Origin of the sequence: Psychrobacillus sp. FSL H8-0487, assembly GCF_038008385.1 — a bacterium.
In the GTDB taxonomy this organism is placed as follows: domain Bacteria; phylum Bacillota; class Bacilli; order Bacillales_A; family Planococcaceae; genus Psychrobacillus; species Psychrobacillus psychrotolerans.
The window spans coordinates 1,903,161-2,018,007 of record NZ_JBBOZA010000001.1; the positions used below are offsets into that span (position 1 = coordinate 1,903,161).

139 protein-coding genes, 1 pseudogene, 1 riboswitch and 2 other annotated features (2 of these 143 only partly in view) are annotated in these 114,847 nt (G+C 34.9%); of the genes and pseudogenes, 29 read left to right on the forward strand and 111 right to left on the reverse strand.

The window, feature by feature from the left end; translation table 11 throughout:
• Positions 1-121, reverse strand: partial view of an ABC transporter ATP-binding protein gene (locus MHI47_RS09460; RefSeq protein WP_340830597.1) — the 5' portion only. 1,634 nt of this gene lie to the left of the window's left edge; only the first 121 of its 1,755 coding nucleotides appear in the window; its start codon is at positions 119-121; the stop codon falls past the left edge of the window.
• Between the two features lie 236 nt (positions 122-357).
• On the opposite strand from MHI47_RS09460, the gene serC reads away from it, so the two are divergent.
• Positions 358-1,455 (forward strand): 3-phosphoserine/phosphohydroxythreonine transaminase, encoded by a 1,098-nt coding sequence (serC, locus tag MHI47_RS09465; protein ID WP_340830598.1) that lies wholly within the window; start codon positions 358-360, stop codon positions 1,453-1,455.
• A gap of 545 nt (positions 1,456-2,000) precedes the next feature.
• On the opposite strand, the gene MHI47_RS09470 is transcribed toward serC, so the two are convergent.
• Positions 2,001-2,333, reverse strand: coding sequence for a hypothetical protein (locus MHI47_RS09470; RefSeq protein WP_340769265.1), 333 nt, complete (start codon positions 2,331-2,333; stop codon positions 2,001-2,003).
• A 356-nt stretch (positions 2,334-2,689) separates the two neighbouring features.
• The gene (locus tag MHI47_RS09475; RefSeq protein WP_340830599.1) at positions 2,690-3,412 is read right to left on the reverse strand and encodes a ZinT family metal-binding protein; all 723 of its coding nucleotides are present in this window, start codon (positions 3,410-3,412) and stop codon (positions 2,690-2,692) included.
• A 280-nt stretch (positions 3,413-3,692) separates the two neighbouring features.
• Here MHI47_RS09475 and MHI47_RS09480 point away from each other — a divergent pair, with 280 nt between their 5' ends.
• The gene (locus MHI47_RS09480) at positions 3,693-4,586 is read left to right on the forward strand and encodes a DMT family transporter (RefSeq protein ID WP_340830600.1); all 894 of its coding nucleotides are present in this window, start codon (positions 3,693-3,695) and stop codon (positions 4,584-4,586) included.
• Positions 4,587-4,719: 133 nt separating this feature from the next.
• Positions 4,720-5,340 (forward strand): phosphatase PAP2 family protein, encoded by a 621-nt coding sequence (locus tag MHI47_RS09485; RefSeq protein WP_340830601.1) that lies wholly within the window; start codon positions 4,720-4,722, stop codon positions 5,338-5,340.
• A 45-nt stretch (positions 5,341-5,385) separates the two neighbouring features.
• Here MHI47_RS09485 and MHI47_RS09490 read toward each other — a convergent pair whose 3' ends face one another.
• Positions 5,386-6,771, reverse strand: coding sequence for a DHA2 family efflux MFS transporter permease subunit (locus MHI47_RS09490; RefSeq protein WP_340830603.1), 1,386 nt, complete (start codon positions 6,769-6,771; stop codon positions 5,386-5,388).
• Positions 6,772-6,910: 139 nt separating this feature from the next.
• Here MHI47_RS09490 and MHI47_RS09495 point away from each other — a divergent pair, with 139 nt between their 5' ends.
• Positions 6,911-7,450, forward strand: coding sequence for a TetR/AcrR family transcriptional regulator (locus MHI47_RS09495; RefSeq protein ID WP_093534119.1), 540 nt, complete (start codon positions 6,911-6,913; stop codon positions 7,448-7,450).
• A gap of 62 nt (positions 7,451-7,512) precedes the next feature.
• On the opposite strand, the gene MHI47_RS09500 is transcribed toward MHI47_RS09495, so the two are convergent.
• The 3 genes from MHI47_RS09500 to MHI47_RS09510 all read right to left on the reverse strand — a co-directional run bounded on the left by MHI47_RS09500 (position 7,513) and on the right by MHI47_RS09510 (position 8,969).
• Entirely contained in the window at positions 7,513-7,887 is a 375-nt protein-coding gene (locus tag MHI47_RS09500) for a hypothetical protein (protein ID WP_093534117.1), read from the reverse strand.
• A gap of 164 nt (positions 7,888-8,051) precedes the next feature.
• The gene (locus MHI47_RS09505) at positions 8,052-8,480 is read right to left on the reverse strand and encodes a VOC family protein (protein WP_340830604.1); all 429 of its coding nucleotides are present in this window, start codon (positions 8,478-8,480) and stop codon (positions 8,052-8,054) included.
• Between the two features lie 18 nt (positions 8,481-8,498).
• Positions 8,499-8,969, reverse strand: coding sequence for a DinB family protein (locus tag MHI47_RS09510; RefSeq protein WP_340830605.1), 471 nt, complete (start codon positions 8,967-8,969; stop codon positions 8,499-8,501).
• 214 nt (positions 8,970-9,183) lie between these two features.
• On the opposite strand from MHI47_RS09510, the gene MHI47_RS09515 reads away from it, so the two are divergent.
• On the forward strand, positions 9,184-9,966 hold the full coding sequence (locus MHI47_RS09515) for a helix-turn-helix domain-containing protein (protein WP_340830606.1): 783 nt from the start codon (positions 9,184-9,186) through the stop codon (positions 9,964-9,966).
• Between the two features lie 222 nt (positions 9,967-10,188).
• Here the strand turns inward: MHI47_RS09515 and MHI47_RS09520 are convergent, their stop codons facing one another.
• The 5 genes from MHI47_RS09520 to argS form a co-directional block, all read right to left on the reverse strand.
• Positions 10,189-11,616: an aldehyde dehydrogenase family protein gene (locus MHI47_RS09520; RefSeq protein ID WP_340830607.1), complete on the reverse strand. Its 1,428-nt coding sequence runs from the start codon at positions 11,614-11,616 to the stop codon at positions 10,189-10,191.
• Between the two features lie 163 nt (positions 11,617-11,779).
• Positions 11,780-12,514 carry an SDR family NAD(P)-dependent oxidoreductase gene (locus tag MHI47_RS09525; protein WP_340830608.1) on the reverse strand — a complete coding sequence of 245 codons (735 nt, stop codon included), beginning with the start codon at positions 12,512-12,514 and terminating at the stop codon, positions 11,780-11,782.
• Positions 12,515-12,639: 125 nt separating this feature from the next.
• Complete coding sequence (locus MHI47_RS09530) at positions 12,640-13,893, reverse strand: Y-family DNA polymerase (RefSeq protein ID WP_340762328.1); 1,254 nt, start codon at positions 13,891-13,893, stop codon at positions 12,640-12,642.
• 123 nt (positions 13,894-14,016) lie between these two features.
• A complete protein-coding gene (locus tag MHI47_RS09535) occupies positions 14,017-14,736 on the reverse strand; it encodes a S16 family serine protease (RefSeq protein ID WP_340830609.1) in 720 nt (239 codons plus the stop codon).
• A 531-nt stretch (positions 14,737-15,267) separates the two neighbouring features.
• Positions 15,268-16,947 (reverse strand): arginine--tRNA ligase, encoded by a 1,680-nt coding sequence (argS, locus tag MHI47_RS09540; RefSeq protein WP_340830610.1) that lies wholly within the window; start codon positions 16,945-16,947, stop codon positions 15,268-15,270.
• Between the two features lie 36 nt (positions 16,948-16,983).
• Positions 16,984-17,199 (reverse strand) — a binding site (T-box leader).
• A 230-nt stretch (positions 17,200-17,429) separates the two neighbouring features.
• Between argS and MHI47_RS09545 the strand changes: the two genes are divergently transcribed.
• A complete protein-coding gene (locus MHI47_RS09545) occupies positions 17,430-17,708 on the forward strand; it encodes a hypothetical protein (RefSeq protein ID WP_340830611.1) in 279 nt (92 codons plus the stop codon).
• A 90-nt stretch (positions 17,709-17,798) separates the two neighbouring features.
• On the opposite strand, the gene MHI47_RS09550 is transcribed toward MHI47_RS09545, so the two are convergent.
• Together MHI47_RS09550 and MHI47_RS09555 are read right to left on the reverse strand one after the other, a co-directional pair.
• Entirely contained in the window at positions 17,799-18,182 is a 384-nt protein-coding gene (locus MHI47_RS09550; protein ID WP_093534097.1) for a hypothetical protein, read from the reverse strand.
• A 417-nt stretch (positions 18,183-18,599) separates the two neighbouring features.
• Positions 18,600-19,091, reverse strand: a complete 492-nt coding sequence (locus MHI47_RS09555; protein ID WP_093534093.1) for an NUDIX hydrolase — start codon at positions 19,089-19,091, stop codon at positions 18,600-18,602.
• 433 nt (positions 19,092-19,524) lie between these two features.
• Here MHI47_RS09555 and MHI47_RS09560 point away from each other — a divergent pair, with 433 nt between their 5' ends.
• Entirely contained in the window at positions 19,525-20,103 is a 579-nt protein-coding gene (locus MHI47_RS09560) for a YitT family protein (protein WP_340832023.1), read from the forward strand.
• Positions 20,104-20,143: 40 nt separating this feature from the next.
• Here MHI47_RS09560 and MHI47_RS09565 read toward each other — a convergent pair whose 3' ends face one another.
• The 5 genes from MHI47_RS09565 to MHI47_RS09585 form a co-directional block, all read right to left on the reverse strand.
• Positions 20,144-21,241 carry an ABC transporter ATP-binding protein gene (locus MHI47_RS09565; RefSeq protein WP_340830612.1) on the reverse strand — a complete coding sequence of 366 codons (1,098 nt, stop codon included), beginning with the start codon at positions 21,239-21,241 and terminating at the stop codon, positions 20,144-20,146.
• A gap of 121 nt (positions 21,242-21,362) precedes the next feature.
• Positions 21,363-22,256 carry a PucR family transcriptional regulator gene (locus tag MHI47_RS09570; protein ID WP_340762335.1) on the reverse strand — a complete coding sequence of 298 codons (894 nt, stop codon included), beginning with the start codon at positions 22,254-22,256 and terminating at the stop codon, positions 21,363-21,365.
• A 170-nt stretch (positions 22,257-22,426) separates the two neighbouring features.
• On the reverse strand, positions 22,427-23,800 hold the full coding sequence (gene argH, locus MHI47_RS09575) for an argininosuccinate lyase (RefSeq protein WP_340830613.1): 1,374 nt from the start codon (positions 23,798-23,800) through the stop codon (positions 22,427-22,429).
• Positions 23,797-25,005 (reverse strand): argininosuccinate synthase, encoded by a 1,209-nt coding sequence (locus MHI47_RS09580; RefSeq protein ID WP_093534083.1) that lies wholly within the window; start codon positions 25,003-25,005, stop codon positions 23,797-23,799. The genes argH and MHI47_RS09580 overlap by 4 nt, the downstream gene beginning before the upstream one ends.
• A 111-nt stretch (positions 25,006-25,116) precedes the next feature.
• Positions 25,117-25,911: a polyphosphate kinase 2 family protein gene (locus MHI47_RS09585; RefSeq protein WP_340830614.1), complete on the reverse strand. Its 795-nt coding sequence runs from the start codon at positions 25,909-25,911 to the stop codon at positions 25,117-25,119.
• Between the two features lie 631 nt (positions 25,912-26,542).
• Between MHI47_RS09585 and MHI47_RS09590 the strand changes: the two genes are divergently transcribed.
• Positions 26,543-27,876, forward strand: a protein-coding gene (locus MHI47_RS09590) for an IS3 family transposase (RefSeq protein ID WP_340830615.1) whose coding sequence is annotated in 2 segments (ribosomal slippage) — positions 26,543-26,930 and positions 26,930-27,876 — 1,335 coding nt in all. Because the reading frame shifts where the segments join, the coding sequence is not laid out codon by codon here.
• A gap of 254 nt (positions 27,877-28,130) precedes the next feature.
• Here MHI47_RS09590 and MHI47_RS09595 read toward each other — a convergent pair.
• The 7 genes from MHI47_RS09595 to MHI47_RS09625 all read right to left on the reverse strand — a co-directional run bounded on the left by MHI47_RS09595 (position 28,131) and on the right by MHI47_RS09625 (position 33,189).
• Positions 28,131-28,436 (reverse strand): hypothetical protein, encoded by a 306-nt coding sequence (locus tag MHI47_RS09595; RefSeq protein WP_340830616.1) that lies wholly within the window; start codon positions 28,434-28,436, stop codon positions 28,131-28,133.
• A 405-nt stretch (positions 28,437-28,841) separates the two neighbouring features.
• Positions 28,842-29,183, reverse strand: coding sequence for a DNA-binding protein (locus MHI47_RS09600; RefSeq protein ID WP_340769289.1), 342 nt, complete (start codon positions 29,181-29,183; stop codon positions 28,842-28,844).
• A gap of 335 nt (positions 29,184-29,518) precedes the next feature.
• A complete protein-coding gene (locus MHI47_RS09605; RefSeq protein ID WP_340830617.1) occupies positions 29,519-30,370 on the reverse strand; it encodes a hypothetical protein in 852 nt (283 codons plus the stop codon).
• Entirely contained in the window at positions 30,345-30,860 is a 516-nt protein-coding gene (locus MHI47_RS09610) for a sigma-70 family RNA polymerase sigma factor (protein ID WP_093534073.1), read from the reverse strand. The genes MHI47_RS09605 and MHI47_RS09610 overlap by 26 nt, the downstream gene beginning before the upstream one ends.
• 534 nt (positions 30,861-31,394) lie before the next feature.
• Positions 31,395-31,691 (reverse strand): antibiotic biosynthesis monooxygenase family protein, encoded by a 297-nt coding sequence (locus tag MHI47_RS09615; RefSeq protein WP_340769295.1) that lies wholly within the window; start codon positions 31,689-31,691, stop codon positions 31,395-31,397.
• A 21-nt stretch (positions 31,692-31,712) separates the two neighbouring features.
• Positions 31,713-32,375, reverse strand: coding sequence for an HAD family hydrolase (locus MHI47_RS09620; protein WP_340830620.1), 663 nt, complete (start codon positions 32,373-32,375; stop codon positions 31,713-31,715).
• Between the two features lie 31 nt (positions 32,376-32,406).
• Positions 32,407-33,189, reverse strand: a complete 783-nt coding sequence (locus MHI47_RS09625) for an aminoglycoside phosphotransferase family protein (protein WP_340830621.1) — start codon at positions 33,187-33,189, stop codon at positions 32,407-32,409.
• 311 nt (positions 33,190-33,500) lie between these two features.
• On the opposite strand from MHI47_RS09625, the gene MHI47_RS09630 reads away from it, so the two are divergent.
• Positions 33,501-33,668: a Spo0E family sporulation regulatory protein-aspartic acid phosphatase gene (locus tag MHI47_RS09630; RefSeq protein ID WP_093535637.1), complete on the forward strand. Its 168-nt coding sequence runs from the start codon at positions 33,501-33,503 to the stop codon at positions 33,666-33,668.
• A 111-nt stretch (positions 33,669-33,779) separates the two neighbouring features.
• Here the strand turns inward: MHI47_RS09630 and MHI47_RS09635 are convergent, their stop codons facing one another.
• Entirely contained in the window at positions 33,780-34,532 is a 753-nt protein-coding gene (locus MHI47_RS09635) for an SDR family NAD(P)-dependent oxidoreductase (RefSeq protein ID WP_093534065.1), read from the reverse strand.
• Positions 34,519-35,463, reverse strand: a complete 945-nt coding sequence (locus tag MHI47_RS09640; protein ID WP_175496145.1) for an MBL fold metallo-hydrolase — start codon at positions 35,461-35,463, stop codon at positions 34,519-34,521. Before MHI47_RS09640 ends, MHI47_RS09635 begins: the two co-directional genes overlap by 14 nt.
• A gap of 117 nt (positions 35,464-35,580) precedes the next feature.
• Positions 35,581-35,793 (forward strand) — a binding site (T-box leader).
• A gap of 84 nt (positions 35,794-35,877) precedes the next feature.
• Here MHI47_RS09640 and proC point away from each other — a divergent pair.
• Together proC and MHI47_RS09650 are read left to right on the forward strand one after the other, a co-directional pair.
• On the forward strand, positions 35,878-36,693 hold the full coding sequence (gene proC, locus MHI47_RS09645) for a pyrroline-5-carboxylate reductase (RefSeq protein WP_340830623.1): 816 nt from the start codon (positions 35,878-35,880) through the stop codon (positions 36,691-36,693).
• A gap of 27 nt (positions 36,694-36,720) precedes the next feature.
• On the forward strand, positions 36,721-36,891 hold the full coding sequence (locus tag MHI47_RS09650; protein ID WP_175496144.1) for a hypothetical protein: 171 nt from the start codon (positions 36,721-36,723) through the stop codon (positions 36,889-36,891).
• 22 nt (positions 36,892-36,913) lie between these two features.
• On the opposite strand, the gene rnz is transcribed toward MHI47_RS09650, so the two are convergent.
• Positions 36,914-37,855 (reverse strand): ribonuclease Z, encoded by a 942-nt coding sequence (rnz, locus tag MHI47_RS09655; protein ID WP_340830625.1) that lies wholly within the window; start codon positions 37,853-37,855, stop codon positions 36,914-36,916.
• A gap of 257 nt (positions 37,856-38,112) precedes the next feature.
• Here rnz and MHI47_RS09660 point away from each other — a divergent pair, with 257 nt between their 5' ends.
• A complete protein-coding gene (locus MHI47_RS09660) occupies positions 38,113-39,564 on the forward strand; it encodes a UDP-N-acetylmuramoyl-L-alanyl-D-glutamate--2,6-diaminopimelate ligase (RefSeq protein WP_340830626.1) in 1,452 nt (483 codons plus the stop codon).
• Here MHI47_RS09660 and MHI47_RS09665 read toward each other — a convergent pair.
• The 5 genes from MHI47_RS09665 to mce form a co-directional block, all read right to left on the reverse strand.
• On the reverse strand, positions 39,552-40,793 hold the full coding sequence (locus MHI47_RS09665; RefSeq protein ID WP_340762351.1) for a DNA polymerase IV: 1,242 nt from the start codon (positions 40,791-40,793) through the stop codon (positions 39,552-39,554). The two genes, MHI47_RS09660 and MHI47_RS09665, sit on opposite strands and share 13 nt — an antisense overlap.
• A gap of 292 nt (positions 40,794-41,085) precedes the next feature.
• Entirely contained in the window at positions 41,086-41,571 is a 486-nt protein-coding gene (locus MHI47_RS09670; protein ID WP_340830627.1) for a chemotaxis protein CheW, read from the reverse strand.
• Between the two features lie 17 nt (positions 41,572-41,588).
• A complete protein-coding gene (locus MHI47_RS09675; RefSeq protein ID WP_340830628.1) occupies positions 41,589-42,701 on the reverse strand; it encodes a M20/M25/M40 family metallo-hydrolase in 1,113 nt (370 codons plus the stop codon).
• Positions 42,702-42,716: 15 nt separating this feature from the next.
• On the reverse strand, positions 42,717-44,264 hold the full coding sequence (locus MHI47_RS09680) for an acyl-CoA carboxylase subunit beta (protein ID WP_340830630.1): 1,548 nt from the start codon (positions 44,262-44,264) through the stop codon (positions 42,717-42,719).
• Position 44,265: 1 nt separating this feature from the next.
• Complete coding sequence (gene mce, locus MHI47_RS09685) at positions 44,266-44,676, reverse strand: methylmalonyl-CoA epimerase (RefSeq protein WP_093534049.1); 411 nt, start codon at positions 44,674-44,676, stop codon at positions 44,266-44,268.
• Positions 44,677-45,177: 501 nt separating this feature from the next.
• On the opposite strand from mce, the gene prli42 reads away from it, so the two are divergent.
• The gene (prli42, locus tag MHI47_RS09690) at positions 45,178-45,273 is read left to right on the forward strand and encodes a stressosome-associated protein Prli42 (protein ID WP_175496143.1); all 96 of its coding nucleotides are present in this window, start codon (positions 45,178-45,180) and stop codon (positions 45,271-45,273) included.
• A 250-nt stretch (positions 45,274-45,523) separates the two neighbouring features.
• Here prli42 and MHI47_RS09695 read toward each other — a convergent pair whose 3' ends face one another.
• The 4 genes from MHI47_RS09695 to MHI47_RS09710 are packed head-to-tail and all read right to left on the reverse strand — an operon-like array spanning position 45,524 to position 50,895.
• Positions 45,524-45,964 carry a BrxA/BrxB family bacilliredoxin gene (locus tag MHI47_RS09695; RefSeq protein ID WP_093534047.1) on the reverse strand — a complete coding sequence of 147 codons (441 nt, stop codon included), beginning with the start codon at positions 45,962-45,964 and terminating at the stop codon, positions 45,524-45,526.
• 41 nt (positions 45,965-46,005) lie between these two features.
• Positions 46,006-47,100 (reverse strand): methylmalonyl Co-A mutase-associated GTPase MeaB, encoded by a 1,095-nt coding sequence (gene meaB / locus MHI47_RS09700; protein WP_340830631.1) that lies wholly within the window; start codon positions 47,098-47,100, stop codon positions 46,006-46,008.
• Positions 47,100-49,253, reverse strand: coding sequence for a methylmalonyl-CoA mutase (scpA, locus tag MHI47_RS09705; RefSeq protein ID WP_445678310.1), 2,154 nt, complete (start codon positions 49,251-49,253; stop codon positions 47,100-47,102). Before scpA ends, meaB begins: the two co-directional genes overlap by 1 nt.
• Positions 49,246-50,895 (reverse strand): methylmalonyl-CoA mutase family protein, encoded by a 1,650-nt coding sequence (locus tag MHI47_RS09710; protein WP_340830633.1) that lies wholly within the window; start codon positions 50,893-50,895, stop codon positions 49,246-49,248. Before MHI47_RS09710 ends, scpA begins: the two co-directional genes overlap by 8 nt.
• 224 nt (positions 50,896-51,119) lie before the next feature.
• On the opposite strand from MHI47_RS09710, the gene MHI47_RS09715 reads away from it, so the two are divergent.
• Complete coding sequence (locus tag MHI47_RS09715) at positions 51,120-52,907, forward strand: S9 family peptidase (RefSeq protein ID WP_340830634.1); 1,788 nt, start codon at positions 51,120-51,122, stop codon at positions 52,905-52,907.
• Between the two features lie 79 nt (positions 52,908-52,986).
• On the opposite strand, the gene MHI47_RS09720 is transcribed toward MHI47_RS09715, so the two are convergent.
• The gene (locus MHI47_RS09720; RefSeq protein WP_093534037.1) at positions 52,987-53,466 is read right to left on the reverse strand and encodes a DinB family protein; all 480 of its coding nucleotides are present in this window, start codon (positions 53,464-53,466) and stop codon (positions 52,987-52,989) included.
• Between the two features lie 161 nt (positions 53,467-53,627).
• On the opposite strand from MHI47_RS09720, the gene MHI47_RS09725 reads away from it, so the two are divergent.
• Positions 53,628-54,224 carry a hypothetical protein gene (locus MHI47_RS09725; RefSeq protein WP_340830635.1) on the forward strand — a complete coding sequence of 199 codons (597 nt, stop codon included), beginning with the start codon at positions 53,628-53,630 and terminating at the stop codon, positions 54,222-54,224.
• Between the two features lie 69 nt (positions 54,225-54,293).
• Here MHI47_RS09725 and MHI47_RS09730 read toward each other — a convergent pair whose 3' ends face one another.
• Positions 54,294-56,294, reverse strand: a complete 2,001-nt coding sequence (locus MHI47_RS09730; protein ID WP_340830636.1) for an ABC1 kinase family protein — start codon at positions 56,292-56,294, stop codon at positions 54,294-54,296.
• 157 nt (positions 56,295-56,451) lie between these two features.
• Here MHI47_RS09730 and MHI47_RS09735 point away from each other — a divergent pair.
• A pseudogene (locus tag MHI47_RS09735) lies at positions 56,452-57,308 on the forward strand (manganese catalase family protein).
• 59 nt (positions 57,309-57,367) lie between these two features.
• On the opposite strand, the gene MHI47_RS09740 reads toward MHI47_RS09735, so the two are convergent.
• The 3 genes from MHI47_RS09740 to MHI47_RS09750 form a co-directional block, all read right to left on the reverse strand.
• Positions 57,368-57,613 (reverse strand): hypothetical protein, encoded by a 246-nt coding sequence (locus MHI47_RS09740; RefSeq protein ID WP_340830637.1) that lies wholly within the window; start codon positions 57,611-57,613, stop codon positions 57,368-57,370.
• A 106-nt stretch (positions 57,614-57,719) separates the two neighbouring features.
• Positions 57,720-58,019 (reverse strand): hypothetical protein, encoded by a 300-nt coding sequence (locus MHI47_RS09745; protein WP_340830638.1) that lies wholly within the window; start codon positions 58,017-58,019, stop codon positions 57,720-57,722.
• 38 nt (positions 58,020-58,057) lie between these two features.
• Entirely contained in the window at positions 58,058-58,567 is a 510-nt protein-coding gene (locus tag MHI47_RS09750) for a TetR family transcriptional regulator (RefSeq protein ID WP_340830639.1), read from the reverse strand.
• A gap of 99 nt (positions 58,568-58,666) precedes the next feature.
• On the opposite strand from MHI47_RS09750, the gene MHI47_RS09755 reads away from it, so the two are divergent.
• Together MHI47_RS09755 and MHI47_RS09760 are read left to right on the forward strand one after the other, a co-directional pair.
• Positions 58,667-59,494 (forward strand): SDR family oxidoreductase, encoded by an 828-nt coding sequence (locus MHI47_RS09755; protein WP_340830640.1) that lies wholly within the window; start codon positions 58,667-58,669, stop codon positions 59,492-59,494.
• A gap of 147 nt (positions 59,495-59,641) precedes the next feature.
• Entirely contained in the window at positions 59,642-59,902 is a 261-nt protein-coding gene (locus tag MHI47_RS09760) for a hypothetical protein (protein ID WP_340769324.1), read from the forward strand.
• A gap of 245 nt (positions 59,903-60,147) precedes the next feature.
• Here the strand turns inward: MHI47_RS09760 and MHI47_RS09765 are convergent, their stop codons facing one another.
• The 7 genes from MHI47_RS09765 to MHI47_RS09795 form a co-directional block, all read right to left on the reverse strand.
• The gene (locus MHI47_RS09765) at positions 60,148-60,702 is read right to left on the reverse strand and encodes a GNAT family N-acetyltransferase (protein WP_093534022.1); all 555 of its coding nucleotides are present in this window, start codon (positions 60,700-60,702) and stop codon (positions 60,148-60,150) included.
• A gap of 165 nt (positions 60,703-60,867) precedes the next feature.
• Positions 60,868-61,152 carry a 3-isopropylmalate dehydrogenase gene (locus MHI47_RS09770; protein ID WP_093534020.1) on the reverse strand — a complete coding sequence of 95 codons (285 nt, stop codon included), beginning with the start codon at positions 61,150-61,152 and terminating at the stop codon, positions 60,868-60,870.
• A gap of 150 nt (positions 61,153-61,302) precedes the next feature.
• Positions 61,303-62,043 (reverse strand): hypothetical protein, encoded by a 741-nt coding sequence (locus MHI47_RS09775; protein ID WP_093534018.1) that lies wholly within the window; start codon positions 62,041-62,043, stop codon positions 61,303-61,305.
• Entirely contained in the window at positions 62,036-62,629 is a 594-nt protein-coding gene (locus MHI47_RS09780) for a sigma-70 family RNA polymerase sigma factor (protein ID WP_340830641.1), read from the reverse strand. Before MHI47_RS09780 ends, MHI47_RS09775 begins: the two co-directional genes overlap by 8 nt.
• Positions 62,630-62,831: 202 nt before the next feature.
• Positions 62,832-63,086 carry a hypothetical protein gene (locus MHI47_RS09785; protein WP_340762367.1) on the reverse strand — a complete coding sequence of 85 codons (255 nt, stop codon included), beginning with the start codon at positions 63,084-63,086 and terminating at the stop codon, positions 62,832-62,834.
• Between the two features lie 383 nt (positions 63,087-63,469).
• Positions 63,470-63,736 (reverse strand): hypothetical protein, encoded by a 267-nt coding sequence (locus MHI47_RS09790; RefSeq protein ID WP_340830642.1) that lies wholly within the window; start codon positions 63,734-63,736, stop codon positions 63,470-63,472.
• A 106-nt stretch (positions 63,737-63,842) separates the two neighbouring features.
• Positions 63,843-64,148 (reverse strand): hypothetical protein, encoded by a 306-nt coding sequence (locus tag MHI47_RS09795; protein WP_340830644.1) that lies wholly within the window; start codon positions 64,146-64,148, stop codon positions 63,843-63,845.
• A gap of 410 nt (positions 64,149-64,558) precedes the next feature.
• Between MHI47_RS09795 and MHI47_RS09800 the strand changes: the two genes are divergently transcribed.
• On the forward strand, positions 64,559-65,098 hold the full coding sequence (locus MHI47_RS09800) for a GNAT family N-acetyltransferase (RefSeq protein ID WP_340762375.1): 540 nt from the start codon (positions 64,559-64,561) through the stop codon (positions 65,096-65,098).
• 263 nt (positions 65,099-65,361) lie between these two features.
• On the opposite strand, the gene MHI47_RS09805 is transcribed toward MHI47_RS09800, so the two are convergent.
• The 9 genes from MHI47_RS09805 to MHI47_RS09845 all read right to left on the reverse strand — a co-directional run bounded on the left by MHI47_RS09805 (position 65,362) and on the right by MHI47_RS09845 (position 71,994).
• Positions 65,362-65,793 carry a hypothetical protein gene (locus MHI47_RS09805; RefSeq protein WP_340830645.1) on the reverse strand — a complete coding sequence of 144 codons (432 nt, stop codon included), beginning with the start codon at positions 65,791-65,793 and terminating at the stop codon, positions 65,362-65,364.
• Between the two features lie 132 nt (positions 65,794-65,925).
• Entirely contained in the window at positions 65,926-66,156 is a 231-nt protein-coding gene (locus MHI47_RS09810; protein ID WP_093533974.1) for a hypothetical protein, read from the reverse strand.
• 187 nt (positions 66,157-66,343) lie between these two features.
• Positions 66,344-66,709: a hypothetical protein gene (locus tag MHI47_RS09815; RefSeq protein WP_340830646.1), complete on the reverse strand. Its 366-nt coding sequence runs from the start codon at positions 66,707-66,709 to the stop codon at positions 66,344-66,346.
• Positions 66,710-66,897: 188 nt separating this feature from the next.
• On the reverse strand, positions 66,898-68,901 hold the full coding sequence (locus MHI47_RS09820) for an ABC transporter permease subunit (RefSeq protein ID WP_340830647.1): 2,004 nt from the start codon (positions 68,899-68,901) through the stop codon (positions 66,898-66,900).
• Between the two features lie 280 nt (positions 68,902-69,181).
• Positions 69,182-69,631 (reverse strand): hypothetical protein, encoded by a 450-nt coding sequence (locus MHI47_RS09825; RefSeq protein ID WP_340830648.1) that lies wholly within the window; start codon positions 69,629-69,631, stop codon positions 69,182-69,184.
• Between the two features lie 91 nt (positions 69,632-69,722).
• Positions 69,723-70,448 carry an alpha/beta fold hydrolase gene (locus MHI47_RS09830; protein ID WP_340830649.1) on the reverse strand — a complete coding sequence of 242 codons (726 nt, stop codon included), beginning with the start codon at positions 70,446-70,448 and terminating at the stop codon, positions 69,723-69,725.
• A gap of 105 nt (positions 70,449-70,553) precedes the next feature.
• Entirely contained in the window at positions 70,554-71,129 is a 576-nt protein-coding gene (locus tag MHI47_RS09835; RefSeq protein ID WP_340830650.1) for a hypothetical protein, read from the reverse strand.
• A gap of 131 nt (positions 71,130-71,260) precedes the next feature.
• Entirely contained in the window at positions 71,261-71,512 is a 252-nt protein-coding gene (locus tag MHI47_RS09840) for a hypothetical protein (RefSeq protein ID WP_340830651.1), read from the reverse strand.
• A gap of 170 nt (positions 71,513-71,682) precedes the next feature.
• Positions 71,683-71,994 (reverse strand): hypothetical protein, encoded by a 312-nt coding sequence (locus MHI47_RS09845; protein WP_340830652.1) that lies wholly within the window; start codon positions 71,992-71,994, stop codon positions 71,683-71,685.
• Between the two features lie 524 nt (positions 71,995-72,518).
• Here MHI47_RS09845 and MHI47_RS09850 point away from each other — a divergent pair.
• Positions 72,519-72,800, forward strand: coding sequence for a tyrosine-type recombinase/integrase (locus MHI47_RS09850; RefSeq protein WP_340832025.1), 282 nt, complete (start codon positions 72,519-72,521; stop codon positions 72,798-72,800).
• Between the two features lie 732 nt (positions 72,801-73,532).
• On the opposite strand, the gene MHI47_RS09855 is transcribed toward MHI47_RS09850, so the two are convergent.
• The 40 genes from MHI47_RS09855 to MHI47_RS10050 all read right to left on the reverse strand — a co-directional run bounded on the left by MHI47_RS09855 (position 73,533) and on the right by MHI47_RS10050 (position 98,329).
• Positions 73,533-74,048, reverse strand: coding sequence for a hypothetical protein (locus MHI47_RS09855; RefSeq protein ID WP_340830653.1), 516 nt, complete (start codon positions 74,046-74,048; stop codon positions 73,533-73,535).
• 239 nt (positions 74,049-74,287) lie between these two features.
• The gene (locus MHI47_RS09860) at positions 74,288-74,482 is read right to left on the reverse strand and encodes a hypothetical protein (protein ID WP_340830654.1); all 195 of its coding nucleotides are present in this window, start codon (positions 74,480-74,482) and stop codon (positions 74,288-74,290) included.
• Positions 74,483-74,639: 157 nt separating this feature from the next.
• On the reverse strand, positions 74,640-74,996 hold the full coding sequence (locus tag MHI47_RS09865; RefSeq protein WP_340769345.1) for a hypothetical protein: 357 nt from the start codon (positions 74,994-74,996) through the stop codon (positions 74,640-74,642).
• 97 nt (positions 74,997-75,093) lie between these two features.
• Entirely contained in the window at positions 75,094-75,300 is a 207-nt protein-coding gene (locus MHI47_RS09870) for a permease (RefSeq protein WP_340830656.1), read from the reverse strand.
• A gap of 137 nt (positions 75,301-75,437) precedes the next feature.
• Complete coding sequence (locus MHI47_RS09875; RefSeq protein ID WP_340769346.1) at positions 75,438-75,878, reverse strand: terpene synthase; 441 nt, start codon at positions 75,876-75,878, stop codon at positions 75,438-75,440.
• A 177-nt stretch (positions 75,879-76,055) separates the two neighbouring features.
• Positions 76,056-76,343 (reverse strand): hypothetical protein, encoded by a 288-nt coding sequence (locus tag MHI47_RS09880; protein WP_340830657.1) that lies wholly within the window; start codon positions 76,341-76,343, stop codon positions 76,056-76,058.
• Between the two features lie 249 nt (positions 76,344-76,592).
• Positions 76,593-76,823, reverse strand: coding sequence for an ATP-dependent Lon protease (locus MHI47_RS09885; protein WP_340830659.1), 231 nt, complete (start codon positions 76,821-76,823; stop codon positions 76,593-76,595).
• A 98-nt stretch (positions 76,824-76,921) separates the two neighbouring features.
• Entirely contained in the window at positions 76,922-77,053 is a 132-nt protein-coding gene (locus tag MHI47_RS09890; RefSeq protein WP_340830660.1) for a hypothetical protein, read from the reverse strand.
• A gap of 937 nt (positions 77,054-77,990) precedes the next feature.
• Positions 77,991-78,398 carry a DUF4181 domain-containing protein gene (locus MHI47_RS09895; RefSeq protein ID WP_340830661.1) on the reverse strand — a complete coding sequence of 136 codons (408 nt, stop codon included), beginning with the start codon at positions 78,396-78,398 and terminating at the stop codon, positions 77,991-77,993.
• 93 nt (positions 78,399-78,491) lie between these two features.
• Complete coding sequence (locus MHI47_RS09900; protein WP_340830662.1) at positions 78,492-79,088, reverse strand: histidine phosphatase family protein; 597 nt, start codon at positions 79,086-79,088, stop codon at positions 78,492-78,494.
• 120 nt (positions 79,089-79,208) lie between these two features.
• Positions 79,209-79,763 (reverse strand): hypothetical protein, encoded by a 555-nt coding sequence (locus MHI47_RS09905; RefSeq protein ID WP_340830663.1) that lies wholly within the window; start codon positions 79,761-79,763, stop codon positions 79,209-79,211.
• Positions 79,764-79,957: 194 nt separating this feature from the next.
• Positions 79,958-80,152 carry a hypothetical protein gene (locus MHI47_RS09910; RefSeq protein WP_093533960.1) on the reverse strand — a complete coding sequence of 65 codons (195 nt, stop codon included), beginning with the start codon at positions 80,150-80,152 and terminating at the stop codon, positions 79,958-79,960.
• Between the two features lie 64 nt (positions 80,153-80,216).
• Positions 80,217-80,384 carry a hypothetical protein gene (locus tag MHI47_RS09915; protein ID WP_340769355.1) on the reverse strand — a complete coding sequence of 56 codons (168 nt, stop codon included), beginning with the start codon at positions 80,382-80,384 and terminating at the stop codon, positions 80,217-80,219.
• A 205-nt stretch (positions 80,385-80,589) separates the two neighbouring features.
• Positions 80,590-81,039, reverse strand: a complete 450-nt coding sequence (locus tag MHI47_RS09920; RefSeq protein WP_340830664.1) for a site-2 protease family protein — start codon at positions 81,037-81,039, stop codon at positions 80,590-80,592.
• An 85-nt stretch (positions 81,040-81,124) separates the two neighbouring features.
• A complete protein-coding gene (locus tag MHI47_RS09925; protein WP_340830665.1) occupies positions 81,125-81,574 on the reverse strand; it encodes a hypothetical protein in 450 nt (149 codons plus the stop codon).
• 122 nt (positions 81,575-81,696) lie between these two features.
• Positions 81,697-82,563, reverse strand: coding sequence for a GNAT family N-acetyltransferase (locus MHI47_RS09930; RefSeq protein ID WP_340830666.1), 867 nt, complete (start codon positions 82,561-82,563; stop codon positions 81,697-81,699).
• Positions 82,564-82,967: 404 nt separating this feature from the next.
• Positions 82,968-83,747 (reverse strand): sulfite exporter TauE/SafE family protein, encoded by a 780-nt coding sequence (locus MHI47_RS09935; RefSeq protein WP_340830667.1) that lies wholly within the window; start codon positions 83,745-83,747, stop codon positions 82,968-82,970.
• A gap of 61 nt (positions 83,748-83,808) precedes the next feature.
• Complete coding sequence (locus MHI47_RS09940; protein ID WP_340762388.1) at positions 83,809-84,036, reverse strand: sulfurtransferase TusA family protein; 228 nt, start codon at positions 84,034-84,036, stop codon at positions 83,809-83,811.
• 48 nt (positions 84,037-84,084) lie between these two features.
• Complete coding sequence (locus MHI47_RS09945; protein ID WP_340762389.1) at positions 84,085-85,212, reverse strand: MBL fold metallo-hydrolase; 1,128 nt, start codon at positions 85,210-85,212, stop codon at positions 84,085-84,087.
• A gap of 108 nt (positions 85,213-85,320) precedes the next feature.
• A complete protein-coding gene (locus MHI47_RS09950; RefSeq protein ID WP_340830668.1) occupies positions 85,321-85,716 on the reverse strand; it encodes a DsrE/DsrF/DrsH-like family protein in 396 nt (131 codons plus the stop codon).
• 1 nt (position 85,717) lies between these two features.
• On the reverse strand, positions 85,718-86,278 hold the full coding sequence (locus tag MHI47_RS09955) for a sulfurtransferase TusA family protein (RefSeq protein WP_340762391.1): 561 nt from the start codon (positions 86,276-86,278) through the stop codon (positions 85,718-85,720).
• Between the two features lie 55 nt (positions 86,279-86,333).
• Positions 86,334-86,630 (reverse strand): rhodanese-like domain-containing protein, encoded by a 297-nt coding sequence (locus MHI47_RS09960; protein ID WP_093533940.1) that lies wholly within the window; start codon positions 86,628-86,630, stop codon positions 86,334-86,336.
• A gap of 12 nt (positions 86,631-86,642) precedes the next feature.
• Positions 86,643-86,984, reverse strand: a complete 342-nt coding sequence (locus MHI47_RS09965) for a rhodanese-like domain-containing protein (protein ID WP_340830669.1) — start codon at positions 86,982-86,984, stop codon at positions 86,643-86,645.
• A gap of 12 nt (positions 86,985-86,996) precedes the next feature.
• Entirely contained in the window at positions 86,997-87,473 is a 477-nt protein-coding gene (locus MHI47_RS09970) for a DsrE/DsrF/DrsH-like family protein (RefSeq protein ID WP_340830670.1), read from the reverse strand.
• Between the two features lie 49 nt (positions 87,474-87,522).
• Positions 87,523-87,783 (reverse strand): metal-sensitive transcriptional regulator, encoded by a 261-nt coding sequence (locus MHI47_RS09975; RefSeq protein ID WP_093533934.1) that lies wholly within the window; start codon positions 87,781-87,783, stop codon positions 87,523-87,525.
• Positions 87,784-88,181: 398 nt separating this feature from the next.
• A complete protein-coding gene (locus tag MHI47_RS09980) occupies positions 88,182-88,607 on the reverse strand; it encodes a GNAT family N-acetyltransferase (RefSeq protein ID WP_340830671.1) in 426 nt (141 codons plus the stop codon).
• A 706-nt stretch (positions 88,608-89,313) separates the two neighbouring features.
• Positions 89,314-90,087: a hypothetical protein gene (locus MHI47_RS09985; RefSeq protein ID WP_340830672.1), complete on the reverse strand. Its 774-nt coding sequence runs from the start codon at positions 90,085-90,087 to the stop codon at positions 89,314-89,316.
• Positions 90,088-90,271: 184 nt separating this feature from the next.
• Complete coding sequence (locus MHI47_RS09990; RefSeq protein ID WP_340830673.1) at positions 90,272-90,595, reverse strand: ABC transporter permease; 324 nt, start codon at positions 90,593-90,595, stop codon at positions 90,272-90,274.
• 68 nt (positions 90,596-90,663) lie between these two features.
• Positions 90,664-91,305 carry a hypothetical protein gene (locus MHI47_RS09995; protein WP_340830674.1) on the reverse strand — a complete coding sequence of 214 codons (642 nt, stop codon included), beginning with the start codon at positions 91,303-91,305 and terminating at the stop codon, positions 90,664-90,666.
• Between the two features lie 373 nt (positions 91,306-91,678).
• Positions 91,679-92,308, reverse strand: a complete 630-nt coding sequence (locus MHI47_RS10000) for a LysE family transporter (protein ID WP_340769374.1) — start codon at positions 92,306-92,308, stop codon at positions 91,679-91,681.
• 131 nt (positions 92,309-92,439) lie between these two features.
• The gene (locus tag MHI47_RS10005) at positions 92,440-92,997 is read right to left on the reverse strand and encodes a hypothetical protein (protein ID WP_340830676.1); all 558 of its coding nucleotides are present in this window, start codon (positions 92,995-92,997) and stop codon (positions 92,440-92,442) included.
• Positions 92,998-93,198: 201 nt separating this feature from the next.
• Entirely contained in the window at positions 93,199-93,522 is a 324-nt protein-coding gene (locus MHI47_RS10010; RefSeq protein WP_340830677.1) for a hypothetical protein, read from the reverse strand.
• A gap of 136 nt (positions 93,523-93,658) precedes the next feature.
• The gene (locus MHI47_RS10015; RefSeq protein WP_340830679.1) at positions 93,659-94,060 is read right to left on the reverse strand and encodes a hypothetical protein; all 402 of its coding nucleotides are present in this window, start codon (positions 94,058-94,060) and stop codon (positions 93,659-93,661) included.
• 204 nt (positions 94,061-94,264) lie between these two features.
• A complete protein-coding gene (locus tag MHI47_RS10020) occupies positions 94,265-94,468 on the reverse strand; it encodes a DUF3221 domain-containing protein (RefSeq protein WP_340832028.1) in 204 nt (67 codons plus the stop codon).
• Positions 94,469-94,477: 9 nt separating this feature from the next.
• The gene (locus MHI47_RS10025; RefSeq protein ID WP_340830680.1) at positions 94,478-94,600 is read right to left on the reverse strand and encodes a hypothetical protein; all 123 of its coding nucleotides are present in this window, start codon (positions 94,598-94,600) and stop codon (positions 94,478-94,480) included.
• A 126-nt stretch (positions 94,601-94,726) separates the two neighbouring features.
• The gene (locus tag MHI47_RS10030; protein WP_340830681.1) at positions 94,727-95,011 is read right to left on the reverse strand and encodes a hypothetical protein; all 285 of its coding nucleotides are present in this window, start codon (positions 95,009-95,011) and stop codon (positions 94,727-94,729) included.
• A 662-nt stretch (positions 95,012-95,673) separates the two neighbouring features.
• Entirely contained in the window at positions 95,674-97,053 is a 1,380-nt protein-coding gene (locus MHI47_RS10035) for an NAD(P)-binding domain-containing protein (protein ID WP_340830683.1), read from the reverse strand.
• A 91-nt stretch (positions 97,054-97,144) separates the two neighbouring features.
• Positions 97,145-97,591 carry a MarR family winged helix-turn-helix transcriptional regulator gene (locus MHI47_RS10040; RefSeq protein WP_340830684.1) on the reverse strand — a complete coding sequence of 149 codons (447 nt, stop codon included), beginning with the start codon at positions 97,589-97,591 and terminating at the stop codon, positions 97,145-97,147.
• 10 nt (positions 97,592-97,601) lie between these two features.
• On the reverse strand, positions 97,602-97,892 hold the full coding sequence (locus MHI47_RS10045) for a hypothetical protein (RefSeq protein WP_340769385.1): 291 nt from the start codon (positions 97,890-97,892) through the stop codon (positions 97,602-97,604).
• Entirely contained in the window at positions 97,889-98,329 is a 441-nt protein-coding gene (locus tag MHI47_RS10050; RefSeq protein ID WP_340769387.1) for an Lrp/AsnC family transcriptional regulator, read from the reverse strand. Before MHI47_RS10050 ends, MHI47_RS10045 begins: the two co-directional genes overlap by 4 nt.
• 121 nt (positions 98,330-98,450) lie before the next feature.
• On the opposite strand from MHI47_RS10050, the gene MHI47_RS10055 reads away from it, so the two are divergent.
• Positions 98,451-99,002 carry a cysteine hydrolase family protein gene (locus MHI47_RS10055; RefSeq protein ID WP_340769388.1) on the forward strand — a complete coding sequence of 184 codons (552 nt, stop codon included), beginning with the start codon at positions 98,451-98,453 and terminating at the stop codon, positions 99,000-99,002.
• A 647-nt stretch (positions 99,003-99,649) separates the two neighbouring features.
• Positions 99,650-100,093, forward strand: coding sequence for a hypothetical protein (locus MHI47_RS10060; RefSeq protein WP_340769389.1), 444 nt, complete (start codon positions 99,650-99,652; stop codon positions 100,091-100,093).
• A gap of 444 nt (positions 100,094-100,537) precedes the next feature.
• Here MHI47_RS10060 and MHI47_RS10065 read toward each other — a convergent pair whose 3' ends face one another.
• From MHI47_RS10065 to MHI47_RS10075, 3 genes are all read right to left on the reverse strand, one after another.
• A complete protein-coding gene (locus tag MHI47_RS10065; RefSeq protein WP_340832030.1) occupies positions 100,538-101,059 on the reverse strand; it encodes a SecY-interacting protein Syd in 522 nt (173 codons plus the stop codon).
• Positions 101,060-101,288: 229 nt separating this feature from the next.
• Positions 101,289-101,711 (reverse strand): DnaD domain protein, encoded by a 423-nt coding sequence (locus MHI47_RS10070; RefSeq protein WP_340830685.1) that lies wholly within the window; start codon positions 101,709-101,711, stop codon positions 101,289-101,291.
• 251 nt (positions 101,712-101,962) lie between these two features.
• Entirely contained in the window at positions 101,963-102,091 is a 129-nt protein-coding gene (locus tag MHI47_RS10075; protein WP_340830687.1) for a sigma factor-like helix-turn-helix DNA-binding protein, read from the reverse strand.
• Between the two features lie 326 nt (positions 102,092-102,417).
• Between MHI47_RS10075 and MHI47_RS10080 the strand changes: the two genes are divergently transcribed.
• The 3 genes from MHI47_RS10080 (at position 102,418) to MHI47_RS10090 (ending at position 103,852) form a co-directional block, all read left to right on the forward strand.
• The gene (locus tag MHI47_RS10080; RefSeq protein WP_340830688.1) at positions 102,418-102,576 is read left to right on the forward strand and encodes a VOC family protein; all 159 of its coding nucleotides are present in this window, start codon (positions 102,418-102,420) and stop codon (positions 102,574-102,576) included.
• Between the two features lie 170 nt (positions 102,577-102,746).
• Entirely contained in the window at positions 102,747-103,238 is a 492-nt protein-coding gene (locus MHI47_RS10085; protein WP_340830689.1) for a DinB family protein, read from the forward strand.
• A 464-nt stretch (positions 103,239-103,702) separates the two neighbouring features.
• Positions 103,703-103,852: a hypothetical protein gene (locus MHI47_RS10090; protein WP_340769395.1), complete on the forward strand. Its 150-nt coding sequence runs from the start codon at positions 103,703-103,705 to the stop codon at positions 103,850-103,852.
• A 400-nt stretch (positions 103,853-104,252) separates the two neighbouring features.
• On the opposite strand, the gene MHI47_RS10095 is transcribed toward MHI47_RS10090, so the two are convergent.
• A complete protein-coding gene (locus MHI47_RS10095; RefSeq protein ID WP_340771402.1) occupies positions 104,253-104,762 on the reverse strand; it encodes a GNAT family N-acetyltransferase in 510 nt (169 codons plus the stop codon).
• Between the two features lie 25 nt (positions 104,763-104,787).
• The gene (locus tag MHI47_RS10100; RefSeq protein ID WP_340769396.1) at positions 104,788-105,240 is read right to left on the reverse strand and encodes a MarR family winged helix-turn-helix transcriptional regulator; all 453 of its coding nucleotides are present in this window, start codon (positions 105,238-105,240) and stop codon (positions 104,788-104,790) included.
• Between the two features lie 263 nt (positions 105,241-105,503).
• Positions 105,504-105,602, forward strand: a riboswitch (guanidine-I (ykkC/yxkD leader).
• A 69-nt stretch (positions 105,603-105,671) separates the two neighbouring features.
• On the opposite strand from MHI47_RS10100, the gene MHI47_RS10105 reads away from it, so the two are divergent.
• Together MHI47_RS10105 and MHI47_RS10110 are read left to right on the forward strand one after the other, a co-directional pair.
• On the forward strand, positions 105,672-106,013 hold the full coding sequence (locus MHI47_RS10105; RefSeq protein ID WP_340830690.1) for a DMT family transporter: 342 nt from the start codon (positions 105,672-105,674) through the stop codon (positions 106,011-106,013).
• Complete coding sequence (locus MHI47_RS10110) at positions 106,013-106,327, forward strand: DMT family transporter (protein ID WP_340830691.1); 315 nt, start codon at positions 106,013-106,015, stop codon at positions 106,325-106,327. Before MHI47_RS10105 ends, MHI47_RS10110 begins: the two co-directional genes overlap by 1 nt.
• Positions 106,328-106,534: 207 nt before the next feature.
• On the opposite strand, the gene MHI47_RS10115 is transcribed toward MHI47_RS10110, so the two are convergent.
• From MHI47_RS10115 to MHI47_RS10140, 6 genes are all read right to left on the reverse strand, one after another.
• Positions 106,535-106,990, reverse strand: coding sequence for a GNAT family N-acetyltransferase (locus MHI47_RS10115; RefSeq protein ID WP_340830692.1), 456 nt, complete (start codon positions 106,988-106,990; stop codon positions 106,535-106,537).
• Between the two features lie 303 nt (positions 106,991-107,293).
• Positions 107,294-107,965 (reverse strand): hypothetical protein, encoded by a 672-nt coding sequence (locus MHI47_RS10120; protein ID WP_340830693.1) that lies wholly within the window; start codon positions 107,963-107,965, stop codon positions 107,294-107,296.
• Positions 107,966-108,126: 161 nt separating this feature from the next.
• Positions 108,127-108,429: a TIGR04104 family putative zinc finger protein gene (locus tag MHI47_RS10125; RefSeq protein ID WP_340769404.1), complete on the reverse strand. Its 303-nt coding sequence runs from the start codon at positions 108,427-108,429 to the stop codon at positions 108,127-108,129.
• Between the two features lie 416 nt (positions 108,430-108,845).
• On the reverse strand, positions 108,846-109,238 hold the full coding sequence (locus MHI47_RS10130; protein WP_340769405.1) for a hypothetical protein: 393 nt from the start codon (positions 109,236-109,238) through the stop codon (positions 108,846-108,848).
• A 59-nt stretch (positions 109,239-109,297) separates the two neighbouring features.
• On the reverse strand, positions 109,298-109,570 hold the full coding sequence (locus tag MHI47_RS10135; protein ID WP_340830695.1) for a DUF4083 domain-containing protein: 273 nt from the start codon (positions 109,568-109,570) through the stop codon (positions 109,298-109,300).
• A gap of 430 nt (positions 109,571-110,000) precedes the next feature.
• Positions 110,001-110,438, reverse strand: a complete 438-nt coding sequence (locus tag MHI47_RS10140) for a hypothetical protein (protein WP_340830696.1) — start codon at positions 110,436-110,438, stop codon at positions 110,001-110,003.
• Positions 110,439-110,846: 408 nt separating this feature from the next.
• On the opposite strand from MHI47_RS10140, the gene MHI47_RS10145 reads away from it, so the two are divergent.
• Positions 110,847-112,070: an IS110 family transposase gene (locus MHI47_RS10145; RefSeq protein ID WP_340830698.1), complete on the forward strand. Its 1,224-nt coding sequence runs from the start codon at positions 110,847-110,849 to the stop codon at positions 112,068-112,070.
• A gap of 227 nt (positions 112,071-112,297) precedes the next feature.
• On the opposite strand, the gene MHI47_RS10150 is transcribed toward MHI47_RS10145, so the two are convergent.
• On the reverse strand, positions 112,298-113,197 hold the full coding sequence (locus MHI47_RS10150; RefSeq protein ID WP_340769433.1) for a S16 family serine protease: 900 nt from the start codon (positions 113,195-113,197) through the stop codon (positions 112,298-112,300).
• Between the two features lie 493 nt (positions 113,198-113,690).
• On the opposite strand from MHI47_RS10150, the gene MHI47_RS10155 reads away from it, so the two are divergent.
• On the forward strand, positions 113,691-114,847 hold the 5' portion of the coding sequence (locus MHI47_RS10155) for an IS110 family transposase (protein ID WP_340830698.1). It continues 67 nt past the right edge of the window; the window shows 1,157 of its 1,224 coding nt (coding positions 1-1,157); the start codon lies at positions 113,691-113,693; its stop codon lies beyond the right edge, outside the window.

The window sequence follows — 114,847 nt, forward strand, 5'->3', positions numbered from 1 at the left end:
ACCCTATTATTTTCGGTGGCAGCAGCTGTAGAAATGCTACGAATAGTAACATTAGAATCCCAATCAAATACTGCTTTTTTCTCTGTTTAAAAAACCATCCTAAATCTAAGAATACTTTCACTTTTCTTCCCCCACTATATGTATTAAGACTTTACCATTTTAGCAAATATTTGAACATTCCGATAGATGAAATAAAGAAATAATTCGGTTTCTGAAATATTCTTATTAGGTAACAAAAATTGAACGTTAACAATTTATTCACTTTTCGAAATTTATCGCAAAATATTTAATGTTTTCGCTTAAAAACCGTATATAATAGATAAATATATTGAATTCACTAGAATAGGAGAGTTTATATTGAGCCAATCAAACCAACGTGCGTATAATTTCAATGCAGGGCCATCTGCACTTCCAGTAGAAGTGTTAGAAAAGGCACAACAAGAATTAGTCAATTTCCATGGGACAGGTATGTCTATTATGGAAATGAGTCACCGTAGTTCCACGTTTGAAGAAGTACATAATGAATCTATTTCTCGTTTACGTAAACTTTTTGCTATTCCTGACGATTATGAAGTTCTATTCCTACAAGGTGGAGCAAGCCTTCAATTCACTATGGTTCCGATGAACTTCCTACAGCTTGGAAAAAAGGCAAGCTATGTGATGACAGGAGTTTGGTCTGAAAAAGCTTATAAAGAAGCTACACTTTTTGGTGAACCTGTTCAAACTGCTAGTACTAAAGAAAATAAATATCGGAATATCCCTTCTTTAGAAGAAATCGATTTCGGGTCAGATGACGCATATGTTCATCTAACATCCAATAATACAATCTATGGAACACAATGGTCGGAATTCCCTGACACAGGCGAGGTTCCATTAATCGCAGATATGTCTAGTGATATCATGTCAAAACCTATAGACATTAGTAGATTTGATCTGATTTATGCAGGAGCACAAAAGAACTTAGGCCCCTCTGGAGTAACTGTTGTTATTGCGCGGAGGGATTTTCTTGCAAAAGCCAATAAAGAAATACCAACAATTCTAAAGTACAGCACACATGTAGAAAGTAATTCCTTATATAACACACCACCAACTTTCGGCATCTATATGCTTGGCGAAGTGTTAAAATGGATAGAAAAACAAGGCGGATTAGCTGCTATTGCTAAACAAAATGAGGAAAAAGCTAAACTGATTTATGATGTAATTGATAACAGTAATGGCTTCTATACAGGACATGCTTCAAAAGAAAGCCGTTCTCTCATGAACATTACATTCCGCGTAGCAGACGAGGAATTAGAAAAACAATTTTTAACTGAAGCAAAAGATGCAGGATTTGTCGGCTTAAATGGTCATCGTTCTGTAGGTGGTTGCCGTGCTTCCACTTATAACTCGGTTCCACTAGAAACATGTAAAGCTTTACGGGATTTCATGATTGCATTTCAAAATAAACATAAATAACTTTTTAAAACCCAAGGTGAATTTACCTTGGGTTTTATATGAATTACTCTTCTTTTCATTGATGACATTTAGGAGGAATATCTTTAACATAACTACTGAGGTTCTTCGAACGAATTTATAGACTTAAGAACGATAGCTTCATTTATATCCTTTATTTCACTTTGTTTACCGCTTAGGGTGTATTAATAATTTCTATTTATGTAAAAAAGAGCTGTATAAACAGCTCACAGTTTGACGACAAAGGTATTTTTATAATAGGTTATGAATAATAATAAATGGGTTTATTCATCCTATTAAAAGTAAGATATTGAATACTCTATTGGAACTGTTTATAAGGCAAGGTCCACCACGAAGACTCCAGTGGGAAAAGCTTGAGCTGAAGACCCCGCAGGAACGTAGTGACGAGGAGGCTAAAGCCAAGCCCACGGAAAGCGAAGTGGTGGGCCTTGCCGAGTTTAATATTCAACTCTATACACCTAAAATTGAGTTTGTCTACAGTCTGAGAGTTGTATAAACAGCTCATTATGTAAAGCACTATATTATTTTCATTTTTCGATCGCCATCCTCAAGTTCGAGATGACTCCTAGTAACAATATTAATGAACAAATCATTTTCTCAAAAGGTGTTCCTAGCAATTGTTGTACAAAACCAACTGACCAGAGTACTACAAAAAGCCAACATATAACGGTAATTCCTCTTCGGTACTTCTTTAATACATTTTTACTTATAAAAAGCGTAAATCCTATTCCAATAATAGAAATAAAAATATTGATTATAGATACTGGTAACTGAGTAGTGAAGGATTCAGAACGTCCGCCATTAATCCATGTTAACGGAATAATTCCGCTTAGAATAAGAAGATGTAGTAAGATAGTCAAAGAGTAAAAAACAATCCCTAGTATTACAGCAGTTTTCAGATTAATTTCTCTCAGTTTTTCTAACGTATAATCATCTCATTTCTTCCCATTTTATAATAGGTTCTAGTTATGTACTTATTCCTATCCTTTTTGAAGTATGACACTTAACGGCTAAAATATTTTCCTGTTAACTTTCCTGCTAAGTAGTGCATTGCTCTTCAAGTTAAACATCTTCGTACCCTTCTCCCACTTTAATCAGTAACTTTAAAATATATTCTAAACAGCTCTTGTCCCTAAAATAGCATATAAAAAAGGAAAGTATCCTGTAAAAGACAGAATACTTTCCTAAGATAGCTTACTTTATTTAATTATTAAAGTTAGTGCTCTATCATTTCGTGTGCAATATCATGTCCGTCCAATTCCGACGAGTAGTAAGTTGGCCAATTTGTAACTTCTTCTAGTAGAGCCGTACGGTCGTCACCCCAATATAAATGGAAGTGGTCAGATTCATTCGGACTAATGCTATGATCACTAAATTGAATAAATTGAGGCAGTCCATCACTCTCTCCTACTAATTTAAATATGTATCGGACCCCTCTGTTTCCAGCTTCATATGTTAATATTTCATATCCATCATTGATATATTGCCCGGAATATTCTGTTTCTCCTTTGTAGAAAGTAACTTTCTCCCCTTGAATTATAATTCGCTCCACATTCGTCTTATAACCTTTGTCATAATATCCCTTAATCTCTTCGGTTGTCTTAGAATCGTCCAGCTCAGCTTTATATTCGAATACTTCGTCAAGTGTACCGTCTTGAAGATAGGGATAAACGGACTGCCAATCGCCTTCCCAATCCGAAAGGGAACGATTACTTACCTGGCTATCATCGAAAAACCCATCGTAAATTTCTGTCTTTTCATCATGTCCATGACTATGTTCATGATCATGGTCATGCTCTTGCTCACTAAAATCTGTTTGACTTTCTGCACTGTTTACTTCTTTTTCAGTGGAGGCCCCATCTGGTTCTGAATTCTGACAACCTACCAATATTGAACTCATGACTACTACACTTAACCCTGTTGCTAATGAAATCTTCATCTTTAAATCTCCTTTTCTTAAATCGTAATGATTACTATTTAGAAGTATATACATGTCTTTTTTAAACGTCAAGTAAAAATTAACATATGGAGAATAGGACAAAATGGGTTGGGAGACTAATGTTATCTAACTAAAGCTCAAGTGGTTAAACAATATGTCATTATGTATAATTAGTTCATCAAGAAATGTCGAGAATTCATAAGGTATTTTCAACTGCTATTAATAACAGTCGAAGAGTCTGCGAAATACGAACACTTTCACCGATTTGGAGGAGCAAACGATGAAATCTAAAATTCAGTTCTTATTATCAATGATAATCTTTGGCACAATCGGTGTGTTTGTTCGATACATTGATTTGTCTTCTAGTGAAATAGCTTTACTACGCGGTTTAATCGGCAGTATGTTTTTAACAACTGTGATGTTCCTGATGAAAAAGAAAATTTCGTGGGCAATAGTTAGAGTAAATGCGCTTATTTTATTACTATCTAGTATTTCTTTGGGTGGAAATTGGATTTTCCTGTTCCAAGCATTCAAGCATACGACTCTTTCTAATGCGACTTTAAGTTATTATTTTGCACCAGTTATTGTTCTAATTGTTTCGCCATTTGTACTCAAGGAAAAATTATCAGTGAAGAAAATAATTTGTATTGCTGTAGCTATGCTCGGTATGTTATTCATTGTTGGTAATGGTGGTGTAAATACATCTGGATTGAATGACTTAATTGGCATTGGTTATGGTTTAATGGCAGCTGTGTTATATGCTTCTTTAATGTTGCTAAATAAGTTTATTAAAAACATGGATGGGTTAGAAACTACTGTCCTTCAACTGGGAACAGCCACAATACTTCTCATGCCATATGTTTTCTTTACGGAGGGATTTGGAATTTTAGAAGTATCTAGTTCTTCCATTCCTTTTATATTAATCTTAGGGGTTATACACACGGGTATTGGATTCTTGCTATTCTTCTCAGGTATGCAAAAACTAAAAGGACAAAGCATCGCTGCACTAAGCTATGCAGATCCAATCACCTCATTAGTAATATCTGCGCTTATCTTGCAAGAACAAATGACTTTTGTGCAAATACTTGGTGGTGCATTACTTTTAGGTGCAACATTTGTTAGTGAAAATAATTCTATTAATCTCCTAAAGAGATTAAAAACAACAACTAAATGACTTAACAAAACAGTAGGAATATGAGATTCCTACTGTTTTATCATTTAAAACTAAGATACTACGTATATAAATTGTATTTCTATTCGTATCTTAGCCATACTAATGTATCCTTAATAAAATGGAGAATAGATGTATGAATAAGTTACAATATGTTTTAGCCGTTTGTGCTTTCGTTGTATTTTGTGTTTTATGGATAACTTATGAAACACCATTCATCCAAGCTTTTGATGAGGTTGCTTTTAATACGTTATATGGCAACAGTTTTATTGCAATATTTCATTATTTAGGTGAAACCAAGTTTATTTTTGCGATTATGATACTTGTTCTAATCCTCCTTTGGATTCGAAAACAAGACTACAGGTTAATGGTTTTTGTCCTACTATCCATCGGGGTGGGATATGGTTTATATCAATTTTTAAAACGAATTATTGAACGTCCTCGACCTGAAATTGTAGATCAGTTTTCTACTTTTAGTTTTCCATCCGGACATGCTTTTCATGGGTTAGTTTATTTATTAACAATCTCCTATCTAATTACGCTACATATTAATTCGAAGAAAATATCGCTCATCGTTTGGATTTCAGCCATTATATTAGCAGTGCTCATTGGATTTTCTCGAATAACAGAAGGACGTCACTTTGCTTCGGATATTGTAGCCGGGTGGCTGCTTGGCTATAGTTGGTTCATCCTTTGCGTATGGTGGTTAAATAGAGAACATCGGAATTTAAGCGAACAAACAAACAAAAAGACTTAAGTCCACTAGAACTTAAGTCTTTTTGGTATTCCTATAAAATGTTCATTAGCTAGTCTTCTTCGGCGTAAACCAAGTAATGATAAACGCTATGATAGAAATTACAAACATATAGAAATACGTGTTACTTGCCGCATTAATATAAGCAGTATTAGACTCTAACGAGATATTCACTAATTGAATCGTATAGATTGTCATTATAACAGCTGTCCCTATTGCTCCCGCGAGCTGACGAACCGTGTTATTAATAGCTGATCCGTGAGAAGCTAATTCTTTTGGTAAGGCATTTAAAGCAGCGGTATTTAACGGCATTGTGATAAATGCTAAACCAATACGCAATAAAATTGTACGAACTAAAATATATATTGTGGTTGTTTCGGGTGATAAATCAATAACCGCAAGCATCGATATCGCGATTAATCCTGTTCCTAAGATAAACAAAGGTTTTGCCCCAAATTTATCGAATAACTTCCCAGTTACTGGAGAAAGTATGGCATTAATAATTGCCCCAGGTAATAATAACAAGCCTGCACCGAGTGCAGTAAACCCTCGCCCGTCCTGCAAATAAATCGGCAGCAATATTAAATCGGCATACATTAAAATGGTAATAACAATATTCACAACTGTCGTCATCGTAAACACTTTAAATTCAAAAACACTTAGATTCAATAGAGGCTCCGCAGATTTTATCTGTCGGTAACAGAACAAGATTGTTACGAGCAAACCTCCAACAATGGAAGTAAGGACGACTAAATCATCCCATCCTCGGCTACCTGCACTACTAAAGCCAAAAAGAACAAATCCAAACCCTAAAGTGGAATATATCACACTTACTATGTCGAGTTTTGCTTTGGACGTTTCCGCAACATTCACTAAATATTTACTTGCTAGAATGATGATTACTGCTACAAATGGAATCATCATGATAAATAACCATCGCCATGATAAATATTCTAAAATAACCCCTGCTAAAGTTGGTGCAATTGCTGGTGCAAAAATAATGGCAAAACCAATCTTGCCCATAACCGCGCCACGTTTTTCCGCTGGGTATAAGTATACAATTACCGTCATCATTAATGGAATGATAATTCCTGCACCTACTGCTTGAATCATTCTGCCTGTTAATAGTACGCCGAAATTATTGGCACATGCTGCAACAATCGAGCCAATCAGTAAGAATAACAAAGAACTAATAAATAACTGACGAGTTGAAAATCGTTTCATTAAGTATGCTGTAATGGGCACTAACACTCCGTTTACAAGCATAAAGCCAGTTGCTAGCCATTGAATCGTCGAGGTATTTACATTAAAAACAATCATTAAATCACTAAGTGCAACATTTAAGAGTGTTTGATTTAAGGTAGAAAAGAAGGTTCCTGTAATCATAATGATAAGTAGTATTTTTTTGGTAGTACTTGAGATCTCGTTTGGCATATAAAATTCCTTCCCATATAATAAATATTATCGACAAAGTGTCTATGAAATATATTAGCAAAAACAAATTAACATCCGTATACATTCAGATCATTTCTGTCGATTAGTAGATAATTTATACGAAAAAGGACCGATTCATATGACTTATAAAGAAGATCCTCGTGCTATACGTACACAGGAAATGCTCAAAGAAGCCCTCTTAACACTACTACAAGAAGGTCATTCTCTACACCAGATTTCTATTCAAAAATTGACACAGCGGGCAAACTTGAACCGGACCACCTTCTATTTACATTATCAGAATATTAATGAGCTAAAAGAACATTTAACGAACGACATTTTCCAAGTACTAACAGACAAAATTGAAAATTTAACTTCCACCTTTGACCGAAATCGACAACAGCATTTACTACAGTTATTAGATTATCTTCTGGAACAAAGAAATCATATATTGGCTTTAGTACAGTTTGAACAAATTGAGAAACACTTACTTTTACTGATGAAAGATTTAATAGTTGTTAGAAGGAGTAATTCTAAGAGTATAGGTAGAAAAGTCGTTGTAGATCCAGATGTCAAAACTGCTTCTATTGTAGGTATCATTATGTGGTGGTTAAAAGATGGCCTACATTTAGATTCAACCTATATTGCCGAGCAAATTAATCTTATGTATCGCTCCTAGTTCACTACAAAAATATGCCAACACATCAATTATTCAATGTGTTGGCATTAATTATTTTTCAATTATTGAACTGTCATATTATCAAATGGAATTGATTCTCCATTTACTAGAACATCTATCATTTCGTGTTCTGGACCTGTTGTTACATAATACGTATTTTGCTTTATGACTTCATCTTTTAGATTGGTTTCATTAAACATAATATTTAACTTATCTCCTTGTGTTTCTAAATATGCTTCTACCTCTCCAGTTGAATGAAATATAATATAATAACCTTTTTCCCCATCATTAATTGATTGAAGCCTTAAACTGGAATTCACATATTCTTGTAAATCTTTAGGAACATTTTCAATTTCTTTAATACTCATTGTGGAAGAATTACATGCTGATAAAATGAAAAGCATTAAAATTCCTAAAACAACTATTTTCTTTAACATTGCTACCTCTCCTTATTAATTGGTTCCTATTTAATGTAGTCAATTAAAGTCCAGTCATATGTATGGATAAACCCTTTGTCTTTTTATTTTTTACTGACATCTCTAACCGGATCTATATTTTAATACTTGATGCAATATAAAATTTCCTCTTTTTCCTCTTCCCATTAATCATCCGTGTTATTTATATTTGCATAACTACATAGTTCGATCAAAGTCCCATCAGTTGATGCTGGATTTATATATATGAGTCTTCTTCCACGGATGTTCGTACGTAGTGTGTCCTCTAAAAAACGGACTCCCTTTTTTCTAGCGTCGAGTATGGCTTTGTCCAAATCGTTCACTCGATAAGCGATATGATGTACCCCTTTTCCTCGTTGCTTTATAAATCGAGCCATTGGCGAGTTCTTGTTGGTCGGCGCAAGTAATTCAATCATTTTATCACTAGTTCTGACAACTGCGACATGGACTTCTACTCCATGGGCATCACTCGTATATTGGTCCTCTAGTGTTCCATTTAACACATTCAGGTAAAAGGGAAGTGCGTCATCAATACTTCTAACTGCAATTCCGACATGGTCTAAAACATGTTCCAATTTAGTTCCTCCTTGATTTTAGTTTTTAATGGCACGATAAATCCTTTTGATCGTTTCCATATGCATGGCCTCATGATAGAAACTGAATAGAAAAGTTTCTCCTAGTGTATGAAATGTAATTCCAGCTTTGTTAGTGAAAGGCTCAGGCAATCTATTCTGTAGTTTTCCGGGTAAGTAATCTTCTATTCGTTGTTTTTGTGCAATTAGTTCCTCCGAAATATGTGCTAGAGATGGTGGAGTTCCAATCCAATCAGCGGGTTTCGTACCCGCACTAAAAAATACTTCATATGCTTCCGGAAGATTCATCTTTTCGCTAGAAACACCAAATACAAGCTTTTCCTGTATGTATGCAATATGACCAAAGTTCCAACGAATATTATTCGTAAATCCTGGTGCAATAATATCTGCCAGTTCCTCGGGTATTTGTAGGATAGATTTTTCTGTTATTCCCCTTACTACTTGCATATGCTGAAAAATTGTTTGTTCCAATATTAATCCCCCTCTTTTCTCTTAACACTCCTGCTCTTAAATGTATTCTCTTTGACCACACTAAATCCCTTCCCTTTCTCCTTTTAAAAGAGATTCCTCAAGTTTTTTAGAACTCTTTATTGTATTATGTATTCTTTTTCCCTATTTTCTTCTATGTAATGGTTGTGAAGCGTTTGGCTAATCGCTAACTTACATCATTCTAGGGGGAAAATAAATGACGATTTATCTAAAGGAATATCAAACTTTTGAAAGTGTTACTGAAATGGATGGACATATTAGATCACATCTAACCGAGCATTATTACAAGTTGAATGATACGGATCGTACAGTGTTATCCTTCCTTGCACAATATGCTTGTAAGTATCCTGGTGCTGCTCATTTAAAAGTAAAAACAGTTACACAAGTGATTAATAAATCGGATTCAACGGTTCGAAGATCGTTACGTAAGTTAGAAAGTCTTCGTATTATTGAAAGAATCTCTACCATTCGACGTGTAGCAAAAGGTTATGGCGCTAATATTTTAGTCATTTTGCCTTACGTTGACCAATCGGAAATGATCAGTCGTGAGGTATCTCAAACTCTATTAATATCAAGCACTGAAGAGCATTTCACGGAGAAAGAAACCGATTATTCTTTAAGCCCTAAAAAAGAATTATTACATAATACGTATTTTAAAGATACTGCGGATAATTCTTTACATAAAAACTCAAATACATTCTACCAACAGTTTAAATCAACTATTTTCTCCATGCTTGGAAAAGACCAAAGGACAGTAAGTCAATTGTATGGTGTCTACAGAAGCTTAACTCACCGTGTCATTAATTGCTTCCCTCAGTACAAAGATTTCTATGAAAACGTTGGATACCAGGCACTATCAATCTCCTTACATGCTACTAAAGAGAAGAAAATTCATAATCTTGCAGGTTATTACGCAGGTATTTTTGAAAAGATTTGCCAACGAGACTTATTTGAATTCTATGAGGAATTGGAGGAATGATCTCTTGTGAAGCAAATGAAGTTACTGTTTACCACTTTAACATTGGTTATTAATAGACATTGTTTATTACCTGTCTTATTTCTGTTTTTTTCTCTAGGAAGTGTTGAATTTGAAATTAAAAACAGCGAGTTAGCAAACGATTTATCGTTCACTTACTCGCTGTGAAATAGATCCGTGGACTTTACAGTGCTCTTAAAATTACTCAAACAGATTTTATTCTATTTAAGAGGGCATTCCCATAATCGCTTTAGGCTCCAGGAATTCTTCAATTCCATAATCTCCCCATTCGCGACCAATGCCGGATTGCTTAAAGCCACCAAATGGCGCGGATATGTCTGATTTACTATTATTGATTCTTATTTGTCCTGCTCGAATATTTAAAGCCACTTTTTTCAGTTCTTCTTTATCATTTCCGAATACGTAACCAGCAAGGCCATATACGGTATCGTTGGCGATTTTAATAGCTTCGTCAATATTCTTATACGTAATAACGGACATAACGGGGCCAAAAATTTCCTCCTGCGCAATTGCCATATCATTTTGCACATTCGTGAAAACGGTTATTTTGGAAAAGAAACCTCTCTCCATTCCATCGGGTTTGCCAGGTCCCCCGATAGCGATAGTGGCTCCCTCTTCCTTTCCTTTTTGGATATAGGATTGAACGGTTTCCCATTGTTCTTTGGAAACCTGCGGCCCCATAAATGTACTTTCTTCCTGTGGATCGCCAACAGGAAACTCCGTTACTAATTCCTTCATTGCTTTTATAAAATCGTCATGCATTTCATCATGTACTATCACTCGTGTTGCTGCGGAGCATACCTGTCCTGTATTTGTAGCAATTTGAGTTAATGCGGTTTTTGCTGCTTCTTTTACATCAGCATCCTTTAAAATGACTAATGGAGATTTCCCTCCAAGTTCCAATGATACATTTTTAATGCCATCTGCAGCATTTTTCATCAAACTACTTCCGACTTCTCCCGAGCCAGTAAAAGATACCAAATCGACATCCGGATGAGAGGAAATTGCCTCCCCTACTATTGAACCGGAACCATTCACTAGGTTAAATACTCCTTTAGGAACACCAACTTTATCAAAAATCTCCGCTAGAATAATAGATGCAAAGGGAGTTTTAGATGCAGGCTTCACTACTAAGGTGCTCCCTGCTGCCAATGCACTAGCGAGTTTTGTAGAAATTTGATTGGTTGGGAAATTCCATGGGGTGATCAGTCCAGCTATACCAATCGCTTCCTTTTGAATATAAGAATTTTCTCTTTCCTCTATGAATTCGAAGGTTTTCAACTCTTCTGCAGCCTGCCTAAAATGTTGAAGGCCCATTTGATAATGGATTTTCTCTGATTTGGTGATTGGAGCACCAAGTTCTTCGGTTATTATTTTTATCAAATCATCTTTCCGATTTTCGTATTCGTTTGCAATATCCTCTAACAGTTTTATCCGGTCATCCACTGATGTTTTTGAAAAGGTTGGAAACGCGTCTTTTGCAGCCTCCACAGCTCGATCCACGTCATCTTTCGTGCCGCTGCTAATCTTACCAATTACTTTCTCTGTTGCAGGGTTTACTACTTCAATTGTTTCTGAACCAGTAGAGTCCACCCATTCCCCATTGATGTATTGTTTTGTATGATTAAGCATAATAAAACTCCTTTATAAAATTGACTTATTTTATTTGTTCCCTTTTTGGCTGTTCGTAAACAAGTGGATAACAAGGATGGGGGTGACTTCTTTGGTGGAGCAGTAATTCCTATAATAAAAAATGACTCCCGAGTTGAAGTCGGAAGTCATTTTAAAGGTTTACTTATTGTGCGGTATATCCGCCATCCACCGTTAGAACATTTCCAGTCATAAAGGAAGAATCATCTGAAGCCAAGAATAGTACTGCTTTAGCCATTTCTTCTGACTGCCCTAGACGTTGCATTGGGGTCATCGTTTTTAATACTTCTTTGCTTTCTTCCGGAATAATCGGTGTATCGATGAAACCTGGTGCCAGTGCATTTACACGAATATTTTTGGTTGCATATTCTAATGCCAGTGAGCGAGTTAAGTTAATAACTCCGCCTTTTGCCGCATTATAAGCAGCAGATCCAGGAGAACCTACCCACCCATACATAGATGCAGTGTTGACAATTGTGCCACCACCAGATTTAAGCATTTCACGAATTGCATCACGCGCAACTAAGAATACGCCGTCTAAATCGACATTCACTGTATTCCGCCATTCTGCATACTCTAACTCTTCTGTAGGAGTAACGCGACCAATTCCAGCATTATTGAAAACTATATCTACTTTACCAAAAGCGGCGATGGTTTCTTTATATATATTTTGAACTTCTTCTTCACTTGTAATATTTGCTTTAACAAATAGTGCATCGGCATTTTGAGCTTTTAGCTCTGCTTCAAACGCTTTGCCTTTTTCTACATTTAAATCTACTAACACAACTTTTGCGCCTTCTTCAACAAAAAGTCTTGCTGTTGCAGCACCAATTCCCGATGCACCACCTGTGATAATAGCTACTTTTCCTTGTAATTTCATTAGAAAATCTCTCCCTATCTAAATAAAATTTAAATATCTAAACTTTATATCTTGAATTGAAGATATTTATATTCTAAATATAGTCTTCTTACTTCCTAAAGTCAAAGTATTAAACTACCTAAGTTTCACTTTTTATGTCCACCGAGTAATCCTGCACGTTTTCTTGCAGTTCCTGCTTCTGTATATGAAACTGCACGTAAAACGGAAGTAGAACCGTATTTACTACGTAAGGCATCCATTGTTTTTCCAAGCTTCCGTTCCTTCCATTTACTTTCTTCGAACAAGCTTAGTTGCATGGAGTATTCTGGTTCTAAATTGGTAATCGAGATGGATAATTTTCGAACAGGACGGCGATCATAAAATTCATCAAAAATTTGCTCACATACTTTATAAATCGTCATGGTGGCGTTTGTCGGCTCATCAATAGAACGGGAACGATTAAATCCACCGCCAAATTCCTCTTTACTATACCCAACAGATAGATGTATGGTTCTTCCAACCATTTCCGCTTCACGTGCTCGTCTAGCTACGTCCTCGCACATTTCCAAAACGACTGCCATCACTTCTTTTTTACTACGATAATCTCTAAATAATATTTGTCCCTTACCATAACTAATCTGCCCTTCAGCAAGAGGTGCTCCGAGCTCGGATAGATCTACTCCCCAAGCATGGTAATACAGTTGGTTGCCCATTACACCAAACTTTTCCTCGAGTAAGGATAATGGGGTATTCGCCAATTGACCCACTTTAAAAATCCCCATATTGTTTAATGTTTTTTGAAGACGTGATCCTATCCCCCACATTTCAGTTAAAGGTGTTACCGGCCACAACTTTTCCTGAATATCTTCATATGCCCATTTAGCAAAGCCACTTTTTTTCGCCTCCAGGTCGAGTGCCAACTTAGCCATAAGCATGTTTGGCCCCATCCCCACTGCACATGGCAACTGAAATTGAGCATATAATTCGTCTTGTATACGTTTTATCGTGTTTTCAATAGGTCCCCAAAGCTTTTCTGTTCCGCCAAGATCTACAAAACACTCATCGACACTATACACATGAATGGACTCATGTGGGACGAACTGATGTAAATAGCGTGTAATTTCCATCGATACTCGAACGAAAAACTCCATTTTAGGTTCAATAAGATGTATGGAAGGGTGATCTGGTATTTCAAACAAGCGAGTTCCAGTCTTCACACCAAACTGTTTTTTCATAGGTGGAGATGCAGCAAGCACGATACTTCCTTTTTGCTCCAAATTTCCGATGACTGCAATCGGTGTAGTCGTAACATCCAGGCCAGCATCTGCTGCTGCACAGCTCGCAAAAAAACTTCGTATATCAATACATATAATTTTCCGGTTTTTTAGTCCTTCATACATAATATTCACCACTCTCTTTCGGAACGTATGTTCTTTATAGTATATTACAAACAAACGTTCTTATTCAATGGTAAAAAATTGGGTAGATAGGCAAAAAAACGTTGTACTATTCGCTTTCTCCTTTTATTTCTCCCCGTTTAGCTCATTGATTTTTTGAATGGCATCATTGACAGTCTGGACTCCGATAACTTCTATTGGAAGATTTAATGATTCCACTACTTCATTGGCTTCTTCCAAATTTCCAAGAGGGAGAATTATATACGGGAGATTTATTTTATTTGCACTTAGAACTTTTTCTTTTACTTTACCTATTTCTATTACTTCTCCAGTTTTACTGATAGCTCCTGTCACACCAATTGTTTTTAAATTTTTAACTTCCTCTTGTTCTATTAGACTGGATAATACGAGAGCCAAACCCGCACTGTTCCCATTTACATTATTTCTAGATAAAAATTCATCAATTGCTATATTACCTGTACTTAAATACGCATTTACATTCATGGACATCTGGTGAACATAATCTACTTCTAAATTGATACCAATCAATTGAATAAGTGCTATAGTTTTATTCGCATAGAGATGGATATTAGTAACTTGGTTTATATCAAAAATCATGGAGTGACTGTTAAGCTCTAAAAAATCTTGTTCTTCTAAGCCTTCCTCCAGTAGTACCTCGGTCGTATTTACACCCAACACGTAGATTCCAGAGCTTTTTACTAGTTCTTCTGGTGGATGATAAGATGATACGACATACCGGTTCCCTTCCATTGAAATCAGTGGTACTTCATATATCAATAAAAGAAACGAAGCGATAAAGGAAAACAGGAAGATCTGTTTTAACATGTTTGTTTTCCTAATTCCCAATAAATAAAATGGCCACAATATAACGAGCAATGCCAGGATGTTGCAAAAGAAAAAACTAGAAATATAATCGAGGAGAAACAAATAGAGCTCCGCATAGTAAACAAAAATTGTCATTACAAACGGAAGTATTTGATGCTTGTTTGTTGATTCAATTATCTTGATCACCGATCCTTCCGATACATACTCTTATACTAATTCGATTAGCTACTAAAAAAACCTTCCTATTGAATCCACAATTTCTAGGAGTCTTACCAAAGTTAAGTGTGATGCTTGCGAAACAATAGAAACCTGAAAGCTATTGCTGATTCGTTCATAGGAAATTTACATCAAATATCCAGATAACAAAGAAAAGCAAACGCTATTTAGTTCGTTTGCTTCTTTTTCGATCAAATGGAGTTTTCCATGCCTTCCCTTAAAAGCAGAAACTATCGTTCTATTGTTCGTGCTTGTCTTTGTAGAATACTGTATACAGTTGCTGAATATTATATCCGTACTTATTCCAACCTGGCATTACATCTTTTCAGGAGCTGGCATACCTAATAAACGTAGGCATTCCTTTAAAACTATAGATACCGAAAACGCTAATGTTAACTTAGAAGAAGTGGTTTCATCCTTAGCTAAAATTTTGGTATTCGCATAATATTTATTGAACTGGCGCGATAGTAGTAAACAATACTTTGCTATTTGAGATGGATCAGCATAAGCAAACGCTTTTTCTACAACTCCAGGAAAATCCTCGAGTAGTTGGATAATTGGCCATGTTTCATCTCCAAGTGGTGAAAAGTTGAATTCTACAGCCTTAAAGTTGCCTTTTTGGAGCAACGAACAGATTCTAGCATTAGTATATTGTACATAAGGTCCAGTTTCCCCTTCAAAGTTAAGCATCTGTTCTAACGAAAACTCAATATCATTCATGCGATCATTTTTTAAATCATTGAAAATAACTGCTCCTATACCAACTTGCTGAGCAATTTCCTCTTTATCCTCTAAGGTTGGATTTTTCTCATTAATATTTTGCTCTGCTGTGTGAATGGCATCCGCTATTACGTCAGCCAGCAAGATGATTTTACCTTTACGGGTAGACATTTTTTTGCCGTCTTTCAGCATCATTCCAAATGGAACATGCTCTAGCTGTTTAGCCCATTCATAGCCCATTTTCTCAAGTACCGAAAATAGTTGCTTAAAGTGAAGTTTTTGTTCATTTCCTACAACATAAAACGTCTTAGTCGCTTGATATGTTTGTTGACGATAGATAGCTGCTGCTAAATCACGGGTCGCATAAAGGGTAGCCCCATCTTTCTTTGTAATCAGACTAGGGGGCATATCTTCGAGTTCTACTACAAACGCCCCGTTAGATTCCATTAACAGTCCCTTTTCTTTTAAACCGTCTACTACACTAGTCATTTTATCGTTATAAAAAGCTTCTCCAGCATACGAATCAAAGCGAACACCCAAAAGTTCATAGATTTGTTGGAACTCCTTTAAAGATGCATCTTTGAACCAATTCCATAAGTTTAGAGCTTCTTCATCCCCTTCTTCGAGCGATTTAAAGGCTGCACGAGCTTGTTCGTTTAACGATTCATCTTTTTCTGCCATGTCATGAAAATGCACGTAAATCTTTAATAGCTCTGCAATTGGTGCTGCAAGAATATTGTCTTGGTTTCCCCATAATTTATAAGCGACAATAAGCTTGCCAAACTGCGTGCCCCAATCTCCTAGGTGGTTAATACGAACAGCTTCGTACCCATTTTTCTCTGTAATATTCGCTAATGAGTTGCCTATTACAGTTGAACGCAAGTGCCCCATTGAAAAAGGCTTTGCTATATTTGGTGAGGAAAAATCAATGATAATTTTTTCATGCTCTTTCTTTTTACTTCCGTACTGTTGTAAATCGGTCGTAATAGCTTGTAAAACTTGGTTAGTAACCAGTTCTTGATGGAGGAAAAGATTCACGTATCCACCAGCTACTTGTACGTTAGTGATTAAATAATCCTCTAACTTCTTACTTAACTCTAACGCTATTTGCTGCGGAGCTTTACGCATTTTAGGAGCTAATGTAAAACAAGGAAATGCCATATCCCCGTGTTTTGTTTGCTTTGGTTTTTCTAATAATTGTTCCACTTGCTCTACAGTCCATTCATTTTCTAAAGCATTCGAAATGATAGTTGCAATTTGATATGTCAGGCTCATATTTTCTCCTCCAATATAAAAAGCTCTCGTCTCTATATAAGAGACGAGAGCTATATTCCCGTGGTACCACTCTAGTTGCCACAAATGTGACCGCTTTTACGTTCGTAACGAGGTGTCTTCCCCGATTTTCCCTACTCGATTTCAGGACATTTCTCCGAAGTGCGCTTCATCGATCTTCTGTATTAGGCTCCCACCGTCCCTAACTCGCTTCCGCAGTTGTGCATCGATTACTCTCTTCATCACCGAATTTAACTTTATGATTTTACATATAGTACAGTATTTTCAAAATTGCGTCAACACCATCTTTCAAATTTTATAAATACTTATCATTGGTCCCGTTGATTGAATCATTGCACACACTTATCCAACTTATACAAGTAATCCAAAATTCCTCAGAAGCAACTAAAAAATTTTCACCAAAAACCACATTATGAATATAATGAACACAAAAAGGTAAGTGTAAATTATTGGAGGTTAACGACTTGGATAAAAATAAAAACTTTTTATTCCATGAAAATCAAAATAGTCAAAACCACCAAACAGATAGCCAAAGCGCTAAACTCGCTGTCATCGCAGGGGCAATAACTACACTTGGCGATGTTCTTGCTACGATGGCATCCGTATTAGCTATAGAAGAGGCACGGCAGGAACAAAGTGAAAATGGCAACAATGGAAATAGTAAAAATATGCAGAAACAACTTGATTATTTAACATCTGAAATGGAAAAAATAAAAAAACATCTAAATCTGCCTAGGAGATAAAATTTAACTTAGTATTTTTAACTAGCATCTCTGCGGGTATTTTTTTGAGGGAATGGTGATCAGCTAATACAATCTATATAGTTAAACTGATCATTTCCTTTTTATTGTAAGGGATTTAGCAAATACATAACCTGTCAGTCCTAAAGATGCACTAATAACGTAGCATTTATAACTGTTTTCTTGAAAATAGTGTTCGAGTTCATTGGTTTCCTCGTATTCCCAAATCGGCCAAGCATATAATTTATAAGTGTCAAATAGTTTTCTATTCTCTACAAAAAACGATTTCAATTCTACTTCTTCTATATCGAATATAATACTTCCTGCCATTACATAACTGAAATTATGTGCTAAATAATTCCGAAAAGTAACAGTTACAGTTTCATCTACAACCGTTTGTATATCTAAAAGTAATTCATTTTCTAGAAAACTAACTGAGTAAGCAATTAAAACACCATCGTGAATAGATACCGTCATTCAAATCCCCCTATAAATGGCAACAATATCGTAAATTGTAGTGAGAGAAATACCTGTTAGCTTATGATATTTTCTATTAATTTGTTTACTGTGAAGAATTCTGTTTTTTAAATTTAAAGGTATATTTAAATAAATATACTAGCAACCGAATTAGTAAGATATAGATAAAGGTCTCGCAAAAACTTATACATAACACAAATACATAGCGTCCAAAATCTTCGGCTTCATTTACACTGAAGTTCTGCAATTGCCAATCAAAAAAAATATTGTAGTAACTCACCCAAAGAAAAATGGGTATCCATAAGCACCAATAATTCTTAGGCATACTGATCATATGACCTTTCACTAACATTGATTCACATCCATTTCTTTAGTAAATTCCCCTTTAACTCAATATAGCTAAGCTTTAAATATAGATTATTTTAGGTCTAATGCACATTCAAGAATTTCTTGATAAAGTTCGTTCCAATCATGATAATATTCTATTACTTCTCTAGTATTAATCAGTATTCTTTCAGCAGACTCAAACTGTGCTTGAAAAGCATGCATTAGCTCAATGTCTATCCGGTAAAACACTTGATATCCTACCTTTGGATAGATACTACTTGTATCCCATTTTAGGTTTTCATGATGGTCCACAATAATATGACCTAAAAGGGTGGTACTTCCTGTTATATAAGCCTCTTCGTATGTCTCGCGCTTTAGACATTCTTCGGGACTCTCTTCAAGCTCAATATGGCCACCTGGAAAATCCCAGCCTCTATGATTTAACTTAACCAAAAGAAGCTTTTCTCCTTTAAAGCAGAAGCCATGAACGCTTGTTATCAAACTTCTTGGAGGAAGTTGTGAATCACGCTTCCAGGTTAATTTTACTTTTGAATCTCCCCAGCTCACATATTTAGATGTCAATTCTTCACTATCCTTTCAAAATAGTAGGGTAGCTAGCATCATTCTTTTTTATTTTTGGTATGTAACCTATCTAGGGCATGGAGTGAATGGGATTGTACTTAATACTTCCATAGCATGCGTATCGGTGGTATCGAATTCATATGTGATTCAGCTTCACACCACCTCAAAATGCCATTCCCTATCAAATGGGTTTGTTTGACCATTTCTCCAATACCTTTATAAATTCTCCTTGTCTCTTCTCCAAAACATACTATTCCACCTCTTCTGTCCCTAAAATATTCGTTACGGACTATCGTTTCACCTTCATTTTTGTTGTTAATATTTAGTAATCCGAATTACAATAAATAATTCTTTTTCTTAAAAATCCCCTTATATTATTACATTATCACTTTCTTTTTTTCATATTCTATATACATGGATGTCCTGGGGAGTGATGCATTTGATAAAAAAAGGCTTGGTTATATTAGTTGGAAGTGTTTTTATAGCATTGGGTATTAATCTTTTTTTAATCCCATATAAAGTGCTAGATGGTGGAATTATCGGGATCGCACTCATTTTAAATTATCTCTGGGGTTTAAAGCCTGGATTAATGATTATATTATTTAGTATTCCGGTTTTTATTATTGCGTGGTTTAATTATCGGGAATATTTCTATAATAGTTTGCATGGGATGATTATCTCTTCTTTTTTGATAGATATTCTACAACCATTGGTAGGGTTTATACATATCGAGGCGATTTATAGCTCCATATTAGGTGGAGTTTTTGTTGGAGCAGGAATAGGTTTAATGCTACGCTTTAAGACCAGCACGGGGGGCACCGATTTAGTAGCCCAACTACTCAGTGTGAAAACGGGTGTGAATGTAGGTATACTGATTTTTATTATCGATTCGATTGTGGTGTTATGCGGTGGGCTATTATTATCTGTTGATACATTGCTTTTATCGATAATTACGATATTTTTTGTTGGTGTAACAACGAGTTTTATTACGAGGAAAGTAACGATTTCATAATAAGAGCCGCTAAGGATATAATTCCTTTAGCGGCTTAATGTTATTTTATACGTAGTTCTGTTTCTTTATCAAAGAAATGTGCTTTACTCAGGTCAAATGCTAAGTCGATTGTGTCCCCTGCTGTAATATTGAAACGAGAGTCAATACGAGCGACAAAGCTTTGATTGTTCACTTGTGAATATAGAATGATTTCCGCACCCATTAGCTCCGCAACCTCTACAGATGCACTTACTTTTGTTTCCGGAGAGAAGTCTAGGAATACTTGCTCATCATTAATATCCTCTGGGCGAATACCAAGAATGATATCTTTACCGTCGTACCCTCGCTCTTTAAGGATCTTCAGTCTGCCGTCAGGAACTAATAACTTTACATCATCCATGATGAAATAATTACCGATCAATTTACCATTCAAGAAGTTCATCGCTGGCGAACCGATAAATCCACCGACAAATACATTGTCTGGCTCATCATACACTTCTTTTGGCGCTCCCACTTGTTGAATGATCCCGTCCTTCATAACTACTAATCTTGTAGCCATTGTCATTGCTTCTGTTTGGTCATGGGTTACATAGATCGTAGTCGTTTGTAGACGGCTATGTAGTTTTTGGATTTCTGCACGCATTTGCACACGAAGTTTTGCATCTAAGTTAGATAACGGCTCATCCATTAAGAAAACTTCCGCATCACGAACGATTGCTCTACCAAGTGCTACACGCTGACGCTGACCACCAGAAAGAGCTTTTGGCTTACGATTCAATAGATTTTCTAATCCTAAAATCTTTGCAGCATTATCCACACGTTTTTTAATTTCATCTTTTTTAAATTTGCGAAGCTTCAACCCAAAAGCCATATTATTGTATACATCCATATGAGGGTAAAGTGCGTAGTTTTGGAATACCATCGCAATATTACGATCTTTCGGTGGCACATCATTTACGCGTTTGTCTCCAATATATAAATCACCAGAAGAAATTTCCTCTAATCCAGCAATCATACGTAATGTCGTTGATTTCCCACAACCAGATGGGCCAACTAGTACTAAGAATTCTTTATCTCTTATTTCTAAGTTGAAGTCTTCTACAGAAACTACTTTATTGTCGTATACCTTTTTAACATTTACTAATTTAAGTTCAGCCATTCTATTTCCCCCTTGAAATTGTAAGTGCTTTCATTAGTAATAGAATACTATATTTCTAATTTTCAAGAAATGGGAATAGTGCACAAAGATGAACCAGATCTTTGTGTATATTTACTAACTATCATTTTCTTGCTAGCAATGCCAAGGATACAGTCATTGCATTATGAAATTGACGAATATCGATTCCCGTCTTATCAACGAAGCGATCTAATCGATATTGCAGGCTATTTCGGTGTAAATGGAGTACTTTTGCTGTTTCGGAAAGGTTCAAGTTACATTCGAAAAAAGTCTCGATCATTTTAATCGTTTCTTCATCGTATATGTACTCATGTAATATAGTTTTAGAAATATCCAGTCTTAATCCTTCATCGGTCTGCTTTGTTAAGATAAAAGGTATAGCATCGACATAAGTCACTACCGATTTGTTCGTATACTGGAATACTTGGTTGGCCACGTTGGTCAAGGATTTATAGTGAAGGGAAAGATCATTAACATCCTTTTTATATGGTCCCACAAAGAAGTTAATTTTCACATAAAGGTCACTCATTAAAATATCGATTATCTGATCGTATGAAATGCTATCCTCATCCACCATTTGCTGCTCGATGATAAAACCTTCGTGTTCATTGTGCCAAAGAATGGACACTTGCTTGTCAAAGAGCGCATCTATGGCATCTTTAAACAAGATAGGTTCTACCTGATCTTTATTAAACGAAAAATATACGAAACGAAAAGGATTACTAGGTTTCCATTCCTTCTCTCCCTCTATTGGTTCGGTAGAGAAAATAAGTTTCCTCCACTTTCCCTCTACATCCGTTGGATTAGGGAATTTCACATTATAGGGGGATAGAAAAGCAGTTAATAATGAGATATCTTTGGAGGTTAGTTCGTCGTTACGGATACCAATTACTTCATGGTTGTCTGTTGTAAACCATTTGTAATCTATGCCTAATTCGTCGGAACTGTCCTTATATACTTGTAGTGTAGAGTAAATTTTTCTTAATTGATCGATCATTATATAAACCTTCTTTCGAAAGAATTACCTTTTTGGCAATCTACAGAAAAGTTTTGACTATTCTACTATTATTGTAGCTTATCATAAACCAACACGCTTTTAATTTTTTTGGAAATACAATAAAACCTGTAGGCAACTCATTTTTAGAGTGTCTACAGGTTTTGTTTTTGTTATGCTAGGCGTTTCTTTGCCTCTTCAATTTGTACTTTCACTTGCTCGAAACCAGTACCGCCTAAAGAATTTCTTCTTCTAACAGCTGCTAGTGGTGATAGTACATCATAAATATCTGACTCTATCAAGCTACTTGCCTGCTGAAGATCTTCTAGTGGTAAATCGAGTAAGAAGTATCCACGTTGAATACATAGGAAAACTAGTTTTCCAGTTATTTCATGTGCTTCGCGGAATGGAAGTCCTTTTGCAGCTAAATAATCCGCTAGTTCCGTTGCATTGGAGAAATCCTTGTGAACAGTATCATGCAGTCGTTCTGTGTGAACTACCATTGTACGTACCATGCCTTCAAAAATTTTCAATGAACCAACGATTGTATGTACAGTATCGAACATGCCCTCTTTGTCTTCTTGCATATCTTTGTTGTATGCAAGTGGAAGACCCTTAATGACAGTTAATAATCCCATAAGATTGCCGTAAACTCTACCAGTTTTCCCACGGATTAACTCGGCCATATCTGGATTTTTCTTTTGAGGCATAATACTAGAGCCAGTTGAAAAAGAATCATCTAATTCGATAAAATTGAATTCAGCACTAGACCATAATATAATTTCTTCCGCAAAACGAGACAAATGAGCCATTAACATAGAAGAATTACTTAGAAATTCTAGGATAAAATCACGGTCACTCACAGCATCCATACTATTTTCATAAACATTTGCAAAACCAAGATATTCAGCAGCTACCTTACGATCAATTGGAAAAGTCGTCCCAGCAAGTGCACCTGCTCCAAGTGGTGAAATATCGATGCGCTTCACAGAATCTTTGAAACGATCCTTATCGCGTTCTAGCATCCAAAAATAAGCCATCAAATGGTGAGCAAATGAAATTGGTTGCGCACGCTGTAAATGCGTATATCCTGGTGCAAGTGTTTCTACATGTGTTTCTGCTTGTGCCACAAGTGTTTGTTGGAAAGTCTCGATTAACTCAATTATTTCAATTACTCTATTCTTCAAGAATAAATGCATATCTGTTGCCACTTGATCATTACGGCTACGCCCAGTATGCAGCTTTCCGCCTACTGGCCCGATTAAATCGATTAGCATTTTTTCTAAATTCAAGTGAATATCTTCATTGGCAATAGAAAACTCTAATTTGTTTTCAACTGCCAGTTTTTTGAGTTGGACGAGACCTCCTAAAATACTTTGGACATCATCACATGGTAGTATATTGCAGTCTCCTAACATTTGAACGTGTGCAATACTGCCATCTAAATCTTCATTCACTAATGTTTGATCGAATCCGATTGATGCTCCAAATTCATCGACCCATTGTTCGGCAGATTTTTGAAATCTGCCGCCCCATAGTTTAGTCATGCCTTCACCTTCTCTGCTCCCTTGTTCACCATAGCGTGAACTTTTGTTGGTAGTCCCCATAGCTCGATAAATCCTACAGCTGATGCATGATTAAACTCATCATCTTTTGTATATGTTGCTAACTTCTCATTGTATAGAGAATTTGGAGATTTACGTCCTTCTACAATTGCATGCCCTTTAAATAATTTAACACGCACTGTTCCGTTTACATATTGTTGCGTTTCTTTTAAGAATGCCTCTAAAGCAGTTCTAAGTGGTGAGAACCAAAGTCCTTCATAAATAAGTTCCGTCAACTTTTTCTCCATTACTGGTTTAAAATGAGCTAATTCTTTTACTAGAGTAATATCTTCTAATTCTTTATGCGCTAGAAGTAAGGTATGTGCGCCAGGAATTTCATACACTTCACGTGATTTTATACCAACTAAACGGTTTTCTACATGATCTATACGACCGACACCATGTTTTCCAGCAATGTCATTTAGTTTTAAGATGAGTTCGTGTAATGGATATGCTTTTCCATCTATGGAAGTAGGAACTCCTTGTAAAAATTCAATTTCAATGACATCCGCAGTATCCGGTGCATTTTCTAGAGAAACAGTTAAATCATAGGCCTCTTCTGGTGGAGCAGCCCACGGATCTTCCAAAATGCCACATTCGTTTGCGCGACCCCATAGGTTTTGATCGATAGAAAATGGGCTGTCTAGGTTAATAGGAATTGGAATATTCTTTTCTTTTGCGTATGCAATTTCTTCTTCACGGCTCCAGCTCCACTCACGTACTGGCGCAATTACTTCTAAATCTGGATTCAATGCTTTAATAGAAACCTCGAAACGCACTTGGTCGTTTCCTTTACCTGTGCAACCATGTGCCACTGCTGTTGCTCCCGTTTGTTCTGCAATTTCTACTAATTTTTTAGAAATCAGTGGACGTGATAAAGCGGAAACTAATGGATATTTGTTTTCATACCATGTATGTGCTTGTAATGAAATTAATGCATATTCATTAGCAAATTCTTCTTTTGCATCGATCATATAACTCTCAATTGCTCCAACTTCTAATGCTTTATTTTTCACGAATGTCAGGTCTTTCCCTTCGCCAACATCCAAACAAACCGCTATAACGTCGTATCCTTCATCTTTTAACCATGTAATTGCGACTGATGTATCTAACCCGCCTGAATATGCTAAAACTACTTTTTTGTTCATTTTTATATTCCTCCATTGCATTTATATACATTGTTTTAGTATTAATATACATAATGTAACATGGAATTTGTATGAATACAACTAATAATTAATAAATATAAGTAATTATTCTTATTTTTGTATATTTATCGATTCTTCCTTTTTTTGTTTTTCTAGTTCAGAAATGAGCGTATATTCAATCCCTCTTATAGCAAACTGGTTCTCTATCTCTCGAATAATATTATGTAGTACGGTTAAGCGAGCATATAATTTGTCATCACCATGGACTATAAACCAAGGTGTATCTGTACAATTCGACTTATCAAACATATCTTCAGCTGCTTCTATATACTGGTCAGATTTTTCCCGATTACGCCAATCCTCGTCTGTTAGCTTCCACATTTTATAAGGATCGGTCTTGCGTTCTGTAAAACGTTTCAATTGCTCTTCCTCAGAGACATGTATCCAATGCTTAATAATAATGTAGTTATCATGCGTTAAGGTTTTTTCAAAATGATTTATTTCATTATAAGCACGTTTCCATTCTTCTTTTGTTGCCAGTTCTTCTACTCGTTCTACTAATACTCTCCCATACCAGGAGCGATCGAAAATCCCTATTTGTCCATACTGTGGGAGTTTTCTCCAAAAGCGTTGCAAATAGTGATAACGGAGTTCATGTGGTTGGGGGGCGGAAATAGGATGAACGATGTATCCTCTAGGATCAAGGCGCTGTGTTAAACGTTTAATAGCTCCCCCTTTCCCGGCGGCATCCATTCCTTCAAAAACAAGTATGAGACCAATCTTTTTCTCGAGAAGTGTCTTCTGTAAACTTAGTAAATGATATTGTAGCTTCTTTAGTTTCTTTTTGTAGTCCTTTTTAGAATGCTCAAATTGTGTTGCTTCTAAATTACTTAATGATTTTGGCAATGATATCCCTCCTTATTTACTTTTTGTATACCCAACTTTCTATTACAACCCTAAAAACTTAACTTTGTGTTTTTCAAAAATATTCCCCCTCGGTCTATATACGAAAGTCAGCATGAATAGATTCCACATAAGTATTTCCTTCTTGAGGTAAAGCGCCCGTAGTCGAAGAAGAAAAGTGGCACTTCTTCAACAATAGCGTCCGATTGTTGTATAAAGGGTTTAAATTTTGTTATAAGCTGTAGCTATAAACAAAAATTTAATCACTATTATCGGATAGACAATAATAGTGATTAAAGCCAACCCCTTCCAACACCACTCTAGAGTATTTAGTAACTAATATACGAATTGAATTCCTTATTTTTTTCAATATTTATCCAATTACTATTCTCTGACTCGCGATTATTGAATAAGAGTTAAAGACGATTCTTCTACTAACCTGCCGCTTTAGTACAATAAGAAAAATGAGCACCTAAGCAGCTCGATGCTCTTCAAGTAAAGCACCCGTAGTTGAACAAGATGAAAAAGCCCTTGGGCTGATTAAAATGTACCCCATAGAATAGACACTTAAAAAAGTCTATCCTATGGGGTACTTTTGTTTATAATGAGAAAAAACATGTTAGGGCGGATCAAAATGACAATAAGTTTATTTAATGAAAATGAAATAGAACTGCTGAAATGCAATCCAAATGTACGTGCAGTTAGTGAAAAAGGAATTACCTATACCGACGAATTTAAACGTAGATTTATTTCTGAAAATGAAATGGGGAAATTACCTCGTGCTATTTTTGAGGAAGCTGGCTTTGATGTGGAGTTAATTGGTATGGAGCGTATTAAATCTGCAGCTAAGCGGTGGCGAGCTGCCTATCATGAAAAAGGGATATTCGGATTAGAAGATACGAGGAAAAAGAATAGTGGTAGACCTTTAGAGAGAGAACTAAGTTTAGAAGAAAAATACGCTCGATTAGAGGCGCAGAATCGATTATTACAAGCGGAAAATGAACTCCTAAAAAAGCTCGATTTACTCGAAAGGCAGATGATGAAAAAGAAACAAAACTCCTAAGCGAACAGAAATTCCAATTGATCCACGACACGATTGAAAAATATCAATTAAAGCGTATGGTTCGTTTTCTGTGTGTATTAATTGGCGTATCTCGATCGGGCTACTACAACTATTTCTCAGAAAAAGCCATGCAAAACCGCGAAGAACGCAAGTTAGCAGATGAAGAAGTAAAAGAAATTATTCTAAAAGCGTTTCTTTTCCGCCGTCGAAAAAAAGGCGCGCGTCAAATAAAAATGACGTTAGAAAATCAGTATCTCATTACATATAACTTAAAACGAATTCGTCGCATAATGAAAAAATTTGGGATCATTTGTCCATTTCGAAAAGCGAATCCTTATCGAAGAATGGCAAAGGCAACACAGGAACATCGCACATTACCAAATCTATTAAACCGCCGGTTTAAGCAAGGAGTCATTGGTAAAGTTCTATTAACAGACATTACATATTTAAGTTATGGAAAAGGAAAACGTGCCTATTTATCCACCATTAAAGATGCAGAAACGAATGAGATACTAGTATATGAAGTATCCGATAAAGTAACCTTAGATATCGCACTAAGTACCTTAAAAAAATTAAAAAAGAAAGAGATAAAACTATCTAAAGAGGCATTTATCCACTCAGATCAAGGCTTCCATTATACAAGTCCTCAATTTCAAAAACTGGTAAAGAAAATGGGATTAGGTCAATCCATGTCACGTCGTGGAAACTGTTGGGATAACGCACCTCAAGAATCGTTCTTTGGCCATTTTAAGGATGAAGTAGACTTGAAGTCTTGCAAAACTTTAGAGGATTTAATACGAGAGATTAAGAGTTATATGACGTATTATAATCATTATCGAGGTCAATGGAACTTAAAAAAGATGACGCCTGTACAATACAGACATCATCTTCTTCAAGTTGCTTAAGAGCTTTTTTTAAAATGTCCTTTACAAAGGGTACACTTTAGATTGGTCACATAGCAAAATAAACAAAACAATGCTATGAATCTTAAACAGCCCAAAAGCTTTTATTATTCGTCACCGTATAATCAATCCATTGTAATGAAGAGCCCTATTCGGGGTTCAATTCACTTAATAATAAATCGGTATTTTTTATTTGTCTTTAAATTTCAGCGTATACAAAATAGAAACTTTATTCTACGATAAAATTCTAGGTAATTTTATTTGAGAAATATTATTTCCTTTGTGTAGGGATTAAAAACTAACTGGATTTTTTTTGAATCTTTCATTGCAGTCATACGGTAGATTTCTTTACCAGTTTCTACTTGAGTAGAAGTTGTAGAATGACTGTCTATAACATCTACTTCCTCGTATCTTTGCTCTACTATTGCTTTTGCTTCTGCATAAGTATAACTCGGTTTGACAAATTCATATAACAAAGTGGTACTCCCGATTCCAATGATGAACCAAATGATCATTTTAAAGAGTATCTCTTTATCTTTTTTTTCACCAAAAGCTAAAAACAAAATATAGCCACACGTTACTAAAAATAATGTTAGTATTGTTGGTAAAAAGTAGGAAAGGGAATTAATATGTTCATATTCTTTCGTATCATAAAAAAAGTAGAACAGGCAGATACATGTCACTATGAAATAAATGATAAATGCGATTAAGCTTTTCTTCTCGATTACATTTTCCCCTTTCCTTATTTTATCTTACTGTCATGGTAATTCGGAACCATGGATTACCTCTTAATCCTTCAATATATCGATATTGTCGATAAGCTATATCCGCTACTGGAGAATCTCTACGACCATTATACAAATAAGCGTTTTGACAATAGAACTTAAATAACCTTTCCTTATTCAACTAAACTGTCGCGTTAGTTCAAAAAAAGCTTTACTCCTACTTGAAGTAAAGCAACCGTAAGTTTAATTGTTCAGATGTGCAGTGCCATATTCTACTAACCACTTATCAATAGCATCTTTTGAATAATAAACTTTATCAACAATTTTTATATAGGGAAGTACACTCGTGCTAGTAGGTGGTCCCCCAACAGGACCTAATTTTTTACTTTCCTCAACACTTAAACCTAAATACGATGCTAATTCTTCTTGTGTTAGTAATTTCTTTACCTCTTCTTTAACATCATTTTCTTCCTGAACAGTTTGACTTGGATAGACATTTTTGTTGGCATTAGCTACTAACCAACTGCCTATTACAATAGATATTGCTAAACTAAAAATAGAAATTGATATTAAATTATTTTTCACTTATATCCCCTCATACTTCCTTGAACATTCTGAATTCTATTTACACAAACCTACCACATTAGTTATAAAAAAGTACCACCTGAAAACTTGAAGTAAAGCACCCCTTGTGTTGAATAATTACAGATATTAACTTATTCAACACAAGCGCAAAAAAACCTTTTTATTGAACTAACCTACGTACGTTACTTCAATCAGAAAACAGCTTTACTCCTTCCTGAAGTAAAGCACCCGTTAGTTAAAGTGAAACACTTCACAATATTACAATTTAATAGGTGTTAACAGTCTTCGTGTGCTTGAAAATTATTAAGAACACGAAGACTGAGCGACATGTTTTGTTAGTATCTTCCTTGTTGATAATATTCGGCGCCTTGGTTATCCACTAAAATACGCTCGCCTTTTCTCGTAAAGACGATGTCAAATCCATCTGCCGATAACCATAAAACTTTTCCATTATCTTTGTAGATAAGTCGAGGTTGTTGGAAATGTTTAAACACATTTTCCTTGCCAATCTCTTTTAAGTATAACTCGACGGCTGACTCTACTTTATTACGTGAACGAGAGCCACTCACAAGCAATTCTCCATCATCTATTGCCACAAACTGATTGTTATTATGACTATATCCACCGAAACCAAAAATTGCTTGCGCCTGCGCTACTTCAATATCAAAACGCTCGTATATATAAAAGGGTTGATCATAAACTGATTCATATATTTTGCCATCAACAATTTGGTAATACGTAACAACTTCGTTCCATTTTTCTCCTTCTTTATTCATCACCATAAATTTCATCCAAATGATGCCGTCAAGCTCCAGTAGAAATTCTGCTGTCGAAAAATCCATACTTTCATACTTTTCAGATAACTCATCTACAGTACCTCCATATGCCGGGGATGCTACTAAATGTAGCTTTTCTGAATCCAGTGCATCAATTGCCTCGAAATACGTGTTAAAAAGTTCACCATGGTCCCCAAGTGCATTTTTTGTGGTAGCACTTAAAATCTCTGATTGGTTTGACCATAATGTAATTGCAAGAAGCAATGCAACGATTGAAACGATGCCTACCATTGCAAATATCGGAGTAGGCGTCCACTTTTTTCTCGGTTTAGCCATTTTCTGTGCAAGGTCCTTCGTCATCCAGGACTCTTCGCCAATCACTTCGTCAATACCCGTTTTCAATCGTTCCATCAAAGCCGTCCTCCTTAAGCACCAATTTAAGTTTTTTTCGCCCACGGGCAAGCCTTGTACGCACCGTAGCCGATGAACAATTTAGTAGCATACCAATTTCCTCTGACGAATAGTCTAAGTAATACGTAAGTACAATGACTTCACGATATTTCAGCGGTAATGAAAGAACGGCTTGTGCTAGTAAACGATTTTCTGATTTCGTCACGATATCTTGCTCAGGCGTTCGGCCAAATAAATGCTGAATTTTTTCGCCCATAGTCGTATTTTTATAATGCCAACTTCGCAAATAGTCGTAACTGCGATTGATCGTCATCCGATACAAATATGTACGATACGTGGCCTCTTCACGGAACAACGATTGCTTTTCAAATGCTTTTAGTAGCACATCTTGGACAATGTCTTCCGCAGCTTGCTTATTTTTCACATATGTATAAGCAAGTCTCAACAACTCATCACCATGATCATATATAAATTTTTCGAGTCGGGTCATATGGCAACTCCTTTTATTATTAAATGTTAGACGGAGCAAGAGGAAGTTCTGTTTCAAAAATGAGTGAAAAGATCAAATCGGGTATACATCGGAGATGTGGCGATATGTGAGTATTACTAAATGTGGAAGATGTATCGTAATATATGTAGTTTGATTCGAAATCTGCAATTCTACCTGTGATTCAATAACAGCTCATGTCATTTTAAATTATCTATTGGAGAATAACATTATTTTATCAATCCTTCTGACAAGTAATTATTTGAAATTCTCATAGAACTATTATTATTAGATATTTAATTTTTTTGCTCTTTCACTGATTTTTCCAATTGAACAAAAATTCCTCGTTAGTTTAAGTGAACACTTTCACAAGCCTTTAGTTTTAACATAAATATCCAATAAAAATTTATATAGGGAAACCTCTTCTTCGCAGTCATTAACGATTATCAACCTCTTTCTTTAACAGAGCCTAAAAATAAAGGGATAGCAACTGCAATCCCTTTCTCACTATTCACTATTCTTATTGAAGTAAAATATTTAAGGTATTTGTACGCGCTCAAAGTGTTCGACTATAGGAAATGGTTCATAGTAAGGATGAAGTAATTTTCGCCACACTTGATATTCGGTTGATCCTCTAAAGTCTACAGTATGACTTTCTAAGGTTTCCCACCTTACTAGCAACAGATATTTCCCTTTCACCTCCATACAACGCTGTAATTCATGATTTATATAACCCTGCATAGTAGATATAATTTGAGATGCTTTGCGAAAGTCATCCTCATAGTTTTCTTCTTGTCCTGGTTTAACGTGAATCATTACAGCTTCTAATATCATGTGATCCCCCCTTTTTTAATCTCATGTAGTGCGTTCTATTTTCTTTAATAAACTACTTAAAGAAATTTGTGACATCGATTCTATTCGCTCATCAAAGTCCTCAAATTTCAAATTTTTCGTAACTGCATTTGGAACAATGATACAACGAATTCCTGCTTGCTTAGCCGCACTTAATCCATTTAAGGAATCTTCAAATACAACTGCTTCCTTTGAAGTTAAATCTAAATCTCTAAGTGTTTTGATGTATAATTCTGGATCTGGTTTAATATTTTTTACATCATCTTTAGTATTGATCACTTCAAAGTAATCTATTATGTTAAGTTGTTCCAAGTAGCTTTGAACCCACTGCTTTGAGGAGCTTGAAGCTAATGCTATCTTCAAGTTATATTGTTTGGCCTCCTCTAAATATTCTTTTACACCTTCTCTGAGCACTGGAGCTCTCATCATGCTTGTGTATCTTGCTGCTGCAAGCTCTTCTAACAATTCACATTCAACTGCATCACCTGCAATTTTTCGAAAGTAACTGTATAAAACATCATTTCCAGTGCCTATACATTCGGAATATCCTGCTAAATCTAAGTCTACTTGATAGCGCTCATAAAAAACCTCTCTGAATGCTTCATACCATATAGTTTCCGTATCCACTAGTAACCCATCAAAATCAAATATAACTGCTTTAATCATTCCCAATACTCCTATTCAATCAATTATATTTTTAAAAAAACTCGTAAAGTCCCCCATCAAAATAATCAAATTCTTCTTTTGATAATCTCAATAATGTATAACCTTTATAGAATGCATTTAACAATGACTTATCATATATAAAGGAGCGAATGGCAAGTGCCACATCATATCTTGGGTCGCCATAAGCTACTCCGGACAAATCTATAAACGTTTCGACAGAATTGTCTACGACTAAAACATTATCTATTGTACAATCTCCATGAATAAGCGTTTGAGGTATAGCTCTAGGTTTTTGTTCTAGGAGACTATCTAATAATTGCGGGTTTCCATCCACCTCATAGTGTTGTAAATTGTATGCAGCCTTTTTCAGTTGTATATCTAACCAACTTATCTGATGCTCCCATTCAGGTGGTAGTGAAGTTTCATGCAATTTTTTTAACTTTTCACCAAAGCTTTGAATGAGTTTCACTTGTTCCTCATTTGTTTTAACAGCTAACAATGCCTCTCTTAAAGGAACCCCTTCTTCCATACTCATGAGCAGGTAACTATTATCCTCTTCTTCCATATAATCGTAAAAAGTTGGTATAGGTAAGGAAGTATTAGTATTCAGTTCTTTCATAGCTTTCGCTTCCTCTAATAACCATGTCTTATACTGTGGTAAAGAGGAGCGTTTACAAACATATTTCCCCTGATCGGTATGAAGAAAAACTACTTCAGAAGTTGCTCCCTGCCTTGCTGGATAAGAAACATTTTGAATATTGCCGATGATTGTCTCAAATTGCTTGGGCAATGCTTTATGTATATACTCTTTCAATTTTTGCACCTCTTTTAAACTATTTCTTTTATATGGATATTCTTCATCCGCACCACATAATCCTTTTATATACAAATATTATGTAATAATTAGTTGTACATACAACTTAAAATGTCTACCCAAAAAGTTGAATTGCGACAATAATCATGTTAAAAGTTATATAAATTGTGACATTATTGTGAAATGTATGTTACATTCCGTGTTCCGACAATATTTGCAAATTCTATATTATACAATAAGCAGGTTGCTACATTACCTACTAGATATACACTCATGAAATGAAGCTAAATATACATTACGGAGGAAGAATTATTGTGAACAGTCATTTGCAACAAAAATTATTATTGCTACGAATTGAACAAAAGAAACAGGATATGTATAGAAAGGCAAAGAGTCTTGGATTTACTCATCCTATTGTTGTTACTTGCAGTCAAGAACTTGATGAACTACTAAATAGATACCAACGTAAAGTTTCTTGAATTGTATTATTTAGGTACCTAACTTAGTTATTTTTGATGCGATGAAACACACCGCAGCACGAAATGAAAAACCGATTTCTCCTTTTTAAGTGGGAAATCGGTTTTTTTTTGTTATTTTTTGGTGAAATATTTTTTCCCTACTGTTTCGACAATGGACGGTGCTAAAGCGTACAGTTTACTGGTGAAACTCATGTAAGAGGGAAGATCCACCTCTCTTACAGGTTTTTCAATTACTCGTTCAATAGAAGATACTACCTTGTCCGGAGCTAAAAGGTGTTTTCTCATGCTATTTCTATAATTACCCGTTTTATCTGCTAAATCGAGAAAGGGCGTATCTATAGGTCCAGGATTAATAGTCGTAACTACCACACCAAATTCCTTCAGTTCCATGCGGATAGCATTTGCAAATCCGATTATAGCATGTTTAGATGCCGCATACACAGATGCTTTAGGAGTTGCTACTTTACCTGCTTGAGATGCAACAAATATAAAGTGTCCACTCCCTCGAAGTTTCATCTTTTCTGCAAAGTATTTTGTTAACTTCATAGGAGCCAATACATTTACCTGCAACATTTTTTCCATTTCTCGTTCATCCATATCCAATAAATATGAAAAAGTACCAATACCAGCACAGTGAATTATGGTGTCGGGGGTCCCCACATCTTGAAAGAGCGAGTCAAATGATTGGTCAACCGTTAAGTCCGCTTCAATTGTATGAATTCCATTTTCAGCTAGATTTTTTAACACGCTGGAATTTCTTCCAGTAGCCCATACTTCATGTCCAGCTTCGTGTAGATTATTAGCTAGCATTAGTCCAACTCCACTTGTAGCACCAGTTATTAAGATTTTTTTAGCTTTGTTCATATAGCAAAATTCCTTTATCGTTTCGGTTAACAGTTATAAGTTTTTCCTCGATTAAATAATCTATTTGTCCAATCGTCTCGGAAAGCGTTAAACCCAGTTCTTTTTCATATACCTTAGGAAAAAGTTGTTTCGTCAATTCAAAAATGGTTTTTTCACCAGCACTCATCATATCTAGTACTTTAAGTGCTCGTTCTTTTTGTTTTTCGAGTCTATATGCTACAAGCTCCTGAATATTATATACTTCGTTACCATGACCGCTATATACCTTTTCGATTGGTAGCTGTTGAATTTTTTTCAGCGAGGCATTATATTGTAACATCGATTTTGGACGCTCATCATTTGCATTTAATGGTGGCTCAATTAAAGGATTAGACGAAATTTTCTCGAGAATAAGATCTCCACCTATAAGCACTTTTGTACGTTCAGACCAAAATGCTAAATGACTCTGAGCATGGCCTAACGTTTCCAGCACTTCAATATCTGGATGTCCGGGCAAAATATCTCCCTCATACAAATATGTATCAATTGAACGGCTTCCTAAGAGATTTAATGGCCTCCTCATCTTCTCGACCCATTTAAAATATTCCTCTGGAACTCCTTCTTCTTTTAAGCATTGTAGATAAAAATGATCATGATATTGTAAAAATTCTTCATCTCTCGTCATCCATACTTGGTTGTATTCATGACCTAAAATAGTTGCTTTTTCAAAAGCATCTGTCCATCCCGCATGATCCGGGTGATGATGTGTTAAAACAACCTGTTCAATATCGGCCAGTTCATAGCCTGCCTCTTTAATCCCATGTGTTAATGCTATTAATGCTTCTTCTGTTTTTGGTCCAGCGTCAATTAGGGTTAAAACATCCCCTTTAACTAAATATGCGTTTACATCCCCTACCGCAAAAGGTGTAGGAATTATTATTTTATGTATCATCAGAATTCTCCTTAATGAATAGTCATTCATTACATTGTACCTTTATTTGTACAAGTCGTCACGAAAATATGGTTGACTTTGTAAGAGAAGATGCATATAATTTCATTAATTCAGAATATAAAAGCTAAGATGAAGATTAGTACATATATGATGGAGTTAAGAGAGTGAAATGTCTGCTGAAAATTTCACCTCCCGCTCGTATATAGAACCTACTTCGGAGCTACTATGTAAACATGGTCGTACCTTCTCGATACGAAGGATTAAGTTGTGCTGAGTATTTTACAGCAAATTTAGGTGGTACCGCGGAAAACAAGTGTTTTCGTCCTTATTATATATGGGACGAGAGCGCTTTTTTATTTTGCCTATTGCGTAACATTCAAAGGAAAACAGGTTCTACAAAAGGGAGGAAATTATATGACGAAGATTGTATTTGTTGGTGCGGGGGCAATGGCAGAAGCCATTATAAATGGTTTAACAAAAAGTAATAAAATTTCACCGACATCCATTCACGTCACGAATAAATCAGATGTAAACCAACTTAACTATTTAAAACAGACGTACAATGTACAGATCTTATGTGAACAGAAAGAAGCGTTAACTAAAGCTAATATTGTTTTTTTAGCGATGAAACCAAAGGATGCACAGGAGGCATTAACTAGTCTGGCGCCATATCTCAACAAAGATGCAACGATTATTTCAGTTATTGCTGGGATTAATATTCAAACCATTATAAATGCTTTAGGTAATAGACCAGTTGCACGAGTTATGCCTAATACTTCAGCAGCAGTTGGAATGAGTGCATCTGCTTTATGCTGGAACGAGCTTATAACGGATGAATCTAAATTACTAATAATCGATTTGTTAGAGTCTATTGGTTCGGTAAAAGTCGTAGAAGAGGACGATTTACATGTTGTCACTGCACTTTCTGGTAGTGGTCCAGCTTACTTCTATTACTTTGCTGAACAGTTTGAGTCTGCTGCTGTTAAGCATGGCTTAGATTCAGGCGATGCTCGTCAATTATTTATACAAACAATGGAAGGTGCTGCACAAATGCTCAAAAAAGGTGATGTAGAACCAAGTGAACTACGCAGAAGAGTGACAAGTCCAGGTGGAACGACAGAAGCTGGTCTGGAACAGCTAATGGAGCACAAAGTGAGTGAAGCTATATTTGCTTGTATCCATGCTGCAGAAAACAGATCTCGAGAGATCGGGAAAATATTCGAAACGTAATATACAGGTATAAAGGATGTCGATAACATGGATAATTCATATTTTGTTGGTTGGGGTACTTTAGCTTTTATCAATGCAGGTATTGCCCAAGGTAAAAATAGAAGTGGACTAAACTGGTTCATCTTGTCCTTAATAATTGGACCTATCGCTACAGTAAGTTTAGTTATAATAGAGAAAAAAAGAGATCCTAGTGAATAATTCACATTCGGATTCTCTTTTTTTATTTGCATTTAGTTAATAAACCATTTACGAAACTATATTCAGCAAGGTCTTCAGCAATATAGATTGGAAAAGGATAATGTTTCACTTGAGTAAGCATATTGCTTAAGTCAGAGGACAGGAATCTTGCACTAATATGATTTACGACTAAATTTTTAGCGTACGCATTCTGACAAACCTCTGCAGCATCAACTATCGTGGAATGACCATAAAGCCTTGCAAGCTCAGCGGTTTCAATGTCGAAAGTTCCTTCATGAACGACAATGTCTGCTTTCTCACTTAACTGTATCGAGTTTTCACAATACTTTGTGTCTCCTAATATTGTGACTTTAAAACCTTCTCTTACTTCTCCTGTTACTTCCTCACTTTTGACTATAGTCCCATTGGAAAGTACTACATCATTTCCCTCTTTTAATTGTCTTAACAATGGACCTCTTGGAACTCTCAAAGCATCTGTTTTCTCTATATAAAGCTCTGGAGCAAGCGCTTTTTGTTTAACAGAATACCCATAGCAAGGCATTACATGTTCGAGTAGTTTAGCTTCTACAATAAATTGCTCGTCTTCGAAAACAGTACCCTCTTCTATTTCAATTATGGTAAGCGGATACTTTACATGCGTTTTAGATACAGCAAGCGTTACGTCAATCCAATTCTTTAACCCTGTAGGTCCATAGATTGTAAGTGGCTCGTTTCCACCCAAAAAAGAACGAGATCCAAGCAAACCAGGAAGCCCATATATATGATCTCCATGTAAATGTGTAATAAATAATTTTTCGAGTTTACGAGGTTTTAGTGTCGTATGCAAAATTTGGTGCTGAGTGGCTTCTCCACAATCGAACATCCAAAAAGTACCTCTCTCCTCTAGTAGTTTCAAAACAGTAGATGTCGTATTACGCTGTTTTGACGGCATTCCTGCTCCAGTTCCTAAAAATAATAATTGCATATTTGCTCACTTCCTTAACTATTTTGGACATATTCTAAATTATAGATTATATATTTATTTTGTTGTGAAAACATCTTAAAATTGACCATTTTTAAGTTTTACTTGTCTACTATAAATGATTAGATTTACTTACGACTAATATTAGATGTACAGGATCATTAAGTAATTTATATAGTTAGTCTACCTCTAAATTGCATGTATGTAAAAAGCAAAACTGCAAACAATAACTAAACAACTAAAAGGGGCGTCCAAAGCTTATGAAATTAGAGACATTGATAAAGCCATTAGGCATTCACATAAGTCAAGAAGACGAGTCCATTGAAATACAAGGCTTGGCTTTTAATTCTTCTGAAGTAGAGAAAAATTTTATATTTGTTGCGATATCGGGAGCTCAGACAGATGGACATATGTATATCGAAGATGCAATTTTAAATGGGGCATGTGTAGTCATTGGCGAAGAAAATCTTACCTCAGTTGGAGTTCCCTATATTCGAGTGCCCAATGCACGGAAAACACTCGGATTAGTAGCTCAAATCTTTTATGGTAATCCAACTCAACATAAAATTATGATTGGAATTACTGGTACAAATGGAAAAACAACTACATCCTTTATGCTTAAACATATTTTGGAATCAGTAGGAATATCATGTGCATTATTCGGTAGTGTTTCGACAATTATAAATGGAGTTGAACAGGAGTCCTACCACACAACTACGGATGCAGTTACCCTAAACAAGCTATTAGCTACTTGTCATGATCGAGTTGTCATTATGGAAGTTTCCTCCCACGGTTTGGTCCAATCTCGCGTCGAGGGTCTTCGATTTGATGTTTGTATTTTTACGAATTTAGAACATGAGCATTTAGACTATCATAAAACAATGGAATCCTATTTCGAAGCGAAGCAATCTCTATTTGAATATTTAAAACCAAACGGAATTGCTGTTATTAATTCTAATACTTCCTGGGGTGAACGTCTTTGTGCTTTCGTAAACACTTTAAACAAAGAAGTTATCAAAATAAATGGGACAAATCCCACATACATGGTGAATGACGAAGAACTGATATCCCTTGACGCTCCAATACAGTCATATTCGCTTAAGAGTCGCATGAAAGGTAAACATAACTTAGAAAATGCTTCGCTTGCTTTTTCAACTGCAATCTCGCTAAATATAGACCCGTTAAATATTGAGCGTGCGTTAGAAAGTTTTGGTGGAGTACCAGGTAGATTTGAGCTATTTGAACATCCAGCTGGGGCAACATGCATTGTAGATTATGCCCACACAACAAATGCCTTTTCTCATATCTTAGAAGCTGCTCGTTTATATAACCCCCAAAGAATTATACATATTTTTGGGTTTAGGGGAGATAGAGACGTACAAAAAAGAAAAAGTATGGTAGAAGTCTCTTTGGAGAAATGTGAAACATGTATTTTAACTTTTGATGATTTGAATGGAGTACCTTCAGAACAGATGATTCGAGATTTGAACGAATTAGATCCGATGAATAGATGTATTATTATTCCCGATCGAACTTTAGCAATACAGTATGCTTGGGAAAAAGCTCAAAATAATGACCTTATCGTAATTACCGGGAAAGGCATTGAAAATTATCAGAATAGCTTCAGCTTACCTACTGCTTCAGACATTCACACCTTGCATTATTTGAACGATTCATTGGCTATTCAAAATGAGCATTATCAATCATTATGATCATCTAAGAAGTCTTTGCTGAAACTTGTTTTAGATTCCAGTGAAGGCTTCTTTTTTACTTTCATTCCACGCTTAATACTATCTTCCCCAAACTTACCTTGCAGTTGCTCCACAAGTTTTAAAATAGGCTCTTCTTTAGCATGTTCTTCAAAGTTAAAAATAGAAAGCTGCTCTACAGATTCTCCCTTATCGTATACATTATTTACAGTTACTCCTAGTAGACGAATAGGATCTCCATTCCAAGAAGCATTGAATAGTTCTAATGCCAATTGGTATATTTCTTGTTCCTTGTATAAGCGACTAGTTAATGTCTTACTTTTCGTTTTGTTTTTCCAATTAGCATCCCGTATATGTATTGTAATAGAACGTCCAGCTAGATTTTTGGCATCAAGTCTCGCAGCCACTTTTTTCGATAATCGTACAAATACCTTCTCCAGTTCTTCTATATTCGATTCATCATAAGGTAATGTTGTTGAATTCCCTACACTCTTCGTATCATATATAGATTCAGGATCTACTGCCCTGTTATCAATACCATTTGCACGATTTAGTAGTCGAACACCATTTTTTCCGAGTTTTTCTTTTAGTAAATTAGGATTTGCATTAGCTAAATCTCCGATCGATTTAATACCAATCGATTCTAATTTTCTAGCAGTACTCTCCCCTATTCCATGCATATCTATTACCGGTAGGGGCCATAGGATTTCATTTACCTGTCTTTTTCGCAAAACAGTTATACCCATCGGTTTTTTGATATTGGATGCAGTTTTAGCAAGAAATTTGTTAGGAGCAATTCCGATTGAACTAGGTAAATCCAGTTCACGTAATATGCGATCCTGAATAGATTTGGCAAAGCCGATTGCATCATTGTTCATATCCAATTCTGTTACATCCATATACCCTTCATCGATTGATACTGGTTCTACTAAGTGTGTATAGGATCTTAATATCTCGAACATGGCTTTTGAAGCGATTCGGTAAATTTCAAAATTAGGGGGCAACAAAATTAGTTCTGGGCATTTTCGTTTTGCCTCCCAAACGGACATTGTAGTATATACACCTTTTGCCCTTGCCTCATAGGAGCATGTAACAAGTATGCCACGTCTTTCTTTAGGATTACCGGCTATAGCAATAGCCTTTCCTTTTAAAGAGGGGTTATGTGCTTGCTCAACAGAAGCATAAAAGCTATTCATATCTAGGTGAAAGATAATTCTATGTTTTCCGGACAAGTTAGCCCCCCTCCTTCCTTTTTTCTTGCATTAATGAATAAATTTCATTGCTGAACTTTAAATAAATTCTTCATTTGCTCTACACACCAGATTTAAGTATAGAAACTAATATACTCTTTAAGGAATGAAGTGTAGAGCGCCGACTTCGGCGGGAAAGCGTCCGTCCGAAACGAAAATTAGAAGTTAGAGGACTCTTCAATCCTCAAAACCCTTAAAACACTGGATTAAATTTTACACTTATACTCTCAAAAAAGGTAGCTATATAAGCTACCTCCCCGAATACAGCATGAAATTATTTAGTAACTGTTACTTCTTTTTTTACTTCTTCTACATACGTTTGAATATCATTAAAACCTTCTAAGGAGCTTACCAAAATAGAAGCATCTACGATTGTAATCATTCGATTCTCTAAGTTAGCAACTGCTGTGAAATAACGTGTTTTCGTATAATTCACCAAACCAATTTGCTTTAGATTTTCTTGCTCAATATCTAAAATCTCTTTCGCTTCTTTCACAAGAAGTCCAACCGTCATATTTTCAGTATGCATCGTAACTACTCTTGCTAGTTCCTGATCGACACCACTGCGATTATACAAAATTTGTTCAAAGTCAATAATCGGCACTAGCTCTCCACGAATCTTCATCAAACCTATTAAATAATTTGGTAAGTGTGGAATCGGGTTTACCTGCTCTAATTTCTCAATGGAAACTACATGTTCAATGGATACTGCATAATCTTCATTTCCGCATTGAAATACTACTACCTTTTTATTGCTCAACGAAGTCACCTCCTATTTCATTCTGCCGCTACTAGAACGATCTCTACTATTAAATCGGCTAATTTCTCTAATTCTTCAATAGGCATGCGTTCATTTGTTGTATGAATTTCTTCATAACCCACAGACAAGATAACTGTAGGAATCCCAAATCCAGCAATTACATTAGCATCACTACCACCACCACTAGTTTTAATCTCTGCAGTTCTTCCAATTCGTTCTACTGCACGTTTAGCAACCTGTACAACTGCATGTTCTTCTTCAAAATGAAATCCTGGATACATTAATTGCGTTTCTGTCACTGCTTTACCACCAAACTTTTCAGCAGTTTCAACGAATGTTGCGACCATATGAGCAACTTGTGCATCTAGTTTTTCTTTATTGATCGAGCGAGCCTCAGAAAGTATATGAACTTCATCACAGACGATATTAGTTGCTTGTCCACCTTCAAATCGACCAATATTAGCCGTAGTTTCGGCATCTAATCTACCTAATTTCATCGCAGAAATCGCCTTAGCAGCTAAAGTAATCGCAGAAATACCTTTTTCGGGAGCGACTCCTGCATGCGCAGTTTTTCCAGTAATGGTTGTCCATAGCTTAGATTGGAATGGAGCAGCCGTTACAATTCCACCAACCGTTCCATCGCTATCTATCGCATAGCCATATTTTGCAGTTAGTAAGGACGCATCTAATTCTTTGGCTCCTACTAATCCACTTTCTTCTCCAGCCGTAATAACGACTTGAATATCGCCGTGTTTAATAGATTGTTCTTTCAAGCGGCGAATAGCTTCAAACAGAGCAGCGATTCCAGCTTTGTCATCAGCACCTAAAATTGTTGTGCCATCAGAATATATATAACCATCTTCTTTAATAACGGGTTTAATGCCTTTTCCAGGTACAACAGTATCCATATGGACTGTAAAGTATATTGGATCTACATTTGCATTTGAACCCTTTAATGTTGCGATTAAATTGCCAGCTCCGTGTCCTGTTTTAGAAGCAGAATCGTCTTCCACAACAGTAAATCCAAGCTGCTCTAATTTGTCTTTTAAAATTGGTGCAATTACTTCTTCATGCTTTGTTTCTGAATCTATTTGAACTAATTCTAAAAATTCCTCAACTAATCGACTCATTGAAAAGTCTCCTTTTTATAATGGAATATTACCATGTTTTTTGTTTGGTCTAGTTTCTTTTTTATTACGCATCATCTCTAAAGATTGAATAAGTTTAATACGAGTTTCTCTTGGATCAATTACGTCATCTACCATTCCCATTGAAGCGGCTACGTATGGATTCGCAAATTTCTCACGGTACTCTTCAATTTTTTCTGCACGAACTGCTTCTGGATCTTCACTTTGTGCAATTTCACGGGCGAAAATGATATTAGCAGCGCCGTTCGGTCCCATTACAGCTATCTCTGCATTTGGCCATGCGAATACCACATCTGCTCCAATTGACTTGGAATTCAACGCAACATAAGCGCCGCCGTATGCTTTTCGTAAAATAACGGTTATTTTAGGAACGGTTGCTTCAGAATAAGCAAATAGGATTTTGGCACCGTGGCGAATAATTCCACCATGTTCTTGTTTAATACCTGGGAAGAATCCAGTAACATCTTCAAATGTAATGATTGGAATATTGAAGGCATCACAAAAACGTATAAATCGAGCTGCTTTGTCCGAAGAATCTATATCTAAACCTCCAGCCATTACTTTTGGTTGGTTACAAACTAAACCAACTACCTCTCCTTTAATACGTGCAAGACCAATCACGATATTTTTCGCAAATTCTTTTTGTACTTCTAAGAAAGAACCTGTATCCACTACTTGATCAATAACTTTTCGGATATCGTATGGGCGAATAGCTTCATAAGGTACGACATCTGCTAAGTCAGGACGATTATCATCCTCTTCTGGTACATCAGCGATAGTAGGTTTTTCTTCAAAGCTTTGTGGTAAATAACTTAAAAGTAATCGAACGCTTTCTAATACTTCCTCTTCAGTTTTCCCACGGAAATGTGCATTTCCACTAATTGTGTTATGTACTTTCGAACCACCAAGATCTTCTGCAGAAATCTTCTCCCCGGTAACAGTTTCAATTACCTTCGGACCTGTGATAAACATTTGGCTCGTTTCATCCGTCATGAACACAAAGTCAGTTATAGCTGGCGAATACACTGCGCCACCAGCACATGGTCCTAAAATGACAGAGATTTGAGGAATAACTCCCGAGTAAATAGCATTACGATAAAAAATTTGACCATATCCATCCAGTGATACAACACCTTCTTGAATACGAGCACCACCAGAGTCATTTAGCCCTATGAAAGGTGCTCCGTTTTTAGCTGCTAAATCCATGACGTTTGCAATTTTGAGTGCATGCATTTCTCCTAAAGCTCCGCCAAAGACAGTGAAATCTTGTGAAAACAGATAAATGGGACGACCATTTACTTTCCCATACCCAGTAACTACTCCATCACCTGGGCCCTCTTGCTTATCCATACCAAAGTCTACTGTACGATGTTTGATAAAAGGACTTAACTCTACAAATGAACCTTTATCTACTAATAATTCAATTCGTTCCCGGGCAGTCAGCTTCCCTTTTTCATGCTGTTTCTCAATACGTTCATCTCCGCCACCAAGTTCGATTTTACGTTTGCGATCATATAAGTCATTGATTTTTTCATAAATATCCATATTATTTCTCTCCCCCGGTTTTATCGACTAATTCGTAAAGCACTCCACGAGATGCTTTTGGATGTATAAATGCTACCTGAGCACCATGAGCACCTGCTTTTGGAGTTTCCTGTATAAGTCGGACGCCCTTTTCTTTCAGCTCGTCCAAACGCTGTTGTATACTAGTAACTCCAAAAGCTATATGATGAATACCTTCACCCTTTTTTTCAATATACGAATGAATCGTACTTGTTTCATCGATTGGTTGAAGTAATTCTAAATGGACATTCCCGCTATCGATAAACGCTACACGAACTTTTTCTGATGGAACATCTTCAATATGTAATAGTTTTAATCCCAATGTATCTATGTAATAAGGAAGAGAGTCTTCAATACTTTTAACAGCAATCCCGATATGATCAATTTTCTCCATTTTTACACCCCTCTATTAAATAACTATAAAATAATACTATTGATATTCGTTGCAGTCCGAAGTCGAGCCCGTGTCATTATGACCCTTTTCTCGAATTGACTGCATACGGCAGAAAGTATTCCTACTTTTTAAAGTATACTCCTTTGGGGTCCCGACTTTCTCACTAGACCCACCGAAGTTGCCAACCTTCACTTCTATCAAAAAATGTGTAGTAATAAACTGATAGATTTTGCAAAATTATATTGTCACATTCCGCATGCAGATAATAACAACATTAGAACGTATTTCTATGCAAAGATTCTATCTATGAAAAAGGCTATCTACAATGAGCTGATGGAATCTCTCATGATAATGACTGTCCCTAATATTCCAATATCAAGTGATTACAGAAAATTTAAAATAACCCTTTTTCTATTGTACCTATTTCAAAAAAAAATCTCTACCTCTTGTGCATTTTTATGTTTTTGTTAAAATAAAGGTACAAGCTAAAGGAGAGAAATTATGCGCAACCAAACTTTTCGTAAAATTATTGTGTATTTAATGATTTTTGTAATGGTAATGTCTACATTACTATTCGGTCTAAGCTTCATCCTTTAATGTCAAAACCTGTTTCTATCGTGTCCAAAGGACTTTGAACAGGCGTTTGCCATTCTATTACCAAGTGAATTTTAGGGATGCTGGTTGGTTGTGACGATGTCATAACCAACCAGCATCTCTTTTTCTTGCAAAATCTTATGATGTTTACCTGTTCATCGCCATAATATATTAAAAAAGTTCAATTTATGGATCTTTGAGAAATGATAAAAACCAGCGAATGCATTTAGATGCTTCCGCTGGTTTTTATTATTTAAACTTCTTCGCAGTATTCTTCAAATAATTCTTGAAGATGTGTAATGACAGAAGTAGGTGCATGACCTTCTATTTCGTGACGACCGATTTCTGCTACAGGTTGTCCGTCTTTTAACAGAACAAATGATGGAGAAGAAGGCAAGTGATCATCTCCGAATAGATTACGCGCTTGTTGAGTAGCCAATTTGTCTTGACCAGCAAAAACAGTTACTAAATGGTCTGGACGTTTATCATAATGTACAGAGTTTGCCGCAGCAGGGCGTGCAATTCCTCCAGCACATCCACATACAGAGTTTACCATTACTAAAGTTGTTCCTTGACGAGCAAATGCTGCATCTACTGCCTCAGGTGTTTCAAGTTGCTCATAACCTGCTGCGTCCATTTCTCCACGAGCTTGTACTAGTATATCGTTCATATATAAATTGAAATCCATATTCATTTATGCCACTCTCCTTTTTTTACTATGTTAATCTTATCAGATTATCCGTTTGGATTCGAGGAAAATAGATCGTCAACCGCTTGGGAAACTGTTATTTTTTCATCTCGCACTAAATGTTCTAAAGTTGCCATAGCTTGCTTTTTAACAGTGGATGAAAAAAAGTCATCGTATAATCGATCCACAATCATCGTTTTAAACCATTCAATTGTTTGTTCTCTTCTTCTATGTTGCCAAACCGACTTTTCTTTCATCACTTGCTGGAAGTGTAGTATATTTTCCCATACTATATCTAATCCAATTTTATATAGCGAAGATACTGCAAGTGCTGGAGTTTGCCAATTAGGTGAAGACGGTGCTAAAAAATGGAGGATTTGTTTGTACTCCGCAACCGTTTTTTTAGCTAGCTTTTCATTGGATCCATCTGCTTTATGGACAATAATAGCATCCGCAAGCTCCATGATTCCTTTTTTCATCCCCTGCAATTCATCTCCGGCACCTGTAAGCGCTAATAACAAAAAGAAATCAACCATACCTCTTACTATTGTCTCACTTTGACCTACTCCAACCGTTTCCACTAAAATGACATCGTATCCAGCAGCCTCGCAGAGAAGCATTGTCTCTCGAGATTTTTTATGCACGCCACCAAGTGTTCCAGCAGTAGGCGAAGGTCTGATAAACGCATTCGGATGCTTAGCAAGCTCTTCCATTCTCGTTTTATCTCCGAGAATACTGCCTCCAGTCAAAGATGAACTAGGATCGATGGCTAATACCGCAACTTTATATCCTTGATCACAAAGCATTTTACCAAATGCCTCGATAAATGTACTTTTTCCTACTCCAGGCACCCCTGTTATTCCTATACGTATACTATTGCCAGTATACGGAAGTAAGTTTTTTAGTAATTGCTGTCCAATTTGCTGTTGATCATTTACTGTACTCTCAATATACGTTATAGCTTTAGCTAAATGCAGCCTGGAGCCACTTTGAATTTGTCGGATATATTCCTCTTCATTAATTTGAAGAGGCTTTCTTTTAGAAAACTTTTTAATAGAAGCTTTCCCCACCCCATCATGTTGCGATTTAATGCCATTCATCACATGCATAGAAGATTCGTTATTATTATCCGTTTTTGACATTAACCTTCCACTTCCTCGTAGCCAAGACGCTTGTATATCTCTTCGATCACTTTTTGTGCAGCAACCGGAATAACTGTTCCTGGACCGAAAATAGCGGAGGCACCATTTTCACGTAGAAAAGCATAATCCTGAGCTGGAATTACACCACCAACAACAATTAGTATATCCTCTCTACCAAGCTTAGCCAATTCCTCTTTCAATGAAGGAACTAATGTCATATGACCAGCAGCTAAAGAACTTACACCAACAACGTGGACATCATTTTCGACTGCTTGCAGTGCAGTTTCTGCAGGTGTTTGGAATAGCGGGCTAATATCTACGTCAAATCCTAAATCAGCAAATGCAGTTGCAATAACCTTAGCTCCACGATCATGTCCGTCTTGACCCATTTTGGCGATTAAAATACGTGGACGACGGCCTTCATTTTCACGGAAGTCTTCTGCCATTTGTTTTACTGCATTAATCTCTTCTGCATCATTAAAGTTAGCGCTATATATACCACTCACTGAACGGATCACCGCCTTATGTCTTCCAGCCACTACTTCAATAGCATCGGAGATTTCTCCAATAGTAGCACGTTCTCTAGCCGCTATAACAGCAGCTTCTAACAGATTGGTTTCCCCAGTTTTTGCGGCTTCTGTTAAATCTGCTAATGCTTTTAGAACTGCTTTTTCATTACGGTTTGCTTTGACTTTGTCTAAGCGCTCCATTTGTTTTTGACGAACGACTGTATTATCTATATTTAAAATATCTATTGCATCTTCTTGTTCCAAACGATATTTGTTAACCCCAATGATTATTTCTTTCGAAGAGTCGATTTGCGCTTGTTTTTTTGCTGCTGCTTCTTCTATTTTCATCTTAGGCAAGCCTGTTTCAATCGCTTTTGCCATACCGCCTAACTCTTCAATTTCTTCTATCAAAGTCCAAGCTTTTTCCATTAATTCATTTGTTAATGTTTCAACGTAATAGGACCCGCCCCATGGATCGATTACTTTCGTCATATTCGTTTCTTCCTGGAGGAATAATTGAGTATTTCGAGCAATTCGGGCAGAGAAATCTGTTGGCAATGCTATCGCTTCATCTAGAGCATTTGTATGAAGTGACTGCGTGTGACCCATTGCAGCAGCATTAGCTTCTACTAAAGTTCTTGTCACATTATTGAATGGATCTTGTTCTGTTAAGCTCCAACCAGATGTTTGTGAGTGCGTACGAAGAGCAAGAGATTTAGGGTTTTTTGGATCAAAGCTTTGCATCATTTGTGCCCATATTCTACGAGCTGCACGCATTTTCGCTATTTCCATGAAATAATTCATGCCGATTGCCCAGAAGAACGAAAGTCTAGGTGCAAAGGCATCAATATCTATTCCAGCTTCTAGACCTGTTCGCACATATTCTAAGCCATCGGCCAATGTATAGGCTAATTCTATATCCGCAGTAGCCCCAGCTTCTTGCATATGGTAGCCAGATATAGAGATAGAGTTAAACTTAGGCATTTTTTTAGCTGTATAAGCAAATATGTCCGCAATAATTTTCATCGACATTTCTGGAGTATATATATACGTATTACGCACCATATATTCTTTTAATATGTCATTTTGTATCGTCCCGGCTAACTGATCCGGAGTTACTCCTTGTTCTTCTGCAGTCACAATATAGAAAGCTAAAATTGGGAGAACTGCTCCGTTCATCGTCATCGACACAGACATTTTATCCAACGGAATCCCATCAAATAAAATCTTCATATCTTCCACCGAATCTATGGCTACTCCTGCTTTCCCAACATCCCCTGTAACACGTTCATGATCGGAGTCATAGCCGCGATGCGTTGCTAAATCGAATGCAACGGACAGGCCTTTTTGACCCATAGCCAAGTTTCTTCTATAGAAAGCGTTACTTTCTTCTGCTGTTGAAAATCCAGCATATTGGCGGACCGTCCAAGGCTTTGCCACATACATCGTCGGATAAGGTCCTCTAGTGTTTGGAGCAATCCCAGGTAAGTCATTTACATGCGGTAAGGTAGATGAATCTTCTCGATTGTATAAGGACTTTAAATGAATTCCTTCATTCGTTAAAAAGGATTCAGTTGCACTAGGTGTTGCGTTACTTTCTTTTTGTAACACCTGTTCAATAGATACTTTATCGTAATTAGGCATGGTCATTTGAATCCTCCTTTTTTGCAAGTGCTAACAGTTCAAAGCCTTTTTCAAAAAGAGATTGCCCTGCAAAAATTCTACCGTTTAATCCAGCTTCCAGCCAATCAGCATACTCTTCAAACTGACCTGCAACATCTAGTGGAATCGATATATTTTCATTTAGGATAGCTGGAACTAATCCAGCTGACTGCTCATCGTTTCCAACAAAGACCCCGTAGTCTATTTCATTTTCGTCAATCCATTTTTGCATCTCAAACGGCTTTAAGTTCTCGGGTGCAACTATTGATTTCAAACCAATAGAAGTTAAATACCCACTTACGAAATCCATACGAGCTTTGTACTCTTTTAAAAGGCCATATGGAAAAATAGCAGTTTTTAAGGGATTGCTCAAAAATGCTTGTCTCAATTGTTCAAATGGTTCTGCTAATCGTTTATAGCCTGTACCATTCAGCTTGAATATTAAAGAATCATCTGGGTTAGCGTACACATTAGTCCCGATTAAAGATTTTTTGCGAGTAGCAAGTGCTTCCAACTGTTCTTCCCATTTGGACTCTGCTCTTTCTTGCAGTTTAAAAATTGCTAATTCGAATGACTTTTCTTTTATCAACTCCAAGAATAATGCCCATGCTTTTTCAACTAATTGTTTCGTCAGTGTTTCAATATAATAAGAGCCACCTGAAGCGTCCATCACTCGTTGAATATGTGTCTCTTCCTTTAATACTAACTGCATATTCCGTGCAATTCTCTTAGATGTTGGATTTGCACTTGTTAATATGTCATGTGGAAAGCTTGTTACACTGTCCGCTCCTCCAAGTACTGCCGCAAGCGTACTATTTGCTGCTCGTAAAATATTCACAGTTGCATCAAGTGCTGAGAATGATCTCAAGGAAGTTTCAGCATGGACAGGAATAGCATTGATATTCTCCTGTCCATGTGCTTCTCCAAATGCTTTCCAAAGTACCCGAAATGCACGGATTTTCGCAATTTCCATAAAGAAATTAGTGTCCACAGAAAATTGAGCGAATGCTTTTTCTGCGATTCTCTCTATACTGCTTTTTTGAGTCATGTAATCTGCCTGTAGTAAGACACTCACTAACTCACTAACAGCGTCTCCTCCTGCTTGGTGAATAGCTGTCCCATCCAAGTACACTGTTCTTGTATGAGGCATATCCGTATCTCTAGATCCTTTAACAGCACCTTTGATTGTTTTGAAACTATGTATGAATGTTGGATCATGAGATATATCAAGCAGTACTGGATGTAGCTCAACCAAAGCAGATAATTCTTCCAATTGGGATTTAGTCCACTGATGATGAGCTTCTAGCTTGTAATGTATTATGTTATTTCCTTTTGCTAAGGCATCTTGTAAATCTATTAATATATTTTCACTGGTATTCCCCGTCGCCTGCTGTGCAATGAGCCAATCAGCAGTTTGTTTAGCGCTTCGTATAGAATTTGTTTGTTGTATAGACATATTTTCCAAATCGGCTAATGAATAAAGCGGTTTCAAAATAATTTCCTCTAAAGTCTTGGTAGAAAGAGATTCTAATGATTTACCCTTAAGTGATTTAACGGCAACTTGCTCCCACTCGGAAAGTGTTGCTTCTTTAAATTCCGTTTGTTTCATATCTTGTATAGTCATAAAATCGCTTTCGCTTCCCCCTCTGGTATTACTTTAACCTAATGATATTTTACCTCAGAAGAGTGTTGGATGAAAGAGCTATTGTATATCAACATTAAATACATTGTTTAATATGCGCTAATGCTTAAATTTTTTAGAATATATTCATTATTTCGTGAATTTCAATTTAAATCACTATTTTATATGGTAAAATGGAAAAATCTTAATAGAATTGGGGAATGAGAATGGTCACATTTGATAAGCCAGAAGTAGAACAATTTTTTCAGACTTTAACGGTGGAAAACTTCACTGTCAGTCCTGATGAAAAGCAATTAGTAATTAGTTCAAATCTGAATGGTCACTTTAATATTTGGGGAATGGATTTACCAAGCCAATTCCCGTATCCACTAACATTTAATAATCAAAGTGTAGATTTCTTAACATACGCTAAAACTGGTGAATTTATGGTGGCTGGTTTTGATACAGATGGAGATGAGAATACACAAATTTACGCACTTTCGCCTCAAGGTGGAAAACTTATTTCACTTCGTAGTAATGAAGGCGAACGACATTTCTTCAACTACTTGACGACAGATGGAAAACGTCTTTATTATTCAACAACAACAGGAAATGCATCCTTCCTTAATAGTCATCTATACGATATAGAAACCGGAGAAGATAAAGTTCTATTGGAAGGAACAATTGCTCCTACTTCTATAGAGGCTGTTTCTCCAGCTGAAAAAACTTTTGTTTCAAGTAAACAATTTGGAAATACATACTCTCTAGCCTATGTTCATATTGGTAATGAGACTTTCCTTATGACGCCTGAGACGAAAGAGCAGCACACAGTATCAGAAGCACTTTACACTTCAGAAACAGAAATCTACTTTTTAACAAATTATAATTCTGATTTAACCTATTTAGCGAAGTTCGACTTAGAAGCGAAGGAATTCAAGAAAGTCTTAGAAATAGAGAAAGAGGATTTTTCTAGTATCCATTTTTCTAAGAAAACAGCGAGCCTCTATCTAGTAGGATCTTATGGAGTAGAAGACCGGCTTTATGAATTCCATTTAACAAATGAGACACTTAAAGAAGTCAAAGCACCGACTAGTGTCGTAGAAAAAGTAGTCATTATGCCATCAGGTAATCTATATATCCAAGGAAGAACTTCCACAAGACCAAACAATGTCTTTGTATCGAAAGATAACAGCGAATCATGGGAAGAGTTAACTCGTTTTCGAATTCCAGGGGTTCCAGAGGAGATACTAGTAGAACCTACTATTTTAACTTACCCTTCTTTTGATGGTCTAGAAATCGAGGCCCTACTTTTCCAAGCAAAAGAAGAGTATTCCAATGGCCATGTTATTCTGTGGCCACATGGGGGTCCTCAATCCCTGGAGAGAAAATGGTTTCGTTCCATGTTCCAATTCCTTCTAAACAGAGGGTATTCCATTTTCGCACCAAACTTCCGTGGCTCTTCTAACTACGGCTTGAAGTTCATGAAAATGGTAGAAGGTGATTGGGGACATGGACCCCGCCTGGATAATTTGGAAGGATTAGAATGGTTAATAAAAGAAGGATATGTGGATAGAGATAAGATTCTCCTACTTGGTGGAAGTTATGGTGGTTATATGTCTCTTTTACTACACGGACGCCATGCCGAGTATTTCAAGGCAGTTGTAGATATATTCGGTCCTAGTAATCTATTCTCATTTGTAGATTCCGTACCTGAGTTTTGGAAATCATTTATGATTCAATGGGTAGGTGACCCAGTAAAAGACAAGGAGAAGTTCATAGAGGATTCTCCAATTACTTATTTAGATGGGATGACAAAACCTATGCTAGTTATCCAAGGAGCTAATGATCCTCGTGTTGTCCAAAAAGAATCCGACCAGATTGTCGCTGCATTGAAGGAAAAAGGCGGAGATGTGGAATATATTGTTCTACCGGATGAAGGTCATGGTTTCTCCAAAAAACAAAATGAAATATTTGTGTATAGTAAAATGTTGGAATTCTTAGATCGGTTTATTTAATCTAAATCTTCCTAAACTACGTAATACTAAAAAGCAGGATAACCATAATATTGGTTATCCTGTTTTTTTTTTGTATTCATTAACCTCGTTGTTGTTCTTTCGTTGGTCCCATAACACCCGGTACAGGAAGTCCTGCTTGACGTAGAAGGACCGTCATTTGACCACGATGATGTGTTTGATGATCAAGAAGTTTGTGTAGCAAAACTCCTCTAGTTGTTTCTCCTGCAAAGCTTTGAATCTTCTCGATCAATCTGTCATCTGTAAGATTAGTTTTCGCTTCCGTTTTAACAGCCTCGACGATTTTTTTATATGTTTCGACAATGTCTTTAACCGTTATTGCTTCTTTGTTTTTATCAACGGCTGCTTCCACATTTAATCCTACTAATCCTGCGAAAAATACGGGACTTGTCGCAAGATGCCACCCTAACCAACCAAGAGTACTATGTCCTTCAACAATCGCTTGATCTAATTTTTCATCAGTTAATGACTGGAGCACGCTTAATGTCCCCTCTGCTGCATCAGACCAATCCGTTATAAAATCATTTACCGTTCTATACAATTATATCGACTCCTATTCGTTCATACTTTCTTTTCCATTGTAAGTAGTCTTCAAGGTTTATTCAACTATAGTAATCCGCGACTATAGAAGTTATAGACATAACTTAGTTTCTAGTATGCATATGATACTTGACGGGTTCCTCAAGCGAAAGGAGTTTTACTTTGGCCGATACTACAAAAAAACATTTATACTGGTGGTTTATATTGATAATCTTCCTCTTAGGAATAGTAACTTTTGCAAATATAATAGACCATACAGAAAAGGAACAAACAGTTAAAGAAGATATTTCTGCCTTGCCATTTTATAAAAAAATGGCAAAAGAAGAGCTAAAAGAAAAAATAGTACAAAGTCATAAAACACCAGAAGTAATTGCAGCAGCATTAATTATGCAAGATTTCGGAATAACCCCGCAAGAAAAGGAAGATGCCGTACTTTCTTCTAGATTTGAAAGTGGTGTAGTCGAAACGATTGCATTAGAGCAAAACTTTAAATCTGCTGAATCCTTAAAGTTGTCCATATTAAACCGTACAGTAGACTTTATGAAGGCGATGAACGCACTTGATGATGTTAGCCAAGCCACATTAATAGTACAAGCGCCCCTAACAGATCGTTATGGCAATGTGGAAAATGGAGATGTAATGGTAGTTCTAATGAGCAAAGAAACGTTAAATAAAATTAACTTTGAAAACTTTAATCCAGGGAATCTCTCTTTCGTGGCAGATAGCTACTGGGAACACCCCGCTTTATCATTACCATAATAAAAATGCCCGTACTCTGACTCAAAAAACCCATTTCAAATAGAAATGGGTTTTTTGAGTAATATAGAGTTACCGGTCACTTTTCATCAATCGTATAGCCTGTATCGATAGTCTAACGAGTAATACCGCACATAAGAACAGTCCCACATATGCTGCTGTATTCAAGTAGACTGCAAATTCTGCCTCTATAAACTGACCAATTGCAAGGAGGGCAACGGATATAATACCGAAAGTAATGCCTACCATAAGCAAGATGAAGCGAGAAAATAATTGCGTAACAAACATAGAATTACTTTTATCTGAAAAGATATCATGATGTAACGTAATTTTGCCACTTTCCACTCGCTGAATGAGATGATCTACTCTTCTTGGTATTTTACGTAAGGTAGGTAATAGTAATGCGAATTCCTCTTCCAACCGCTCTATTGTCTGCTTTGGTTGTTTAAATGGCTTTTTCCATAACGAAGCCATATATTCAGTAGAATATTCTTTCGCTTCATTAAAAATGTCAAAGTCCCTTTTTATCATGTGTAATGTTCCGTCAAGTGTGATCAGTGCTCTAAGTGCAATTCCTACCGATGGGTAGAAAGATAATCCGAATTTATGGACTACTTCAAAGAAGGCTTGTATCAATTCCTCTGTTGGAATATGAGAAATATAGGAAATCCGCAACAATAATTGCGCCATTGCATGTTCTAACTTCTCTCGCTCAACATGATCTACATCTTCCACTAGTAGTGACAGTGCATCAAAGAGAATATCCGCATCATTGTGTTGAATGCCTAATAAGAATAACTTCATACCTTCCTGCTGAGGTTGTGCCAATCGACCCACAGCTCCAAAGTCTAAGAAAATAGGAGTTCCGTCTACATCATCTATAAAGATATTGCCTGGATGTGGATCTGCATGAAAGATTCCAGAATACAGTAATTGATCAAAAAATGAATATAAGACAGTCCTTGCAAACTGTTCTCTGTCCGCTCCAAGTGATCGAAATAACGTATCTCCATTTGCTACACTCTGTCCATGAATGTATTCAAAAACAATTAAATGATTATTGCTTAGTTCCGTGTATATATGAGGTATTCTCACTTTATACGAACTATCTTGCAAGGCAGTAGTGACTTGGATAGCATTTCGCATTTCAATCTCAAAATTAACTTCTTCTCTTAAATTTTCTGCAAATCCAATTGCAAGCTCGCGAAACCCAAGTTTTTCAGCCCATGTAGATTTGTCAGAGAACCATGAAGCAAAGTCTACTAATATATTTAAATCATCACGCATCATATCTTTTATATCAGGCCGTAAAATTTTCACTACTACTTCTTTATTGTTTTCACGAAGAATAGCTTTATGTACTTGCCCTATAGATGCTGATGCAAGAGGTGTCAAATCGAATTCAACAAACATATCCTCCATATTATATGGTAGATGAGCTGCTAAAATGGAATTGACCTGTTCATTGGTTAAAGGTTTTACATGCTGCTGAAGTAATTCGAGTTCCTTTATGAAAGCAACAGGCAATATATCTCCTCTTGTAGAAAGTACTTGCCCAAACTTCACAAAAATTCCACCAGATTGCTCCAATGTTTGTCTAAAAGCTTTTGCTAGTTCACGTTCGCTTTCTTTAAACTTCGAATATTTTATGGTCCGTGAAATACCATTTTTCATAGCAATTTGGACAACTTGTCTCATTCGCCTCTGACCACGCCACTGTTTTCGTAAACGAATCCAAATGGATTTATTGCCCGATACTCTTTGCCCTTTCTCTCCAATGGCCATTGGATCAAATAATTCAAAGAAAAGATAAAGTAACATAGAGATGAGCAACATACTTCCAATCCATATGATTGTGCTGACATCCATGTACGTATAAACAAAACTCTCAGACATGAAATCTGTTCCGCGTAAATAAGCATACCAATATACAAAGGAAGTAAAGAAAACGCTTATTACTACTGCCAAAATACGTTTGATGAAATTAATTTGTGAGCCCATTAAACGTCCACTTACAAAAAAGATGAAGCTTGAGATTACTAAAACTTGAAATAATATCTTCACATAAATCACGAACAGCACATCCTTTCATTCACTTATTATCTCTTCCCTTTCTTTCATTCTATTAATCTTCAATCGCTTTCACAAATAAATTCCATATTAAATTTAAATGTATAAAGACAATAATGCTTCTAATACTACATGAATAACACTGAAATAAGGATGAGGCATGTATTATTACAAAGAAGAATTGATAAACCAAATTGTTCCAGACCAGCCAGATTCAGCTGACGCAAAGGTTCTACAAGAAATATTAGGCGGTCATTATGGTGAAATGCGAATGATGATGCAGTACTTTTTCCAAAGTTCCAACTTTAGAGGGAAAGATACGCAATTCCGCGATTTATTGCGCGGCGTATTTCTAGAGGAAATTGCACATGTAGAACTTGTACAAAATACGATCAACCAATTATTAAATGATTCCGGTGAATCGGCTGTTCCTGGCAACGCGGGTGTAGATGGGGCACCACTAAATGATGCCGTCAAACACGCCAATCCACACCACTTTATCATTGGTGCTCAAGCTTCATTGCCAGTAGATGCAGCAGGGAATCCTTGGAACGGATCATGGGTTTACAGTCACGGGAATTTAATCGGAGATTTACTCAACAATCTTGTGCTAGAATCTACGGGTGTGCTACAAAAAACGAGGATATATGAAATGAGCTCTAACAAGGCATTCCGAGAAACGCTTGCGTTCCTTATAGTACGGATAATTCCCATCAGAATGCATTTGCAAAAGCATTAGAAACGTTAGGAGTACAATGGGGCAAACTCTTCCCTGTCCCGAATTATGATATTAACAAATACCCAGAATGTCGAAAGTATATAGATATGGGTTATCACAATTCCGCATTTAACTTCCGACTAGATCCAAATAGATTGGCTGAAATAATTCAGGGTACTACTCCTAGTCGTAATGGGGGTACTATGATGGTTACTGATCCACCCGCTGGTTTTCCAGTACCATTGATGCCCGAAATGCCAAATGAACATAGTCCGGGTCTAAGTGATATGCAAAATTAACGAACAATTAAACTCAAGTAGAATTTTCACTTGAGTTTTTCGTCGTTTATAAATGACTACTACACCTCTTGTATGAACTTTACTACATTATACTCACAAGTTGGACATACCATTAAATGTGGACATATTTGATCTTTGGCTGTGTTTGGATAGCCATCCCCCATTTTTACCGTCTCCTCGTCATTGTAATGACCATACGGATCTAAAAAATCAGATACTTTTCCTGAGTTCTCTAGCGGAGAATTGCATGTTGGGCAATCGATATTTAATACTTTTAATGAGTTACATAGAGGACAAACAGCCATTGTATCTCTCCTTTTTGTTTTCTTACTTAGTATCAATCTATACAAAGAGTTTATACAGATTCATCGAGTAATAATCGAAAGGCGTAAAAGTTTGGTGCTGCAGTAATTATGGGAAAAGATTTAATACCGGTGGTAATAACAGTAAAAACATTGCACTTAAAACAAGGTATTTTGATAGTTTCTTCGGGAGTTTTTGTCTCCCTTTCCCTTTATACCAACCACTAAATTGCCACTTATTTCTATAAAGAACAAAAAATAAAACAAAAGCGGCAATAAAACCGAAACCAGTATATTTTTCAGCAGTAATTCCTATTTTCAAGTAAATTGAATTTATTACAAAGGTGATTATGCCAACTACAATAAAAAACAGAAAAATAATTCGGATTAACTCCAGTAATGTTCTCATCTTTATCTCCTGTCGTTGCTGATGATTCTTATTACACGTTAAATCTCATATCCTATTTTTTTCGTCCAATTGGTAAAACCAATTTTCAATAACTTCTCAGCCGCTTCAGCTGGACTCATTTGAAAAGAATTTTTTACCCAAATTGTTAAATATCCAATCGTTCCATAACTGGCAAATATGGCATAATCCTGATCATCGAATACAAGTAGTAAATGAGCCGCCAATCTATTGGACAGTTTTTGAATAGCGTTCGTATCAGAGAATTCTAATTCATAAAACGAACGATATTCAAAAATATGTTCGCATAAGTGAAGAGTCATTGGTTTACCCCATTGGTTGAATTCCATTTCATAAAATGATAGAAAATGGCCATTCAAGGTGCGTCTTACATCCTCCATCAGCTCATATTTATCTGCAAAATGCAGATAAAAAGTAGAGCGAGAAAACCCAGCCTTTTGAATAATTTCTTTTACTGACAACTCTTCAAAGCTTTTTTTGTGTAACAACTGTAAAAATGCTTCAATGATCGTTTCTTTGCCTATTTTCAATTGTGACACCCCTCTGGACATTTTGAGTGAAACTGTCTTGTTACTTCATGGACGAATGCGTTTACAATAATGGTATAACAAGCATAGGAGGAAGTAAACATGACAAAAAACGTTTATGTAATTACAGGTGGTTCAGGTGGAATGGGTAAAGCAACTGCTGAACTAGTCGGTAATAAAGGAACTCTATTATTAGCAGATGTTTCGGAAGAACGATTGATCCTAACGAAAGAAGAACTGGCAGCTAAAGGTATTACTGATGTACACTATCAAACAGTTGATATCACTTCAAAAGAAAATGTTGCTCTCTTAGCCAAAAAAGCTTCCCAGTTAGGTACGTTGAAAGGTCTTGTTCACACTGCTGGTCTATCACCTACAATGGCAGATTCTAAACGCATTACAGAGGTGAATTTAGTAGGTACAGGAATTATATTAGATGCATTTCTTCCACTAGCAACTTTAGGTACTTCAGTTGTTTGTATCTCCTCTATGAGTGGACACATGGCTCCTCGACAAGGACCTTATACAGAAATCTTAAAAAATCCGTTGGCTGATAATGTAATTGAAACAATGGAACAGTTTTCCCAAGGCGACTCAGGTGCATCATATAGTCTTTCTAAATTAGGAGTGCTTCTAATTGTAGAAGACCAAGCCTGGGCTTGGGGGGAGAAAGGTGCTCGAATTACATCCATTTCACCTGGTACGATAAATACGCCTATGGGTCGCCAAGAAGCTTCCCAACAAGAGCAGATGAAAATGATGCTGGAGATTACGCCTTTACGACGTGAAGGTGAAGCATCTGAAATTGCTACAGCTGTTGAGTTCTTACTTAGCGATGCCGCTTCATACATTACAGGTATTGACTTACGCGTTGATGGTGGCACTATCGCTAATTTAAATCGCGTTCAAGGGTTAAAAAACCAAGATTAATCAAAAATTATATTTGAAAGTAGATAGAGACTGATTTATTCTATCTACTTTTTTTATTGTTAGAAAACTCATAAGTTTAAATCTAGTAAATTGAGGTACATATAAACTAAGCCTACAAATCTTAAATATATACTGGAGGAAGAAAACATGAAAAGAAAAATGATTGCTTTACCATTAGCTTTATCATCTTTATTAATACTTGGTGCTTGTGGAGATGACGAGGATACGGAAATACAAGATATTGAAGTAAATGACCCAATGTTAGAAGATGATGGAGAAAATGATACAGGCATTGAAAACGAAGCAAATAATGAGGAAGAAAAAATAGAGGACGTAGAAGAAAATGAAGAGCCAGAAACACAGGATGAAGGTTCTGTAAACGATTCAGTTGATGATGCGAACGACTAAACATTAGCTCAAACGCCTGATGTTGGCACCAATAAAAGCACTATTCACTTTTAGTGAATAGTGCTTTTTTTAATGCTTCCAGTACCCGCCATAGACAAAAAAGAGAAACGTTTGAGCAACGTTCCCCTTCGTATTTTTTAAATGAAGCTCATAGGAAAACTACGTAAAATCTCTTAAACTTTAAATGTATTCCCATATGGTTCAAAAATCCATGTTTACATACTTTCTAATTCATTGTTCCTTTTTCAGGAATCCAAATATTCTTCTTTTAAGATAGAATAATGTACACTATCTACTAGTTGCCCTTTGATCATTTGGTTTTTACGAAGGATACCCTCACATTTCATACCTAAACGATCCAATACTTTTCCAGAAGCACTATTCTTAACCTCATGTGCTGAAAATACACGCTCTAGCCCCATTACATTAAAAGCTAAACTTAGTATTAGTTTCCCCGCTTCTGTCATGTAGCCTTTACCCCAGTAATGCCTATTTAATGTAAAGCCTAGGTCTCCACTTTTGTTCCAATCATCCACCCTAAACTCGATAGCGCCTACCATTTTGTTGCTTTCTCTCAGTACAATAGCATATTTACCGATAGGCTCTTTCACAAAATAATTTGCAATTAAATTTTTAGTTTGCTCCAAATCTTTATGGTGTTCATAAATAAAACGTGTAGTTTCTTCATCAGATGTATATTCAAACATATCTTCAGCATCATTGAGCGTAATTGGACGTAATAAGAGACGTTCACTTTCCATCTGATTGTGCTTAACTAGTAATAGGTTTAAATTATTCATGTGCTCTCTCCACTTCATTTCTCTGTTTTTCTGCTGTTATTTCTACTGGCATTTTTAATTACTTACTTCCGATTAGTCCTCATAAAAGTGACTCCCTCGTTTTATAAAGTACGGATATAGTAATCAAAAGTTTCGTTATTGATAGGGACTTTTCACGTTACCTTTTCAGTTCCTAAATTTCTTTATCGCAGTTACTAAAATGGCAATAAGAAAAACAATAATACTGTTTACTATTAGATATTGACCTAGTTGGAAACCATAAAATATTGCAAAAGCATCACGAATAATAAATACTGCTAATGCCCCACCGATTGTCCCAAACAAAACTGCTAATAACAATATTATAAAGGCAGCAAAATATAGACTTTTCTTTTTTCTGTAATATATAAACCCAATAACATTTGCAATAATGATAAAAAAGTACATAAGTATTATAAGAAAGATATCCATAGAATGCCCCTTTGACAAACAAATTTTACCGATAAAAACTAGAAATCTCTAGGAGTAAAGCACTCGAAAGACAAAGAAATTTCAGTTAATTAATCTATTAGATAGTACATCAGTACATTCAAAAATGATAGCAGTTTCTAAGGAAACAATTTACTCTTTAAAATCAATTATGATGCCATTCTCACTTGTTATATGATCTTGAAATGCCTCTGCATTATAATATTCATCTAACTCGTGTAGAATCATATGCAAGTCATCTAAAATTGGATCTCCTTTTTCTACCTCATTGTCAATAGCTTGCTCAGCTAATTGAACAGCCATTTGAAATTCCTCTATTTTTTCTTCGCCAGGCACAATTTCATTTAAATAAAATAATATACTATCTAAATATCTCTTATAGGTAGAATAATCCATACGACCTGGTAGAAATATAGCATTATCTGTAATAAGTGCAGCTCTTAGGTGAGCGACATAGAGATTGTAGTTTGAGTCGGAATAATCATAATCCTCATGCGTATTAAGTTTCTCAGGATACCAAAAATAATCAAAGTATGCACCAACTTCTAATTCTTCTTTTTCCTTCTCGTCATCTTCAGTTGCTATAACCTCCGTTGGTTCTTCTCCATTTTGATTCAAAATTAATTCACTTTCTGTATTAGAATCAGCAGCATTTTCTTTTGTACCTTCTATATTATTAGAGACAAAATTAAATCCGAAGATTAATAGTCCAACCGAAAATGCTAATGTAAGACCGTTCGCAAAATAGCTGTTTTTCTTTTTGCGTTTCTTTTCTATTTCATCGATTTTTCCTAATACTCTTTTTTTATTTTCTTCTGTAAATGTAGTGTTTATTTTTTCTTCAAAATTAAATTCTTTTAAATGTTTATCCAAGAATGATACCCCCTTCATTTATTAATTCTCTTAATTTACTTCTTGATCGAGACAAACGTGATTGTAATGTCGGTTCCTTCTCGTTTAATATGAAGCTAATCTCTTTGATAGATAATTCTTTGAAGTAATAAAGAATAACGACTTCTCTATATTTAATAGGCAATTCCATTACTTTCTCAAAGAGTCCTTCCTTGATAGTGCTTTGTAGGTACTCTTCTGGTACTTCATTTAATTTTGAGGATATTGAATTCCTAGTAATTCTCTCGATTAATTTACTTTGACGTAAACGATGACCTCTCAAATGATCTTTACACTTATTCGCAGCAATTGAGTAAATCCAGCTTTTAAGTGATGATTTACCTTTATATGTACTTAGTTTCAAATATACAGTCACAAAGACTTCTTGCGTTACATCATCTGTATCCGCTTCATTATGTAAGTAGGTATAAACAAATTTTTTAACATCGTTACCGTATGTATTCATGATAATTTCTACAGCCTTAATCGGATTAGCCTTTAGCACATCTAGGCCATCTAGTCCGTAAGAATTGAAATGAATCGGTAATATTTCCTTACTATCCAACAAAATCTCCCCTTTCCATCTCTCTATATATAAGACGATAGTAATCATGAATATATTGCGTTTTTTCAATAAAATGTAAGGATACGCTAAAGATAAAGGTTGATTTTAATATAAATAAAAAAATGAGCTGAGTATGTTCAAAAAGCTCATTTATTTTACTAAAGCACCCATTAGTTATATAAAGACTACATCCTGAGTTCTATAATTATAAATCGAAGAAATGAAAAGAACCTATTAAACAGACAAAAGCTATTATCCATAAAGTCAAATACGTAGGTTTTTTTAGTTCTCTATCTAATGTTGGTATGGATTGAATAGCTTTGACAACAACCCCTGAAAAAATAGCTACCATAAATGCTCCTAACAACGTAGTAATGTCGATTACATATTCATCAATTAGTCTAAACAGAATAACCGCAAACGCTACTGAAGCACCAGAAAGAAAATGCTTTAAATTCATTTGAATCCCCTTTTCTCATTACAATTTACTCTTATTAATCTTCTTAAATAATTCCCCTTACAATAACTGCTTCTACAACCTTTTAAAAATACCTGCTTATTCAATTAACCTGCCGCTTTAGTTCAATAAGAAAAAGGCTTTACTCCTTCTTGAAGTAAAGCACCCGTTAGTTGTCTAATAACCCGTTCAGTTCAATGGTACAAACATTCAAAATAACATTAGAATTAGCAGTATATTTATATGTAAATTATCATCGAAATTAACATATCAATTAGCTTTATTTTTGACGCATAAAATGGCTTAGTTCTCCTTGAGTGAGAACTAAGCCATAACTATTTCGATATCCCAATCTTCCATTAACGCACCCGTTAGTTGAAAATAATTCAATGATATTTATACAAACCAATTATAGCAATTATTGCCGCCACACTAAAGAATGACCAATTAACAATTCGTCTTTCTTTTACTGTAAGAAATTTGGATTCCATAAATCTTAAACTACTTAGGATAAAAACAAGTCCAAACATTATGAGTCCACGTCCTGTGACATCATCTATGATTAAAATGTACCTAAGACCAGCAAGAAAAATTAATAAAGTACCTATATATCCAATGACAATATAAAAGTAATGGTTCTTTATACTATCCACCAACTTCCACTTCCTCTCAATTGCAAATCCTTCTTTAAGTATGCCTTCTTATTAAACTAACTGCTGCGTTAGTTGAATATTCGACAATGGAAATTTATTTATCACGTTATATAATCATACTTTTATTTTTAAAAAATTCGAGTATCCAAAAATTTAGGAATGTAATTATTGGAATGAAAAACATCAATACACCTATACCTAAACTACTAAATAATCCTTCTGTCTGTTTATGAAATGTTTGAACGTCTAACTTGTAAAGTAGGATTGTTGCTATTGACAGAATAAGTGTATTTATACTAAATGCAACTAACCTTGCTTGCCATTTCTTGTTCTTCATTTTCAATAACCAAATAGAAGTTAGCATAGAAGCGAGTAAAGAAAACACTAAAATAATGATAAACACTATATTCAAAACCATCCCCCTAATTTAAGTAATTGCGTACGTTAGTAGAATAAGACAAAATTTAACATCTACCTTATACTATACAGCCATTTTTAAAATATTCAAAATAGCATTAACATTATAACAAGCTATTTAGCATTGTTTTTCCAAATAACAATAACCATTGTTACTTGGATGATTTAGTTGCTATTAGTTGTGTTAAAAGGGTATTTAATTCAGTGAAAATCGCTATATATCAATGAAAAATGGACTGTTAATTATATGTCAATTAACAGCCCACTTATGTGTTTAATTTAAGTTTTGTACCACTCAACTGAACGGGTTAGTTGTCTAAGCACCGTCACCGTCTCTTTTATTACACATTATCTGCGTGATATAATTTTATAGGTAAGTTCCATACATACAGAAAGGAAGGTTAGATGTCCAAAAATAATAATGTATATATACGACCTCTTATACTCTCAGATGCTGTCGAATTACTAAGTTTAGAAAAGAGAAATCAAGCATTTTTTGAAAACTATTCTATAAATCACCCAGAAAATTACTGGACTTTAGCAACTCAGAAAGAATTAATCGAAAAATGGGAACAAAATACAAAAAAAGAAATAGAATATAGGTTCGGAATTTTTAAAATTAATGATGATATTCTTATAGGTACTATTGGTTTGTTTCAAGTTCTCCGTGGACCTCGTGAAAGTGCACTTTTAGGCTATTCTTTAGACCAAGAACATAATGGCAAAGGTTATACTACGGAAGCTACTAATTTAGTTGTTAATTATGCTTTCGAAATTCTAAAATTACATCGAATTGAAGCTGGAGTTATGCCAGTTAACATTGGTTCCATTCGAGTATTAGAAAAGGCTGGTTTCCATAAAGAAGGAATAGCTAAGAAAAATGTTAAGATTAATGGTTCTTGGGAAGATCATCAAATGCTAGCTATATTAAATCCGAATGACTAACCTTGTAATTCATTCTAATTATTAGACAATCTCTATCTCCACTCATTTAAATTATGAGTGGAAGTTTTATTATTTTTTACGTAAAGTCCTGCTTTAACACAGAATGTGGAAGAAAAATACGTTCTTCCATGGAAGTTGAATAAGACTAGATTTTCTTATTGAACTAACCTGCCGCGTTACTTCAATAAGAAAAAAGGCTTTCCTCCTTCTTGAAGTAATGCATCCGCTAGTGATAAGTACAACTCCGCAAAAAATCCTCTATATTACACAGTCCCAATTGTTTTATCATCATTTTTTATACAGGCAAAATTGAGAATTAGTATATAGAACGGATAAACTATCAATCCTCCTGTTGCTAAAAGACCAGTAACAGGATTGGGGGTATCTCCACCATTAGTTATTGGAAATAAAGATGCGATTACATAAATTAGAAGAACAAAATAGGGTACCCAAAGAATTACTGTGAAAAAGTTCGCCTTTCGTCCACGCAACCACTTTTTTGTTAAGATAAGGATTAGTATTGTACCACCTATAATCTTAATAATAAGCGTTATGCCCGCTAGAATATTTACCGTCCTAATTTCCCAATTTGTCAGTCTACTAATTCTATACACATTTAACATAAGTTCAAGAGGAACAAATACCATAAGAGCGTACAGAATACTAACAACATTTAACTTCAAGAAATATTTCATATAATAAGCCCCCAATAATAATTAGCTCTTATTCAACTAAACTAACCTGCCGCGTTACTTCAATAAGAAAAAAGGCTTTCCTCCTTCTTGAAGTAATGCATCCGCTAGTTTAAGTACATATGAAACCGACTGTTATCCAAAATAATTATTAAACCACCAAACAACAAGAAATATACCCCCTACTCCCCAAGCAGTGCTACTCCTTATCCACCAAATTACGGATTTAGCTTTTGAGGAATTTTCCTCCTTGTCCATATTTGCTTTTATAAAAGCGACCTTACTTTCCATACCTTTTTTCATAGTAACGAGAACAACTAATCCGATTAGCATGAAACCAGTAGTTATCCAGAGTAATAAGTCCACCTTCTCCCCCCCCTTTTTTTATGAATTACTTTCCTTTCAATCTTCTTTATTCAACTAACTTGCTGCTTTACTTTAATACGTTTGAAACCAATAGATGTTCCAATTTTATATAAATTTTCCATTTATAATCAGAAAAAAGCTTTATCCCTTGTTGAAGTAAAGCACTCGTTAGTTGAAGAAGCATTTTTTATCCTTCAAGTAAGACTACGTAAACAATTTCTTCCTCTTCCAATTCAATAATCAAATTATAGGTATCATCATCATTGGACTCATATATTTTCGTCCCTACTGGTAATTCAGTAGCTACGCCATCTTTAAATAACCACTTATTACTGGTTTGTCTAGTGATTTCGCCGAGTTCTTGGCCTTTTATAAGTTCTAATTCTTGAACCCTCTCTATGTTGGAAGCATTCAAATAAACTAAACCATTCCATTGAAAGATATCTGCATCTTCATTTTCTTTTATTATGTCGCTTGCTGTTGGATTACCTACACTTTGTGAACATCCAGAAAGAAAAAATAAAAATATTAGACTAATAGTGATAGTTCTCATAAATAACCCCTATCTGTTGTTCCGTCCGTTGATATCTTAATGAACTAAACTACTACTTTAGTTCATTAAGAACAAAGGCTTTACTCCTTCTTGAAGTAAAGCACTAGTTAGCCCCTCTATACAGTAAACAACGCAGAAATACAGAGGTTGAAAAGCGTTTTAGCAATTATGAGCTGATACATCTGTAATTAAAGCCTATTATAAACTCGACTATAATCACGTGGCAAAGTTGTTTTTTTGGTCAAATCTTCTGTTTTTTCATTGACCATTAATGACTTTCTTTTTTGTTTCTTTTTCAGAATTTTTCCCGTATCTTTGGTAGCGATGCCTTCTGCTATCTTATTAAAACAATAAATTAATAACATAAATACTAAAATAGGAGGAATAATCATCCAATATTGCTTTGTCGTAAATACTTCTCTTGAAATAGAAATCATTCCGGATAGCTCATATATTTCGGGAACTAAACGCCCAGGAGAGTCCGGATAACTTCTTGCACCCCCAACAAAAAGAGATAATATACCTAAATGAACAAACATTTGTAGAACTTGAACCACATGCTGCGTCCAGTACAGTAAAAGCTTATTCCATAATTGAGGGTTCAAATGCTTGTTGATAATCCAAATTAGGGAGCCTCCCATCACCACCGAGCTTTGTACATATTCTTTTTTCAGTGCATCATTCATTTCATTTCCAATGAGACTAGTTGTTACCGGTAATACAATAAGGGACATGATCATTATTTGAATAAACAATCTCTCCCCAAGAGTTGTTTCCCAAGCTCCTGTAGAAGTGGTCAAGACTGGTACAAGTAAAATAAACACTAACAATGTCAAAGGTAAAAAGTGCATACCATCAGCTATAGAGTTGATTATTTTTCTGCCTTTTCTGTTTAAAAAGAAAACATAAATAACCCCAAAGATATATCCAATTACTACACGAATGGTGGCAATAATCAATGTTACGAGAATTGTATACTTAATACCAACTAGTAGCTGTTGGAATATAGAATAGCCATATGGATCTGTACCGAATATCATGCTTGAAGATGGTGGGTGTGGAGCTCTACTCACAATTTTTCCGGCTTCATTATAGACAAAATTAATCTGTTCAATATGATCATCATAAAAAAAGAAATAGCCAAAGCTAATTGCTAACAAGGATAGTAAAATGAACAGCGGAATCTTAAAGATAAAATTATTAAAAGGATTAAGCTTTACCTTGAAACTCTTTATACTTTTCATCAGGAAGATAGATTTCCATTGTTCTTTATCAAATAAAGGCACATGCATTTTTTCAAAAAGAACATTTCGCTCCGTTTCTCCCTTATTTACCATTCTTTCTCCTATTTGATAAAAAATATAAAATGGCGTGAAAATGGAAATTAATATAAAGGTTATGCCCTGTGGACTAAAATCATGGCGTAAATAGTAGAGAATCCCTTGAATACCAAAAAGATATTCAATGATTAACAAGGAAGACAATGTAAGCCAGACAATTGATTTTGATTGATGGAAGACACTTTTTAAGACATTCGACGTACAATGTTTAATCAAAATTTGCATTTTCGATAACCCTTTAGATTTTGCAAGATCTACATAGTGCTGTTCCATCTCTAACGCGAACAGGACTACGAAAAGTTTAAAAAATAAGATAGTCGGCACGACAGCTAAGCAGAGAATAGGTGCTGCGTAAACCTTCTCCCCACCTAAACTATAAAAAGATAAAAAACGATAGCCAGTAATTAAATAAACTTGTACAACTGCAATTTGAAAAATATATATGTATGTGATATCAGGAATGGTCGTTAAAAGTTCAGAAACACGTGACATAAGCTTTTTAAAATTTCCTTTGCTACTTGCTGTCATTACAGCAAATAGAAAGGATACGAATAGAGAAAATAATAAAGCAAGAACAAGTATTGTCATAGAATAAAGATATGGCCCCTCAAAGTAACTACTTAGAGAAAATGGAATCGTTTCTATTGTTGTTAATGATAAGTTGAATGATTTGTAATTGAGATGCCATTCAGATGGGGTTATCAAAGCTGTACATACACTAATAAACTCTTTAAAAAACAGTTTAAAATTGAAAAGACTTCCTTGTGTAAAGAGAATAGGTACACAACTTAATAAAATAATCCCAAATACACCCAGGATATACTTTTGTATGGACAAACTTAAATTTTTCATAATTCCCCCTTAATTCTTTGTATAAATTTCTTTGTTTATTTTTTTACGTTAGATTTAGAGAGAAGTTTCATTTTAAATTGAATATTGTGTATTTTAATTAATTTTGAAGTTAATAAAAAGAAGCAATATTAGTCATTCAGTTGTCAGTCCCCATATATAGCTCCTGATTTTTATTTTTTCAATTATCGATAAGTTCCTTCTTGAACTAACTGTACCGTTAGTTCAATTAGAAAAAGCCACCCTTACAGGCAGCCGCATGTAACTAAGTACCCGTTAGATATTATAGTTTATGAAAATTAGTATCTTTTGGCATAACTGATTTAATGAATGAGATATCATTTTTATTAACAAAATGTGCAAAGAATTCTGTTCCCCAGTGTTCTGAGCTAAAAATGGATTGGCCGTCTTTACTTAAAAAAATGGAGAACCACTTTAGTCTTCCATTGGTGGTTACGTTGTTTCTCAAAATATAATCTATAATTTTAGGGGTTAAATTTCCTTTATAGCGAGTTAATTTTTGTTCCATTGGTATTTCCGTAAGATTGGATAAGTAAATGATTTCTTCTATTGCTTGTTTTTCATCGTACCATAAATGTATTTCTATGGTGTCTGAGCCTTTTAAGAAATATTCCATTAAAGGAATCCAATAATAATAGTTATCTGTCATTGGAAAGTAGTCGCTTTCATCTAACGAAAATGTAGGTACAGCAAAGTACAAACGATAATTCATAAATAAACACCCCAACCTTATTTTACATAAATTTCTTGTTCAACTAAACCGCTTCGTTAGTTCTATAAGAAAAATTCTATCTGGAAGGAAATTAATATAATGTTTTAATAAAAGCTCTGAGAACTTCACCTAATTCATTCTTTCTACCTAACCAAATATAATGTTCAGCCCCCTTGATTTCGATATATCTAGAATTACTAATAAGGCTTGAAACCTGCCTAATTGACCAAGATGGACGAATATCATTTTCTGCATAAATGAACAATGAGGGTAATTGAAGTTGTGAGATATCCTTTAATAATAATGGTTTTTTAATGAATGCTCTCCAAGAATTAATCAACGAACGATGAACCATCTTATTAACCTCAAACTCAAAATCTGGTTTCAATTCACCAATTTCTTCTTTCTTCCGATTATAGATATCCTTCCAGTCCCTATCATTTTGTACTCCAGTTCCCGATATAGAAACGTATCCTAAAATAGATTGAGGAAATAACAATGAATAGGCTAAACCTAAATCAGCTCCCCAAGAGTGACCAATTACCATCCACTTTTTAAACTCGTACTCTTCACGAATTCTTTCAATGTCTTTAAGACAAGTTTCTAAATCATAACCGTTTCCATCATAACCGGAACGACCACAGCCTTTAGGATCAAACATAATAACCTCACAAATATCATCAATAAGAGAAGACACTGGTTCTAAATAATTACTAGATCCAGGTCCACCACTTATTAAAATGATTGGAACCCCGCCTTGCCCTCTTTTTTCAGTCCATATCCTTCCATTTTCTACTGTAATGTATTTCTCAACCACCAATATCCCCCTTTATTATCTGCTTTAAGAACCTACTTAGATAATACAAACCTCTTCTTATACTATAACTGCACCGTTAGATTAATATTCGACGACCGAAATTTATTATTGTGCTTCGATTTTATGCCACTTCAAATCTTCAGTGTTAGATACATTTGTATCTTTTGGGTATCCGTAATAATAAAGCTTTTTTCCGTCTTTATTAAATGCAGTTGGGTAAAGAAAGTCTAATTGTTCACTAAATGGATACAAGAAAGAAATACGTTCTCCATTCTGTATCTCTTTTCTTTCTATATTAGGCTCAATACCAGCATCTATATATGCGACTTCTTCATCGTATGAGATTACACTCAATAAGGTAGCCGCATCATTACCAGTGGTTATGCTAATACCTCCAACTGTTTGAATTTTATCAGAACTATACGGAATGTTAGTTGATGCCCTACTGCGGAAAAGCACACCTGACTTTTCAGATACTACGGTTTGGTATATCTCTGCTTCATCGCTCTTAAATAAAAATATAACAGATGAATCTGTATCATATTGTTCTATCAACTCAGCATCTTTCGAAAGAAAATCATTACTTTTGGCAGCACTTAACGCCGTAAACCTACACCCACTTATAAAAAATATAAATGTGACTACAATTAACAATGGTATTACAAATTCCCATTTTTTCATCTGTAAACTCCCCCTAATAATTTAATCCCATAATTTAACTGAACTGCGGCGTTAGTTCAATAAGAAAAAGCTACCTTTACAAGCTAGCCACTTAACTAAAGCACCCGTTACTTTAAGATGATTTTAGTTACTCAAAGAAATTTTTTAGTGTTTTGGGTTTTAAACTCTTTTAAAAATAAAACTACGCCAATAATAATAGAAATAAGTCCAAATCCAAATGTAATATTCGTTATACTCCAAATATATGATGGTGTTAAATCAATAATAGCCTGCATTTGATGAACTCCACCTGTAAATGATGTAAAAATAAGCACCTTTTCTAAACCACTTAAACCCATAAGAATAGCACCTAAAAAGATTAAAATTATTCCCAAGTTCTTCATCGTATACCCTCTTTTTAATTTAGTGTAATATCCAACATCTTATTACACTAAACTGCGACTTTAGCACAGTAAGAACAGACTATGACAAACACAGCCTAATTTTCACTAAAGCACCTCTTAAATTTATGTACAATGCTCTAAATTTCGCATTACTATTACTCCTCTACTTTTCAATAAATTGAAACTACTAAGCTGCTTTTTTCTTTATTTGCCCATTCATAACTTAATTCTTTACCATTATTTAACTTCACAGTAATATTATAGTAGAACGGATAAACTCCCGCATCTTGACGAAAAACCTTTATTTCTTTGACATCTTCTTTAGAAATTGATTCAATTTCAACTAAATCAAATACGACAGCAGCTAGAAGTTCTTCTCTCTCTTCTCTCTCACCTAACCGATAGTTTTGATAATTAAAATATATTATTACTCCTAAAAAAATTATCAAAGCAAAAACATTTATAAGCCATTTTTTCTTCAATAGGATTTACCTCACTTTGTGTTGTATTTTCAAATAAACCAATGTAGGAATCCTAACACATTATTCAACTAAACTGTTGCGTTAGTCAAAACACGCCCTATGTCTATAATTCTATTAAGTTGCCAATAATCCTTTTAATATTAATATTTTAGGGGGAATGGAAGTTAACTATCAAAAGCATGGGCTTCGTTTGAAGCGGATAAGCGAATAGAGGGATTTTCGCCACAAACGTTGAAGGCCTACCGGTTACAGTCTTTGCTACTAATAGGTTATTTTAAGCATGTAGAAATGAAATTGCTAGATACAAATCAACTGAAGGAATATCTCGCTATATCCGGCAAGCATTTAAAAATGGCCAGTCTTGCACATCGTATCCGTTTTTTGAAGTGATTTTTTCGTTGGTCCCATGAGAAGGTTTCCAAGGGAGGAATCCAACTTCCAAGATTAAAGAACCTAGGGAAGTGGATACCAAGTACTTAACCGAAAGGGAGATTGAATACCTTCGTGAATCCTGTCATTCTGCTATGGAAAAAGAGATATTTGAATACATGTTTTCTACAGGTTGTCGAATTGGAGAAATAGTATCGTTAGAAAAGAACCATATTTACTGGTCCAATCAATCTGCGATCGTGAGAGGGAAGGGCAATAAGGAAAGGGAAGTTTATTTTAATACACGTTATGACATATGCCTTAAACGCTATTTAGAAAGCCGTAATAACCATAATACAGCCATCTTTGTAAGAGCAAGGCATGTTGCTTCTTTCTTTAGTTCAATAGGAAAAAGGGGTTTACTCTTTCTGAAGTAAAGCACCCGTTAGTGAAAGTTTACAATTTTTCCTACAACCACTGATATATTATCCATTTTCCTTTCAAGTAACTCTTCACGTAGTTTTAATCGAGGCACTACCATCTTTTCTAAATATATAGAAAAGTAGAGATAAAGTTAAAATAGTACTTATCACTGTCATTAATGAAACAAAAAAGTCATGGACCATTATTTCCGTGACATTATAGGATAAAATTACAGTAATTAGAAGAATTAAGACTGGGTTTAATACAGAGTTAATTTGTAATTTCTGAATAAGAAATTTATATGAAATATACCAACTAATGCAGAAACAAGCTAAAGGAATTATAGTGAAATAAAGCGAGAAAATTAAAGCATACATAATTGATGAAGAAATATCATCCACTTTATTAAATCTGTAAATGTACTGTAATTTTAAGAATAATGAAAATATTATGTTATAAGTAATAATAAAAAAAATTAGCTTTTTGAGTGTTTTCATTTTTCAACCTCCATTTTCGCAAATATTTACATTTCGATATAACATAAACTCTTCCATTACTAACCCACAAATTTAAATACTGAAAACAAGCAATAAGAGAGCTAAACTTCCATTAATTTACATCACCCTAAATTATAGGTGTATTTCCCCTAGTAATTCATAACTATCCTTATTCAACTAACCCGCACCGTTAGTACAATAAGAAAAAAGCTTTACCATCTTGAAGTAAACCACCCGTTAGTTGAATAACTATTGGTACCCTCCATTGGACTCTGGGAGTGATTTATATTCACCCTTGCTTTTAATTATATTAAAGACATAATTTCTCAACTCAATTAGTTGTTTTCCATCGTTCGTTGGTTCGCAGTGTTTCCCTGAAATTGAAAGTTTTAACGTTTCACCGTTGATAATAATTTTCCACTCATCTTCTTCGTAAGGTTCTTGCATACAAACCGTTCCGTTTATAGGTTCAGGTGTAAATTCCTTCGTTTCGGCTATATTAATTTCTTGCATTTCCTCATAAATATCTTTCATTTCTTCTTCTGTTAAGATTAACTCTGTGGTTGCAGTACCATCTGCTATTAAATCCTTAGTCACTGTTCCTTCGAAAGTATTAATTTCATTCTTTTTTTGTACACCGAACTGAATAGAAAAATCAAAATCACTTGGCATAACTTTTGGCATATTTTGATTAGTAGAATCGGTTACATTTTTAGTAATTTCGTTGTTGAGTTCCTCCTTTTTACCACTTTGTTGACAGCCCAATAACCCTATTGATAAAAATATTAAAGACAAAATTAGGCTAAGTTTTTTAATATCGTCACCCCTTTTATAATTAGACAGAATTTCGTAGTTTTCGTTTCAATAAATCTTGTGGTAATTTGTTCAACTGCCTCCTGCTTTAGTTCAATAAGAAAAAAGGCTTTACTCCTTCTTGAAGTAAAGCACCAGTTAATTGAAGTACAACCTAGTGTACATTTTATAAAATGTGAAGGACCTCCTTTTTATTTTGCGTGATTATTTCTATTATCTCTACTAAAAAACATGTCTGTCATCAGTAATAATATACAGCCTACTAGAATTACGCTGGCAATGATTGTTCCTCGCGTGTCCTCGCCCCATCTAGTCATGATTGTATAGACTTGAAAGATACTCAAGAGAACGAGTCCGACTTTTAACGGTAATGTTTTTGTTTTCATGTTTATCACCCATTTCTAGTTTTCTATCTCTATTGCAGGCTTTTGATATTCAACTAACCTGCGGCGTTTGTACAATAAGAAAAAATGCTTTACCTCCTTCTTGAAGTAAAGCACCTCGTTAGTTCAACAAGATAATATTATATATCCTCTAAAATATTCAAATAAATTTAACTGTTTCTGGATTTAATGCAACCAGGTGAGGCAACCAACAATCTGATATTTCAATGCCAATCTCATGATTATTTGAACAAATTCGGTTCATACCATTCGAACCATCAGAACCACAACATCCTTGTTGCCTTCTTAAATCAGGATGATAACCTGAGTTTTTTATATCTTTAAGGTTAATAATGATAAAATCTTTTGGTTTTATTGTATATTCCCCATCGCCAATCATAAAAAATCCTTCTGGAATATAATCTTGACGGTCATTTTCATTTAATAAACCGATATCTTCCAGCTCTTTTACTTCCTTAGTAATTTCTAATTTACAGGTTTGACAAATCAGTTTCACGCTAAAGTCCACTCCTTTAAATTCGTTAATCCTCATCTTAAACCAAAGCACCCGTTAGTTGAACAAACAAGTTGCAAATCGCAACTGTCATCCTGTATTATTTCACTTCTTTTTCACCAAAATACTTCCAAAGATGATATGTCGACCAGAATAAAGCTACACCTATAAGCATTGTAAATGGTGCAAAGTAAGGTTTTTCAAGGATATAATCCGGGGTAAAAACAGCGAACAGGACGAAGATAATTATAGCTGTAATCAAAAGAATCCAGTAACGCTTGTCTTTAAAAGTGCTAAAACTCCACATACAATCCTCCCTGTACCAACATGTGATTTTCAAACTAAAGATATCCATTTATTATACAACTGTTGAACTAAACTGCGGCGTTAGTTCAATAGAAAAAAGAGTTGCCTAAGCCAACCCATGCTTCAACTAAATTGACATTATTCTTGAGATAAATTTAACCAATTTTTTTCATCAATTGATTGGATTTTATACTTTGAACCAACTATATCTAACATTCTTTGATAAGTTTTAATATCCCAAGAATCATCCACATGTTCATATAAGTCTTTATGTATAAATTCTTGAGTAATATAGTTTGTAACAGAACTAATGTCTACTAATTCTCCAAAAAACTGTCTTAACATATTCGAATCTTCTTTTTCTAAAGGTTCATCTGAAAGGAGATAAATTCTAAATACATTAACAATTACATTTATATCTTCGTCATCTAAAAAACAGAGTGGTTCTAGCTTTTTATCTTCTTCTGTAAAGGGTCCTCTAGTATCTTCAATAATGACATAAGCCAGCATTTTATTGTCTTTAAAGAAACGAAAAACTTCTAAATCTCGTAATCTTAGTTTTCTATCGATTGAAATCATTTTTTTCACCTATTCAATTATGAATTTATGACCTGCAGCAATATATCTGTACATATTCTTCAGTTTAAACAAATTGCCCTTCTGAAACTATAAAAAACAAACATTTTCTTATTGAACTAACCTGCTTCTTTAGATCAATAAGGTTTTACTCCTTCTTGAAGTAAAGCAACCCTTAGTTTAGTAAGAAAACAGATAGATATAAGCAATTAGTACGGAAATCCCTATTAATATCATAGCAATACACTTAAAAGTATTTTCCTCTCCTTTTATCAGACCTACTACCCAAATTACAAACCAACCAAATAGTGCTAAAGCGATTCCCAAATCACGTAAGACTTTTATGTCAGATGCTGCAACAGATCCTGTAAGATATACGAGCAAACCAATAAAACTAGGTATAATACCTAAAATAGATAAAGGACTTCTCCACTCTTTTATAAGCTCTATCTGTTTCTCTTTCTCCATTTTTCTGAAGGAATTCCAAGAACCCAGACTAGGTATTGTCCATATAAGCACTATATATATAACTTGAATTAGACTCAATCCATCACCTTTCCTGTCGACTCGAATTTCATACACAAAATGCATATTGTTGAACACGTGGTAAATAACACTTTTCAACTAACCTGCTTCGCTAGTTCAATAAGAAAAAAGAGTTGCCTAAGCAACCCATGATTTTCACTAAAGCACCCGTTAGTAGATAAAAGTCGCACATTAATTTTCCATTTCTTTTTCGTCTCTCTCTTTTATATATCTTCCGTACGCCTCTTTCACCCTGTCATTGCTATTGGCTGGTACTACTTGTTTATGAATCTCATTAATTAAAATAAAGGACCTGAAAATGACTCCGACAATAATTGCACATATGATATAGATTCCAATATAACCGAAGAGAGCCAAGATACCTAAAAGACCAGCTAATAGAATGGATAACAATAATTTCACAAAACTCCCCCTTAATCTGCCTACCTATACTCCCCAAAGATCCATCAGCTCAACAATTTTTAACTAAAGCTATCTGTTACTTAAATAAGAAAACAAACTCAATTGACTCTTTCATTTTCTTTATTTTTAAAAGCTTTCATTATTCCTAATATAACTGTGCCAATTAGACCACCTATACCCAAACCAACAAAACGTCCCCATTCTACTTCTCCGTTTTTCCATAAACTCACAATAAATACAGCTATAAGTACACCAATAAGCCAATACATCAAAGATATTAATAAACTTTTAATAGCAATCCCTCCGAGGAACTAAACTGCTTCTTTACTTGAATACGTTTGAAATGAAATGTGGTTACATTTATATAAAGATTCCGTTTAAACTCATCATAAATCCATTGTGCTTATTAAACTAAACTGCTGCTTTAGGTCAATAAGAAAAAAGGCTTTACTCCTTTTTGAAGTAAAACACCCGTTAGCTTAATAAGAATATTACTTTTTCTTTTTTGTAATAGCCCAAATAGATAAAACCCATAGTATGATAACGCACACGATTAAAAATAATTTTAAAACAACAAGTTCAAATAAAATCATCAAAAATACAATAATACTAAATAAAATAGCTAGAAATACTGACGTTTTCACCTTATTTTGTCTAGCTAAGAAAAATTGCGATATACAAAAAACAATTCCTATTACAATCAATAAATTAGCCACAATCTTCACCTCAATTATTCCATCTTATTAAATTCTTCTATATCATTACTTTCAAGAAAAGTGCTAACCCCAGACTTGAAGTAAAGAACCTCTCTCATTCAAAAATTTACATATATAAACTTATTCAACACAATCGTAAAAAAACCTTCTTATTCAACTAAACTGCCGCGTTAGTTAAAGTATATTCTTTCACAAACTTTTAGAATTAGGTAAAATTCATTATGCTTTTTCTAAAAATCAACTTTTACCTTTAACATAGCCAAATGTAAAAAGCATGTTTGTAACATACAGATTATCCAACATTTTTAGGAATCTCCCCATTAGAAATAATAAAGACAAAAAAGAAGATAAACAGGATCGATTACCAATACCTCCTATTCTTATCTTCAATTCCTGAAATACATGTACTTTTAAGTTTCAATTTCCTCTCTCATTTTATCCAACCCTTAATTTAATAGGGAACGAGTAATTTAAATTCAAAAACAACTATTACTGCTATTAAAATTAGAAACATTTCCGATATAGTCAAAATAGATTGTTTCGGATGTTCTGTATATTTCCATTCAAAAAACGCTCTTACTATATAATCCAGTACGATAAAAACAATTAAGGGAATTAATAAAAGGGATATTAATTCTTCATAATAAAACAACAGCACATAAGAGAGAGTGATTAAAGTAACTGCAGAAAAAATTCTTAAACCTTTATCAATTTTTCGATGTGACTTGTTTATGTAATTAAATGAAAAAAACTCCTTTTTCACTTTCTCAATTTGGAGTAGGTTCCTCAGAAAAAGCTTAACTATTGAAATAAGGACAAAAACAATTATTAAAATTAAACATAATTTTATCCAGGACACTAAAATCCTCCTATTCTATTTATCTGAGGCTTTTTTGAGGAGAGAAAGTCTTTACTCCTGCTTGAAGAAAAGGCTCCCGTAGAAAAACACGACTCACTTAATATAGGAATGCTCGCCTCTCGAGGTTAACAAGGAATAGGTAGTACAATTCCAATTTTTTACACCAGTTGTTCTTGTGCCTTTCCAACCCATTTTCCGCAATTCCTTTGCGATTAAAATATTAAAAAAACCATGACCAACTAAAACTATTGATTCATGTTCATTGGCGTAATTTATTAGTTGTTGTGAAGCCATGGTTGCTCTCAATTTCGCCTTACTATAAGACTCGCATTCCTTAGAATAGCCACAAAACCATAATATCCTTAAAATTACCGCCCAGTTATTTGGCTTTAATTTCAGATTAAATAATATTGTTGGATGAGCAGGTAATTCTGTTTCTCGAAATAAAGGATCCGAAATTGTTTTGGATGCTGGATTTAATAAGCATGCCGAGTCAATAGACCTTTTTAAATCACTGGTAACTACAACCTTTGCAACTGCTACTTTTTCAATAGTGATTTGAGGGAATGTTGATTCTTCAATTACACCGTTAAAGTCATACTTTTCAACCCAATTCTTAAATTCTGCAAAAGTGATTCTATCATTTTCGGTCCATTGTGATTTACCATGCCTAATTAATGAAATCTCCATACAAACTCCTTTAATTAAACTCGTTTTCTAAACATAAACTTTTTAAAATTCTGTTCGATTACGCATTAAATATATTATGCAATCTCCATATATTCATTTGCTAAAAATTTTTGAATAGAACTAATCCGCTACTATTTCTTCTTCAATCAATTCTACTTCATACGTCCTCAATCTACTATAGAACCTCGATTGCGCTGTTGTATCTAGCAAGAAATTTTCAGCTAAACTCCATTTATCTCCATTTTTCGCGGTAAAATAATAAGTTCCATTAACCCCATATACATATACATACTCTACTTTCTCCATGTCTTCCCACGGATAGATACGTGTCTTGTTAAACTTCTGGAGCACCATTTGATCTTCTTGGATAGCTGTGTAACTGAGCGAAGAAGCATATAAAGAAATAAGAGATGCAACCAATAAGGACCCGAAAACCGCGTACATAATCTTGTTTCGTTTCCATGCGAGCAACAATAGACCCGTTAGGAGTAGTGCCAATCCAAATGCAGTGACCCAAAAATTTACCGCTGGTATGAATAAGGCAATGTTTTGCTCTTGCTCATACAAAACGGTAGATATCACTAGTGGCAAGAAAAATACCACAAACGGGGTGCAAAGTCCCACAAGCATTGCCCAAATAATAAAGATGGTGCGTAGGGATTGTTTTTCTGTCATACTATCGCCTCCTTCCGTCTTTATATCTATATTATTCGGTAGAAGGATGAAAAAACTAAGGGTGTTATTATTTGTCCCACGTCTCCCGACCACCCTATACAAGTAAACAATTAAACATATCAGTCAAAAGATGATTCCTTCATATCAAAGCCTTTTTGACTGCAAGGAAATGCGACATTAAAGGAATGCCCCTTCTATGAAAAAAACAACTTGATTATCCACTTACCCAACAAAACAAATGGATAAAATAGTATATCTGTTAAGTCAGCAAAGAAATCAACTCTATCCGCCTTCTTATGTCTCATTTCGTATCGGGTTGCTTCATCCTCATTTGTGAATTTCTTATCCCCTACAATAAATACTTCATTCGCTTTCTGCTCATTTTCCATTTGATTATCCCCTTATGAATGTGTATTAACTAATCTACAATAAAAGTAACTAATCTTGTTTTTGCTACATTAATTTATTCATCCCAAGTACATCCAATGTTTTCTGTTGCTGAATGTCCTTGATCAATACAGATAGCACAAATAGCATCCCAATAATTACCGAAAAAAAGACGCTGTAAACAATGAATAATTTGGTATCGAACGTTTTTTGTGCAATGGATTTTAAATTCATATAAAAGTGGCTTCCTAAATAACTGATGAAACCAATAAATAGAGCTAAACAAAATAATACATAAAGTGTTTCATCCCATGAACTCCTTACACCCGTTACGTTTTATACGAATCAGAAAATTTAAAGTTTCAATTTTCTGATTATTTTTAGTGTTCTTTATTGAAGTTAAGTACCGGTTTTGTTGAATTAGAAATTCAACCCATCATTATTTCGTTTTATAAAGTTCCACTAATTTTTTCCCATCGCTTGTTCCGATGATTGTAGTAAGAGGAACCAGATTAATAACCACGTTAAAATAAGAAACAAAAATAAAACTATCTAAGTAGTTTCGAAAAACCCCAAATTCATATCCCATAAACAAATCTAATACAAATGCAGATAGAAAATTAAAGATTACCCCACCCAAGAAAAAGAGTGCTTTCTGTGTTTTACTAAATTCCTCCATATTCTTAGCAACAACTCTTCCACCTACGAAATAAGCTTTCTTAATAACAAAGAACTTCTTCTTCCATAATACTTCCCCATTTCCAATCGCAAATTCACTAATTTCTCCACCAAATAACTTAATAAAAAAAGCGTGCCCTGATTCGTGTATTAGTGCAATAAAAGGAAAAATAAACAAAGCAATAATTACGAAATTTATTAAAAAGCCCATCTTTCATCCCCCTTAATAATATCTACGAAAATGGGGGTAGAACGTTTCATATTTATAACTAGCTTTCGTGAAATCATATTTAGACTTACAATTCAGTAGCATTCTTTAAAATCTCAAAGAATTCACTATCATTTTCGATTGCATAGTATTCGTATCCATCAATTAAATTAAATATTTTTTTATCCGAATCCACCCACATTGCATATCCTGTATTAAATGTAATATTTACTCTATAATCTATATCTAGTGAAATATCTGTTACTCTTTTAAATTTTGCGTTTTTAAAAGACTCTATTAGTTCCAGTTGCGTTTCTTCTGGAATTTCAATTGGTGTAAATAGATCCTCTTTTTCTAAATCGTAACTTTGAATATCTACAAATGGTTTTTCTACATTTAAATCAGCATAATCTCCTAATACGTCTGATGCAGAATAAGTCCTATATGCGTTAGCAAAGACGGTAACCCGCACCATCACGAGCAATAAAACTACAATTCCAATTCCAATGCTTTTGATATTGCGCGATATTAACTCCACATTGCAGCGTCCTATTTTTATTCTTGGACCAAAATTAACTTAGTCATCCAAACACAAAAATCTCTCTATTTATTCACCTAACCAAAATCCAGTAGAAAGGATATTAAAGGGTAAACGCTGGTTTACACGCTAAACTTTATAGAAGGAATTACAACAGCGTTACATGCTTTTTCATAAAACTCAATCGGACCTGCCTGTCCAATAATTGCATACTCATAACCAATATCACTCATGTCTTTTAAGCAGTGATGTAGTAAAGAATATCCTATCCCCTTAACTCTGTTTGATAATGCCACGCCCATCGGACCGAAATAACATTTTTTATTCTTATATATATCATAAGCAGCAAACCCTATAATATCTCCGTTATCATCGAAAGCAACATATACCGGTGGCTTATTTAACGAGAATGCTTCTCTTATAGTTTGAGACCACTCATTCGAAAAATTTTTTCCAATAAAATGAACAAGTTCGCTAACTTCATTTTTATTCACTTTCCGGATAAGATGGGTGTTAATGATTGGGACTGTATAATTTCCAATATGAGTAATCATATCTCTTGAGGTAGTACCGAGGGATAAAATTGTTTTTCGGTTATCATCTGATAAAAGATGGTCTACTACATTAGATGTTATTAACGCTTTAAGCAAATGACCTTCATTTACATAGATTTGGTTATACTTCTTCATATAAATAATAGCAACTTCCAATACATTTTTTACTTCTTCCGTAACTTGGACGTTGAGAAAAACACTAAATGCCTGACGCTGAATAGAAGTATCCTCCATCACATCTTTCAATAAGCTCTTATCTAAAGTGATTTTTAGAGATATCTCTCCAAGTACTCCAGTTTTCTCATCTAAACAAGCAGTAAGGAGATGAACAGGTTGTAACACCTTTACTCTTGATGACTGGGCATGGTTTTCTGCTTTCTTCCATATCCTTAGCACTCTATTCGTAAAATTTATATTAGAATTGCTCAGAAACACCCCTCCTATAAAAATTTTTGATAATAAAACCCTTAATAATAAGTACTTCTACCCCTTTGTAAAAAAACCTGCTGCACAACAAATCGAAAAATAAAATAAAATCTATTCTATTACAACTCTACTTTCACATGTATTATAAGAAACTGGAACAAGTCAGCAGCAACTTGCTAGTGTGAACTATAGAAATGTAAATCCTAAAGTTTCTGTTTCTGATAGTTGTGATTCAGCAAATTTATCTATTTCCTTATTGCTTCTGCTAAAATAGTAACTTTTCCATCAGATCTTAAGATATTCTATATTCTAAAACAGGAGATCCAGCTAATACATAAGCTGGATCCCCTGTTTCTTTTTATATTTATAACACCAATGTTATTACAACTGTATAAGGTTAATCCCTAAAATTGTTATTGTATTATATCCACCCAAATTTTAATCGCAGTCCCAGCAATCAGCAATGCTAATAACCATTGTAATATCTTAACATTCATCTTTTGACCAATTTTTGCGCCAAGTGGTGCAGCTATGATACTAGCAATAATCATAATTAATGCTGGCCAATAATCAATTTGACCCGTGATGATTTTGCCGACACTACCACCAATCGCCGAGATAAAAGTGATTGCTAAACTAGTTGCGATTGTCATTCGAGTTGGTATTTTTAAAACGGTTAACATAATCGGTACAAGTAAAAATCCACCGGCTGCACCAACAATACCTGAGCCAATACCGACAATAAGCGCCAGACTACTAGCCACTACCTTGTTAAACGAAATGACCGTTGTATCTTCAACTGTTTTACGCGGGATAAACATCATCACTGCTGCAATCACAGCAAGTATGCCATAAACGACATTGACGGCTTCTTCTGATAAAAATCCTGATCCATAACTACCAATAAAACTTCCGAGTAAAATTGTTCCACCCATGTAAATTATTATTTCTTTATGGAGCAACCCACTTTTTCGGTATGCCCAAACACCGGCAAGTGAAGCAAATAATACTTGAATAGCACTAATACCTGATACCTCATGTGCGGTGAATGCGACAAGTCCAAATAGTGGGGGGATGTAAAGTAGCATGGGGTATTTAATAATCGATCCCCCAACCCCTAACATTCCTGATATAAATGAACCTACAAATCCGAGTGCAAAAATAACGACGATAAATGTAATGGATAAATCCATAATGACCCTCCTTTTGGAAAATGAAAACGAGTAGAAATAGCTCTACTCGTTCTATATGCTCTTATGCTTTTTGAATGTAGAAGAAAAATACCCCATTTTCTTCTTTTTGTTCAACAATTTTATGTCCACCCGCTGCAGCCCATGCTGTAAAGTCATTTAAAGCGCCTTTATCTGTTACAAGTACTTCTAGCACTTCACCTGAGTTAATCGTATCTATTGTTTTTTTAGTTCGAACAATTGGCATTGGACAAGCTAAGCCTTTTGCATCTAAAGTTTTTGTAATATTCATGAGTATTTCCTCTTCTCGTAGTTTGTATTTTATAAGAATTTATTTAACTTAGCGTACTGCACAACGGTTAGGGCCAATTTCCATTTCTGTTTGTTCTTCGTTACTTGGCGTAACTTTCCCCATATTAACGTGGCGAATTTCTTCGTACGAATTTGGCTGAGGCGGTAAGTTATCTGTCACCATTGAGCGGAATACTTCCTCATCTTCTACATTTAAGCCATGATTTTCTACGAATAGATCTCCTAAACGCTTGCCCACTGTCCCGTCTTCATTTAGCTCTTCAATAATCATGAAGTGAGCAGGTAGTACGATTAAATCCTCTGCTAATGAGCGGTAACGACTATATAACGTCTGACGTAAATCTCTTACCCAGTCATCTGCAAGACCAGCTAAGTCAGGACGTCCGATGGAATCAATGAATAAAATATCGCCTGTTAATAGGTACTTTTTGTCGATTACAAAAGAAGTGGATCCAATGGTATGACCTGGAGAGTAAAGCGCACCTACTTCAATTTCCGAATTGCCAAGTTTTACTGTTAAGCCATCAGTTAAAGGTGTGAAATCGAATACCACCTCTTCTGCATCCTTTGACGGTAAGTAATACGCGGCACCCGTTTGACTAGCAATATGACGACCTCCTGAAATGTGGTCAGCGTGTAAATGCGTGTCAAATACGTGCTTAATTTGGACACCCTTTTCTTCTGCGAATTTTATAAAAACATCGGTAAAACGTACAGCATCAATAATTGCTGCTTCACCTTCGTTAACTGCCATGTAGGAAAGACAGCCTTTTCCTAAACGGACGAATTGATAAAGCTCACCGCCACCAGAAAGTTCGCCTACTTTAACTGGCTCTATATACATCGACCAAGACTTCATCCCGCCTTCTAAATAGGCCACTTCAAGACCAGCTTCTGCTAGCAGTTCTGCTACCATGATAGATGAGCCTTCCTTTGCACAAACAACCAATATCTCTTTGTCTGTTGGAATTTGTGGTAAGATTTCTTCTACCCCATCTAAAAGTTCGAAATATGGAATGTTTAAGTAATTAAATTTGTGGCCTTCAATTTTCCAATCAGCAAATGCATCTGCATTTCGCACATCTAAAATAAATAATTCTTTGTTATCAATGACTTTGCGTGCTACATCAGCCGCTGTCCAAATGTTTACTGTCATTATTTTACCCCCATAGGTATATTTTCGTTATTTTTTTTGGTTCTGGAAGCGAAGAGCTACCGGAACCAATAGTTAAGAATTAGATATATGGATAGCAGCAGCAACCCGTTAAAACGTTAATGTTGGTGCTGCATCTTTCGCAAATTCCAAGAAAGTAACTGCGCCACCCACTTCGATATCTTCTACTAAATCTGCTTTTGTTAAGCCCATCACGTCCATCGTCATTTGACAAGCGATGAATTTCACGCCCAACTCCTGCGACATTTCTACTAATTGTGGGATTGAGGGAACTCCAGAATTAGCGAATCCTACTGCAAAGTGTTCCTTGCCTGCTGGCATTTCAAGTCCGTGCATACCTTGCTTATGAATAAGGTTTAACCCTTCAAATGTGAAGAAGATCGCTACCTCTTTTTCAGAAGCTGCTGCCGCTGTTGCAATATTAAATACTTTATAGGCATCAAATAATCCACCATTTGATGCAATAATTGCTACTTTATTGGACATATTATTCTACCTCTTTCTGTAATTCGCCTTCGTACCCTGTCATCCCAGGTAAGACGTTATAAATATTGTTAAAACCTTCTTCAGCTAATTGCTTCGCTGCTAAATCGGAGCGAGTACCTGTCCGGCAAATCACATAGATTGTTTCATCTTTGTTCAATTCAGTTAAGCGTTCAGCTAATTCGCCCATTGGGATTGACTTTGCACCTGGAATATGACCAAATGTATATTCCGCAGCCTCGCGAACATCTAAGATTAAACCTTTACCATTTAACGCCTCTTCATTTGAAATTGTATGTTCAAATGTTTTTTCAACTGCTTCGCTTACTTCAGGATTGCATTTACGAATATAGTGATAGAACACTCCATTCTCTTCATGTGAACCAATATATTGATGACCAACTGTTTTTGACCAAGCCGCTAAGTCAGCCACTGAGCCTTTATCTGTCGCTTGAATTTCTAATACTTGGCCTTCAGCTACTTCGTTCATTGCCTTTTTAGTTTTTACTATTGGCATTGGACAAGCTAAGCCTTTTGCATCTAACTGTACATCCGATTTAACCATATGAACTCTCCATCCATACCTACTAGGGTATTAATATTTTTAAAAAAATTTATCTTTACTTTACTTCACCATTCCAAGCGAGCATTCCGCCATCCATGTTCGTTACATCAAAACCATGCGATTGTAAAAGAGCTGTTGCCTTACCACTACGTCCACCCGAACGACATACCATAATATAACCTTCTGATTTATCAAGCTCGTTCATTTTAAACTCCAACAATCCTAGCGGAATATGAATGACACCTGGAATATGTCCTGTTTCCACTTCATCCACTTCACGCACATCTATTAACTTCACCGCTTCTCCAGCCTCTATTTTCGCTTGTACTTCTTCTGGTTGAATTGTTTTCATATTTTTCTCCTCCTAATATGCACTCATGCCACCACGGATATTTGTTACTTTTGTATAGCCTAATTTTTTTAACTGTTTACAAGCCTGATTTGAACGCATACCACTTTGACAAATGACAAGAATTTCTTTATCCTTTGGTAGTTTCGAAAAGTCTGATCCAAGGGGGATATTTTTAAATTGGCGAATGTTGCGTGCTTTATATTCACCGGGTGTTCGTACATCAACAAATACTTTATCATTATCATTAATAATTGTTTTAAGCTCTGCAGTCGATATAGAGTTTACCCCTTTTGTTGGCATTATACGCCAAACAAAAAATGCGACCACAATTGCAATTAAAATAGCTATCTTCATATATGTCACCTCTTATATAAATAAATTCACGGTACCATCTTCTGCATCTGCTAAATATGCTGCAACACCTGCGTACTGAATACCATCTAATAACTCTTCTTTTTGAAGACCCAGTAAATCCATCGTCATTGTGCATGTCACAAGTTTAATATCTTGTTCTTGTGCCAATTCAACAAGCTGTGTAAGCGTTAGAGCATTATGTTTTTTCATTACATGCTTAATCACTTTTGGTCCCATGCCTAGCATCTGCATGTTTGATAAGCCTAACTTTTCCGCACCTCTTGGCATCATTTTTGCAAACATTTTTTCTAAAAATCCTTTTTGCACCGCTACAGATTCTTGTTTACGTAGTGCATTTATACCCCAGAATGTATGGAAGATTGTCACTTCATGATCATACGCAGCTGCTCCATTTGCAATAATGTACGCTGCCATTGCCTTGTCATAATCTCCACTAAATAAAACGATAGTTGTTCTTTTCTTTTCCATATTATCCCCTTACCTGTATAGGTATTTTTTATTTGAAAAATAAAAAGTCTTATCGACTTTTTACTAGTAGATCCACCGCTTGCTTAACTATTGCATTTTTGTCTAAAGTATCTGCATTCTCTTTTGATAAACATTCCACTAAATTATCCGTGACAATAACACCTATTGTACGATCCACTGCAGAACGGACTGCACTTAGTTGTGTAATCACATCTTTACAATCTTTCTCTTCTTCCATCATACGTAATATCCCTCTAAGCTGACCTTCCATCTTTTTCATTCTTGCTGTAACCTTTGCATCGTATTCCAATATCTCACCTCATTTTAATTTATTTCTTCATCTATCTCGCATTTTACTACCCCTTAGGGTATTTGTAAATATTTTAACTTAAGTGCTTTCAAACAATACTTTTAGTTACGAGCGAAATAGATGATTGAAGCAACTGAACTCAATACTACTACCCCTATGGGTATATGTCAACACATAAATTTTTTCAAATATTCTCTTTCAACTTCATCTTCCCTTACCATTTTATTTCTCAGGCAATAAATGGAGTTCCGGAAACTGCAACCAAATTTCATAAGAAAAGCTACCCATAAAGGTAGCCAATTGTTTCACTAAAGAACCCTCGTTACCAAGTTATTCTGAGTATAACTTATAGGCGATAGGGACCGTTTTTTAATTTTTTTAGAGGTGAACAAGATACCTCAATAAGTAAGTTTCTTTGACAGATAATACTGTTGATTTTCTTTATTAGGATGTTCTTCTATTACGCCAACTACTTCATAACCATATCTTTGATAGAAATTTGGGGCCTGAAAGCTAAATGTATCTAGTTGAATGAGGTTGCATCTGTTCTCTCTAGCGATTTCCTCTATATTATGTAATAACTGTCTACCATATCCTTTACCTCTAAGAGATTCATCTACCCATAAAAAATCAATATGTAAGTGATACCAAAAAATCGTTCCTGTAATGCCTCCCAAAATTTTCTCTCTTTCATCTCTAAGGATAAAGCTAATGTTTTTAACTGGGTGTTTTACTTCATCTGGCAGCTTAGAAAGATTGTGTTCAATTACCTTTTTACGAATATAATCACTGTCTTCCTGATTCCACTGCTGAGTTATTTTCATAATTTTTCCTCCATATAAGTTTGTGAATCATTATTTTACAAAAACAAATATTTTGTTTGTATCATTTCATTATAATTCTTTTGAATTGTTTTAAACGTTGACGGACTAACGTTTATTGTTTATTTGCCTATAAAGTAAATAATAAAAATAAACCCATTTATTACTAATGCTGATAAAGGAACTATGACAAAAATTACGGAGATAACTAATTCTCTTCTGATTCTATTTGAATTGGCTTTAACAATACTAAATAACGAAAATACTATTAAAGCGAATATAGTTAAAGTGCTAACTAACAAGATGCTTTGATTTATTTCATCAGTTAGCCTTGCCACCAAAAAAACTGCCAATAACGCAACAATCCCCAATATAAAGGATGCCATGAACCATTTAAGGAATGTATTTATATTGCCCACCTCTACAATAATTTTCATAGATTATCTTATTTAACACAATTGCAAAAATCTGCTGCATAAGTTGAATTAATATTAAAGGCACATCAATAGTCACACTCGATTACAATAGGCGTTGAAGAAGTGAATACAGTTAAACCACCCTAAATAATAGTGAGTTTTCATAAGTACCTCCGTAGCAAGTGTAAATAATGCATATTCATTGCGTCACTTACTGTATTTTCTTATTGATTCAAATCCCCTGATTATAAGAAGAAAAATTACTGGTAATTAGGTATGTCGTATCCCATAACTTAATAAGTTTCACTTATACTCCATTTTACTTTAAAGTTGCCTTTTACATCATCGCCTGTTACAACCATTCTATAAACTCCAGATTTTTGAACCTCCAATTTCAACACTTCCTCACTAATTTCAGTCAATCCTACTAACTTATTTTTTCCGTTTAGCATATAAAACCCATGCCCTCCATCGTTAGTCGCGTTGAAATCATAGGACAAGGTAATAGTTTGATCTGACTTTGCTAGAATAGGTATTTCATGTTTCCCATTAAAGTGGTCAAAAGTTGCTGTATATGAAGTTTCATTTTTCACTTCAATCCATTGTTCCTTTTCTGTAAAGTCCACATCCATTAGAATGATAATAATTAATGGCACAACGATAGAAAACACATATTTAAAGGACTGCAAACGGAAAGATAATAATGTTCCAACATAAAATATTAAAGAACATAACGCTCCGATTGTACCAGCAAAGAACATAAAAGAAACATCCATCGTTATGATAAAAAAACCATAACCTGCTAGAATATATAGTAGGATTTTCACTGTTAAACTGGAGTTTGGAACTTTAAGTACCCACAAGTCAATCAATAGCGAACACAAAATACCATAACCAAAAACGATTATCCAAAGGAACCCGCTAGAAATTCCTTCTACGAATTCGTACATATCTATTCCAAACGAAAGTAACAGATAAATAGATATAACAAACAATAAGAACCCTGCACCAGCTAATTTTGTAATTAAATAAGAAATTGCTTTAATTAAGTTTATTTTTAGCGTCATCCCAAAATACTCCTCTAAAAACACAAGTTAAAATGACCATGAGCCCATTAAATTAACCTGCCACGTTCGTTTAAGTGTAACTTCCCAAATTAACATAAAATAGATCACGTTACCTTCCCTTAAATGCGGACTGAATTGCCCCTATTCATTTTCTATTTTGACAACGTAGCAATTACGTTAGATTCTAACTTTTTTTAGTTTTGAAATATCTAACTATTATTAAGACTATCCCAGTTATGAAGAATATTAAAGCATTAGCCAAAAGGACCATTGCGATAAATGCAGCTGCGAATGCAGAACCTTCGTGTGTATCAGTGGGATCAACCACTCTGGAAATTTTTAAAAATATTGCCCCTACTGTAAACCCAATAATTGGAACAAGTAAGACCATAATGATCCCAGAAATCCATAAAGACAATTTATTGTTCTTGTGTAAATGGATAGCTGTTCCATCAAAAAGTAATATCAATAACAAAAGAATTAACCAAACTAAACCATCTCCACTCAACTTACCCCACCACTCTCCATACTACTTCAATAAAAGACTAAATTTACACCCCTTTTTGTTTTATGAATCTACCGGACTTGTTCTCCTAAACCACCATCGTCTCGTATTTCAAACTTCCCAATTTTTCCTGGTTCAGCTAGAATTGCGGTACCTTTTACTTCGTGTTGGGAAACTGCTCCAGTATTATTCGTATATTCTACCTGAGCGGTAAAGTCATAAAACTTAGGAGTGTTAATGTTCTCACTTTTTGTTACTTGTATATTTCTAACCTTCATCTTGTATCTAAGATTTTCGTCAAAGCCTAAATATCCATAATGATATTTAAAAGCTATAACATTCGAAATAAGGGAATCATAAGCATTATCCGTAAAGTAAGGTCCATAGGTTTTTTTCACTAAGTCCTCGTATGCACGCCATTCGTCTGATACCCCCGACTCTTCGACTCCATTTACTTCATTTGCTTCAGGTGTGTTGCTACCTATTTCGGTCATTTTTTTATCGATATTTTTGACAATAACCAAATATTCTTCGTTCGGAACTGTAAATTCCGATTCAAGAACAGCTTGGACTGCTATTATATTTTTGTCTTCTGAGGAAACAACCGCTTCTACTTGGGGTTCAGTATTTTCTTCCAGACAGCCCGTAAACAGAAAACACATGCTTATCAAGAATAAGATGCCTCCAATTTTTTTTATTTGTTTAATAGACATATAACTCCCACCACGTTTCTTCCAAAGTTAAATTTATATTCTGATGTTAAATGAAATACGTTATAGAATTAGAAAAGTTCCATTTTTCTGTCTTATTACATTTGGATAATCCAGAGGCTTTTCTTTTTTAAAACTAGCATTGTTACCTCAACCAATGATTTGAAATATAAAAACACCTCTTATTTCAAATCTATGCCAGATTATAAATAAAGAGGTGCTTAAGTTGTACATTTAATTAGTATTTCCCATTTTTATACTTCATTACAGATCCCATTATCAATTAATTTCCTTTTGCGTGTAGTTAAACGCTATAAAAAAACAAGAAAAAATGCTTACTCCTTCTCGAAGTAAAGCACTCATCAATGAAAATGTATTATAAAAATAACTTCACATTTTGAATAAACTCATAAATAAAATATGCTGCAAAACCAATTAATAAAGTCCCTGATACTATTGTTAACCATTTTATCATGTTTCGATTTAGTGCTTTTCGAGTGACGGATATAATGCTGAGTAATCCAATATCATGTAGCAAAATTCCACTTAAAATCCCTAACGCAACAATGAAAAAGTGACTTTCATCGGTTGCATAATTTTTTGCAAGTACTACTCCAAATACATTCACCCAAAAAACTAGATTACCTGGTGATATAGCCACAAGAAGACCATTCTTGTATGAGCTAAAAAAAGATTTTGTTACTCTCTCACCCGATAAAGTGATATCTTTATCTGCGTTTTTTATTGAATCATAACCCAAGTATAACAAAAACACAGCTCCAATAAGCCACATGGGAATTTGAATGATAGGTAGCGCCAAGATAGAAGCAAGACCTGTTGATAGGAAAATGATTAGTGTAATATCAATTGTCATACCGCCTAATCCTACTGCCCATCCGTGTATAAATCCATTTTTCAACCCTTGTTTAGTCATTTCGACAGTGATTGCACCTACAGGCATTGCGATGGCAAGCCCTACCATTACATAAGCAAAATACAAACTCAAATAACCACAACTCTCATAAGTAAATATAGCCTCTTCTGTCCGTTTATAAGGATTATTATATAGATGAATATATATCTAATTCAAGCCCTCATTCAACCAAACTGTAACGTTAGTGAAAAATTCTAAGTAAGCTATTCATATACATTTAAAATTATACTTTGAGAGATAATGCTTATGCTTACAATTTCAGATATCGATAAAGTCCCGTCAACAATAATATCGGAATTCGGTTTTATGGTATTAAGCATCTCAAGATAACCCTGTCTGCCTTGTGAAATATAGCTATTCATATCCAGTAAAATATTCTCAACTGAACTATTCTTAAAATCTCTTGTTACTCTACGTGCCATAGCAATATCCAAAGGAGTATCAATAAACACCGTAAAATCAATTAATTTACTTGTTTTAAAGTGTTTATAGGCAAACGAAAAGTCCATTATTATATAATCTAATGGTTCGGTAAGCAATGACTCTAAATCTGTAATTAGAGGAGCCAAGTTCCAATCATCATAATTAGATCCATTGGCCACCCATTCTATAATGCTATTAGGGCCTTCGAAATTGTAATCATCAAAATAAAGCGTTTTAGAGTTTTGCAAGATTTCGTTTAAATGTGTTGTTATTGTTGTTTTTCCACCACCAGAAACCGCAGCAACAGCAATGACAAGTGGATGCTTTGCTTTCTTCATAAACTCCCCCATTTTCTAAATTTTACTATTAAACTACCTTGCCGCTTTGAATAAGAAGAAAAAATGCTTTACTCTTTTTGGAAGTAAATCACCAGTTTGAGCAACAAGAAATCCTACTAATCTAAACATCCCCAACCCCATGTAGTCCACAACTCTCTAGTTTTGTTATCCGTTAGAATGGACTATATAATCCTTCTGAATTTAAAAATAACTTCTGTAATGAAAAAGCAATGCTGCAGTTGTTATAATGGTGTAAGTCACAGACGTAAGGAAAACAATATTCGGAGAAAACTCAAACTTTTTCTCTTCCATTCTTATACCTGTGGAACCTTGTATACTCATATCCAAACGTCTAGTACTAAAACCATCACCTTTAGAAGTAAAAAACCAAATTACAGCAGTAGCGGCTAAACCAATAAAACATGAATAGTCAATGAATTTTGTATGCGTAAAATATGTAATGCCAAAACTCAAAACTATTAAAAATAGAATAGTAATAGCACTAGTTAGTAGTTTTCGGATCAAAACGAATTATCTCCTCTCATAAAATTTTATATATCTAAATATTCTTATAATATATACGATTAAGTAATTACTTGGTTTCGTAAATTTTTAGACCATCTATACTCCTTCGTGAAGTTAAGCACCCATTAGTAAAGAATCATTTATATATTAACGAAAAATCTTCGCTATTTCCGTTCCATTCTACTTTTATTACTAACTCATCGTCTACACTTATAGATGGGCTATTCGATATCGGTAAATCTTTTTGATATATTCCTTCTTTACTTAGAGAAGAATTAATCTCACTAAAATTAAATACACTGTTATCTTTTGTTTTAACAGAGTAACTAAAAGCTTCTATATTCTGCATGCCATGCCCTTTATAGTTTATTTGAATATGATATGTTTCGTCACTAGCAGTCTGATTAACAGTTACTTTGGAGGACCAATTCCCATCTTCTCCAACAAAAATTATGTTATTCTTATTTGATTGGCACGCAAACAATAATAAGGTTACTAAAAATATAGCTACTAAAGTTAATTTTTTGACAAAAATCATCCCCCTCAATCACTAAGTTTTTAGCACAGTTCCCCTATTCCCCTTCCTAAATCTGCTCCTTTAAAAAGAAAGAAGGCTTTACTCCTTCTGTAAAGCACCCCTACATTACAGCTTTATTTCCTTTATTCTTCTTGAAGTAAAGCACCCATAGTTGAAGAAGGATTAAAGTTCGTAATTCAATGATCTCTCTTTTTCATTTCCTTATTATTTGTTTATTAATTCGATTTTTGTTCCATGACCAGACCCGGGTAAACTTGCATCCATGGCGTTATACCAAACTTTTACTTTGTCTCCTACTTCAATACCAGAAATTTCTGTATCAAAGCCAAAGTATGATGCTTGTAACGATTTTGAAATGACCTCTTCTTCAGATAGAATCATTGCATCTTCCTCTAGTTCTTCATAAATAAAGACTTCTCAATCGTCTACCTTAGCCACAATGCCTTCCATGACCAGTTCATTATCCTTGCTATCTTCTTCACAACCAGAAATAGTAACAACTCCGAAAACTATCAAAAGGAATAGATATAGTCTTTTCACATTTAGCCCCTCCCACTTTAGTTTGTAAGAAAAAAGGCTTTACTCCTTCTTGAAGTAAAGCCTCCCTTAGGTTATACAGAAATAACAACACAATAATTGGCATATAATTGAAGTGACAATAAGTAATTATTTCTTACCTTTTCCTTCTAAAAGTATAGGTGCTATATTTAGTAAGATAGAAACAATTGTCAAAAACCATAATGCCCTTTCCATACCAGGTACTACATCCAATAAAGTTGCCCAATCTTCCACCTTTACCCACTGGGATACAAGACTATATTCTGAACAAAGTGTTAAGGCTGTAAATGATAAGCCTATGGCCAAAGCAAGCTTATAATCCTTTCCTACTGTATACATATAAAGATTTATAAGAGTTGCTACTACTGCAATAGCCCCAAATATTATCCACATAGCTATGCTTCACCCTTTAATTCTTTTATTTTCTTCGATAAGTATTCCTTCTTTAACTAAACTGCTTCGTTGGTTCAATAAGAAAAAGCTCTCCAACAGACCGCTACTCGTTCAACTAACATACTTTTTAGTTGAACAAATGCTTACTTCATAGAAATTCTTACTTTTCACGATTCATCACTACGCCAGTTTGTAAATTTACAAGTAAAAAGGTAGACACAACTTCATGTTCTTCTCGATACATCCACCTTTACCAATAACACCTTTCTATTGTTAGGAATAATTAAAATAAAAGCTATAATTCTATCTCCCATTTTTACCGTCTCCATCAATAGACGGTTAAATTTTCTATTGGTTTCAGAACATTCCATTATTACTTAAAAATATTCCTACATAGCCCCTGCGGTATTCACTTGCTTATTCAACTAATCTGCCACTTTGATTCAATAAGAAGTTACGTAAAATACTATATAAATAACACCGTTCTAGTTATGAACGGTGTTATTTTTTACACTATTGATTTAATTAGCTGAGAACTCTATTACTTGATACTTCTATACCTTTAAAACATTAGTACCCGCTTCCCTAACCATTTTTGGTAGCAATTAAAATAATCTTTAGCTAAATTAGCACCGTTATTTACAGTCACTTAAATTCACCCTCTAACAATTGGATACCTCAGTTCCACAACATGATTGTGCAGAATTTTGTGGTACCAAACTAACACTACATACACCAGTTTCCGGTAAATCTAGTTCTACCTTTTTAGCCGATTCAAAATCTCCAGTCAAATGGGCCACAATAGATCTAACTTGTTCATAACCAGTTGCCATCAAGAATGTTGGAGCTCGACCATAACTTTTCATTCCTACTATATAGAAGTCTTTTTCGGGTTGTCTTAATATCTCTTCCCCATGAGGTCGAACAGTACCGCAACTGTGAAGGTTTGGATCAATTAATGAAGCAAGTGCTTCGACGCTTTCTGTAGCAGTATCTATGTTTAGTCTGATTTCTCTTTCAAATGAGAAGTCTGGGCGGCTGCCTGTGTTTGCAATGATTTCATCAAAGGTAGAAAGTGTTTGTTCAACACCTTCTAATTCTCCAGTGATTGCGATTCCATCTTTTGTTTTATTTAATTGATGAATAAAAAATGAGGTATAGATCTTTACTTGACCAGCATCAACTAATTGGTGAATACGACTTCCCAACTCCCCTCTTGCTTCCAGAGCATCTTTATCTTCTCCACCATAAGCATCTTCTACTGTTTTCTTTCGCATAATCCACGAAATTTCTACATCATCATCTAACTGTGATAATTCTAAAATCGTGTTTATGGCTGAATGACCTCCACCAACAACAGCAACTCTTTTACCTTTATATTTTCCCTTTTGCTCTCCTTTAATATCTGGAATACCATAATATATATGTTGTTTTAATTCTTTCTCTTCTTTAGTCCAAACATTATCAGCATTTATCGGATTTGGATGTGACCAAGTTCCCGTAGCATCTATAACTGCCCTTGCTTCCATTCTTTTTGATACTCCATTTTGTTCCAGGTATAAAACAAAGGACGATTTTTCACGATTAGCAGATTTCATTTTATCTAACCCTTTTTTACTGATGAAATCACCTTTTGTATTTAGTAATAGAAAAGGTTTTATTTCAGGTAAATTTGCTAAAGGTATCAAATAATTGTTAACTAATTCACTTCCCAATGGAAGGTCATCTAAAACAGGTGCTTTCCAAGCATGATCTTCTAGAACTTTTTTAGCTATCTTATCAATATTGTATTGCCATGGTGAGAATAACCGTACATGTCCCCAGTTCAGGATATTACTCCCAACACTATCACCTGACTCGATTAATATAAAACGTTCACCGATGTTAGCTAAATGAGCAGCCGCTGCTAAACCTACAGGACCAGCACCTATAATCGCTATTGGTAATTCCTTGTTTAAAGTTGATGCTACATCTAAATATTTTTTTGTAGCAGGTCCGCAGCATCCACCAGAGGTTACTTGTTTCAGTTCAATGTTTTTCATTCTCCATACCTCCATTAAGTTTTATTTACATGTTCTCATTAATTGTATTTTGCAAGTAATATATATTTTTTAAAAGCAATACTTAAATTGCTTATATTAAAGGTGTACAACAAACACTTGATTTGGACATGGCTTGATTAAGTAATTTAATAGAACGAATAACTGTTTCTTTCTCAAATTCATTCATATGCGAAAATACTTCCTCTAAGTATTCATTCATTGATACATCAATGGTTGTAGCGACAAATTTACCTTGTACTGTAAGGGATAAAAGATATACCCTTTTGTCTGCAGCAGATGGTGTTTTCTTTACTAAATCCATTTTAATAAGTGTCTGAATTTGCCGACTAAAAGTAGTTATATCCATTGCTATCGTTTCTGCAATTTGTTGCATCGATGGTGTAGTTTGCTTATCTATTTCATAAAGAATGTGACTTTGTACCAGTGATATATCCACGGTTCCAACTGAACAACAATTTTTATTAAGAAGTCCAAATCTGCGAGTAAGTACTTGAAATAGTTCACGTTTGTTTTCCATGTTTTCACCTCTATATAATATATACACCGTTTACTTGCAAAGTGCAAGAATTGACTTTAAGATTTATTAAATACTCAGCTGCTTCATCTTCTCTTGCATGGTTGGCTAGAATCCACCTAGCCAAAAAGAAAAAATGATTCCCATCATCAGTATGATCGGAACCATTTTTATTCGGATTATTTCTACTGTCTATTAGTAAATTCCGTTCCCTCAACGAAGCAGCATGACAAGAAGGAACACTTTTGCTTCCCGATTTAGCTGGTAAGAAATAGTATATTTCACTCGCGTATTCTTTTATCATGTGGCAATCACCGGATTCTGTTGTTTGATCTCTTTTATGGATAAATGTACAGTATAATTCCCATACTCGAGAATTGTATCCAGAAAAAGATTTAATTGCTCTTGTGAGTTAACTTTTATCTTTACATGATAACAGGCTTCTCCAGATACGCGGTGAACTTCAACTACCTCATTGCGATCATTCATTAATTGTATAAACGAATCATGGTTTGCTGTTTTCATATAAATAATGACAAACGCAGTATAAGTAAGTCCTAATTTCATCTCATCAACTATTAAAGAGTAAGCCTTAATTACACCACTTTCCTCTAGTTTTTTTATACGGTTCCCTACTGCTTGGCCCGTCATATGAATTTGTTCACCTAGGTCTTTCCATTGAATACGTGAATTTTCGGATAATACCCGAAGAATCTGATAATCAGTATTATCTAGTTCCATATTAAATTCCTTTCACCATGAAAATTTTTAAGATAAAAGCATTTCGTCAACATATCGATAAAAATCAATATACGTTCTATGATTATAGTGTAACAAAATACTTTAAATGAGGTGTAGAATTATGAGCATAGCTCTAATTATTGTAGATATTCAAAATGACTATTTTCCAAATGGGAATATGGAATTAAGCAACCCTGAAAAAGCAGCCACTAATGCGGCGAAAGTGCTTGAATGGTTTAGAAAGAATCACAAAGATAACATTTTCCATGTTCAACATATCGCAGGTGATCCAGCATTAGGATTCTTCCTCCCGGGTACTGTGGGAGCTGAAATACATGAAACTGTTCAACCATTAGAAACTGAAAGCATCATCACCAAACATTTCCCTAATAGCTTTTTAAAGACCGAATTAGAAAGTAAATTAAGTGAAAGTGGCGTAACCAAGGTAGTAGTATTAGGCATGATGACTCATATGTGTATTGATGCAACTGTCCGAGCGGCTGTGGATCTAGGCTTTGAGACGACACTTATTGAAGATGCGTGTGCAACACTAGAATTGTCTTATAATGGCAAGGTTGTTCCCGCTGAACAAGTTCATCATGCGTTTGTCGGTGCGCTTAACGGAATGTATTGCGCTGTAGAATCGACCGAAGATTTCCTGCAAAAAAACTAACAAATCATAAAGAACATTTAAATGTAAAACGCTTGTCCAGATGCTATTTTTTTCTGGACAGTTTTTAAACTTGAAAGATAAAATAGATGGATAGTAAGGAATGGATATGAATTTATATATGAAAGGCAAAAGGAAATGATGCTCAAGTAGGTTCCATATCTAAGTTTCTAGCTCTCTGAGAAATAGCATAGTAATAGTTTCAGGTTTTTTTCTTTACCGATATAAAAAATAGTATATGAAGGATTAGAGGCGGTTATCTCGTAACTAGCTCGCCAATTCTCCCTTCTCCTTGAGAGGTCAACACTTTCCCCTTCTCACTAAACGCTACTCAAGATATCAGCCCAAGTGAAATTAAAATTTTATTTATTACTTTCCTTAATGATATTGAACCAAATGTTTGTTCAACTAAATTGCATCATAAGTTAACAAGAAAAAAACTTTACCCATTCTTGAAGTAAAGCACCCGAGATTTCTAGACGGATAAAAAATCATTTATACACTTTCCATTCTTGATAACACTCAGCATAATAATTAATAATAAGAATGATAGAACATCTATGCAGCTTTTATATCTCTTTAACTAAAGCACTCCGTTTTCCTAATATGTGTTGTATAATAGTGGTAAATATACACCCGGAGGTTTTTATTTGAAAAAGTTATTAGTGTTATTATTATTTTTCGCAACAGTATTTATACTAGCTGGATGTGGTGACGTAAATCATGAACCTACCGCTATTGAATCTACTATTGGGTCAATTATCAAAGATGAATATAAGGTATATGAAGATAAAGGTATCTTCTTAGTTAAAATATACGACAAAGATATTAATGAGGGTTCAAAAAATGCTTTGTTAAAAAATACTAAGGAAATGTTAGCAGGCTTATCGAAATTAGATCAAGTGAAAACTGTGGAAATTAAATGGTATTCACCACCATTTACTGACCAATCCGATAAGGAACCTTTTGAAGAAATATTAGCAGTAAGGTTTGAGGCTGATACGTTTGCAAAGGTGAATTGGGGAAATTATAAGAAGTTAGATTTAGAATCAATTGCAAACAAATATAAACAGAATGATACATTAAAAGATTAATAAAAAGGCATTGGTAAAGATAAAGGTTGGTTTAAAAATGTTCATAAAAAATGAGCTGGGAATTGTCTTACAACCATAAATGAGAACCAAGATTTAAACTCTCCAACAATTACTAATTGGTGAAGTTCGACTGTTTCCCCTTCATTTAAAGTTGCAAGCTTTTACCATTATCTAGCGCCTTTGATTTTCCGTCGTTTTTGCGTTAATCCTTCTTTGGATCAATGCCTCGATAGATATAAAGAATTCTTTCATCTAAAACCAATAGCCTATCTTCCCAGGTAAGTTGAAGAGAAAAAGCACAGTAGACAAGCATTTAAAAGCATATCTACTGTTCATTCTAATTAATCAAACTAAATTGTTATTCCTAACTAACTTCCCAGCCATTTATTTAATATCTATAATTGTACAACCACTCTTAATCAAAGAAATTGACGATAATTAATGCTACCTTTTCAATCTTAAATTTCTAATTAAGTCTTGAATATTCTCAGCAATATACTCAAAAGTACCTCTTTCAAAATCTTCTAATTGAACTATTCCACTATCGTTCTCGACAACGACTAGTAACCCATTTCCCTCAATTCCAATAGGTATCTTCACTAAACTATCCCCGTGATTATTTTTATATCCTCTCAAAGACTCTCTAAAAGAACTTATTTCTTCATTCGGAAGGACCGGTTCTAATTTTATATAGTGCTCTTTAAAAAAACCATCTAAGTCAGCAAACCAATATGAGTTAAAATAATCAATTATTGATTTATTCAAATTTACTTCAAATTCATCTTCTAATCTTTTATAATCTTGTGAAACATTCATTTCTATAGGTTTCCATGAGATATATTCTTCCTCATCAACTTCACCTTCATAAATTATTAGATTTCCATCATCATTATTTACTCGTGTTTTAAATAAAAAATCTAAACCTTCAGATGCTAACTCTTTCCTCTTCTGAAAATATATATTCATTGCTTCTTTTGTTGACAAATTTATCATCCTTTACTTATTTATAAATTTTTCAAGTAAATCAACGTATTCACTATCATTCCCCCATACACCAGCAGTTTTTTCAACATTATGAATTCCACCTGTTCCTGGGTTAGGGTCTTAAAAATTGAAGGCTTTTTAACTTCGCAATATGTGTCAAATGCGACATAAAAACTCCCATTTTCTTCTTCAAGGGACACCCTACTAATAACTATTTCTCTGTTGACTCTGTGTACTTCTTATGTTCTTCCCTAACAAAGTTAATAGCCTTTTCAACAGTTAATATATTTTCCTTATGCCAATTTTCACCCATTTCTCTTACCAACGGGTGAACCATCCCAATGCTACTAAAAATTGCAACATAATCAAGTAATATATTTATTACGCCATCTTTTAATCCAAATAACTGCAAATCCTTAACAAGCTTTATATCATCCTCTGTAACAGTACCGTAGCGTTCATTAATAATATCAAAAGGGGTTGTAGTTTTAACCTGTTTTACATACCACTCATCTGGTGTCGTCCCATGTATTACTTTACCTAGTACTTTCCCCATTCGTTTTTTATCTTTCATCTTCCCCGTTTTAGCCTTATTTTTTTCTTCCAGTTTCGCATTCCATTCCTCTGTTGTCATTTCCTTTACTTCTTTATATCGTTCTTCGTCTGCTATTTGATGTATTTTTATATCTCTTTTTTATCTTTTTTCATTCCTTTACTCCTCAATCCAGTAGTTTTAAGTTGTATTTTTGCACGTATTTCCTTTCCCGATCTAATCTTCTTACTTTAGTTCAATAAGAAAAAAAGCTTTACTCCTAGTATCTTTAAGTGACACATTACTCATTTCTAGTCCTCCCTAAAACAAATCTTGAATTTTTTACGTTTGGCTCAGTGGAATATGACTCTCGCCCGACTTTCTGTTCTCTCACAGAGTTCACTTATTTGTTTAAAGGAAAGTTCTCCAAATACTCTTAACGTAAAAACTTTCTTATAAGGCTCTTCTAAGCGAAGTAACAATTAGGAAAATGGAAAGTCTCGCCCGTTAGAATGAGAAAATCTAATGAAAATTTATTTCCAAAAAAGGAAGTTTGTTAAGGAGTATAGAATATATATAATAATACCAAAAATGGGGGAACTAATTTGAAAAGTGAAGTTTGTGTTATAAGCATTTATGTGCCCAATTTAAACAAAGCAATCGACTTTTATACCAATATTTTAGGTTTGAATTAAGCAAACAATATAACCCTAAGCTTGCGTCACTTGTACACGGAGAGTTACCACTTATTTTAGAAGAGAACGATAATGCAACCTATACTCAAGATATATCAGGAGTTGTATTAGGATTGCTAACTGAAGATATTTATGAAAAAGTTCAATTCTTAAAAGAGAGAGAAGTGAATTTTGTTATAGACGAACCAACTAATTGTCCTCCAGGAAAATATATTAGTTTTAGAGACCCTTTCGGAAATGTTTTAGAATATCTCCAATTTGAAAATTTGTAACAAGTATGAAAGTGTTACGGTTGTCGGGGATTTTGTGAAATTATTTTCCCCGTTACTAATTGTGCATTATAGTTTGTATTGAAAATAACTCTTCTAAAAAACCTTTATATTTTTAATTGGAGGTAACTAATATACCAAGTTTAGATAGTTACAAAAAGGAGGCTATCCTAATGAGTAAAAAAGAAATCTTGCAAAATGGAGTCAACCAAGTTTTTTACGAAGAAGAATGGTACCCACCAATATCAGAAGCGTTAAAGAATCTTACCGCTGCACAAGCATGTTGGAAACCTGATGGAATGGCCACTAATACGATTTGGGAAAATGTAAACCATTTACTAATCTTTAAAGAGCGTTTACTTTCCCGCTTACTTCAAGATGACACATTTGTTGTTTCACAAAATAATGATGACACATTTGTCCAAGGTGGACCTAATGAGGAAGAGGCATGGCAAGAAACAGTGAGTCGAACGTTTCACGTGCATGATGCCTTACAATCTTCATTAACATCCCTTCAGGAAGCACAATTAGATCAACAATGTCCTTCTCTGCCAGTTTGGCAACAATATCTAAATATACTTTTGCATGATGCCTATCATACAGGACAAATTGTACAACTTCGTAAACTACAAGGTTCATGGCCAGCTAGGCGCTCATATTTATAAAAGATACTGCTAGAATTGCTTGAGTTCGCACGCAACAAAATGATTTAAAAGCAAAACTAACTGTACATCAAATAAAAGCCTGATTTCTCAGTATTAAATTGAGAAATTGGGCTTTTTATTAATCCATAATACCATCCTTTTATTCATTTCAGTCATTGCTTCCATCGTTCCTTAATAGATTATTTATGTTTTATAGATATCAATAGTTTCGATCGTCAGTATTATTGACTAACCAGCGACTTTCATTCAATAAGAAAAGATATCTTATTCCCTTACGATAACGTTCGTTAAACAAGATGATACAACCTCTCTAAATTCTCAAGTTCCCAATCTTTTTACATAACTCTTTAGCTCTTTCAGACAAAAAAAACTTCTGATACAAGTATTTGGCTAATTTTGACCTAAGAAATTCATCACTACAGTAGAACAGAAAAGAAGATAAAAGAGAAATAATGAAGTAAAAGTTGAATATTTCGCTACCAGAAAGTAAAGCTGGAGTTACAACAAACAAAGCAGCTAGGAATAAGTGCATAATTAATGCCAAAATTACTCTAGGAAAAGATTTTAGTTTTTTTGTAACAAAATCAGAGAAAACAGATGCTGGTACTCCATAAATTAAAAGAATTGGAAATAGATAAATACCAACTATGATTGCAAGACCTGTCTGTCCTGAGAATGAAAAACTTACCATAACCAAGACACAAGCCATTACCGCGGAGATAAGCTTTCGAATAATTATGTTACTCACCCCAATCAAAATAATTACCTTTTGAATATACTCATTAGTTATTTCACCAATCGTCCTCAGAATTCCTTCTTAAACTAAACTGATTACGTTAGCCCATTAAAAAACGGCTTTACCTCTTCTTGAAGTAAAGCCTGTTCGTTTAATAAGAAATATTTGCTTCAAGTGTAAAGTTTACACTTGCCCACTCCCCCTCACTTTTATACAAGTCATATACAGCGCTACGGTCCGAAGGCGGTTCATCTATCCAATTTAGCAGGGTTCGAATATTAGAGTATTTTGGTCATGATCAAGTCCACTTGCTCATCATCGCCCATATAAAAAGAGTGAGCACCCGTTTGCAAAAACCCTTTTTTCTTATAGAACGCAATGGCATTTTCATTTTCTTCCCATACGCCAAGCCAGATTTTCTCTTTCTTCTGTACTTTCGCGATTTCCACTGCTTTATTGAGTAGATGCTTCCCTAACCCATGTTTTTGGAATTTCTTCTTCACATAGATACGCTCAACTTCAAGTGAGTCATCACCCATTGCTTCCGATTGGGCATCACCAGTATTAGTTTTGAGGTATCCAGCGACTTCCTGATTATAATAAACAAAAAAGAATTGTGAAGACTGATTGGCCAATTCTTGTTTTAGTTGGTTCACGTTGTATGCCCTTTCCAAATAGGCATTTAGGTGTTCAGGGGAATTATGGTCCTTAAAAGTCTCGGTAAAGGTTTCCACACTGATGGCCTGGAGGTCTAGTGAATCTTCAAGAGTACATTTCTTTATCGTCATCAAATGAGGCAACTCCTTTAGTATATTAATAGTGTCTTTTGTTCCCCTTTTTAACTAATTCCCAGTCTTTTTCGATATTTTTTCTGATTCGGTGCAAAAAATCGAAAGTGGTTTCTGCATCTTTTTCAGAAAATCCTTCTAATGCAACATGGTTGGAGTATTCATTTTCTCTTTTAATGAATGGGTAGACCGTATTCCCTTTCTCCGTTGAATATAGTTTTTTGATCTTTTTATTGTTCGCGGCACCTTTTTTCTCAATAAAGCCGTTCAACTCTAGTTTTTGGATAGCACGAGTTGCCGTTGACCGGTCCACTTTAATCATCTCTACTAACTGTTCCTGGATAATTCCCGGGTTCTCACATATCCTCACCAGGTACAAGTACTGGCCTTTTGTTAGTTCAAACTCTTTGAATTCTATGTTGCTGATGGAATCCAATGCCCTAGCAATCATGCCAATTTCACGTAAAATTTCTTTCATAAATAGCTCCTTCGTAAATATCTTTGTTGTAAATGCAATAATAAGATCTACATTCATCTTAAACTAATATTGTTGCATTCGCAATAAAAATAATGATGTAGAGCTTGATTAATGTGAAGTATATTTATTATATAATAGGAATTTTAATGTTAACTTCCAATATCATTAACGATACTCTAAATACGGGACTTATATCTACCCCTTAGTGTAAGAAGATAGATTTTCATTCTAATATTGTGTATAATACAAGTTAATTACATACATTAAATGTTTTCTAGGGTTCCGCAACTATCTATGTTGGTCTGGTCCGAGAGAAAACTCACAGCTTTGCTGTGTCACGGAAGGATAAAAGCCTGGGAGAAACTGTTTTCATACAGTTATCTCTTGGGTTTTTTTTGTTTTTATAGAATAAAAAAGGAGTGGTTATTTAAATGAATACAAACTGGTTTAAAGTAGTACTCGCTGCTTTCTTCGAAGTTTTTTGGGTTATTGGATTAAAACATGCAGATGACTTTTGGACTGGGACTGGAACTGTTATTGCTATTATCGTTAGTTTTTATTTAATGATTATGGCTGGCAAAAAACTGCCTGTTGGGACTGTCTATGCGGTTTTTGTAGGACTAGGTACAGCCGGAACAGTTTTTTCGGACATCGTATTTTTTGGTGAACCATTTAAAATAGCAAAAGTTATTTTAATTTTAGTTTTATTGGGAGGGGTAATTGGTTTGAAATTAGTTACTAAAGACATCGATAAAGAAGGAGTTGAATCTTAATGGCGTGGGTTTCTTTGGTTGTTGCAGGCTTATTTGAAATGTTTGGTGTTGGTATGATAAATAAATTGCACAATGACCGTAATTGGCAATCATTAGTTCTATTAATTTTCGCGTTTGGGGCTAGTTTTATGTTTCTTGCTTATTCAATGAAAACACTTCCTATGGGAACAGCTTATGCAATTTGGACAGGAATTGGTGCTTCTGGTGGGGCAATTTTAGGTATGCTATTATATGGGGAATCAAAAGATTGGAGAAGACTAGTTTTTATAGGGATGGTCTTAGGTGCTGCAATTGGTCTAAAAATCGTCTCATAAATGAGCTTATAGATTGTCATATGAAGAAGATAATTTGTTTTAAAACAAGCAAATTATCTTCTTTATTTTTATTTTTATTGAACTAAACTACTGCTTTAGAATTGCTTTTTTCAACAATTCTGCTTCTTTAGTTCAATAAAAAATGCCACTCTTGCTGGCAACCACTTAAAGAATGGTCCTTTCATATGGAAATATTCTATCGACCTATCACTCGCTTACATTTTTTATAACTGCCATTTCCTTACCGAACCTATCACCATTATCAATAAATCCCAAACTCGAGTATAAATTATGTGCTCCTAAGTTTTCAGGGTGATAGCCTACAACAATTTTTTGGGGATTCGGTAATTTAGCCATTTCTGAAATCATTAATTTGGTTGCAGCTTTACCTATACCCTTGCCTTGGTATTCCTCATCCACCATTATTCTATAAACCCAATAGCCACCAAATTCTTCTTGAACTGAATTGTACATCAAAAAACCAACTATTTTATCTTCAACATAAATAGCATATGGCTTTAATGTAGGCTCAAACTTTGACTGAGCTATTGATATAGCATTGGGCTCCATGTATTCTTTTTGTTCTGTTGATACCTCTAATTCGCAACATTCGTACCAGTTTTCTGCATTTAATTCTACGATTTTCACATTTTCAATACTCATAATTTTCCCCTTTCAAAATTTGGGGAAACGCTAAACAACTTTGTTAAGAAGTCGTTATCCCCTTGTAATCATTAATAATATAAATTCTTTTATTCGTCATAATGAACGCCTCCTCTAAAATAATTTAACTTTCTTATTCAACTAACCTGCGGCTTTAGTTTAAATGTAACATTTCACAATGCATATCTGAGATCAATTTAATATTTTGTACATAGAAATAGACCATCGAAAGGATGGCCATATTTTGCTAAAGCACACGTTAGTTGAAGAAGGGATGCCAATATTGTTTAGCCAATAAATTGACTAATTTACTACTTTCCCTTTGGCATTCAATATTTTAATTTCATAAGAGTCAATATTAGATACAGAATTTAGTTCCTTAGAATGAAGGATTTCATTCACTGCCTCTTCAATTTCCATTGCTAACTTATGTGCATCTTTACCTGAACCTTTTATTGAAGTTTGAATGCTAATGGATTTTTGATCCTCATTTTGATACTCAGTATTTAAATTTTCGTATACGTCGTAATCTTTAAGACCTTCCATTAAAGTCAATGCTATATCTGAAAGTTCTTTGTTAATATTTTCAGTATCTACGGTAACGAAAGATAAATCCATTCTTTCTACAACAACTGTATAGTCCTTTAATGCGGAAGATTTAATTACATTTTTTGCAATGGACTCAATATCCTTTTTGACTGAATTAAAATATTCTTCATTCTCTTTAACTTGTATCTTGAATTCTTTCTTTGAAGTCGTTTTTACACCAAATTCCAACTTATCATATTTCTCATGGACATTTTCAGTTACCTCGTTCAATGTAGAAAAATGTAGTTCATTTTCTTTAGTAGAGAAAGGTACTGGTTCCTCCTTATTGGCAATAGCAGTATCAACTTCTGAAGGTTTATTTAACAGGCTAAATGAACCTATTCCCACTATGAGTATTCCAGTAATAATCAATAACCTTTTTAACATATAATCCCTCCTTTTAAGAAGGTATGTCATAAACACAGCAAAAAGTCCCAAAGAAAAACACAATGTCCTTCTTGAAGTAAAGCACCCATTAGTTGAAGAAGAAAAGTGAAGCTTATACAACAATTGCTCCCTATTCTTGAATACTCCTTCACTATTTATCCTTAGAAATTTATATACTCTTCTCTGCTACTTAATTTGATTAAAAACGGATATAAAAGAATAAAAATAACGGTTAAAATGGGAAATAAGCTCAATAAGAAAGCTCCTGACATATCAAAAAAAATTTGAAAAAGAAGTGGCAATAAGACAATGGTAGTAAGAAAACCAATTTTTGTTTTGGACTTTTGCGTTTGATATTGTTTTTCCCCACAATATGGGCAAGTCATTACAGGATTTAATGTCGTCGTTTTTTTAATCGTCTGCTTCCAGTTCCACTTGTTATGGCAATTATCGCAAGTTGGCATTTTAATCCCCTCCTTGTTCTGCTAAAGCACCCGTTAGTGAAAAACATTAAAAGTATTGATGAAAACAAAAAGGACTAAAGCAGATACAAAAAAAATATTACTGCATTTGTCTTTCGTTTCTCTTTTAGTTCAAAAATCCCTGCAACCAGTGCCAGTGCACCAAAGAAAAACATTATATAGGACATGACCTGATTTTTACCAGTTATGAATGAGTACACTGATAAACTGAATACAATCCCCCCACAAATAGCCATCAGTACCACCACATCTGGTTGTTACTTCTCCATGTATATTCGAAGTTCCTTCTTTCACTAACCTGCCGCGTAAGTTTAAGTGTAACATTTCACATTGTACATAAAAATAGACCATCATTTTTTGATGGTCCTGTTTAACTAAAGCACTCGTTAGTTGAATTATTACAAACTAATTTCTTCACCTATACTTATAGCATGAAAAGGATTTCTTTCCTTTGATTTTAACGATTCAATAAAGTCTGAAGTTAAGTCCTCTTTGTTAATAATTATTCTTGTAGAACCAGATACTCCACCGTTTAAAAAAATGGGTTCAATAGATTCTGGATTCTTAAGTCGTTGATAAAAAAAACTGTCTAAAACAATAGTTGCATAACTAAAATTTCCTGTATTGTTAGTGAATTGAAAGTTAGCTTCAAAAATAAGTTCGTCATTGTTTTCCTCTATCTCATAGGTAAAACTTTTTACTTCTGCACTTTTATTAGGAAATAAAATCCACACTAAGCACAATAAAAAAATCACAGATATAATGAAAATTATTACTTTGTTTCTTTTCAAAAATTCACCCCCATTTTATTTTATTAAACTGCTGCGTTAGTTCAATAAGAAAAAAGGCTTTACTGCTTTTTGAAGTCCATTAACTCTATTATTTTATCCATTTTCTTTTCTATTTCATTAAGTTGATGGTTTTTTGCCTGTTGATTCAAGAGTATGCTCCTTATAAATAAGGTGAACGATACTACAAATAAAACGATAAGCCCCAATACTATAACCTGATAAATCATGTCTCCCACATTAAACATTAAAAAATCCCCTTGTATAGAAATGGTCAAGCACAACTTTACATTACCTCTCACATTCCATATTTTCTTCATTTCACCATTTTTCATTGATAATTAAACTCTTTATTAGTCAATCCTTATTGAAGTAAAGCACGCGTTACTTGAACAAGCAAGTTACAAATCGCAACTGTCATCCGTATTATTCCTCTTCTTTTTATCACCAAAATACTTCCAAAGATGGTATGTCGACCAGAATAAAACTATAAATATAAGCATTGAAAATGGTACAAAGTAAGTTTTTTCAAGAATATAATCAGGGGTAAAAACAGCGAACAAGACCAAGATAATTATAGCTGTAATCAAAAGTATCCAGTAACGTTTGTCTTTATAAGTGCTAAAACTCCACATACAATCCTCCCTGTACAAAGATATCCATTTATTATACAACACACTTAAACTAAACTGCCGCTTTAGTTCAATAAGAAAAAGGCTGTACTCCTTCTTGAAGTAAAGCAAATATTAGTTGAAGAGTCCAAATTTAGTTTTGAACCAATTTCCTATTTTTAATAGTTTTCCCGCCAAAGAAAAATAAGAAACATAGGAACACGCAAATAGGTATTCCGATAAAAACAATCTCATCAGTGGATAGGTAGTCAGATACCCCATACAGAGGACTTATTAGAAATACTAATACCAACGGTATCAATTCTTTGGTAACTTCTAATGTATTTGTTATTGGGAAAAAGACAAGTGCAAGCATGCCCCAATAGATAAGAATAATTAAATTAAATCCTCTTTTTAATTTGTATCCCATCATCATACTCACAGCTAACCAAACAATTAAAAAAGCAATTGTATTTAGCAACCCAACGATTCCAGGAGGTCCCCCTGTTACAAACCCGAAATTAGAACTAATAATAAACGGAAGTGATATTACTATTACAAGCAATAAGTACAAAAATAAACTTTTCACCAAATTTATACCCCCTCCTTATTCTATGTACATAAATACTCCTCATATTATCTCAACTTCGACAACTTTTTATATACTCCTTCTTATTCAACTAACCTGCGGCTTTAGTTCAATAAGAAAAAAGGCTTTACTCCTTCTTGAAGTAAAGCACCCGTTAGCCACCCATGTAGCGCAAAAACAGCGCTACACCACAGAGAATGAAAATATGAAAACCTGGGTATAGGATACTACGGCTGGGAGAGGAAGGTCGATGAACTATGGTGCCATAGAGCCCATCCGTTAGTCTGACTCCAACGACCACGGTGCATCACAGACTGTCGCTCCCTTACGGGAAGCACTCATGGGAGATTAATCCTACTCTGGTTATTGCACCAGCCTCCAATACTATTTGCCGTAGAAAGGATGATTTCAATGGAAGTAATCATTGAACGTGCTTGTGGGATGGATGTCCATAAGGATTCCATTACTGCTTGTATTATTACGCCAAAAGGAAAGGAGATTCAAACGTTTTCCACTAAAACTGTATTTCTATTACAGTTAATTGACTGGATTAAGGAGCATGGTTGTACTCACGTAGCAATGGAAAGTACAGGTGTATTTTGGAAGCCTATTGTTAACTTGCTAGAAGCCGAGAGCATTGAGTTTTTAGTAGTGAACGCCCAACATATGAAAGCAGTACCAGGTCGCAAGACCGATGTAAAGGATGCCGAATGGATTGCCAAACTTCTTCGTCACGGTCTACTTAAAGCAAGTTTTATTCCAGACCGAAATCAGCGGGAATTACGGGAGTTGGTTCGATACCGTCGAAGTATTATTGAAGAGCGAGCGAAACAACATAATCGGATTCAAAAGGTTTTAGAAGGAGCCAATATCAAACTCGGTTCCGTTGTCTCCGACATCATGGGTGTTTCGTCACTTGATATGCTCCGTGCTATCGCCGATGGCGAAAATGATCCTGAGAAACTAGCTAGCTTTGCTCGCCGATCAATGAAGAAGAAAAAGAGTGAACTGGAGCTAGCTCTTCGAGGGTATATCAATCCACATCAACGTCTCATGTTAAAAACCATTCTGGTCCATATAGAATTTCTAACTGAGCAGATTGAGCTATTAAACGAAGAGGTAGCTACTAGGTTATCCTCCCATCAAGATGATATAGAACGATTGGATTCCATTCCCGGCATCGCCACTCGAATGGCCGAACAAATTTTAGCCGAAGTTGGTACAGATGTGGAGAAGCAATTTCCCAGTTCGGCGCACTTATGTTCCTGGGCAGGATTAGTACCTGGACATAATGAAAGTGCGGGCAAGAGGAAATCAACTACCATGAAAAAAGGAAACAAGTACTTGAAATCGGCATTAATTGAAGCAGCTCATTCTGTTAGAGGATCCAAAACCTACTTGGGAGCTCTGTATAGGCGCACTGCATCAAGAAAGGGTAAAAAGCGTGCAGGAATATCAGTGGCTCATGCCATTTTAAGAATCAGCTATTATCTCCTAACTCGCAAAGAAATGTACGTAGACCTAGGGGAAGATTACTTTGACAAGCAAAAAGAACAATCGATTGTACGATATTCAGTTCGAAGACTTGAAAACTTAGGTTACAACGTGACAATCACTGAACCAAATGCCTCCTAGTCCAACCCACAATTTAATTCTCTTTTAGGCGCTGCACTTTTTTAAAAAATTATTGGGCTGCGTCAAATTTCGTATTGTCTTTTTCTATAAATCGAAGTTTTTAATTTTCATGGGAGTTTAAGTACAACTCTTCACAAACTAACCTTCAAGAAGTACATAAAGCACAAATATTCCCCTTCAAATTCTACTATCAACATTCTGTTCAATAAGCAAAGCTTTACTACTTTTTATTTATATTTTTCGTTCAGGTAATTAATTTGTTCAACTGCTTCATCTACAAGGTTTACATCGAAAATACGGATATTTGTATTTAATTCTTTTTGAAAAGTCTCTGCTTCTTTGCTATTTTCACTTGGGATGAACATGAATTGAAAACCGGATTTTTCCGCGATTTGTATTTTTTCTTTGATGCCTCCAACAGCTGAAACTTCTCCTTTTCCATTTATGGCTCCAGTAACAGCTATTGGTAAGTGATTTTGAAAGGTTCCATTTATCATCAATTCAGTTAGTAATATGGCAAGCCCTGCACTATTTCCTATTGCTTGATCGTTCTTAAAGTAATCGGTAAGTCTTTGCTCTTCTTTTCCGAAGTATTCTCTTAAATCCTCTCTCATTTTTTCCTTTGGAGATTTTTGTCCAAACCAACTTAGCAGAGTTCTATTTTTGTTTTTATAACTCATTGGATTGGGAAGTTCGCTAATGGTTAGGACATCTTTGCCCTCTTTGGTTAATAGCTCCTGAACCGCCTGTTTACTTTCCATATTATTTAAAGTTTTAGTTCCAATTGTGATTATAAAAATTCCTGAGCGTTCTACTGTCTCCCTTGGTTCAAAGTATATGTCTGCTATATGTGATTGTGAAGCGAACCCTATAAGGGGCAGCTCATAGCAAAATAACAACAAGAGGATGGCTAGCGAGATAGTTATTTTTCGTTTTATCCTACGTTTCTTTCGGAATACCACGATAGAGAATGACAATATCAGTAAGCTAATCAGCAAGAAAGCTAAATATGAAATTTCGCTAATAACATTTTGAAGATATAAGAAAAGAAATAGAAGATAAAAAAGAAGTGTTAAAGAAATATGTAATATAGTAGATAAACGGTCTGCCTTTTGAATGTTAATCAACCCTCTCTTTTTTTATAACTCAAAAGTCTACAATATCTATGAATACTTTATGTAGTTCTACGTCTAAAATAAAAAGAGGTTTCAAGTTATTTACATTTCACAATTTCTATCTATACCTCAATATTAATCAGTAACAATAAAAGGCTCTGTGAAATTGAGGTTTTAGGCAGTAAAAAGGCTCAGTCCATCTGAACTAAGCCTTATCTTTTATTATCCTTCTTAAACTAAAGCACCCGTTAGCCACCCATGTAGCGCAAAAACAGCGCTACACCACAGAGAATGAAAATATGAAAACCTGGGTATAGGATACTACGGCTGGGAGAGGAAGGTCGATGAACTATGGTGCCATAGAGCCCATCCGTTAGTCTGACTCCAACGACCACGGTGCATCACAGACTGTCGCTCCCTTACGGGAAGCACTCATGGGAGATTAATCCTACTCTGGTTATTGCACCAGCCTCCAATACTATTTGCCGTAGAAAGGATGATTTCAATGGAAGTAATCATTGAACGTGCTTGTGGGATGGATGTCCATAAGGATTCCATTACTGCTTGTATTATTACGCCAAAAGGAAAGGAGATTCAAACGTTTTCCACTAAAACTGTATTTCTATTACAGTTAATTGACTGGATTAAGGAGCATGGTTGTACTCACGTAGCAATGGAAAGTACAGGTGTATTTTGGAAGCCTATTGTTAACTTGCTAGAAGCCGAGAGCATTGAGTTTTTAGTAGTGAACGCCCAACATATGAAAGCAGTACCAGGTCGCAAGACCGATGTAAAGGATGCCGAATGGATTGCCAAACTTCTTCGTCACGGTCTACTTAAAGCAAGTTTTATTCCAGACCGAAATCAGCGGGAATTACGGGAGTTGGTTCGATACCGTCGAAGTATTATTGAAGAGCGAGCGAAACAACATAATCGGATTCAAAAGGTTTTAGAAGGAGCCAATATCAAACTCGGTTCCGTTGTCTCCGACATCATGGGTGTTTCGTCACTTGATATGCTCCGTGCTATCGCCGATGGCGAAAATGATCCTGAGAAACTAGCTAGCTTTGCTCGCCGATCAATGAAGAAGAAAAAGAGTGAACTGGAGCTAGCTCTTCGAGGGTATATCAATCCACATCAACGTCTCATGTTAAAAACCATTCTGGTCCATATAGAATTTCTAACTGAGCAGATTGAGCTATTAAACGAAGAGGTAGCTACTAGGTTATCCTCCCATCAAGATGATATAGAACGATTGGATTCCATTCCCGGCATCGCCACTCGAATGGCCGAACAAATTTTAGCCGAAGTTGGTACAGATGTGGAGAAGCAATTTCCCAGTTCGGCGCACTTATGTTCCTGGGCAGGATTAGTACCTGGACATAATGAAAGTGCGGGCAAGAGGAAATCAACTACCATGAAAAAAGGAAACAAGTACTTGAAATCGGCATTAATTGAAGCAGCTCATTCTGTTAGAGGATCCAAAACCTACTTGGGAGCTCTGTATAGGCGCACTGCATCAAGAAAGGGTAAAAAGCGTGCAGGAATATCAGTGGCTCATGCCATTTTAAGAATCAGCTATTATCTCCTAACTCGCAAAGAAATGTACGTAGACCTAGGGGAAGATTACTTTGACAAGCAAAAAGAACAATCGATTGTACG

Coding starts and splice junctions, on each gene's coding strand:
- MHI47_RS09940 (WP_340762388.1), bottom strand. CDS start 84,036: ATGAATATTACAAAAACTTTAGATGCAAAAGGCTTAGCTTGTCCAATG.
- MHI47_RS09515 (WP_340830606.1), top strand. CDS start 9,184: ATGACGATTTATCTAAAGGAATATCAAACTTTTGAAAGTGTTACTGAA.
- MHI47_RS10040 (WP_340830684.1), bottom strand. CDS start 97,591: ATGGAAAACAAACGTGAACTATTTCAAGTACTTACTCGCAGATTTGGA.
- MHI47_RS09495 (WP_093534119.1), top strand. CDS start 6,911: ATGACTTATAAAGAAGATCCTCGTGCTATACGTACACAGGAAATGCTC.
- MHI47_RS10100 (WP_340769396.1), bottom strand. CDS start 105,240: ATGAAAGAAATTTTACGTGAAATTGGCATGATTGCTAGGGCATTGGAT.
- MHI47_RS10035 (WP_340830683.1), bottom strand. CDS start 97,053: ATGAAAAACATTGAACTGAAACAAGTAACCTCTGGTGGATGCTGCGGA.
- MHI47_RS09560 (WP_340832023.1), top strand. CDS start 19,525: ATGCATTTGATAAAAAAAGGCTTGGTTATATTAGTTGGAAGTGTTTTT.
- MHI47_RS09520 (WP_340830607.1), bottom strand. CDS start 11,616: ATGCTTAATCATACAAAACAATACATCAATGGGGAATGGGTGGACTCT.
- MHI47_RS09860 (WP_340830654.1), bottom strand. CDS start 74,482: ATGAAAACAAAAACATTACCGTTAAAAGTCGGACTCGTTCTCTTGAGT.
- MHI47_RS09880 (WP_340830657.1), bottom strand. CDS start 76,343: ATGGAGAAAGAGAAACAGATAGAGCTTATAAAAGAGTGGAGAAGTCCT.
- MHI47_RS09640 (WP_175496145.1), bottom strand. CDS start 35,463: ATGATACATAAAATAATAATTCCTACACCTTTTGCGGTAGGGGATGTA.
- MHI47_RS09650 (WP_175496144.1), top strand. CDS start 36,721: ATGGATAATTCATATTTTGTTGGTTGGGGTACTTTAGCTTTTATCAAT.
- MHI47_RS09950 (WP_340830668.1), bottom strand. CDS start 85,716: ATGTCCAATAAAGTAGCAATTATTGCATCAAATGGTGGATTATTTGAT.
- MHI47_RS09825 (WP_340830648.1), bottom strand. CDS start 69,631: ATGAATTATCGTTTGTACTTTGCTGTACCTACATTTTCGTTAGATGAA.
- mce (WP_093534049.1), bottom strand. CDS start 44,676: ATGGAGAAAATTGATCATATCGGGATTGCTGTTAAAAGTATTGAAGAC.
- MHI47_RS09945 (WP_340762389.1), bottom strand. CDS start 85,212: ATGACAGTAAACATTTGGACAGCGGCTGATGTAGCACGCAAAGTCATT.
- MHI47_RS09710 (WP_340830633.1), bottom strand. CDS start 50,895: ATGACTATACAAGATATGAAACAAACGGAATTTAAAGAAGCAACACTT.
- MHI47_RS09635 (WP_093534065.1), bottom strand. CDS start 34,532: ATGAACAAAGCTAAAAAAATCTTAATAACTGGTGCTACAAGTGGAGTT.
- MHI47_RS10095 (WP_340771402.1), bottom strand. CDS start 104,762: ATGACGATAAAGAAATGTACTCTTGAAGATTCACTAGACCTCCAGGCC.
- MHI47_RS09565 (WP_340830612.1), bottom strand. CDS start 21,241: ATGGCTGAACTTAAATTAGTAAATGTTAAAAAGGTATACGACAATAAA.
- MHI47_RS10120 (WP_340830693.1), bottom strand. CDS start 107,965: ATGTTAAAAAGGTTATTGATTATTACTGGAATACTCATAGTGGGAATA.
- MHI47_RS10145 (WP_340830698.1), top strand. CDS start 110,847: ATGGAAGTAATCATTGAACGTGCTTGTGGGATGGATGTCCATAAGGAT.
- MHI47_RS09755 (WP_340830640.1), top strand. CDS start 58,667: ATGACAAAAAACGTTTATGTAATTACAGGTGGTTCAGGTGGAATGGGT.
- MHI47_RS09850 (WP_340832025.1), top strand. CDS start 72,519: ATGGAAAAAGAGATATTTGAATACATGTTTTCTACAGGTTGTCGAATT.
- rnz (WP_340830625.1), bottom strand. CDS start 37,855: ATGCAATTATTATTTTTAGGAACTGGAGCAGGAATGCCGTCAAAACAG.
- MHI47_RS09910 (WP_093533960.1), bottom strand. CDS start 80,152: ATGGAAAATGAGCAGAAAGCGAATGAAGTATTTATTGTAGGGGATAAG.
- MHI47_RS09765 (WP_093534022.1), bottom strand. CDS start 60,702: ATGAATAATTTAAACCTATTACTAGTTAAGCACAATCAGATGGAAAGT.
- MHI47_RS09475 (WP_340830599.1), bottom strand. CDS start 3,412: ATGAAGATTTCATTAGCAACAGGGTTAAGTGTAGTAGTCATGAGTTCA.
- MHI47_RS09980 (WP_340830671.1), bottom strand. CDS start 88,607: ATGAAAATAACTCAGCAGTGGAATCAGGAAGACAGTGATTATATTCGT.
- MHI47_RS10115 (WP_340830692.1), bottom strand. CDS start 106,990: ATGAGTATTGAAAATGTGAAAATCGTAGAATTAAATGCAGAAAACTGG.
- MHI47_RS09875 (WP_340769346.1), bottom strand. CDS start 75,878: ATGATTTCAATCGATAGAAAACTAAGATTACGAGATTTAGAAGTTTTT.
- scpA (WP_445678310.1), bottom strand. CDS start 49,253: ATGCCTAATTACGATAAAGTATCTATTGAACAGGTGTTACAAAAAGAA.
- MHI47_RS10015 (WP_340830679.1), bottom strand. CDS start 94,060: ATGATTTTTGTCAAAAAATTAACTTTAGTAGCTATATTTTTAGTAACC.
- MHI47_RS09570 (WP_340762335.1), bottom strand. CDS start 22,256: ATGATCGATCAATTAAGAAAAATTTACTCTACACTACAAGTATATAAG.
- MHI47_RS09815 (WP_340830646.1), bottom strand. CDS start 66,709: ATGAGAACTATCACTATTAGTCTAATATTTTTATTTTTTCTTTCTGGA.
- MHI47_RS10030 (WP_340830681.1), bottom strand. CDS start 95,011: ATGTGGATAATATTTGGGGCTATTGCAGTAGTAGCAACTCTTATAAAT.
- MHI47_RS09965 (WP_340830669.1), bottom strand. CDS start 86,984: ATGAAGATAGCTATTTTAATTGCAATTGTGGTCGCATTTTTTGTTTGG.
- MHI47_RS09550 (WP_093534097.1), bottom strand. CDS start 18,182: ATGACGGTATCTATTCACGATGGTGTTTTAATTGCTTACTCAGTTAGT.
- MHI47_RS09480 (WP_340830600.1), top strand. CDS start 3,693: ATGAAATCTAAAATTCAGTTCTTATTATCAATGATAATCTTTGGCACA.
- MHI47_RS09905 (WP_340830663.1), bottom strand. CDS start 79,763: ATGACAGAAAAACAATCCCTACGCACCATCTTTATTATTTGGGCAATG.
- MHI47_RS09920 (WP_340830664.1), bottom strand. CDS start 81,039: ATGGGCTTTTTAATAAATTTCGTAATTATTGCTTTGTTTATTTTTCCT.
- MHI47_RS09620 (WP_340830620.1), bottom strand. CDS start 32,375: ATGATTAAAGCAGTTATATTTGATTTTGATGGGTTACTAGTGGATACG.
- MHI47_RS10135 (WP_340830695.1), bottom strand. CDS start 109,570: ATGAAAAATGGTGAAATGAAGAAAATATGGAATGTGAGAGGTAATGTA.
- MHI47_RS09760 (WP_340769324.1), top strand. CDS start 59,642: ATGAAAAGAAAAATGATTGCTTTACCATTAGCTTTATCATCTTTATTA.
- MHI47_RS09970 (WP_340830670.1), bottom strand. CDS start 87,473: ATGGAAAAGAAAAGAACAACTATCGTTTTATTTAGTGGAGATTATGAC.
- MHI47_RS09915 (WP_340769355.1), bottom strand. CDS start 80,384: ATGAATTTAAAATCCATTGCACAAAAAACGTTCGATACCAAATTATTC.
- MHI47_RS10070 (WP_340830685.1), bottom strand. CDS start 101,711: ATGACAACAGAGGAATGGAATGCGAAACTGGAAGAAAAAAATAAGGCT.
- MHI47_RS09615 (WP_340769295.1), bottom strand. CDS start 31,691: ATGATATTAGAAGCTGTAATGATTCACGTTAAACCAGGACAAGAAGAA.
- MHI47_RS09580 (WP_093534083.1), bottom strand. CDS start 25,005: ATGAACAAAAAAGTAGTTTTAGCATATTCAGGCGGGTTAGATACATCA.
- MHI47_RS09785 (WP_340762367.1), bottom strand. CDS start 63,086: ATGAATTTAAAGCATTTTCTTTCTGGTGCTTCAGTAGCGTTTGCGGTT.
- MHI47_RS09870 (WP_340830656.1), bottom strand. CDS start 75,300: ATGTGGAGTTTTAGCACTTTTAAAGACAAGCGTTACTGGATTCTTTTG.
- MHI47_RS09485 (WP_340830601.1), top strand. CDS start 4,720: ATGAATAAGTTACAATATGTTTTAGCCGTTTGTGCTTTCGTTGTATTT.
- MHI47_RS09695 (WP_093534047.1), bottom strand. CDS start 45,964: ATGAATATGGATTTCAATTTATATATGAACGATATACTAGTACAAGCT.
- MHI47_RS09955 (WP_340762391.1), bottom strand. CDS start 86,278: ATGGTTAAATCGGATGTACAGTTAGATGCAAAAGGCTTAGCTTGTCCA.
- MHI47_RS09935 (WP_340830667.1), bottom strand. CDS start 83,747: ATGGATTTATCCATTACATTTATCGTCGTTATTTTTGCACTCGGATTT.
- MHI47_RS10105 (WP_340830690.1), top strand. CDS start 105,672: ATGAATACAAACTGGTTTAAAGTAGTACTCGCTGCTTTCTTCGAAGTT.
- MHI47_RS09500 (WP_093534117.1), bottom strand. CDS start 7,887: ATGTTAAAGAAAATAGTTGTTTTAGGAATTTTAATGCTTTTCATTTTA.
- MHI47_RS09805 (WP_340830645.1), bottom strand. CDS start 65,793: ATGAAATATTTCTTGAAGTTAAATGTTGTTAGTATTCTGTACGCTCTT.
- MHI47_RS09985 (WP_340830672.1), bottom strand. CDS start 90,087: ATGACGCTAAAAATAAACTTAATTAAAGCAATTTCTTATTTAATTACA.
- MHI47_RS09715 (WP_340830634.1), top strand. CDS start 51,120: ATGGTCACATTTGATAAGCCAGAAGTAGAACAATTTTTTCAGACTTTA.
- MHI47_RS10065 (WP_340832030.1), bottom strand. CDS start 101,059: ATGAATATATATTTTCAGAAGAGGAAAGAGTTAGCATCTGAAGGTTTA.
- MHI47_RS09610 (WP_093534073.1), bottom strand. CDS start 30,860: ATGACCCGACTCGAAAAATTTATATATGATCATGGTGATGAGTTGTTG.
- MHI47_RS09835 (WP_340830650.1), bottom strand. CDS start 71,129: ATGAAAAAATGGGAATTTGTAATACCATTGTTAATTGTAGTCACATTT.
- argS (WP_340830610.1), bottom strand. CDS start 16,947: ATGAGCCTGACATATCAAATTGCAACTATCATTTCGAATGCTTTAGAA.
- MHI47_RS10085 (WP_340830689.1), top strand. CDS start 102,747: ATGAGTAAAAAAGAAATCTTGCAAAATGGAGTCAACCAAGTTTTTTAC.
- prli42 (WP_175496143.1), top strand. CDS start 45,178: ATGCGCAACCAAACTTTTCGTAAAATTATTGTGTATTTAATGATTTTT.
- MHI47_RS10055 (WP_340769388.1), top strand. CDS start 98,451: ATGAGCATAGCTCTAATTATTGTAGATATTCAAAATGACTATTTTCCA.
- MHI47_RS09605 (WP_340830617.1), bottom strand. CDS start 30,370: ATGGAACGATTGAAAACGGGTATTGACGAAGTGATTGGCGAAGAGTCC.
- argH (WP_340830613.1), bottom strand. CDS start 23,800: ATGACTAAACTATGGGGCGGCAGATTTCAAAAATCTGCCGAACAATGG.
- MHI47_RS09745 (WP_340830638.1), bottom strand. CDS start 58,019: ATGAGAACATTACTGGAGTTAATCCGAATTATTTTTCTGTTTTTTATT.
- MHI47_RS09525 (WP_340830608.1), bottom strand. CDS start 12,514: ATGAAATTACAAGGAAAAGTAGCTATTATCACAGGTGGTGCATCGGGA.
- proC (WP_340830623.1), top strand. CDS start 35,878: ATGACGAAGATTGTATTTGTTGGTGCGGGGGCAATGGCAGAAGCCATT.
- MHI47_RS09535 (WP_340830609.1), bottom strand. CDS start 14,736: ATGTTAAAACAGATCTTCCTGTTTTCCTTTATCGCTTCGTTTCTTTTA.
- MHI47_RS09800 (WP_340762375.1), top strand. CDS start 64,559: ATGTCCAAAAATAATAATGTATATATACGACCTCTTATACTCTCAGAT.
- MHI47_RS10050 (WP_340769387.1), bottom strand. CDS start 98,329: ATGGAACTAGATAATACTGATTATCAGATTCTTCGGGTATTATCCGAA.
- MHI47_RS09675 (WP_340830628.1), bottom strand. CDS start 42,701: ATGAGTCGATTAGTTGAGGAATTTTTAGAATTAGTTCAAATAGATTCA.
- MHI47_RS10005 (WP_340830676.1), bottom strand. CDS start 92,997: ATGAAGAAAGCAAAGCATCCACTTGTCATTGCTGTTGCTGCGGTTTCT.
- MHI47_RS09960 (WP_093533940.1), bottom strand. CDS start 86,630: ATGAAAACAATTCAACCAGAAGAAGTACAAGCGAAAATAGAGGCTGGA.
- MHI47_RS09995 (WP_340830674.1), bottom strand. CDS start 91,305: ATGTCTATTAAACAAATAAAAAAAATTGGAGGCATCTTATTCTTGATA.
- MHI47_RS10045 (WP_340769385.1), bottom strand. CDS start 97,892: ATGATAAAAGAATACGCGAGTGAAATATACTATTTCTTACCAGCTAAA.
- MHI47_RS09660 (WP_340830626.1), top strand. CDS start 38,113: ATGAAATTAGAGACATTGATAAAGCCATTAGGCATTCACATAAGTCAA.
- meaB (WP_340830631.1), bottom strand. CDS start 47,100: ATGTCAAAAACGGATAATAATAACGAATCTTCTATGCATGTGATGAAT.
- MHI47_RS09680 (WP_340830630.1), bottom strand. CDS start 44,264: ATGGATATTTATGAAAAAATCAATGACTTATATGATCGCAAACGTAAA.
- MHI47_RS09740 (WP_340830637.1), bottom strand. CDS start 57,613: ATGGCTGTTTGTCCTCTATGTAACTCATTAAAAGTATTAAATATCGAT.
- MHI47_RS09770 (WP_093534020.1), bottom strand. CDS start 61,152: ATGGATATCTTTCTTATAATACTTATGTACTTTTTTATCATTATTGCA.
- MHI47_RS09840 (WP_340830651.1), bottom strand. CDS start 71,512: ATGAAGAACTTGGGAATAATTTTAATCTTTTTAGGTGCTATTCTTATG.
- MHI47_RS09820 (WP_340830647.1), bottom strand. CDS start 68,901: ATGAAAAATTTAAGTTTGTCCATACAAAAGTATATCCTGGGTGTATTT.
- MHI47_RS10110 (WP_340830691.1), top strand. CDS start 106,013: ATGGCGTGGGTTTCTTTGGTTGTTGCAGGCTTATTTGAAATGTTTGGT.
- MHI47_RS09490 (WP_340830603.1), bottom strand. CDS start 6,771: ATGCCAAACGAGATCTCAAGTACTACCAAAAAAATACTACTTATCATT.
- MHI47_RS10125 (WP_340769404.1), bottom strand. CDS start 108,429: ATGCCAACTTGCGATAATTGCCATAACAAGTGGAACTGGAAGCAGACG.
- MHI47_RS09900 (WP_340830662.1), bottom strand. CDS start 79,088: ATGGAGATTTCATTAATTAGGCATGGTAAATCACAATGGACCGAAAAT.
- MHI47_RS09530 (WP_340762328.1), bottom strand. CDS start 13,893: ATGTATGAAGGACTAAAAAACCGGAAAATTATATGTATTGATATACGA.